The sequence below is a fragment of the Streptomyces sp. NPDC048257 genome (assembly GCF_043201855.1).
Taxonomy (GTDB): domain Bacteria; phylum Actinomycetota; class Actinomycetes; order Streptomycetales; family Streptomycetaceae; genus Streptomyces.
In genome coordinates this window covers 1-101,671 of sequence record NZ_JBICZI010000025.1, presented here as the reverse complement: position 1 = coordinate 101,671, position 101,671 = coordinate 1, and the positions used below count along the sequence as shown (strand labels likewise).

Sequence of the window (101,671 nt, the reverse complement as noted above, 5' to 3'; positions counted from 1 at the left end):
GGGGGACCCTGTGGGAGAGTAGGACGCCGCCGAACAATTATTGCGGAAGCCCCGCACCAGCCCTTTACGGGTTCGGTGCGGGGCTTTTCTGCGTTCAGGACACGTGTGCGGTCTCCTGTAGGGTCAGGGGGCATCGAACTACCCATTTCTACAGTCACAGTGGAGGCCCCCGGGTGGAGGTCCAGGAGACTCGGGTTCAGACTGACCGAATTTTCACCATTCCGAACATCCTGAGCATGGCTCGCCTGGCCGGCGTGCCCCTGTTCTTGTGGCTGATCCTGGCCGAGCACGACGGCTGGGCCCTGGCCGTCCTCATGCTCAGCGGGATCAGTGACTACCTCGACGGGAAGCTCGCGCGGCGCTGGAATCAGATCAGCAACCTCGGACGGCTGCTGGATCCGGCCGCGGACCGCCTCTACATCCTGTCGACGCTGTTCGGTCTGACTTATCGCGAGCTTCTGCCGCTGTGGCTCACCGGAGCGCTCATCGCGCGCGAGCTGATGTTGCTGGTGATGGTGTGGATCCTGCGCCGCCACGGCTATCCGCCGCCGCAGGTCAACTTCCTCGGCAAAGCCGCGACCTTCAACCTGATGTACGCGTTTCCCTTGCTGCTCCTCAGCGATGGCACGGGTTGGTTGGCCTGGTTGGGGTCAGTTTTCGGATGGGCGTTCGCAGGATGGGGTACAACCCTCTATTGGTGGGCAGGAATCCTTTACGTGGTTCAGGTCCGCCGTCTCGTGAAGGCGGACGCCACGGCCGATTAGCCTTGCCCGGCGCCGGATGACGCGGAGGAGTTGCGAAGTCACCGACCGTGGGTGAGGGTCGGCACGACTGTCGTCTCCCAAGGAGGACTCTTCCGACATGAAGGCCGTCGTGATGGCCGGTGGTGAGGGCACGCGTCTTCGCCCCATGACCTCGAGCATGCCCAAGCCGCTCCTGCCGGTGGCCAACCGGCCGATCATGGAGCACGTGCTCAGGCTGCTGAAGCGCCATGGGCTCAATGAGACCGTGGTCACCGTGCAGTTCCTGGCGTCACTCGTCAAGAACTATTTCGGGGATGGCGAAGAGCTCGGAATGGAGCTCACCTATGCCCACGAGGAGAAGCCACTCGGGACCGCCGGCAGCGTGAAGAATGCCGAGGAGGCCTTGAAGGACGATGCCTTCGTCGTCATTTCCGGCGATGCGCTCACCGACTTCGACCTCACCGATCTGATCCGCTTCCACAAGGAGAAGGGCGCCCTCGTCACGGTGTGCCTGACCCGGGTGCCGAATCCGCTGGAATTCGGCATCACGATCGTGGACGAGGAAGGCAAGGTCGAACGCTTCCTGGAGAAGCCGACCTGGGGCCAGGTGTTCTCGGACACCGTCAACACCGGCATCTACGTCATGGAGCCCGAGGTCTTCAATTACGTGGATCCGGACGTCTCCGTCGACTGGTCCGGCGATGTCTTCCCCCAGCTGATGAAGGAAGGCCGGCCCATCTACGGCTACGTGGCCGAGGGCTACTGGGAGGACGTGGGCACGCACGAGAGCTACGTCAAGGCACAGGCCGACGTGCTCGAGGGCAAGGTCCAGATCGAGATGGACGGCTTCGAGATCTCCCCCGGGGTGTGGATCGCCGAAGGGGCCGAGGTCAGCCCTGACGCGGTGCTGCGCGGGCCGCTGTACATCGGGGACTACGCCAAGGTCGAGGCCGGCGCGGAGATCCGTGAGCACACCGTCATCGGGTCGAACGTCGTCGTCAAGAGCGGGGCCTTCCTGCACAGAGCCGTCATCCACGACAACGTGTACATCGGGCCCCACAGCAACCTCCGCGGCTGTGTCATCGGCAAGAACACCGACATCATGCGCGCCGCCCGGATCGAGGACGGGGCCGTCATCGGTGACGAGTGCCTCGTCGGCGAGGAGTCGATCGTTCAGGGGAACGTGCGCGTCTACCCCTTCAAGACGATCGAGGCCGGTGCCTTCGTCAACACGTCGGTGATCTGGGAGTCCCGCGGACAGGCACATCTGTTCGGTGCGCGGGGAGTCTCCGGGATCCTGAACGTGGAGATCACTCCCGAGGTGGTGGTCCGGCTCGCCGGCGCCTACGCCACGACCCTGAAGAAGGGGGCGATCGTCACCACGGCCCGTGACCACTCCCGAGGCGCGAGAGCGCTCAAGCGGGCCGTGATCTCGGCACTCCAGGCCAGCGCCATCAACGTGCGCGACCTGGAGAACGTACCGCTGCCGGTGGCTCGGCAGCAGACCGCGCGCGGCAGCGCGGGCGGGATCGTACTGCGGACCTCGCCGGGTGTGCCGGACTCCGTGGACATCATGTTCCTGGACGAACGGGGAGCGGACCTCTCGCTCCAGGGGCAGCGCAAGCTGGACCGGGTGTACGCGCGCCAGGAGTACCGGCGTGCCTTCCCCGGCGAGATCGGCGACCTGCAGTTCCCGGGCAGTGTCTTCGACGCCTACACCGGCTCGCTGCTGCGGGGCGTGGACACCACCGGCATCGCGGATGCCGGCCTCAAGGTGGTCGTGGACGCCTCGAACGGAAGCGCCGGGCTCGTTCTGCCCAGCCTGCTGGGGCGGCTCGGTGTGGACGCCCTGACGATCAATCCCGGGCTCGACGAGTCCCGGCCGACGGAGACCAGGGAGTCCCGGCGGGCCGGGCTGGTGCGGCTCGGGGAGATCGTGGCCTCGGCGCGGGCGGCCTTCGGGGTGCGGTTCGACCCTGTGGGCGAGCGGATCTCGCTGGTGGACGAGCGCGGGCGGATCATCGAGGACGACCGGGCGCTTCTGGTGATGCTCGACCTGGTCGCCGCGGAGAAGCGCAGCGGCAAGGTCGCGCTGCCGGTGACCACGACGAGGGTGGCCGAGCAGGTGGCGGCCTACCACGGTACGCAGGTGGAGTGGACGACGACCTCGCCCGACGACCTGACGCGGGTGGGCCGGGCGGAGAACACCATTTTCGGCGGGGATGGCCAGGGCGGATTCATCGTTCCTGACTTCAGCAGCGTCTTCGACGGTTCGGCCGCCTTCGTCCAGCTGCTCGGGCTGGTGGCGCGTACGCAGCTCACGCTGAGCCAGATCGACGCCCGGATTCCGCGAGCGCACGTGCTCAGGCGCGACGTTTCGACGCCGTGGGCGGTGAAGGGACTCGTCATGCGGCGGGTCGTGGAGGCGGCCGGCGACCGGGAGGTGGACACCACCGACGGGGTGCGGGTGGTCGAGGCCGACGGACGGTGGGCGCTGGTCCTGCCGGACCCGGCGGAAGCCGTCACTCACCTGTGGGCCGAAGGTCCCGACGATGCCGCCGCGCAGGCCCTGCTCGACGAGTGGGCGGCCGTGGTGGAGGGCGCCGGGCACTAGCAGTCTGCGACCTCCGGCGGGCCGGGTACGGGGAGCCGGCCCGGCCCGCCGGACGGACGCATTGGGTGTGTGCGGCGCCGACATGCGACGATGTGCGGCATGTCGCAGCCGCCCCACAACCGGACTTCGGCGTCTCCTGTGCGCGCGCGCCCGGACGCTTCCATGTCGCTGCTGACGCACGTGATGGACCACAGTCTCGACGAGGGCTACGCGGAGGCCGCGGCCCGCCGCGAGGCGGACGGTACGGCGGGTCTGCCGCGCACGCTCAAGGCGAAGCTGGGGCTCGCCGCCGGGCTCGTCGTCACCGCCATGGTGGTCACGCTCGGTGCGGCCGAGGCGCGGATAGCCGCGCCGGTGCTGGCCAAGGAGCGTCAGGAACTGATCGACCGGGTGGAGCGGGCCGACGACCGTGTGCATGGCCTGGAGCGTGACATCGACCGGCTCAGGACCGATGTCGCGGCGCGCCAGCGGGCGGCGCTGAAGCAGCCCGGCGGGGGCCAGGGCGAGCTCGTGGCGCTGCTGGCGGGTGCCACGGAGGTCCATGGGCCCGGGGTCAAGCTGGTGGTGGACGACGCGAAGGGCGCCTCGTCGGGCGGCGGTGGCAAACCGCGCGAGAGCTCGGGCTTCTCGGACACCGGCCGGCTCCGTGACCGTGACATGCAGAAGATCGTCAACGGGCTGTGGCAGTCCGGGGCGGAAGCCATCTCCATCAACGGGCAGCGGCTGACGGAACTGTCGGCGATCAGAGCCGCGGGTGACGCGATACTGGTGGACAACAGACCGCTGGTGCCGCCGTACGAGGTGCTGGCGGTGGGGGACAAGAAGCGGCTCGGCACGGCCTTCCAGGACTCGGCGGACGGACAGTACCTGCACGTGCTGCAGGAGAGCTACGGGATCCGTTACACCCTGTCCCCGGCGGACGACCTGCGGCTGCCGGCCGCGTCGAGCCTGACCGTACGTACGGCTACACCAGCAGAGCAGCAGAAGGGTGCATCGTGATCGCGGTACTGGGCCTCTTGGCCGGAGTGGTGGCCGGACTTCTGGTCCGGCCCGAGGTACCGGCCGTGGTGGAGCCTTATCTGCCGATCGCCGTGGTGGCGGCGCTGGACGCGGTGTTCGGGGGGCTGCGCGCGATGCTGGACGGCATCTTCGTGGACAAGGTCTTCGTGGTGTCGTTCCTGTCGAACGTGGTCGTGGCCGCGCTGATCGTCTTCCTCGGTGACAAGCTCGGGGTCGGCTCGCAGCTGTCCACGGGTGTGGTCGTGGTCCTCGGCATCCGCATCTTCTCCAACGCCGCGGCCATCCGCCGGCACGTCTTCCGGGCGTGAGGCCGATGAGTACGAACGAAAGTCCCGAGGAGCCGGGAGCCGCGGGCGGGTCGTCGCAGCCGCCGACGCCCCCGCAGCCCCCGACGCCCCCGCAGCCCCCGAAGTCGCCGCAGCCCCCGGAGGCCACGCAGCCCGTGGCCCCCGCGGAGCCTTCCGAGGTGGCGCCCGGGCCGCCCGAGGAGACGGGCCGGCAGCGGCTCGCGGCCGGGCTGTGGCCGCCGCGGGTGAGCCGGGCCCAACTGATCGTGGCGCTGCTGCTGTTCGTCCTGGGGCTGGGTCTGGCGATCCAGGTCCGCTCCAACAGCGACTCCAGCGCGCTGCGCGGGGCCCGCCAGGAGGACCTCGTACGGATCCTCGACGAGCTCGACGGGCGGACCAAGCGCCTGGAGGACGAGAAGCAGCGGTTGGAGGACCAGCGCCGGGAGCTGGAGAGCAGCTCCAACCAGGCGGAGGAGGCCCGCAAGCAGACCGTGGAGAAGGAACGCCAACTCGGCATCCTGGCCGGTACGGTGGCAGCCCAGGGGCCGGGCATCACCCTGAAGATCACGGATCCCACGGGTCAGGTGCAGTCCGACCAGCTGCTGGACACGCTCCAGGAACTGCGGGCGGCCGGTGCCGAGGCGATCCAGATCAACGGGGTGCGCATCGTGGCGGGCTCGTACTTCTCGGACGAGAACGGCGGGGTCGCCATCGACGGTAAGAAGATCACACAACCCTACGAGTTCAGGGTGATCGGCAAGCCGCAGGATCTGGAGCCCGCGCTGAACATCCCCGGCGGTGTCGTCCAGACGCTGGAGAAGGAGCAGGCCACCGTCGCCGTCACACGGTCGGCGAAGATCGTTGTGGATGCCTTGCGGGCTGCGAAGCAGCCTGACTACGCTCGGTCGTCATCGTGATGAAGCGGAGTGGAGAGTGGAGCGGCTCACGCGGGCGGATACCTGCGGGGGGTCGGCGCACCGAAGTCGCGGTGCGTGGTGGAAACTGTCTGGTGGTTACGGACGTTGTGAGAATGTCCGGGTCGGCAGGTGTCTGCATTCGGAGTTCGTCCTGCCCCACGGGCGGGTCTGTTTCGGTCAAGGGGAATCGCCCGTGAAGTTGTTTGAGAAGTTGTTCGGCAAGAAGAACCGCGAGGAAGGCGGCGCGGCACGGCACCGCGCCGGGCGCGGGGACGTGGAAGGGCAGGGCGACCGGCCGCTCTTCCGCGACGAGGTCGCCGGCGCGGATGTTCCGGGCGCCCCCGGCGCGTCGGCCGTTGACCCTGCTGGTACCGGACGCATAGGTTTCGGTGAACCATCAACCTCAAGTGCGGGTGGAGGGTTTGCCCCCGACCCGTATGCCACCAATGCATCCGCGGGGCAGCCGCGGCGCGAGGAGCCGTCCATGTCGGCCGAGCAGATTTGCAGCAGGTGCGGGCACCGCAGCGATGCGGCCAGCCGGTTCTGCTCCAACTGTGGCGCGCCGCTGCGGGCGGGTCTGACGCCGGAGCGCGCCTCGGAGACCACGTCCACCATCTCGATCTCGGGCCTCGAGGCCTACGAGGCCGAGGTGTCGGGACAACCGCACGTGTCGTCCTCGTCGCTGTCCCCCGAGGCCCAGGCCGCGGTGGAAGCGCTGCCTCCCGGTTCCGCTCTGCTCATCGTGCGGCGCGGTCCCAACTCCGGGAGCCGCTTCCTGCTGGACGGCGAGCTGACCACGGCCGGCCGGCACCCGCAGAGCGACATCTTCCTGGACGACGTCACCGTCTCCCGGCGCCATGTCGAATTCCGCAGGAGCCAGGACGGCGGCTTCACCGTCGCCGATGTCGGCAGCCTCAACGGCACGTACGTGAACCGTGAGCCGATCGACTCCGTCGCCCTGCAGAACGGCGACGAGGTGCAGATCGGCAAGTACCGGCTGGTCTTCTACGCGAGCCTGCGGGGCATCTGACACCTTCCCCGGACTCCGTCCGGGGGGACCCCAGTAGGGAAGGTTCCATGCTGCGTACCCCGACCGGCGGTGCCCCGAGAAACGGCGCCGCCGGACCGGCCGGGCGGCTGGTGAGCATCGGCACGGTGCTCACCACGCTGCGTGACGAGTTCCCCGAAGTCACCATCTCGAAGATTCGTTTCCTGGAGGCGGAGGGGCTCGTCGAGCCCCGGCGCACACCTTCGGGATACCGCAAGTTCAGCACCGACGACGTGGAGCGGCTCGCCCGCATCCTGCGTCTGCAGCGTGACCACTACCTCCCGCTGAAGGTCATCCGCGAGCAGCTCGACGCGCTCGCACGCGGTGAGCAGATCCGTATCCCGGCGCCCACCGCGCACGGGGACGCCACCGATCCCGCCGGGCCCGCGGCCGTCTACGGCGAAGTGGGGCGGGAGCGGGCCACCGTGGCCCGGGTGGGCCGGGCGGAGCTTCTCGCGGCCGCCGACGTGGACGAGGTCCAGCTGGTCGAGTGGGAGTCGTACGGTCTGCTCGCCGAGGGCCCGGACGGCGGATTCGACGCCGAGGCGGTCACGGTGGCCCGGCTCGTGGCCGACCTGGGGCGTTTCGGACTGGAGCCGCGGCACCTGCGCGCGATGAAGGCCGCCGCGGACCGTGAGGCGGGCCTGGTGGAGCAGGTCGTGGCACCGCTGCGCAGGCACCGCAACCCGCAGACCAGGGCTCATGCGGAGGCCACCCTGAAGGAGCTGGCGGGGCTCTCCGTACGGCTCCACGAGGCGCTCGTACAGACCGCTCTGGGGGTCCGGCTGCCCTGAGGTGGGGGGCCCGACTACCCAAACCTGCCGAGCAGGTCCTAGGGTTGCTGTGTGAACGAGCTCGACGTTGTGGGTGTCCGGGTGGAAATGCCCTCCAACCAACCGATCGTGCTCCTGCGTGAAGTGGGAGGCGACCGGTACCTCCCCATCTGGATCGGTCCAGGGGAGGCGACCGCCATTGCCTTCGCGCAGCAGGGGATGGCCCCTGCCCGGCCGCTGACGCACGACCTGTTCAAGGACGTGCTGGAGGCGATCGGCGAGGAGCTCACCGAGGTCCGGATCACGGATCTGCGGGAGGGCGTCTTCTACGCGGAGCTCGTCTTCGCCAGCGGGGTCGAGGTGAGCGCGCGGCCTTCCGACGCCATAGCGCTCGCCCTGCGGACGGGGACGCCGATCTACGGCAGTGACGGCGTGCTGGACGACGCCGGAATCGCCATTCCGGACGAGCAGGAGGACGAGGTGGAGAAGTTCCGCGAGTTCCTCGACCAGATCTCGCCGGAGGACTTCGGTACCGGCCCGCAGTGAGGTGTCGGCCGCGTCGTCCCCAGGGAACTCCAGCCCATTCGATTAGCCTTTCCCCGCAAAGGGATACGGGAAACCACTCTCAGGGTGATTATCACTCGGCGTGCCGAGTGTGGCGATCGTTGACGCACCCCTGGTGACTGCCTACCTTCAAGGTGGGCAGGTCAAGGACGGAGGGTCGGCGTGAGGATCACGGGCGACGGTACGACCGGGGGCACCCCCGCACGGAGTGAGGCTGGGCCGTACCCGCTGCACGGCGGTGCGGTCGGTTCCGCGCGCCGTCAGCCGGAGTCGACGCCCGTCGGGCCGGTGAGCGGTGACCCGGAGCCCGAGCAGATCGGATACCGCGGGCCGACGGCGTGCGCCGCGGCCGGCATCACGTACCGGCAGCTCGACTACTGGGCCCGGACCGGGCTGGTGGAGCCCAGTGTGCGGGCCGTCTGCGGGTCGGGCACGCAGCGGCTCTACAGCTTCCGCGACGTCGTGGTCCTCAAGATCGTCAAGCGCTTCCTGGACACCGGGGTGGCGCTGCAGAACATCCGCACGGCGGTGCAGCACCTGCAGGACCGCGAGATCTCGGACCTCGAACGGATGACGCTGATGAGCGACGGCGCCACCGTGTACGAGTGCACCTCGCCGGACCAGGTCGTCAGCCTGCTCCAGGGCGGCCAGGGCGTCTTCGGCATCGCCGTGGGCGTGGTGTGGCGCGACGTCGAGAGCGCGCTGGCGCAGCTGCACGGCGAGCGGGTGGACACCGGCGAGACCCTGGTGCGGCACAACCCGACGGACGAGCTGGCCGCCCGCCGCAACCGGGCCGTGTGACCCGAGCCGAGGCGTTGTCAGTGGCGTAGGGCAGCATCGGGCCGTGAGAGCCGCGCCGACCATCCTGCATCTGGACATGGACGCCTTCTACGCCTCCGTCGAGCAGGCGTCGAAGCCGAGCCTGCGGGGGAAGGCCGTCATCGTCGGCGGGCTCGGGCCGCGTGGCGTCGTCGCCACGGCCTCGTACGAGGCCAGGCGGTTCGGGGTGCACTCCGCGATGCCGATGGGGCAGGCGCGGCGGCTCTGCCCGAACGGCGCGTACCTGATCCCCCGCTTCAGCCTCTACCGGCAGGTCAGCGACGTGGTGATGGCCATGCTGCGGGAACTGTCGCCGCTGGTGGAGCCGCTGAGCCTGGACGAGGCCTTCGTGGACCTGGAGGCGGGCGGGGTCGCCTTCGATTCGCAGACCGCACGGGAGACCGGGGAACGGCTGCGGGCCGACATCCGGGCCGCCACGGGGCTCAGCGGGTCGGTGGGGCTGGCCGGGTCGAAGATGCTGGCCAAGGTGGCCTCCGAGGAGGCCAAGCCGGCCGGGCTGCTGCTGATCGAACCGGGGACGGAGCGCGAGCTGCTCGCGCCGATGTCGGTGCGGACCCTGCCCGGGGTGGGGCCCGCCACGGGCGAACACCTGCGCCGGGCCGGGATCACCACGGTGGGGGAGCTGGCGGAGGCGGGGGAGGACGAGCTGGTCCGGATGGTCGGCCGCTCGGCCGGTGCCGGGCTGTACCGGATGGCGCTGGGGCTGGACGACCGGCCGGTGGTCGCGGAGCGGGACGCGAAGTCGGTGTCGGTCGAGGACACCTTCGACGTGGACCTGCACGACCGGGTACGGATCCGGGGAGAGGTGCAGCGGCTCGCCGACCGGTGCGTGCAGCGGCTGCGGGGCTCGGGGCACTCGGGGCGCACGATCGTGCTCAAGGTGCGTCGGTACGACTTCTCCACGCTGACGCGGTCCGAGACCCTGCGGGGGCCCACGGACGATCCGGGAGTGGTGCGGGAGGCCGCGGCGCGGCTGCTGGAGGGTGTGGACACCACGGGCGGGGTGCGACTGCTGGGGGTGAGCGTGACCGGGCTGGCGGACTACACGCAGGAGGACCTCTTCGCGCAGTCGCTCGCCGCTGAGCCGGACGAGGACGGGGGGGCGGCCGAGCCGGCGCCGGACGGGGGCACGGGGGCTGCTGGGGCCACCGGGGCCCAGGAGGCGGTTGAGCCGCCCGGGGAGCCGGAGCCGGCTCCCGAGCGGCGCTGGCCGGCCGGGAGCGACGTCCGGCACGCCGTGTACGGGCCCGGATGGGTGCAGGGCAGCGGGGTCGGGCGGGTGACCGTGCGGTTCGAGCAGCCCGGATCGGAGCCGGGCCGGGTGCGGACCTTCCGGGTGGACGACCCCGATCTGGAGCCGTCCGATCCGCTGCCGCTCGTGGGGGACGCACAGGAGCAGGCCGATCCGCCCGGTATCCCCGACTCGGCATAGGGGGCCTTGCCGATCAGGCCGGGCTCGCGTCACCCGGCCCGCACGCCCGCACGCCGCACCAGGCACCGCTCCCTGATCCGGCCCGACCCGACAAGACGCCCCCTAGCTCTCGTCACCCGCCAGGCGGCCGAAGTCGCGGTGGAAGTCCGAGGGGAGGGTCGTGTCCAGGCCGTAGTGGTGGTAGAGCTGCAGCTCCTGTTCGGGGGAGAGGTGGCGCCCGACACCGAAGTCCGGGGCGTCCCTGATGAGGGAGCGTTCGAAGGGCACCCGGAGGGTGTCGCCCACCAGCTCGCTCGGCTCCAGCGGGACGAAGGCGTCCCGGCTGAAGAGCCCGGTCCGGACCGCGGCCCACTCCGGGACACCTGTGGCATCGTCGAGGTAGACCTCGTCGATGGTGCCGATCTTGGTGCCATTGCGGTCGAACGCCTTGCGGCCGATCAGGCTGCGCGGATCGATGTCGGTCTGCACGGTCCCTCCAAAAGGTCGCAACTGCTCCGTAATGACTACAGAAGTGCATATCAGCAGCGGAGGCCACTCGGGGGAGGGTCCAGAACCTCGCTGGTACGCTGGTGAACGGCTGTCGACCCTGTGCGGGAGAGTCCTCCGAGTGAACGAGACGGAGGCGCCGAAGGAGCAAATCCTCCCCGGAATCTCTCAGGCATACGTACCGCACGGATGAGGCCACTCTGGAAAGCAGGTGCGGGTACCGGGCACGAAGTGCCGGTCCCCCTCCTCACCGACGGTGAAAGCCGGATCTCTCGGGAGACCCCCGTGACTCCGGTGAAACTCTCAGGTGCAGATGACAGAGGGGGAGGCCGTCCGGGTGCCCGCGCCGTGGTGCCCCTCGCAGGTCATACGACCAGGAGGCCTCCGTTCATGACCGCCAACCGCATTCCGCTCTCCCAGCTGGAGCGAGGCATCCCCTTCGAACAGCGCCACATCGGCCCGGATGCCGAGGCGCAGGCGAAGATGCTCGCCCAGGTGGGCTACGGCTCCCTGGACGAACTGACCGCCGCCGCGGTCCCGGATGTGATCAAGACCGCCGAGGGGCTCGACCTCCCGGAGGCGCTCACCGAGGCCGAGGTGCTGGCCGAGTTGCGCTCGCTCGCCGACCGTAACCAGGTCCTCTCCCCGATGATCGGTCTCGGCTACTACGGGACCTTCACCCCGCCGGTGATCCTCCGCAACGTCATGGAGAACCCGGCCTGGTACACGGCGTACACGCCGTACCAGCCGGAGATCTCCCAGGGCCGCCTCGAGGCGCTGCTGAACTTCCAGACGGTCGTCGCCGACCTGACCGGGCTGCCGACCTCGGGCGCCTCGCTGCTCGACGAGGGCACCGCGGCCGCCGAGGCCATGACGCTGGCCCGCCGCGTGGGCAAGGCCAAGGGCAACGTCTTCCTGGTGGACGCCGACGCCCTGCCGCAGACCATCGCCGTCATCGAGACCCGCGCGGAGCCGATCGGCATCGAGGTCGTGGTCGCCGACCTGTCCGCCGGCATCCCGGCCGAGATCGCCGAGCGCGGCATCTACGGCGTCCTGGTCCAGTACCCGGGTGCCTCCGGCGCCGTACGCGACATCAAGCCGCTCATCGACGAGGCGCACGGCCTCGGCGCCATCGTCGCCGTCGCCGCGGACCTGCTCGCGCTGACCCTGCTGACCTCCCCGGGCGCGCTGGGCGCGGACATCGCCGTCGGCACCACCCAGCGCTTCGGCGTCCCGATGGGCTTCGGCGGACCGCACGCCGGCTACATGGCAGTCCAGGACAAGCACGCCCGCTCGCTGCCCGGCCGCCTCGTCGGCGTCTCCGTGGACGCGGACGGCAACAAGGCGTACCGCCTGGCGCTGCAGACCCGTGAGCAGCACATCCGCCGCGAGAAGGCGACCAGCAACATCTGTACGGCGCAGGTGCTGCTCGCCGTCATGGCCGGCATGTACGCCGTCTACCACGGCCCGGACGGGCTGCGGACGATCGCCGGCCGCACCCACCGCTACGCTGCCCTGCTCGCCGCCGGTCTGACGGCCGGCGGGGTCGAGATCGTGCACGGCTCGTTCTTCGACACGATCACCGCGCGCGTTCCGGGCCGTGCGGCCGAGGTCGTCGCCGCCGCCCGCGAGGGCGGGGTCAACCTCTTCCAGGTGGACGCCGACCTCGTCTCCGTCGCCTGCGACGAGACCACCCTGCGCGCCGACGTCGAGGCCGTCTGGGCCGCCTTCGGTGTCACCGCCGACATCGAGGCGCTGGACGAGGCCACGGCCGACACCCTGCCGGAGAGCCTGCTGCGCTCGGACGCGTACCTGACGCACCCGGTCTTCCACCAGCACCGTTCCGAGACCGCGATGCTGCGCTACCTGCGCAAGCTCTCGGACAAGGACTACGCGCTGGACCGCGGCATGATCCCGCTGGGCTCCTGCACCATGAAGCTCAACGCGACCACCGAGATGGAGCCGGTGACCTGGCCCGAGTTCGGTCAGCTGCACCCCTTCGCACCGGTGGAGCAGGCCGAGGGCTACCTCACGCTCATCACCGAGCTGGAGGAACGTCTCTGCGAGGTCACGGGCTACGACAAGGTCTCCATCCAGCCCAACGCCGGCTCCCAGGGTGAGCTCGCCGGTCTGCTGGCCGTCCGCGCCTACCACCGCGCGAACGGCGACGAGCAGCGCACCATCTGCCTGATCCCGTCCTCCGCGCACGGCACCAACGCCGCCAGCGCCGTGATGGCCGGTATGAAGGTCGTCGTCGTCAAGACCGCCGACGACGGCGAGGTGGACGCGGCCGACCTGCGCGCCAAGATCGAGCAGCACCGCGACGAGCTCGCCGTCCTGATGATCACGTACCCCTCGACGCACGGTGTGTTCGAGGAGCACGTCGCCGACATCTGCGCCCAGGTGCACGAGGCGGGCGGCCAGGTCTACGTCGACGGTGCCAACCTGAACGCCCTGGTGGGCCTGGCCAAGCCGGGTCACTTCGGCGGCGACGTCTCGCACCTGAACCTGCACAAGACCTTCTGCATCCCGCACGGCGGCGGCGGCCCGGGCGTCGGCCCGGTCGGTGTCCGGGCGCACCTGGCCCCGTACCTGCCGAACCACCCGCTCCAGCCCACCGCGGGCCCGGAGACGGGTGTCGGCCCGATCTCGGCCGCTCCGTGGGGTTCGGCGGGCATCCTGCCGATCTCCTGGTCGTACGTGCGCCTCATGGGCGGCGAGGGCCTCAAGCGCGCCACCCAGGTGGCGGTGCTCGGCGCCAACTACATCGCCAAGCGCCTGGAGCCGCACTACCCGGTGCTCTACACCGGCCCGGGCAACCTGGTCGCGCACGAGTGCATCATCGACCTGCGCCCGCTGTCGAAGTCCACGGGCGTGAGCGTGGACGACATCGCCAAGCGCCTGATCGACTACGGCTTCCACGCGCCGACCATGTCCTTCCCGGTCGCCGGCACGCTGATGATCGAGCCGACGGAGTCCGAGGACCTCGCCGAGATCGACCGCTTCTGCGACGCGATGATCGCCATCCGCGGCGAGATCGAGCGGGTCGCGGGCGGCGAGTGGCCGGTGGACGACAACCCGCTGGCCAACTCCCCGCACACCGCTGCGGCGCTGGGTGGCGAGTGGAACCACCCGTACACCCGCGACGAGGCCGTCTTCCCGGGCGGGGTCACGGCCGCCGAGAAGTACTGGCCGCCGGTGCGCCGCATCGACGGTGCCTTCGGCGACCGGAACCTGGTGTGCTCCTGCCCGCCGCTGGACGAGTACGACGCCTGATATGGGTAAGGGGCCGGTCCGGGAGATTCTCCCGGACCGGCCCCTTCGTCGTTGCTCAGGCCGGTCGGCCGCCCGGGTCGCCTACGCCGCCGCGAGCGGACGGTGCGGGGCGATGATCTGGCCGTCCGGCAGCAGTTCACCGGTGTCCTCGAAGAGCAGGACGCCATTGCACAGCAGGCTCCAGCCCTGCTCCGGGTGGTTTGCCACCGGGCGTGCGGCCTCCCGGTCGGCGGATTCGGCTGACGGGCAGGCTGGCTGGTGCTGGCACATGGATGCGTTCTTTCGCTGCGGTGTGGTCTGTGTGCTACGGCTCGATGCGTGGTTCATGGCCGTCCCCCTGGGTCATCCCCGCACCCGCGGGGAGCGTGGTCCTCAGTCTTCCCCCATGACAGCTGCTTCGCAGGTATTTCCCGGCAGCTGTCCTCACAGATTGATGACGCATCACTCGTGCGGGCGGTTCAGGCCAACTCCCCTGTCATTTCGGATGGTTCGCAAGTGACCCGGGTGGACTAGGCCGAATGGGTGATTCGGGTCAGGCGGCGGGTGCGGCCAGCGAAGGAGGGGCCGGAGCCGTCGCCGGGGTCAGCCGACGGGTCAGTACGGGCAGCAGCTCGGAAACCGGATGCGGGCGGTACGCGGCGATGCCGGGCGGGGCCGGGGCGAGCGGCACCAGCAGGTCCTCACCGGCCGGCAGTCCGGCGGCCGCGTCGGCGCCCACGGCCCCGTGCAGCCACAGGGTCAGCATGTAGAGCTCCGGCACCGACAGCAGTCTCGGCTGGTAGCCCGTGGTGAGGGACTCCGCCTGGCGCAGGGCGCGTTCGGTGGCGGCGACATAGGGTCCCTCGAAGAAATGGGAGAAGACCCAGCCGTCGGCGGTCAGCCTGGTGTCGGCCGCCGCGACGTAGCGGTCCCCGCTGCGGATCAGGAACCGCCAGCCGGTGAGGCGCGTACGGGGCGGCCTGCCGCCGGCCGCGAGATTGGACATGCCCAGCCGGTCGAGGACGTGGACCGGGAGGGGGAGTTCGGCGGTCAGAGGCCCCTGGATCGCGCGCAGGGCCGGGGTGTGCGCCTCATGGACGGCGGTGGGGGAACCTAGTGCCGCGAGGACGCTGCGCAGGGCGGGCGCGGGAGCCGGAGGGACATGCAGCGGCATGGTGGGTCGCCTCTCACTTGGGAGACCGGTGGAACGGGGGCAGGTGCGGACTCGCATTCTGGGGCCAGAGGGGGGCCGAGGGGCAATGGCCGCGCGCCAACTCTCTGCCTCGTTTGCGGAGTTTATACGACATGTGTTCACGCAGTGTTTCGGCTAGCTGTCCCGCCTATTGCCGGCAAGGCGCTTACCGGACCCGCTGACATGGCATTCATGCCGGATGCGCGCGAACATGTCGCGCTGACCTCGGAGGTTACCGGACGGGGGCTCGGCTGGAAAGCGTCGGTTATCCGAACAAGGCAAAGTCGGGGCGGAATTTGCGCGAAGCGACTTGCCAGGCGAATGTGCCGAAGCGCCCTTCGGCCAAACCGGCGCGCGCTCCTCGCCACGCACGCCCCCCGCGCGTTATGGATCATGCTGCCGGGGCATCATCGACCGTAACGCGCGGCCTGGGTGCCCCGAGCCAGGCCCACTCGAGGAGGGACGCTTCGATGGGGGAGAAGATCGTGGCAGGCGGATTCGACCTGTCCGATCGGCAGCGGTATCGAAGGAAGCTCCACGAGTGTCTGGAGGGACTGGAGCGGCTCCTGGCGGAGAAGAGGTTCGATCGCCCGAAGAACATGATGGGACTGGAGATCGAGCTGAATCTGGCGGGTGCCGACGGGTTGCCGAGAATGGTGAATGCCCAGGTGCTGGAGCGAATAGCGAGCCCCGATTTCCAGACCGAACTGGGAATGTTCAATCTGGAGGTGAACGTCCTCCCGCACCGGCTCGGCGGCCGGGTATTCGACCAGCTCGCCGAGGAACTCAGCGCCGGGCTCGGCTATGCCCACCGGCAGGCCGCGGAGATCGACGCCGGGGTGGTGATGATCGGTATTCTGCCGACGATCTCCCGCGCCGACCTCGTGACCGCGAACCTCTCTGCGGTGGACCGCTACTCGCTGCTCAACGAGCAGATCCTGATGATGCGCGGGGAGGACTTCACGCTCGACATCGACGGCGTCGAGCGGCTGATCTGGACCTCCGGGTCGATCGTGCCGGAGGCCGCCTGCACCTCCGTACAACTGCACCTGCAGGTGACCCCGGCCCGGTTCTCGGCGGTGTGGAACGCGGCGCAGGCGGTGGCCGCCGCACAGATCGCCGTCGGCGCCAACTCGCCCTTCCTGTTCGGGCGTGAGCTGTGGCGGGAGTCGCGGCCGCCGCTGTTCACGCAGGCCACCGACACCCGGCCGCCCGAACTCCAGGCGCAGGGGGTGCGGCCGCGCACCTGGTTCGGGGAGCGGTGGGTGGACTCGGCGTACGAGCTCTTCGCCGAGAACGTCCGCTACTTCCCCGCCCTGTTGCCGATATGCGACGAGGAGGAGCCGCTGCGGGTGCTCGCCGAGGGCGGGGTGCCGGGGCTGCAGGAGCTGGTGCTGCACAACGGCACCGTCTACCGGTGGAACCGGCCCGTCTACGGGGTCGCCGACGGGGTGCCGCACCTGCGGGTGGAGAACCGGGTCCTGCCGGCCGGGCCCACGGTCGCCGATGTCGTCGCCAACGCCGCCTTCTACTACGGGCTCGTACGCACCCTCGCGGACGAACCGCGCCCGGTGTGGACCCGGCTGCCCTTCGCCGAGGCGGAGGCGAACTTCGACGCGGCCTGCCGGTACGGGATCGACGCGCGGCTGCGCTGGCCGCGCCGGGGCCGGGCCGGAGGACTGGCGAGCGTGCCCGCCGTACGGCTGGTGCTGGACGAGCTGCTGCCCATGGCGGCGGCGGGGCTGGACGCCTGGGGCATCGAGCCCGCGGACCGGGACCACTACCTCGGCATCATCGAGGAGCGCTGCCGGCGCCGGGTGAACGGGGCGACCTGGCAGGTGGACACCTACCACCGGGCGCTCGCCACCGGGCTGGAGCGGGACGAGGCACTGGCCGCGACGACCCGCAGGTACAGCGAGCTCATGCACAAGGGCGACCCCGTGCACACCTGGCCCGTCGGGCTCACGGAGGAGGTGAGTGCCTCGGTGCCCGTCGTGCGCTGATCCGCGGGGCACGGCCCTGACGCCTGCCCGCCGCCCGACCGACGCCGTCCGGCGATCCCGGTGACGGCCCCGCAGTGATCCTCCCGGTCCGCCGAGGAGGCAGTATGGGGTCGTCGCAAACGGGATGGCAGGACGGAGTCGGGCGTGCGGGCGGAGCCGGAGCCGGTGTGCGTGGAACTGGGCGAGGACGGGCGGCGGGATCTCCTGCGGACCGAGACGCTGCTGGTCCTGGCGCTGTCGCTGGGCGCGAGCGGGGTCTCGGCGCTGATCAGCTTCATCGGCTCGCTGACCAAGCCCGGCGGTCTCAAGGACCAGGCCGCCACCCTCAACGGCTCCTACGCCCCCGGCCGGCCCTGGCTGGACCTCGCCTGGCAGCTGTTCGGCATCGCGAGCGCCCTGGTCCCCGTCCTGCTGGTGGCGCACCTCCTGACCCGCGAGGGCGCCCCCGGGCTGCGGGTGCTGGGCTTCGACCGCACCCGGCCCTGGTGGGACCTGGGCCGGGGCGCACTCGTCGCGGCCGGGATCGGCAGCGCGGGGCTGGCCTTCTACCTGGGGGCCCGGGCCACCGGGTTCAACCTCACGGTGGTACCGGAGGCGCTGCCCGACGTGTGGTGGAAGTTCCCCGTACTGATCCTCTCCGCGCTGCAGAACGCCGTGGTGGAGGAGGTCATCGTGCTGGCCTACCTGCTGCGCCGCCTCGGCCAGCTGGGCTGGTCCCCGATGGCCGCACTGCTGGCCAGCTCGGTACTGCGCGGCTCCTACCACCTCTACCAGGGCATCGGCGGCTTCATCGGCAACATGGTGATGGGCGCCGTCTTCGTCCTCGCCTATCGGCGCTGGGGCCGGGTGGGACCGCTCGTCGTCGCGCACGCGCTGCTCGACATCGTGGCCTTCGGCGGGTACGCCCTGCTCGCGGGCAAGGTGGGCTGGCTGCCGACGCCGTGACCCGGCGCGGGTCCGGCGAAGGCCGTACGGATCCTGTACTGGATCCGCCTCCTCGCATTCAACGCGGCCCTCGCGTGGGGGGTGAGCATGATCGTCGGCGGCCCTCCCGAGTTCCTGGGGACCGAGGGCACGGACCAGCCGGTCGACGTCGAGGCCCTGCTGGGGGTGGCGGGCAGCCTCCTCGTGCCGGCGGCGGTCCTGTGGGCGTGGACGGTCTACCTGGACGGGTCCGCGCCGGTCGAGCAGTACCCCTCGCGCATCGACTCGGCCGCGTGGGCGGCGGGGGAGAAGAGGCGGCGGCAGGACGAGGCCGATCAGGCCGACGTGGACGAAGAGGCGGACGCGGGCTGACCGGGCGCGGGCTGACCGGGCGCGGGCTGACCGGGCGCGGCGGCCGTCGGCCCCGGCCCTCCCCGGCCCTCCCCGGCCCTGCCCGGTCACTGCTCCTGGCCGGCCTCGGGCGGGGAGGTGAGGAGCTCGCCGTCGATCACGGTGACGGCCCGGCCCGTCAGCAGGGTGCGCTCGCCCGCCAGGGTCACCCGTACGAGACCGCGGCGCGCGCCGCCCTGGAGGCCGGTCAGCTCGGTGCGGCCCAGCCGCTCCGCCCAGAACGGGGCGAGCGCGGTGTGGGCGCTGCCGGTGACCGGGTCCTCGTCGATGCCGAAGGCCGGGAAGAAGCCGCGGGAGACGAAGTCGTAGCCGAGGGAGGGGTTCTCGGCGGGTGCGGTGACGATCACCCCCCGGCGGGCGAAGGCGCGCAGGGCTGCGTGATCGGGCTCCAGCTCGCGGACGGTCTTCTCGTCGGCGAGCTCGACGACGAGGTCGCCGATGTGGTCGGCGGTGTCGTGCACGGAGAGGATCGGGGGCCCGCCGAGCGCGTGGTCCACGGCGGCCGGTGCCGGCACCGGGGTCAGCGAGGACGTCGGGAAGTCCATGGTGATCGTGCCGTCCTCGGCCGTCTCGGCCGTGAGGATGCCGCAGCGGGCGGAGAAGCGGATCAGTCCCGTGGCGAGCCCGCTGGTGGCCAGTACGTGCGCGGCGGCCAGGGTGGCGTGGCCGCACATGTCGACTTCGGCGGCCGGGGTGAACCAGCGCAGCGCCCAGTCGGCGTCCCCGCCGGGCGGCAGGGGGTGGGCGAAGGCGGTCTCGGAGAGGTTCACCTCGCAGGCGACCTGCTGGAGCCAGGCGTCCGGCGGGAACGCGGCGTCGAGGAGCAGGACTCCGGCGGGGTTCCCGTGGAAGGGGCGGTCGGTGAAGGCGTCGACGATTCGGATGCGCATGTCCCGACGGTAGGGCGGTTCCTTGATCATCGACAAAGGCCAATCCGGGGTGACTGGCCCTGTCGGGTCGGTGCGTGGGCGATCAGGTCCGGGAGAGGGCCAAGGTGCCGGAGAGCAGGGGGACGAGCGTGTAGTTCCCGTTGCCCCCGCCACAGGTGGGGGCCGTGCCGACGGTGTGGGAGACCTTCTTTGCAGGGCTTTGCGGGGCGTTGGGCGCTGTTTGCGGTCAGCACAGCACACGCACCTGCTCGCCCATCGCCCGGAAGTTCGGTCGTCAATCCACCCCAAGGTGCGCAATCCGATCGACTGTCGCCGACGCATTCCGATATATCGTTGACACATCGCGAGCCGTCGCCGATAGTGGAGTCATCGGAAAACCGACGAAGCGACAAGCAACGGCAACGTGACGAAAGGAGCGCAGTCATGCGTTCACGCGGACAGCACGGACATGACCACGGACATGACCACGGACGGGGCCACGGCCACTGCGGGCCCGATCGTCGGGAGGGTTTCACGGGGCGGCGCGCCGCCTTCGGCCCGTTCGGGCCGCCTTTCGGCGGAGGGCCCTTCGGCGGGCGCGGCGGACGAGGCGGACCGCGGGGCCGGGCCCGGCGCGGGGATGTGCGCGCCTCGATCCTGGCGCTGCTCGCCGACCGGTCGATGCACGGCTACGAGATGATCCAGGAGATCGGCGAGCGCAGCGGCGGGGCCTGGAAGCCCAGCCCCGGCTCGGTCTACCCGACCCTGCAGCTGCTCGAGGACGAGGGGCTCATCACCAGCGCGAGCGAGGGCGGCAAGAAGCTGTTCACGCTCACCGACGCGGGCCGCGCCGAGGCCGAGTCGGGCCCCGACGCCCCCTGGGCGGACGCCGGGCGCGGCTTCGACTTCGAGGCGATGCAGGAGGTCCGGACGGCGGGCATCGGTCTGATGGAGGCCTTCGGGCAGGTCTTCAAGACCGGCTCGCCCGAGCAGCGGGAGAAGGCGCTCGGGGTCATCAACGACGCCCGCAAGAAGCTCTACCTGATCCTGGCCGACGAGCACTGAGCCCGACCGGCCCCGTATGCGCAAGGCGCGCCCCACGAGCCCGGCTCGTGGGGCGCGCCTTCGTGCACGCGGGGGTGGGGTGACCGGCGGGGTGGGGTGCCCGGGGGGTCAGATGACCAGGCCGGCCAGTTTGCGCAGCGACTCGTTCAGTGCGGCGGTGGCCGAGTCCTTGAGCTTGCCCGCCATCAGGGAGACGGCGGCCCCGGTGAACTCGCCGTCGATGCGGACCGTGGTGGCCTGGCCGTCCGGGATCAGGGTGTACCGGGTGAGGACGGCCACGCCCATCGGCCCCTTGCCGGTGATCGCGAAGAGCCGCTCGGCCTCCAGCTCCGAGACGGTCCAGACGACCTCGGCCGGGAAGCCCATCATCTTCATGTTCTCCGCGAAGGTGGACCCGATCGCGAGGGTCTCGGGGCCGCCCTTGGGGAAGTTCGTGTGGGTCATGCTCCACTGCCCGTACGCGTCCCAGTCCGTCAGCTGGGACCAGAGCTGCGCGGCGGACGCCTCGATGCGTGATTCCGCGGTGACTTCAGCCATGCGACCACCCCTTCTCGTCGGGTACGTGCGGCGGAAGGTAGCCCCGGCGGGCGGAACATTCAATACTGACGACCTGTCAGATATCGGCGAAGTCCGAGGGCATGATCTCGACTCCGTCTCAACAGGTGTCACCCTCGTGACGGTCCTGACTCGTCCTGCCATGATGGCCGGATGCAAGCGTCAGGGAGAAATGCCGGACTGGGCCTCGCCCTCGTCTCGGCGTTCGCGTTCGGTGGTTCCGGAGTGGCGGCGAAGCCGCTGATCGAGGCGGGTCTGGACCCCCTCCACATGGTCTGGCTCAGGGTGGCCGGGGCAGCGCTCGTGCTGTCCCCGCTGGCCTGGCGCCACCGTGACCTCGTCCTGCGCAGGCCCGCGCTGCTCGCGGGCTTCGGGCTGGTCGCCGTCGCGGGTGTGCAGGCCTTCTACTTCGCCTCCCTGTCCCGGATCCCGGTCGGTGTGGCCCTGCTGCTGGAGTACCTGGGCCCGGCGCTGCTCCTCGGCTACATCCGCTTCGTGCAGCGCAAGCCCGTGACCCGCGGGGCCGCCGCGGGCGCCGCCGTGGCCGTCGTCGGCCTGGCCTGCGTGGTCGAGATCTGGTCCGGGCTGAGCCTGGACCCGCTCGGCGTGCTCTTCGGCCTCGCCGCCGCCTGCTGCCAGGCCTTCTACTTCGTCTTCGCCGACCAGGGCGCCGACGGGGACGACGCCCCCGACCCCCTCGGGGTGATCGCGTACGGCATGCTCGTCGGCGCCCTGGTGATGACGGTGATCGCCCGGCCGTGGGAGATCGACTGGCAGGTGCTGGGCGGACAGGCCTCCGTCGGCGGCACGATGGTGCCCGCGCCGGTGCTGCTCGCCTGGGTGGTGCTGATCGCGACCGTCTTCGCCTATCTGACCGGTGTGGTCTCGGTGCGCAGGCTCTCGCCCCAGGTCGCGGGCGTGGTGGCTTTCCTGGAGGCGGTCGTCGCGACCGTCTTCGCCTGGATCCTGCTCGGCGAGCACCTCTCGACCTGGCAGATCGTCGGCGGCGGACTGGTGCTGGGCGGCGCCTTCATCGCCCAGTCCTCGCGGCCGGTTCCGCCGGCCGAGGTCCTCCCGGCCGTGTTGGACCGCGAGACGACGTCGGCCTAGAGGGTGTCTTGTCGATCGGGTCCGGCCTGACCGGCACGAACCCCCTAGGATGGCGCTCATGCTTTCGACCGTGCTTCCGCCGCCCGCCGCCTAGCGCGGGCGGCGCCACCACGACAGGTACCCGGCCAGGGGAGCCCCTGGGTGGGTCCGTGCTGCCCGCGAAGCGATGACCTGCTTCTTTCATCCTTCACGCAAGCGCGGAGACATCTCGTGTCGAACCATTCGCCCGCTGCCGGGCGCAGTCTGCTGTACCTCGTCGTCGCCGGAGCCGCCTGGGGCACCGCCGGGGCGGCCGCGTCGCTCCTCTTCCTGGCCAGTGACCTCGGCCCGCTCGCCCTGTCGTTCTGGCGCTGCGCGGGCGGGCTCGTGGTGCTGCTGGGGGTGCTCGCCGTCCGCAGGTCGCGTCCCGGCCCGTCCCGGGTGCGGCCCTCGGTGCGTTCGCTGATCGGGACCGGACTGCTGTTCACCCTCTTCCAGGCCGCCTACTTCGCCGCCGTGCGCGACACGGGCCTCGCGGTGGGCACCGTGGTCACCCTCGGAGCCGGGCCCGTGATCATCGCGCTGGGGGCGCGGTACTGGATGGGCGAGCGGCTCGGCCGCGGTGGCGTGGCCGCCGTCCTGGGGGCGCTCGCGGGGCTGGCCGTACTGGTGCTGGGCAGCGGGGGCGGCGAGGTGCGGCCGGCCGGCGTCGGCTGGGCGCTGCTGTCGGCCGCCGGGTACGCGGGGATGACCCTGCGGGCCCGCTGGCTCGGGCAGCGAGGGGCGGGCGGGGACCCGCTGGTGACGACCGCCTGGTCGGTGGCGGTGGGCACGGTGTGCCTGCTGCCGCTCGCCGCGGTGGAGGGGCTGCTGCCGCACGCCGCCGATCTCGGACGGGTGCTGTGGCTGCTGGTGTACGTCGCCACCGTGCCGACGGCGCTGGCGTACGCGCTCTACTTCACGGGGGCCGCCGCCGTGCGGGCCGCGACCGTGTCCGTGATCATGCTGATCGAACCGGTGAGTGCGGCGGTCATCGCCGTCCTGGTCCTCGGCGAGCGGCTGACCGGCGCCGTGGTGCTGGGCACCGTACTGCTGCTGACGGCGGTGGGCGCGCTGATCGCGGCGGAGTCCCGCCGGCCCGCGACCGCCCGGCCCACCGCCGTGCGGCGCAGGCCTCAGAGCGCGGTGAGGTAGTCAGGAAGGGTGATGCCGGGGGCCAGGTCCGCGGCGGGCACCGGGGTTCCGTACGCCGGGGCCACCGGGATCACGCCCGCCCAGTGGGGCAGGGCCAGGTCCTCGGCGTCGTCGTTCGTCGGGCCGGTACGGAGCTTCGCGGACACCTCGGTCAGGTCCACGCGGATCACCGCGGTGGCGGCGAGTTCCCTGGCGTTGGCGGGCCGGACGTCGGTGGAGCGGCCCGGGACGACGGCGTCGACCATGGCGTCCAGGGCCATCCGGCACTCCGCCTCGTCGGTGACCTGGTGGGCGGTGCCGTGCACGACCACCGAGCGGTAGTTGAGCGAGTGGTGGAAGGCCGAGCGGGCCAGGACCAGTCCGTCGACGTGGGTCACGGTCACGCAGACGGCGAGGCCCGGGTCGGTGCGGCCGGCCGCGAGCAGCGGGCGGGAGCCGGTGGAGCCGTGCATGTAGAGCGACTCACCGACGCGGGCGAACAGCGTCGGCAGGACCACGGGTGCGCCGTCGCGGACGAACCCGAGGTGGCAGACGTAGGCCTCGTCGAGTATCGAGTGCACCGTCTCGCGGTCGTAGCGCGCCCGGTCGCGGGAGCGGGTGGGGACGGTGCGGGCGGTGGGCTCGTAGTTTCCGGTCGACTCGGTCCCCTCGGTCGTCCCGGGCGTCTCCGTGGCGGGCGTGGCGGTCATGGTGCCGACTCCATTGCACTAGTGCATACTGTGGTTTGTGCTAGGAGACTATCGGATCACAGGACGCCGCGCAGCGGATATCGCCGCCGGGGTGGAGGCGAGCGTGGCATCGGGCGCGCTCCCGCCCGGCTCACTGCTCCCCCCGATGCGGGAACTCGCGGGCGATCTGGGGGTGAACCCCAACACCGTGGCCGCCGCCTACCGGACCCTGCGCGAGCGCGGGGTCATCGAAACCGACGGGAGGCGCGGCAGCAGGGTGCGGCCCCGCCCGTCGAGCACGCCGCGGGACGCGCTGCGGATGCTGGTGCCGCAGGGCGTACGGGACCTCGCGGAGGGCAATCCGGACGTGTCGCTGCTCCCTTCGCTGGACGGGCCGCTGGCGGCGGCCGCCCGGAGGTACGCGCAGGCACCGACCCTCTACGGGGAGGGCCCGGTCGCCCCGGAGCTCGCGAGACTCGCCCGGGCCGGCTTCGACGCGGACGCAGTGCCGCCGGGTCCGGTGGCGGTGACCTCCGGTGCGCTGGACGGGATCGAACGGGTACTCGTGGCCCACCTGCGGCCGGGGGACGCGGTGGCGGTCGAGGACCCGGGGTGGGGCGGAGCGCTGGACCTGGTCCCGGCGCTCGGGCTGCGCGTACTGCCGGTGGCCGTGGACGACGACGGCCCCCGGGTCGACGCCATGGCGCGAGCCCTGGCGGCCGGGGCGCGGGCGCTGGTGGTGACCGCGCGGGCGCAGAACCCGACCGGGGCCGCGGTGGGCGCGGAGCGGGCTGCGGAGCTGCGGGCCCTGCTGGCGCGACACCCGGAGGTGCTGCTGATCGAGGACGACCACGGTCACGGGATCGTCGACCTGCCGTTGCATTCGCTGGGCGGGGTGACCCGGCACTGGGTGCTGGTCCGCTCCACGGCGAAGGCGTACGGGCCGGACCTGCGGCTCGCGGTGCTGACCGGCGACGCGGTCACGCTGGACCGGCTGCGGGGGCGGCAGCGGCTGGGGCCGGGCTGGGTGAGCCGGCTGCTGCAGTACGCGGTGGTGGAGCTGTGGACCTCGGGCTCCGTGGACCCGGCGGTGGTGGCCCACGCCTACGGGGAGCGGCGGGACGCGCTGGTCGGGGCGCTGCGGGAGCGGGGGGTGCGGGCGCACGGGAAGAGCGGCATGAACGTCTGGGTGCCGGTGGCCGACGAGACGGTGGTGGTGACGAGGCTGCTCGCCGCGGGCTGGGCGGTGTCCGCCGGGGCCATCTTCCGGGTCGAGGCGGGGCCGGCGGTGCGGCTGACGGTGTCCCGGCTGGCGGTGGCGGAGGTGCAGGGCCTCGCCGACGCGGTGGCCGCGGCGGCCAGTCCGGGGGCGGCGGGGGTGCGGTCCGACTGACCGCGGGCCGAGTCCGGTGGCCGCCCCGGTCCGGCGGCCGCCCGGTCCTGCCGGCGGGACGCCGGGGCGGTCGGCCCGAGGGCGCCGCAGCGCCGGGCCGGGCCGCCCCGGCGCTGATCAGGCGGGCTTGCGGGCCCCGGGGCGGGTCTGCGTGAGGGCCGCTCCGGCCAGGACGATCGCCGCGCCGACCGGGGTGTTCCAGTGGAGCTGCTCGCCGAGGACCAGGACCCCCGCCGTGGTGGCGATGACCGGGATGAAGTACGTGACCATCTGGGCGGTGGTCGGGCCGACCTCCGTCACCAGCCCGTACTGCATCTGCAGGGCCATGCCCGTGCCGAGCGCGCCCAGCGCGATCACCGACAGGGTCGGCCAGAGCGGGAACGAGCCGGGCGCCGAGGTGAACAGGGCGCTCACGAGCGCGAGCTGGAGCGTGGAGACCATGAGCTGCCCGCCGGTCAGGGCCACCGGGGATCCCGGGGTCCCGGCCAGCGTGCGGCGGACGTAGATCCAGCCGATGGGGTAGCAGAGCGAAGCCGCCAGGGCGAACGCGGTGCCCTTGGCATCGACTCCGGAGAAGCCCTGCCAGGCGCCGAGCACGGTGAGGACGCCGAGGAAGCCCAGGCCCAGCCCGGCGAAGCGGCGGCGCGTCGGACGGTCCTCGGACAGGGCGACCAGCGACAGCGCCATCCCCCACAGCGGCGAGGTGGCATTGCAGATGCCGGCCAGGCTGGAGGGGATGCTCAGCTCCGCGTACGCGAAGAGCGAGAAGGGGGCGGTGTTGAGCAGGAGCGCCGCCACGGTGAGGTGGCCCCAGGTGCGCAGTCCCCGGGGGAGCGGCTCGCGGCGGACCAGCAGCACCGTGAGGAGGGCGAGCGCGCCGAACAGGACCCGGCCCAGCGCCACCTGGAAGGGCGCGTACGCCTCCGTGCCGACCTTGATCAGGAGGAAGCTGAAGCCCCAGATGACCGAGAGGATCGCGAACCGGACCCGCCAGTCGAGGAGGCCGCCCCGGAGCCGGCGGGCCGTGGGGGCGGTGGGGGCGGTGGAGGCCGTGGTCGCGGTGGGGGCCGGGGCGGCGGCCGGGAGGGTCGGCCCGGGGGTGGTCGGTGCGCTCATGACCCTTACTGTGCTCTTGTCAACTTCGTAGGACAAGCGAGAGTTTCTCTGAGTGACGACGTAGCATTGCTTACATGTTGAACCTGGAGCGCCTGCGCACCCTCGACGCCCTCGCCCGCCACGGTTCGGTCAGCGGTGCGGCCGATGGCCTCCACGTCACCACCTCCGCCGTGTCCCAGCAGATGGCCAAGCTGGAGCGCGAGGTGGGGCAGCCCCTGCTGGCCAGGAACGGGCGCGGGGTCCGGCTCACCGACGCCGGGCGGCTGCTCGCCGATCACGCGGCCCGGATCATCTCCCAGGTGGAACTCGCCCAGGCCGATGTCGAGGCCCAGCGGGGCTGCGCCGTGGGGGAGTTGCGCATCGGCGCCTTCCCGACCGCCATGCGCGGGCTGCTGCCCCAGGTCCTGGCCGAGCTGCGCACCGCGCATCCGGAGCTGCGGGTCCGGGTGCGCGAGCAGGAGCCCGAGGAGAGCATGGCGGCCGTCGTGCGCGGGGACCTCGACCTGGCGTTGGCGATCGACTGGCACAACAAGCGGATGCCGGTGCCCGCGGAGCTCACCCGGACCCACCTGCTGGACGACACCGTCGACATCGCGGTCCCGGCCGGCCACCGGCTGGCCGACCTGACCGGGATCTCCCCGAGCTCCGGAATCTCCCTCGCCGAATTCGGCGACGACGACTGGATCTCCTGGAACGAGGGGCAGTTCTGCCACGAGTGGCTGGTCTTCACCCTGCGGGGGACGGGCATCGAGCCGCGCATCGCCCACATCGCCGAGGAGCACCACACCCAGCTGGCCTTCGTGGAAGCCGGACTCGGCGTGTGCGTGGCGCCGAAGCTGGGCCGCGGCCCCGTGCCGCCGGGGGTCCGGCTGTTGCCGGTCTGCGACAGCGTACGCCGCCACGTGTACGCCGTCTGGCGCGCGGACGCCGACCGGCGGCCCTCCATCCGGGCCGCGGTCGACACCATGCAACACGTGGCCGCCGGCCTGCGGTGACGGCCCGAACCCTCCCGGAGGGGGTGTCTAGAGCTTGCGGAAGTCCCAGGAGACCACCGACTCCGGAGTGAGGCGGATCCAGGCGTGCCGCCCGTCGTGCGGCATCTCCTCGATCCCGAAGTTCTTGACCGGGAAGATCCGTTCGGCCTCGGCCAGTTCGGGGCACGGCTCGCCCGTGCGCGGAGCCTCGCCCACGAAGACCGCGCTCCCGGACAACTCCACCCCGCGCAGCTCGTCGTAGGACTCGCCCGCGTCCACGACCACCGAGACCCGCGGGTCCTTGCGCAGGTCGGACCAGCGCCGGCTGCGCGTGATCGAGTACAGCCACAGGGAGCTGCCGTCCCACGCGAACCACAGGGCGCCCACGTGCGGGCGGCCGTCGGGGGAGACCGTCGCCACCCGGCAGGTCCGCTGCTCGCGCAGGAAGGCGTCCACCTCCGTGTCGCTCATCATGATGCGGCGGCCCCGCCGCTGAGTCTCGTCCATCCGTCCCGCGCCCCTTCACATCTGACTATGTGTCAGGAATCATGAGGGCTCTTCCGTCGCCACGCCAGGGGGAGCCATGCCGGATCTCGATCCCGCCACCACCGCGCTGCTCACCGTCGAGTGCCAGAACGGTGTCGTGGGCGAGGAGAGCGCGCTGCCCGAACTCGCCAAGGAGGCCCGGGACTCCGGGATGCTGGCGCGGGTGGCCGCGCTGGCCGACGCCGCGCGCGGGGCCGGCGTACAGGTGCTGCACGCGGTCGCCGAACGGCGTCCGGACGGACGCGGGGCGAACAGCAACGCACGCCTCTTCCGGGCCGCCGGGAAGCTGCCGGTGCGCCAGCTGACCGGGAGCGCGGCGGTGGAGGTCGCCGCCCCCGTCACGGTCGCCGAGCAGGACCTGGTGGTGCGCCGCCTGCACGGGCTCTCCCCGATGGCCGGCACCGATCTGGACGCCCTGCTGCGCAATCTCGGCATCCGCACCCTCGTCGTCACCGGGGTCTCGTCCAACATCGCCGTCCCGAACACCGTCTTCGACGCCGTGAACCTCGGCTACCAGGTGGTGGTCCCGGCCGACGCCATCGCCGGAGTGCCCGCCTCCTGCACCGCGGAGGTGATCCGCAACTCCCTCGCGCTGGTGGCGGCCATCACCACGACCGAAGAGCTGCTTATGCAGTGGGCTCCGGCGGCCTGACCCCCGTAACCTGGGCGGATGCTGTCCGAAGTGATCGCGACCCGTTACGTCACGCCCCTGCGTGAGGGCGGCTCGCTCCCGGGAATCGTCGAGGCCGACGACCTCGGTACCTACGTCATGAAATTCACCGGAGCCGGCCAGGGCCGCAAGACCCTGGTCGCCGAGGTCATCTGCGGCCGTCTGGCCCAGCGGCTGGGGCTGAGGGTCCCGCGGCTGGTGCAGATGCAGCTCGACCCCGTGATCGGGCTCGGCGAGCCCGACCAGGAGGTCCAGGAGCTGCTCAAGGCCAGCGGCGGGCTCAACCTCGGCATGGACTACCTGCCCGGCTCGATCGGCTTCGACCCCCTGGCGTACCAGGTGGACCCGGTCGAGGCGGGGCGCGTGGTCTGGTTCGACGCCCTCATCAACAACGTCGACCGGTCCTGGCGCAACCCGAACATGCTGGTCTGGCACGGGGACCTGTGGCTCATCGACCACGGCGCCACCATGATCTGGCACCACAACTGGCCCACTGCCGGGGCCGCGGCCGCCAAGCCCTACAACGCCTCCGACCACGTACTGGCCCCCGTGGGCCCCGACATCACCGCCGCGGCCGCCGCGCTCGCGCCGCTGGTGACCGAGGAGCTGCTCACCGAGGTCGCGGCCGACGTCCCCGACGAGTGGCTGGTCGACGAGCCCGGTTTCGACTCCACCGACGCGCTGCGCCGCGCCTACGTGGAGGCGTTGCTGCCGCGCGCGGCCACGATCCACGAGAGGATCTCGCTGGAGGCCGAGGTGAAGGCCCCGGCCGGACCTCCCGGCTGGCTCACCGACCACCTGCCGGAATGGCCCCACAAGACCCACCGGAAGAAGAGCGACAGCGAGTGACCAAGCGGGACGTGTTCGAGTACGCGCTGGTGCGCGTGGTGCCCCGGATGGAACGGGGCGAGTGCTTCAACGCCGGTGTGATCGTCTACTGCCGGGCGCACACGTACGTCGCCGCGCGCACCCACCTCGACGAGGCGAAGCTCCTCGCGCTGGATCCCGGGGCCGATGTGGCCGGGGTACGGGCCGCGCTGCGCGGGGTCGAGGGCGTGTGCAGCGGCGGGGCCGAGGCGGGGCAGGCGGCGGGTGACGACGCGGGGCGCCGGTTCCGCTGGCTGATCGCCCCGCGGAGCACCGTGGTGCAGCCGGGCCCGGTGCACACGGGCCTGACGGCCGACCCGGCGGCGGAGGTGGAACGGCTGCTGGACCTGCTGGTCCGCTGACGCGGGTCCGGGGGCTCCGCCCCCGGGCCGCCGTGCCCCGAAACGCCGGCCAGGCCGAAAGAGCGCCGCAAACGCCGGCGGGGCCGGGATGGTGCACGACGGCGCCGGACTGCGTGGCGTTGACACCGGGTGTCCGGGCTCCTAGCGTCTCCTCAGCTGAAGCTACTAAGCGGTTGCTCACCTCTGGGCGGCCGCCTCTCAAGGGCGAGGAGATCCAGCATGTCCACCACCGAGCAGCGCGTCGCGATCGTGACCGGGGCGGCCCGGGGCATCGGCGCGGCCACCGCCGTACGCCTGGCCGCCGAGGGCCGGGCCGTCGCCGTACTCGACCTGGACGAGGCGGCCTGCAAGGACACCGTCGAGGCCATCACCGCGGCCGGCGGCAAGGCCCTGGCGGTCGGCTGCGACGTCTCCGACGGCGCGCAGGTGGAGGCGGCCGTCGCGCGCGTCGCGAGCGAGCTCGGCGCCCCGACCATCCTGATCAACAACGCGGGTGTGCTGCGCGACAACCTGCTCTTCAAGATGACCGAGACCGACTGGGACACGGTCATGAACGTGCACCTGCGCGGGGCCTTCCTGATGTCCAAGGCCTGCCAGAAGTACATGGTGGAGGCCAAGTTCGGCCGCATCGTGAACCTCTCCAGCAGCTCGGCGCTCGGCAACCGCGGCCAGGTCAACTACTCCGCCGCCAAGGCCGGTCTGCAGGGCTTCACCAAGACCCTGGCCATCGAGCTCGGCAAGTTCGGCGTCACCGCCAACGCCGTCGCCCCCGGGTTCATCGTCACCGAGATGACCGCCCAGACGGCCGCCCGCGTCGGCATGGGCTTCGAGGACTTCCAGGCGGCGGCCGCCACCCAGATCCCGGTCCAGCGCGTCGGCCGTCCGGACGACATCGCCCACGCGATCGCCTTCTTCACGGGCGAGGCCGCGGGCTTCGTCTCCGGCCAGGTCATGTACGTGGCCGGCGGCCCGCTCAACTGACGAGCTCACGAGAGGCAGGGCGTACGACATGACGTACAACGGCATCGACAGCGGCAAGGTCGCGCTGATCACCGGAGCGAGCCGGGGCATCGGCTACGGAATCGCCGAGGCGCTGGTCGCCCGCGGCGACCGGCTCTGCATCACCGGGCGCAACGAGGACGCCCTCAAGGAGGCCGTCGAGCGGCTCGGTGCGGACCGGGTGATCGGTGTCGCCGGCAAGGCGCACGACGAGGCCCACCAGGCCGTCGCCGTCGAGCGCACGATGGAGGCCTTCGGCCGGGTCGACTTCCTGGTGAACAACGCCGGCACGAACCCGGTCTTCGGGCCGATCGCCGACCTGGACCTCGGGGTCGCGCGGAAGGTCTTCGAGACCAATGTGATCTCGGCGCTCGGCTTCGCCCAGCGGACCTGGCACGCCTGGCAGAAGGAGAACGGCGGTGCGATCGTGAACATCGCCTCCATCGCCGGGGTCTCCGCCTCGCCCTTCATCGGTGCGTACGGGATGAGCAAGGCCGCCATGGTCAACCTCACCCTCCAGCTCGCGCACGAGATGGCGCCCGGGGTGCGGGTCAACGCGATCGCCCCCGCGGTGGTCAAGACGCAGTTCGCGCAGTCGCTCTACGAGGGCCGGGAGAAGGAGGCCGCGGCGGCCTACCCGCTCGGCCGCCTCGGGCTCCCGCAGGACATCGGAGGGGCGGCGGCGTTCCTCACATCTGCACAAGCGGAATGGATCACAGGGCAAACTCTGGTCGTTGACGGAGGGATGTTCCTCAATGCCGGGGTGCACTGACCGATAATCGGACGTATTTGCCTCCGAAAGGGAGGTAAATGCGTATCGAATATGCACGGAACCGGTCAAGTGCCCCACGAAACCAACCCATTGGATTCGTGGGGCACTGCGGTAGGGTCTGCCGCACCCATGGCTGATCGAGGAGCGTGCACGTGTTCAACCGGACCAGAAGCCTGCAGATCACTGCGGCCCTTGCGTCCATATCCCTGCTCGCCGGATGCGGCCTGCTGTCGGAGGACGACGGCGACGACACGAAGAGGATCGTCGTCGGTACCACGAGCGCACCGAGCACCCTCGATCCGGCGGCCGCGTGGGACGGCTCCTGGGAGCTGTACCGGAATGTCTACCAGACCCTGCTGGCCTTCCCGACGGGCTCCAGCAAGCCCCAGCCCGACGCGGCCCAGAGCTGCGAGTTCACGGACGCGGCGAGTCAGGCCTACCGGTGCACCCTGCGCAAGGGCCTGAAGTTCTCCAACGGAGAGGCGCTCGACTCCAAGGCGGTCAAGCACTCCCTCGACCGGATCAAGACCATCGGCTCCAACGTCGGCCCCAAGGGCCTCTTCGGCACCCTCGACAAGATCGAGACGCCGGACGCACTGACCGTCGTCTTCCACCTGAACACCTCGGACGCCACCTTCCCGTACGTCCTCGGCTCGCCCGCCGCCTCGCTCGTCGCGCCCAAGGACTACCCGGCCGACAAGGTCCGCGAGGGCGACAAGATCACCGGCTCCGGCCCGTACGTGCTCGACTCGTACAAGGACGGCGCCGAGGCGGTCCTCACCAAGAACCCGAACTACACCGGCTTCGCCAACCGCCGTAACAACGCGGTGACGATCCGCTACTTCGCGGACTCCCCGAAGATGGTCGCCGCGCTGAAGGCGAAGGAGATCGACGCCACCTACCGAGGCCTGTCGGCCTCGGAGATCACGGACCTGCAGACCCCCGCGGCACACGCCCTGGGCGTCCAGGTCGTCGAGAACGTCGGCGCCGAGATCCGCTACCTGGTCTTCAACCCCAAGGACCCGGCGGTCGCCAAGCTCCCGGTCCGCCAGGCCATCGCGCAGATCATCGACCGAGGGGCCCTCGTCTCCAAGGTCTACCACGGCACCGCCGAGCCGCTGTACTCGATGGTTCCGAAGGGGGTCGTCGGCCACAAGACGCCCTTCTACGACAAGTACGGGGCCGCGGACGTCGCCAAGGCCAAGAAGATCCTCAAGGACGCCGGGATCACCCAGCCGGTCGAGCTGACCTTCTGGTACACGACCGACCGGTACGGCTCCTCCACCGCCGACGAGTTCACCGAACTCAAGCGACAGCTCGACGAGAGCCTGCTCTTCAAGATCACCCTGCGCAGCCAGCCCTGGAAGACCTTCCAGACCGGCTACAAGACGGGCGAGTACCCGGTCTTCGGCCGTGGCTGGTTCCCCGACTTCCCGGACCCGGACAACTTCATCGCGCCGTTCGTCGGCAAGGAGAACGCGGTCGGCACCCCGTACGAGCCCGCCGAGATCCTGACCGACCTGCTGCCCAAGTCCCGCCGCGAGGGCGACCGCTCGGCCGGGGTCCAGGAGTTCGAGCGCGCGCAGCAGATCTTCGCCGAGGACGTCCGCCTGCTGCCCCTGTGGCAGGGCAAGCTGTACGTCGCGGCACGCGAGGACATTGCGGGCGGCGAGCGGGCGCTGGACCCGCAGACCGCCATGCAGATGTGGGAGTTGTACCGCAAGACCAGCTGGTAGCCCCGGCATCCGTGCGTCGGCCGCCCGGGACGGTTCCCGGGCGGCCGACGCATTGTCAGTGGGGCCCGGTAGGTTCTGGAGCAGTTGCACGAACTTGTACCGGAGGTTGTCGCCGTGACCCAGATGCTGCCCGAGTCCTGGCTCCCCGTCCTCGGCGGGGAGCTGGACCAGCCCTACTTCAAAGAGCTCACCGAGTTCGTCGAGAAGGAGCGGGCGAACGGGCCGGTCTACCCGCCCCACGAGCAGGTGTTCGCCGCCCTCGACGCCACCCCCTTCGACCGGGTGAAGGTGCTCGTCCTCGGCCAGGACCCGTACCACGGAGCCGGCCAGGGTCACGGCCTGTGCTTCTCCGTGCAGCCCGGGGTCAAGACCCCGCCCTCGCTGCGCAACATCTACAAGGAGATGAAGGAGGAGCTCGACCTGCCGATCCCGGACAACGGATACCTGATGCCGTGGGCCGAGCAGGGCGTCCTGCTGCTCAACGCGGTGCTCACGGTCCGGGAGGCCGAGCCCAATTCGCACAAGGGCAAGGGCTGGGAGAAGTTCACCGACGCCGTGATCCGCGCGGTGTCCGAGCGCCCCGACCCGGCCGTCTTCGTCCTGTGGGGCGCCTACGCCCAGAAGAAGATCCCGCTGATCGACGAGGAGCGGCACGTGGTCGTCAAGGGCGCCCACCCCTCGCCGCTGTCGGCCAAGAAGTTCTTCGGGTCTCGGCCCTTCACGCAGATCAACGAGGCCATCGCCGCCCAGGGACACGAGCCGATCGACTGGCGGATCCCGAACCTCGGCTGACCTCCCACCACGCCGCGCCTCGGCGCCATTGCCGGTACCTCCGGCTAGCTTCTAGATGATCAGACCGGAGCAGGTCTGGCAGAGCAAGTCGGAGGCCGCCGTGACGGAGCAGCAGGAGGCGTCGGAGGACGCCGTCATGACCAGGATCGGCCAGGCGGTCATCCTGCTGCACGCCGGGGACCGCGAGGAGGCCCGCAACCGGCTCGGCGAGATCTGGTCCGAGATCGGCGAGGAGGGGGACTCCCTCCACCGCTGCACCCTGGCCCACTACATGGCCGACGCCCAGGACGATCCCGCCGATGAGCTGGCCTGGGACCTGCGGGCCCTGACCGCCGCCGCCGGCGTGCCGGGGGACGGGCCGCACCGGGACGGGCGGCCCGCGCAGCGGGAGCCGCATCCGGCCGTGCGCGTGTTCTACCCGTCCCTGCACCTCAGCCTGGCCGCGGACTACGTGAAACTGCAGCGGCCGGAGGCGGCCCGGGTCCACCTGGCGCGGGCCCGCGCGGCCACCGGGGCGCTGTCCGACGACGGGTACGGGAACGGCGTACGGGCCGCCATCGCACGGCTGGAGCGGCGCCTGGCCGCGGAACCGGGAGCCGGGCCGCGGCCGTTCCCCGAGCAGTCCCCGTAGGCCCGTGAGCCCGTGGGCTCCCGCGGGCGGTCAGTCCGTGTGGACGCCCGCGCAGATCCGGGCCTCCGGGCTGTCGGGATGCCAGCGGCCGTGCCTGCGGCCCAGTGCGCACACGTCCGCCGGCCGCACCGGCAGCTTCCGGATCAGCTCGCGCTCCACCTCGGCGTCGGGCCGGCCCCGCTTTGGGGGACGGCCGCCCGGAGGGCCGGAGACCGGCTCGGCGGCCCGCCGCGGCTCGGGGATGTCCGGGACCGGCGGAGCCTCCCGCACGGGCCCGCCGGAGCCGCCCGGTACGGGGCGCTGTGCGGACCGCTGGGCGGGTGCGGGGGCCGCCGGGGCCACGGGCCGCTCCGGGGCGGCCTCCACCGCCTCCAGCGCCTCCAGGGCGGGCGCCCGGACGACCACGGGGGCGGCCCCGGGCCCGCCGCGCGGCTCGTGGCGGGGCGGTACCCCGGCGGCGGGGGCCGTCGCCGGTTGCGCGGGTCCGGGGCTCACATTCACACAGCCGGAGACCGCCGAGACGGCGCAGGCGACTCCGAGCAGCAGCGTTGTCGTGGTTCGGGTTGGATGCACCCGCGCAACTCTGCTGTGCGAGGACCCCGTTGCGAAAACCCGGAGCCGATATTCACCCCGCACGGGTGACGGGGACACCCGAAGAGACGGCCTCAGGGGCGAAGGTCCTTAGTCGCCGGTGGCGCCGTCTATCTGCTCCCGCACCAGGTCCGCGTGGCCGTTGTGGCGGGCGTACTCCTCGATCATGTGGGTGTAGACCCAGCGCAGGCTGAACACCTCGCCGCGGTGGTGGCTCTCGGCCTGCGAGACCAGGTCCAGCGACCGCCCCGCGGCGGCCTGGCGCGCCAGTTCGACCTCGGTCTGCCAGACCTGCTCGGCCTCGGCCCAGGTCGCCTGGTCGGTGAAGTGGAAGTCGCCGTCCGGATCCTCGTTCGTGCAGTACAGCTCGGGCAGGTCCTCGCCCAGGATGATCTCCCGGAACCAGTACCGCTCCACCTCCGCCATGTGCCGTACGAGGCCCAGGAGGCTCAACTCGGAGGGCGCGAGCGGGGTGCGGCGCAGCTGTTCGTCCTGGAGCCCCTCGCATTTCCAGGCGAGGGTGGAACGGTGGTAGTCGAGCCACCCGTCCAGCATGTCCCGCTCGTCGGCGGTGGTGGCGGGTTCGTTGCGGTGTGATCCAGAACTGGTGGTCATGCGGCTCATCCTCGGCGAACCAGGCCCCTGCCACCAGGGATTAAGCTGCGGGAATCCCACAAGGAACGAACCTGGAGGCGCCCGGTGAAGGTCGGCTGCATCGGACTCGGCGACATCGCGCAGAAGGCGTACCTGCCCGTCCTCACCACCCGCCCGGGCCTCGAGCTGCACCTGCAGACCCGTAACCCCGACGCGCTGGAGCGGGTCGGCGACACCCATCACGTCCCGGCCGCGCGCCGGCACACCGCTCTCGACGCGCTGCTCGCCGAGGGGCTCGACGCGGCCTTCGTGCACGCCGCGACCGTCGCCCACCCCGAGATCGTCACCCGGCTGCTGGAGGCCGGCGTGCCGACCTACGTGGACAAGCCGCTCGCCTACGAGATCGCGCAGTCACGGCAGCTGGTGGAACGGGCCGAGGAGCTCGGGGTCTCGCTCGCCGTCGGCTTCAACCGCCGCTACGCGCCCGCCTACGTGCAGTGCGCCGACCACGCCCGCGAGCTGATCGTCATGCAGAAGAACCGGGTCGGCCTGCCCGAGGACCCGCGCACGCTCGTGCTGGACGACTTCATCCACGTCGTGGACACCCTGCGGTTCCTGCTGCCCGGGGAGGCCGAGCACGTCGACGTCCGGGCGGTGGTGCGCGAGGGGCTGATGCACCAGGTGGTGCTCCAGTTGTCCGGCGCCGGCTTCACGGCCCTCGGCATCATGAACCGCCTGTCGGGCTCCACCGAGGAGATCCTGGAGGTGTCCGGCCGCGACACCAAGCGGCAGGTCGTCAACCTGGCCGAGGTCATCGACCACAAGGGCCAGCCGACCGTGCGGCGCCGCGGGGACTGGGTCCCGGTCGGCCGCCAGCGCGGCATCGAACAGGTCGTCGACCGCTTCCTGGAGGCCGTCGCGGAGGGCTCCACCCTCAGCGCCCGTGACGCGCTGCTCACCCACGAGCTGTGCGAGAAGGTGGTGAGCTCGGCTCTGGAGCAGGCCTCCTGAGCGAACGGCTGCCCACCACCGCGCAGTACACCGCCAGGGCGGCCAGGGCGGCGGCCACCGGCCAGTCCCCGAAGCGGACGTAGAGGGTCGTGCCCCGGGCGAGCGGGACCTCGTACACCGCCGCCGTGCTCGCGGAGGTGGGAAGGGCCGCGCCGATCCGCTCGCCGGACGGTCCGTTCACGACGCTGATGCCCGTGAGGGTGGCGTGCACCATCGGGCGGCCGTTCTCCGCCGCCCGCAGTGCGGCCAGCGAGGCGTGCTGGGCCGGGGCCCAGCTCTCCTGGAACGAGGACGTGGCCGACTGGGCGACGAGCAGGGAGGCCCCGTCGAGGGTGAGGCGCCGGCTCATGTCCGGGAAGGCCGACTCGAAGCAGACCAGTGGGCCGATGCGGACCCCGGTGCGCCCGCCCGGCCGAAGGGGCAGGTCCATCACCACCGGGGCCTCGCCGCGCACGCGGTCCTCGCCGGCGGCCCTGCCGACGGAGGTGGCCCAGCCGAACAGCGCGCGGGCCGGTACGTACTCCCCGAAGGGGACGAGCCGCATCTTGTCGTACCGGTCGCCGGTGGGGCCCTGTGGGCCCACGAGCACCGCGCTCTTGTAGATCCCGGGGCGGTCCGCCCGCCGCGCGTCCACGTTCACCAGCAGTGGAGCCCCGACCTCCGCCGACAGGGCGGCCAGCCGCCCGGCCAGGTCCGGGCGGGCGGTCAGGTCCGCGCCGACACTGCTCTCGCCCCAGACCACCAGGTCGACCCGCTGCCCGGCCAGCGGCCGGGTCAGCCGCTCACCGACGTCGAACCGCCGCTCCGCACTGTCCGGGCCGTCCGCCACCAGCCCCGGCTGCACGACGGCCACGCGCAGCCCGCCCGACTCCGCAGGTCGCGCCGCCCACACCCACACCACGCCGGTCAGCACCGCGCACCCGGTCATCCCCGCCACCGCCGGGAGCCGTGCCCCCGGCACCGCGAGCAGCAGCACCAGTGTGCAGTTCACCGCCACCACCAGCAGGCTGACCAGCCACACCCCGCCCACCGAGGCCAGCCGCAGCGCGGGCGCCACCTGCCACTGGCTCGCCCCCAGCAGCCCCCACGGCCCGCCCAGCCCCTGCCAGGACCGGACCAGCTCGGACAGCAGCCATCCCGCCGGTACGAGGACGAGCGCGCAGCAGGCGCGGCCCGCCGCCGGGACCCCGCCGAGCAACTCCCGCACCAGCAGGGCCCAGGGGATCCAGAGCACCCCGACCAGCGCGGCCACCGGGACCAGGAACACGTGCAGGCTGGGCAGCAGCCAGTGGTGGACGGCCAGGATGAACCCGGCGCCGCCGATCCAGCCCTCCAGGGCCGCCCGCCGGCCGGTGGGGGCCGACCGCAGCAGCAGCATCCAGGGCACGAGGGCGGCGTAGGCGAACCACCAGAGCGCGGGGGCGGGGAAGGCGAGGGCGGGCAGCGCCCCGGCGGCCACCGCGGCGGGCGCGCGCCACCGGGGGGACCACCACCGGCCGGGCATCGTGATCATGGCGCGCCTCCGTTTCCAGTGTGGCAGTGCCGGACGTTCCGGGCCGAGCCGAGCGGGTCCGGCAGGGTTCCGGCCCGGATCCGGGACCGGTCCCGTTCGGGCCTGGGCGGCTCAGGCGGTCATGTGCCGCCACGTCTCGTGCACGGTGACGCGGGTGAGCCGCCAGCCGTCACGGGTGCGGGCCAGCGCGAAGGTGTAGCGTCCGGCGGCGACGAAGTTGGGCGAGGTGACGGCGGGGTCGGAGTCCGGCCCCGCCAGCCGCATCGGATTGAGGAAGTCCGCCCGGACCTCGGCGCCGTCGCCGGGCGAGCCGCCCAGGTCCTCCAGCCGGATCAGCCGGTTGACGATCAGGTGCTGGCGGACCGGGAAGAGCGTCATGGTCTGCGCCAGCCAGTCCGCGACCTCCGCCGCCGGGCCCTCGATCCCGCCCGCCGAGCTGTAGTCGGCCCTGCCGCCGGAGGTGAACAGGGCCCGGTACGCGGCCCAGTCACCGTCGTCGACGGCCACGGCGTACCCCGTGACCACTTCGTCGATCGCCAGCCGGTCCATTACCGTCGCGAGGTCCACACGCTGCGTCATCGGGTCAGTGTGGGGCTGCGCGGGCGCGAGGCCAAGGGCCGTGCGCCCACCGGATCTTCCCGCGGGCGGTCAGTGACCGGAACGGGCCTCCCGCTGACGGACCACGACGAGGAACGCGTCGCTGTCCAGGTCCATGACCACCTCGGCCTGTACGCCCTCGCGCATCCGCTGCGCCGCGTACTCCTCGGCGGGCCAGCTTCCCCTCGGACTTCCGGCGGGAAATCGCTCCAGCACCACTCGCCCCATGGGGCACCCCCTGCTCTCAGCCTTCCACTCTCTTCAGGCACAACGACGCGAGGGCCGCCCGGGAACGTTCCCGGGCGGCCCTCGGTTCACGCGAAGTGATGGAGCGGGGCTCCGCTACGAGCCGGACTCGCCGGCGTGCGGGCTCAGCACGTCCGTGCCGATCAGCACGAACAGCAGGATGCCCAGCAGGATCCGGTAGATCACGAAGGGCATGAAGCTCTTGGTCGTGATGAACTTCATGAACCAGGCGATCACGGCGTAGCCGACGAAGAAGGCGATGACCGTCGCGAAGATCGTCGGACCCCAGGAGATGTGGCCCGGGTTCTCCACCACGTCCTTGATCTCGAACGCTCCCGAGGCCAGCACGGCCGGGATCGCGAGCAGGAAGGAGTAGCGGGCCGCGGCCTCGCGGGTGAAGCCGAGCAGCAGACCGCCGGAGATCGTCGCGCCGGACCGGGAGACACCCGGGATCAGGGCCATCGCCTGGCAGATTCCAAAGATCAGACCGTCCTTGACGCCGAGCTGCTGGAGCGTCTTGCGCTCGCGGATCGCGCGGTGCCGGCCGCCTTCCTCGTCACGGGCGGCCAGCCGGTCGGCAACGCCGAGCACGATGCCCATCAGGATCAGGGTGGTGGCCGTCAGCCGCAGGTCGCGGGCCGGACCCACGATCGCGTCCTTGAAGACGAGACCGAGGACGCCGATCGGAATCGAGCCGACGATCACCAGCCAGCCCATCTTGGCGTCCTGCTCGGAGCGCAGCCGCCGGTCGAACAGCGAACGGCACCAGGTGGAGACGATCCGTGCGATGTCCTTGCGGAAGTAGATCAGCACGGCGGCCTCGGTGCCGATCTGGGTGATCGCGGTGAAGGCCGCTCCTGGGTCGTGCCAGCCGGCGAACGCCGCGGTCAGCCGCAGGTGGGCGCTGGAGGAGATCGGGAGGAACTCCGTAAGCCCCTGGACGAGACCGAGGATTAGGGATTCGAACCAGCTCATGTCGGGGTGCGCTCGTCCTTGTGATCGTCGGGCAGTTCGCGTCCGATGCTAGGGCCCGTGCGAAGCGCCGCTGACCACAGGGGGGTGCTGGGGCGTCAGTTCGGGCACCGATCCCTCGGTTCGAGGGGGTGCCAGGCGGTGCCGCTTGCGCCACGCGACGGCTCCGGCGCCCACCACGGAGACGACGATGAAGCCGAACGAGACGAGGAACGCGGGCGACCCGGGGGTGGAGGCGTTGGCACCGGCTATCACATATGCCGTCGTGTTCGGGACGACGCCGATCGCCGTGGCGAGGAGGAAGGGGCCCCAGCCGCAGCGGGACACCGCGGCGCAGTAGTTGGCCACCACGAACGGCACTCCGGGGAACAGCCGGACGGCGAGCATCGAGCGGAAACCGTGCCGGCTGAGCTGGCCGTCGGCCGCCTCGACCCAGCGCCCGCGCAGGAACGGCCGCAAAGCCCCCTGGCCCATGACCCGGCCCAGACCGAAGGCGATACCGGCGCCGAGCACCGTGCCGCCGACCGCCGCGACGAGCCCGAACTGGGTGCCGAAGACAGCCCCCGCGGCCAGGTTGAGCAGGGGCCGGGGAACGAAGGCCGCCGCGCACACCCCGTACGCGGCTGCGAACAGCAGGACCGCCGTGCCCACCGGGAGCCCCGGGGGCCAGCCCTCCGAGAGGATGCGCTGGGGCTCGTACAGCAGCACGCTCACGCCGGCCGACACGAGCAGCACGACGAGCAGCGACAGCCGGGTCCACGGCGCGAGGAGGAGGGACATCCCGGGAGACTAGCCCACCTATGCGTCATCGCGCCGTAATCTGGGCCTCATGCTGTCGAACGCCCGGCGACCGCCGCAGGTTCCCCGCAGTGCCCTCGCGGACACCCTGCTGGAGCGGCTGCAGGGGACGTACGCGGCGGCCGCCGATCCCGTGCGGGCCCGGGCCATGGCCGCGTACATGAAGGACGTCGCGCCCTTCCTCGGCATCCCCACCCCGCTGCGCCGGGAACTGTCGAAGACCGTGACCAAGGACACTCCGAAGCCGTCCGGGACGGACTGCGCGGCGCTCGCCCTGCGCTGCTGGCGGCTCCCCGAGCGCGAGTACCACTACTTCGCGGTGGACTACCTGCGCCGCCACGTCTCCCGCTGCTCCTCCGGCCTCCTGCCGGTGGTCCGGCACCTGATCGTCACGGTCCCCTGGTGGGACACCGTCGACCTGCTGGCCGCGCACACGGTCGGACCGCTGGTGGCCGCCGACCCGGAGCTCGCGGCCGTGATGGACGAGTGGATCGAGGACGAGAACCTCTGGCTCGCCCGCACCGCCCTCCTCCACCAGCTCCGCTTCCGGTCCGCCACCGACTCCGGGCGGCTCTTCGCGTACTGCCGCCGCCGGGCCGGCCACCCGGACTTCTTCCTGCGCAAGGCGATCGGCTGGTCCCTGCGGGAGTACGCGAAGACGGATCCGGACGCAGTGCGCGCCTTCGTGGAGGCGGAACGGGGCTCCCTGTCCCCGCTGTCCGTGCGCGAGGCGCTCAAGAACTGCTGAGCACGCGGTAATTCGTTCGACGCGTCCCGGACGGTCCGGCAGGATCGGCTGCATGAACCGGTACGCCTTCCTCGCAGCGCCGTCCGCAGTCGCGGACGCGCCGAAGGCTGCCGCAACCGCAGCTGCAGCAGCACCTGCCTTCGCCGCATTCGACGGCGCACGAAGCTGACCCTTCCCGGATCGTCCGGCGGACCCCGCAGGGGGAGGGTCGGCTCGCCTCCGGGGTCCCGTTCCAGCTTCCAGACACGGGAATGAATCATGGCCAAGACGGCCTTCGTGCGCACCAAGCCGCACCTCAACATCGGCACCATGGGTCACGTCGACCACGGCAAGACCACCCTCACCGCCGCCATCACCAAGGTCCTCGCCGAGAGCGGCGGCGCCTCCTTCGTGCCGTTCGACCGCATCGACCGGGCCCCCGAGGAGTCCCGCCGGGGCATCACCATCAACCTCACGCACGTCGAGTACGAGACCGGCACCCGGCACTACGCCCACGTGGACATGCCCGGGCACGCCGACTACATCAAGAACATGGTCACCGGCGCCGCCCAGCTCGACGGGGCGATCCTCGTCGTGTCCGCGCTCGACGGGGTCATGCCACAGACCGCCGAGCACGTGCTGCTCGCCCGGCAGGTCGGCGTCGACCACATCGTCGTGGCGCTCAACAAGGCCGACGCCGGGGACCCCGAGCTGACGGACCTGGTCGAGCTCGAGGTCCGCGAGCTGCTCACGGCGCACGGCTACGGCGGCGACAGCGCGCCGGTCGTACGGGTCTCCGGGCTCGGCGCGCTGGAGGGCGACCCGCGGTGGACGGAGGCGATCCGGGCGCTGCTGGACGCGGTGGACACGTACGTGCCGACGCCGGTGCGCTACACGGACGCGCCGTTCCTGCTGCCGGTGGAGAACGTGCTGACCATCACCGGGCGCGGCACCGTCGTGACCGGCGCCGTCGAGCGGGGCACCGTCCGCCTCGGGGACCGCGTGGCGGTCCTCGGCGGCGACGGCGAGCCCACCGAGACAGTCGTCACCGGGCTGGAGACCTTCGGGAAGCCGATGGAGTCCGCCGAGGCCGGGGACAACGTCGCGCTGCTGCTGCGCGGGGTGCCGCGCGACGGCGTGCGCCGCGGGCACGTGGTGGCCGCGCCCGGCAGCGTGACGCCGCAGCGCCGCTTCACCGCGCAGGTGTACGTGCTCTCCGGGCGCGAGGGCGGCCGTACGACCCCGGTCGGCAGCGGCTACCGGCCGCAGTTCTACATCCGCACCGCCGACGTGGTGGGGGACGTGGACCTGGGCGAGGCCGCCGTGGCCCGGCCCGGGGAGACGGTCACGATGACCGTCGAGCTCGGCCGGGACGTCCCGCTGGAGTCGGGGCTCGGCTTCGCGATCCGCGAGGGCGGGCGGACCGTCGGGGCGGGCACGGTGACGGCCGTACTGGGCTGAAGCCGGATCCGGAGCGGACCCCTCTGTGGTGACGGTGGCCTGGCTGCGCCAGACTGCCGTCACCACAGGCATGCGCGGGCACGAGCAGGCGTGAGCAGGCGTGAGCGGGCATGCGCGGGCATCGGCGGAGGGCGGGCGGACATGGGCGGCGGGACGGCACTGGTGCTGGGCGGCGGGGGACTGACCGGCGTCGGCTGGGAGTGCGGAATCCTGTACGGGCTCGCCCGCGCGGGCGTGGACCTCAGCACCGCGGACCTGGTCGTCGGCACCTCGGCCGGTTCGGTCGTCGGGGCCCAGCTCACCTCCGGACTGCTCACCGCGCAGGAGCTGTACGAGCGCCAGCTCGGCGACCCCGCCGGGGAGGCCAAGGCGAAACTGGGGGCCGGCCTGATCGCCCGGTACGCCGTCGCGATGGCGCGCTCGCGCACCGCCACCGCCTACCGGCAGCGGGTGGGCGCCATGGCGCTGGCCGCCGACACCGCCGCGGAGGCGGACCGGCGGGAGATCCTGGCCGCCCGGCTGGTCTCGCACGAGTGGCCCGAGCGGCGGCTCGTCGTCACCGCGGTGGACGCGCTCAGCGGTGAGCTCAAGGCGTTCGACCGGGGGAGCGGCAGCGCCCTCCTCGACGCGGTCTCGGCGAGCTGCGCGGTGCCGGGGGTGTGGCCGCCGGTGACGGTCGGCGGCCGCCGCTTCATCGACGGCGGAATCCGCTCCGCCACCAATGCCGACCTGGCCGCCGGGTACGAGCGCGTGGTGATCCTCGCGCCGGTGTCGCTCGGCTCCGGGCTGGTTCCCTCGCCGTCGGCGCAGGCCGCCCGGCTGCGGGAGGCGGGAGCGCAAGTGCAGCTGATCGCCCCGTCGCCGGCCGCCCGCAAGGCCTTCGGGCGCAACGTGCTGGACCCGGCGCGGCGGGACCCGGCGGCGCGGGCGGGCCTCGCGCAGGCGGCGGAGCACGCGCGGGAGACGGCGGCGCTCTGGTCGGGCCGGGCCGGCTGAGGGAAGCGGGGGCCAAGGCCGTCCGAAGCCGGTCTGAAGCCAACCGATGCCGGCCTGAAGCCCGCAGATGCCCGCCCGATGGCCGCCAGCAGCCCGCCTGAAGCCCGCCCGGCTCCTGCCGGACAATGGAGCGGTGAGCGACGAACAGATCCCGGTCGTCCGGGACGTGGGCCAGGGCACCGCCAAGCTGATGCCGGACGTGGACCGGGACCGGGCCTGGCTGCTGACCGTCGACGGGGCCCCGCAGTCGTACGTGGACCTGGACGATCCGCAGCACCTGGAATTCGAATACGTACGCCGCCTCGCACACGTCCTGGACTGCGTCGCCGAGCCGGGACGCGCGCTGGACCTCCTGCACCTCGGCGGCGGCGCTCTCACCCTGCCCCGCTATGCCGCGGCGACCCGGCCAGGGTCCCGGCAGGCGGTCGTCGAGTTCGACGCGGGCCTGGTCGAGCTGGTGGCCGAGCACCTGCCGCTCGCGGCGGGCTCCGGGGTGGCGGTGCACACCGCCGACGCCCGGGCCTGGCTGGAGACGGCCCCCGCCGCAAGCGCGGACGTACTCGTGGCCGACGTGTTCGGCGGCTCGCGGGTGCCCGCGCAGCTGACGTCGGTGGAGTACGCGCGGGCGGCGGCGCGGGTGCTGCGGCCCGGCGGGCTGTACGCGGCGAACCTGGCGGACGGGGCGCCCTTCGACTTCCTGCGGGCGCAGGTGGCGAACTTCGCGGAGGTGTTCGGGGAGCTGGCGCTGCTCGCCGAGCCGGCCGTGCTGCGGGGGAGGCGGTTCGGGAACGCCGTGCTGCTGGCCTCCGACGGCCCGCTGGAGGTGGGGGCGCTGGCCCGGCGGTGCGCGGCCGACGCGTTTCCCGCCCGGGTGGAGTACGGGGACGGGCTGGCCCGGTTCAGGAAGGGGGCGGCGCCCGTGGCCGACGCGGACGCGGCCCCTTCACCGGCGCCGCCGGAGGGTGCCTTCAGCCTGGGATGAGCCGCCGGTGGTGGCGGGGCGTCAGAGACCGGCAGGGCTGGTGGGGCTGGCGGGGCCGGCGGGGGCCGGTTCGGCCGCGACGGGGTCGGGAGTGACCGTGGTGGCCGGGGCAAGGGTCTTGCCGTGCGCCCTGCGGGTCATGCGGCGTACGTCCGGGACCAGCAGGACGAGCGCGGTGGGCAGGACGACCAGGGCCGCGCAGCCCCACAGCGCCTCGGTGCGCCCGAAGACCGATTCGGCCGGCCCGGCCAGGGCGGTGGCCAGCGGGAGCATCGACACCGAGCCGAACCAGTCGTAGGCGGTGACCCGGGAGAACTTCTCCTCCGGGATCTCCTGGTGCATCGCGGTCATCCAGTTCACGCCGAAGACCTCTATCGCGGCGCCGGCGACGAACATCACCACGCACAGCCCCCACACGGGCAGTGGCACGGCCAGGCCCGCCGAGGGCAGCGCCAGCGGGAACACGCACAGGGTGCCGACCAGCAGCAGGCGGCGCGGTTTCCACGCCACCATCAGGACGGCCCCGGCGATCGTGCCGACGCCGAAGAAGGCCAGGGCCACGCCCCAGGGCGCGGCCCCGCCCAGGTGGTCCCGGGCGACCAGCGGCCCGTAGACCGCGTCGGCGGCGCCGACGACGGCGACCACGACGGAGAACTGGAGCACGATGCTCCACAGCCAGGGGCGGGTCCGGACCTCCACCCAGCCCTCGCGCAGATCCGACAGCAGGCCGCCGCCGGGGGCCCGGTCGGGGACGTGGCTGACGTCGAGGAAGGCGCGCAGGGCGCCGGCGGCCGCGAAGGCCGCGGCGTCGGCGGCCAGCACCCAGCCCGGGCCCATCGCGGCGATCATCGCGCCGCCGAGGGCCGCACCGCCGATGCCGGCGCCGTTCACCGCCATGCGGAAGAGCGCGAAGGCGCGGTTGGAGTGTTCGCCGGAGACCGTGGAGAGCAGCATGCCCTCGGCGGCGGGGTTGAAGAACGCCGTACCGGTGCCGCACAGGGCGGTCAGCAGCATCATCTGCCACAGCCGGGGTTCGCCCGCGAGGACGAGGGCGGCGAAGGCGGCCTGCGAGAGGCAGTTCAGGGCGTTGGCCGCGACCATCACGCGGTGGCGGGGCACCCGGTCGGCGACGGCGCCGCCGATGAGCAGGAAGAGGACGAGCGGCAGCGTACGGGCGGCCGCGACCAGGCCTACGTCGCCGCCGGATCCGCCGGCCTCGATGACCGCGAAGGCGGCGGCGATGAGCGCTCCGTGGCTCCCGAGGTTCGTGACGATTGCCGCACCCGTGAGCAGGCTGTAGTTGCGGCCGGCCCAGGCGGGGCGGCGGCGGTTCGCGGGCGTACGGGGTGCTGCGGTGCGGGAAGAGCTCACCCCGGGACTATCCCCGCCCCGGGTCGAGAATCCAAACGGATAGTCGGCCCGGGGCGCGGGATCACGGGGTGGTGAGCCGGATGGAGCTGAGGATCTTGTCGGAGACCTCGGTCGCGACCTCTTCCTTCACACCGGCCGCGCTGATGAGCGCGAAGCTGGCGAAGTCCCCGGTGGCGTTCTTGAAGGCGAAGCCGACCGCCTTGCCGTCGGTGGAGCACTTGTGCTCCTTCTTCACGTTCGGAGCGGTCGCCACCACCATGTGGCCCTTGAGCCCGGAGGCGGTCGTGTACTCCTTGGGATCGGTCACCTTGACCGTTCCCTTGGGCTCCTTCTGCGCGAAGCCCGCCCAGACCCAGGTGCCGGTGTTGTCGGAGGCCGCCTGCCCGGTGTCCTTGGCGCCCTGGGCACCCTTGACGCCGGCGTCCGCGATCGAGAACTTCTCGACCCGGCCGTCCGCGTCCTTGTCGACCGTGCACCACTCTTCCTTGAAGGTGGCGGTACCGGACATCGTGATGACCGGCTTGCCGTCCTTCTTGACCTCGTCCTCGTAGAAGAGGGACACACCGGAGTCGTTGACGTTCCACTCGGGGGGCACGTCGTAACTGACGCCGTACTTCGTGTTGACGACGACCTTCCAGCCCGGGATGACGGGCTGGGCGCTGCCGCCGGCGCGCGGGTTCGCGCTGCTGCCGGCCGGGGCGGGCGTCTCGGGGGCGGGCGCCGAGGAGCTGGCCACCGGCTTGTCGTCGGCTTCGGTGTTCTTGTCGTCCCGGGTCAGGACGAACGCGCCGGTCGCGGCGGCCGCGACGACGACCGCGGCCGCCGCGACGATGGCCACGGTCTTGGTCGAGTACGGGCTCCCTCCGGTGCCCTGGGGCTGCTGGGGCTGCTGGGGCGGGCCCCACTGCTGGCCGGGAACGCCCTGGGGCTGCTGGTACCCGGGCTGCTGCGGGTAGCCGTAGCCCGGCTGCTGCTGCTGGTACGGGTTCGGCTGCCCCGGCTGCTGCTGGTACGGGTTCTGTTGCGCGTCCTGGGGGTTCTGCTCGCCCCCGGGCGGCTGCTGCTGTCCTGGCCACATGGCCGGTAACGATAGTGGCCGTGGCCGCGGGGAGCCACGGCCGCCCCCGTGGGAACTCTGGTCAACCGGTACTACTCGTGGGTAACATCGAGTTTCATGAGCGCAGACCAGATGAACGTGGGCGAACTGCTCGCCGCGACCGTGCCGATGGCCCGGACCCTGAACCTCCAGTTCCTGGAGACCACCCCCGAGCGTGCGGTCGTCCGGCTCCCGGACCAGCCCGACTACCACAACCACGTCGGCGGCCCGCACGCCGGCGCCATGTTCACCCTCGCCGAGTCCGCGAGCGGCGCGATCGTCCTGGCCGCCTTCGGCGACCAGCTCTCGCGCGCCGTACCGCTCGCCGTGAGGGCCGAGATCGGCTACAAGAAGCTCGCCAAGGGCGTCGTGACCGCCACCGCCACCCTCGGCCGCCCGGCCGCGGAGGTCGTCGCCGAGCTCGACGCGGGCGGCCGCCCCGAGTTCCCCGTCACCATCGCCATCCAGCGCGAGGACGAGGCCGTCACGGGCGAGATGACCGTCGTCTGGACCCTGCGCCCCAACGCGTGACGACTGGCCTACGGCAACCCCTGCGGCCACGGGCGGCCACCCCCTGGAGTCCATGAGTCCCCCTGGAGTCCATGAGTCCATCGCACGACGACGGAGGGAACGCCCGTGGCCAAGGTCAACATCAGCCTCGACGCCGAGCTCGTGGTGGAGGTGATGGTGCTCGCCGGGGTCGGCTCGCCGCAGGACGCGGTGGAGGCCGTCGTCCGGGACTACATCGCGCGCGGCCACCGCACCGAGGCGCGCGTACAGCGACAGGACGAGAGTCGGCGCGGCGCCGACAGCGCGCCGCCGCTGCCGGAGGGCTGAACCTCGGCGCCGCGGTGGCGCGTCTCGGTGGACCCGGCGGGCGCGCGGGCCACAGTGGGCGCGGGAGCGGTCCGGCGCGGGCCGCTCCCGCCGACCCACGCCGCAGGGAGCGCCCATGAGCGAGGCCGTGTCCAGACGTTCCGCGATGCGGCTGCTCGCGGCGGCGGGCACGGTGGGCACGGCCCTCGGGACGGGCGCCTGCGCGCCCGGGGTACCGCCGGGTGCGGGGGGCCGTAAGGCGCCGCCCGCCCCACCGGCCGCCGCCCAGGCCAAGGGCCCCGCCCGCATCGACGCCCTGCTGGAGCGGCTCACCCTCGACGAGAAGACCGCCCTGCTGCACGGAGCCCGCGACCCCGCCCCCCTCGGCCAGGCCGGCTACGTCCCCGGCGTACCGCGCCTGGGCATCCCGGCGCTGCGCCTCGCCGACGGGCCCGCCGGGGTGCGGGTCGCCAAGCCCGCCACCGCACTGCCCGCGCCGGTGCTGCTCGCCTCCGCCTTCGACCCGGCGCTGGCCCGCGAGTACGGCCGGGTCATCGGCCGCGAGGGCCGCGCGCTCGGCCAGGACGTCCTGCTGTCACCCATGGTCAACCTGATCCGCACCCCGTACGCGGGCCGGAACTTCGAGACCTTCGCCGAGGACCCGCGCCTCACCGCCGACCTGGTGGGCGCGATGGTCCGCGGCATCCAGGACGAGGGCCTCATCGCCACCGTCAAGCACTTCGCCCTCAACAACCAGGAGCACGGCCGCGACACCGTCGACGTGATCGCCGCCGAGCAGACCCTCCACGAGACCGAGCTACGGGGCTTCGAGGCCGCCGTCGCGGCCGGCGCGGGCGCCGTCATGGGCGCGTACAACAAGGTCAATGGCGTCCACGCCTGCGAGAGCAAACCGCTGCTCGACGAACTGCTGCGCGGCAGCTGGGGGTTCGACGGCTGGGTGATGTCCGACTGGGACGCCACCCACAGCACCGTCGCCGCCATCGGCGCGGGCCTCGACATGGAGATGCCCGGCGGCACCCACTTCGGCGGACCGCTGCGCGAAGCGGTGCGCGGCGGCTCCGTACCGGAAGCCGCCGTCGACCTCGCCGTCCACCGGATCCTGAGCACCATGGACCGCTTCGGGCTGCTCGCGGCCCGGCCCGCCGCCCGGCCCCCGCGCGATGCCGCCGGCGGGGCGCGGATCGCCCGCAAGGTGGCCACCGCCGGGGCCGTACTGCTGCGCAACGAACACGGAACCCTGCCCCTGACCGGCGCGGCAGCCCGCTCGATCGCGGTGATCGGGCCGACCGGCCAGGTGCCCTTCGTCGGCGGCGGTGGCAGCGCGCACGTGGTCCCCGACGGGGCGGCCTCGCCGCTCACCGCCATCCGCCAGCGGGCCGGGAACGGCGGGACCGTGCGCCACGCCCTCGGCGAGGACCTGTACGGGCGGGCGCTCCCGGCGAAGCTGCTGACCCCGGCCGCCGACCTGGACGACCGGGCCGTGGACCCCGGGCGGGTCTGGAGCCACGAGGGGGAGTTCCGCCTCGCGGCCGACGACGAGTGGACCCTGCTCGTCCACTACACCGGGAAGCGGCCCGTCGTGCGCCTCGACGGGGAGGAGCTGTTCCCCGTCCGGCAGGGCGTGGCCGAGTACTTCGCGGGCGGGCTGCTCGGCTCCGCACCCGACGGGATGAGCGTCCGCCGCCGCTCGCTCGCCCTCAAGGCGGGCACCCACCGGCTCGCGGTGACCGCCGAGGGCGGGGAGAAGGGCCAGCGCTTCCGGCTCCGGCACACCACCGGGGCGATCCGCGCCGTGGACCTTGCCGAGGCGGTGAAGACCGCGAAGTCGGCCCGCAGCGTGGTCCTGTTCGCCTACGAGGACGCCACCGAGGGCCGGGACCGCACCTCCCTGGCGCTGCCGGGCGGGCAGGAGCGGCTGATCGAGGCGGTGACCGCCGCGAACCCCCGGACGACCGTCGTCCTCAACACCTCCTCCAGCACGACCATGCCGTGGCTCCCGCGTACCGGGGCGGTCCTGCAGATGTACTACCCGGGCCAGGAGGGCGCCGGAGCCACCGCCGACCTCCTCTTCGGGGACGTGGACCCCGGGGGCCGGCTCACCCAGACCTTCCCGGCCGACGAACAGGCGACCCCGGTCGGCGGCGACCCGCTGCGCTACCCGGGGGTGGGCGGCCGGCAGGAGTACTCCGAGGGAGTCCACGTCGGCCACCGCTGGTACGACGCCCAGCGGGTGACCCCGCTGTTCCCCTTCGGGCACGGGCTCTCGTACACCACCTGGCAGTACGAGAAGCTCACCGTACGGCCGGAGGGCACCGGGCTGCGCGTGGAGTTCACCGTCCGCAACAGCGGCCGCCGCAAGGGCACCGAGGTGGCCCAGGTGTACGTCGGCCCGTCCGCGGACCTGGAGCTCGACCAGCCGGTGCGCGCGCTGGCCGGCTACCGGCGACTCGTCCTGGCGCCGGGCGAGGCGCAGCGGGTCACCGTCGACATCGACGCGCGGGCGCTGTCGTCCTGGGACCCGGAGCAGCACACCTGGGTGCTGGGTTCCGGCCGCCGGGAGGTGTTCGTGGGCCGTTCGTCGCGCGAGCTGCCACTGAGGTCCAAGGCCGTCGTGGCGAGCCGATAGGCTGCCCGTTCGGCGTGTCACAGGGGGCGCGCCGGCGACGACACGGGAGGACGTACCGGTGCACATCCAGGAATGGCTGGAGACGATTCCGGCGGTCAGCATCTATCTCCTGGTGGGTCTGGTCATCGGGCTGGAGAGCCTCGGCATCCCGCTGCCGGGAGAGATCATCCTGGTCAGCTCGGCGCTGCTGGCCTCGCAGCACGGAGAGATCGACCCCGTGATCCTGGGGCTCTGCGCCATCACGGGCGCCATCGTCGGTGACTCGATCGGCTACGCGATCGGGCGGCGCGGCGGCAAACCGCTGCTGGAGCGCCTCGGCCGGCGCTTCCCCAAGCACTTCGGTCCGGACCAGGTCGCGGTGGCGGAACGCTCCTTCGAGCGCTGGGGCATGTGGGCCGTCTTCTTCGGGCGGTTCGTGGCGCTGCTGCGGATCTTCGCCGGCCCGCTGGCGGGCGTACTGCGCATGCCGTACTGGAAGTTCCTGATCGCCAACATCCTCGGCGGCATCCTCTGGGCGGGCGGCACCACGGCCGTCATCTACTCGGTCGGGATCGTCGCCGAGCCGTGGCTGAAGCGGTTCTCCTGGCTGGCGCTGGGGCTCGCCGTGCTGTTCGGGCTCGCGGTGACGCTGGTGGTGCGCAGCCGGATGAAGAAGGCGGTAGCGGCGGCAGCGGCAGCGGCAGCCGGGTCGGCGGGGGAGGCGGGGGCTGCCTCCGCGGAGATCCCCCCGCAGTCGCCGGCCCGGGCCACAGTCGGCGAATGACGGCTGCGGACGGACCGGACGGACCGGACGGGGACTGGTCGGACGGGGACGGACCGGACGGGGACTGGTCGGACGCGGGACGGTCGGACCGGTACATGCCGCTGGCGAACGGGCTCGGCCGGGCGGCCCAGAGCGGCGACGCGGACCGGGTACGGCGCCTGCTGGCCGAGGGGGCCGAGGCCGACGCCTGGGTCCCGGCGGCCGCAGGGCACTGGACCTGGCCGTGTGCGCCGGGCACACGGAGGTCGGCCGGCTGCTCCTGGCGGCGGGCGCCGACCCCCGGCTCGATGCCGGGCCCTACAGCGAGGCGACACCGCTGGCCCTGGCCGCGATGAAGGGGCACACGGAGGTCGCCCGGGCCCTGCTCGATGCCGGCTCCACCGGGCGGCCCGGCCGGGCGGGTGCGCTATGTGCCGCTGGTCCTCGCGACCGCGTCCTCGGAGAGCGGGAGCCCTAGCCTCAGCTGGTGGACCTGCCCTAGACCTCCCGGGTCACCGAGGCGTGGTGCTGCTTGGCCAGTTCCACGTACATCAGGGCGTTGACCTTGATGCCCTCGCGCTCCTCGTCGGTCAGCTCGCGCCGCACCTTGGCCGGGACGCCCGCCACCAGTGAGCCGGGCGGCACGACCATGCCCTGGGGGACCAGCGCCTGCGCGGCGACCAGCGAACCGGCGCCGATGACCGCGCCGTTCAGGACGGTGGCGCCCATGCCGATCAGGCAGTCGTCCTCGACGGTGCAGCCGTGCACGACGGCGTTGTGGCCGATCGAGACCCGCTCGCCGATCGAGACGGGGAAGCCGGGGTCGGTGTGGAGCGTGCAGTTGTCCTGCACGTTGCTGTCGGCGCCGAGCGTGATCGGGCCGCAGTCGGCCCGCAGCACGGCCGAGTACCAGACGCTCGCGCCGGGGGCCAGGGTGACGTCGCCGACCACGACGGAGGTGGGTGCCGTGAAGGCGGTCGGGTCGACGGACGGCTGCTTCCCGCCCACGCCCGCGATGAGTGCCTGCTGAGACGTCATGATCGCTTCCTCTTTTCGGGATGCCGCGCTACCGGCACCGTAGGGCACGCCTTCCGCGCCGCTCCGGATGGGGTGAAGATCACAGGGCCGGGTTCCGGACGTCCGGCGCGGCGCGCACTACCGTGGCCGGGTGCCGAAGAAACAGAACACGTTCTCATCTCTGACGGCCGTGCGCCGCCGGCTGGCGAGCCGCGTGGTCCACACCGGCTGGCGCTGGATGCAGCAGGCCGGGGCTGTCACCGCGCAGACCCCGGGGCGGCTGCGGTTCGGCGCGATCGGGGACGGCACCCGGCTCGCCTTCCCGCAGGGCACGGTCTTCGGCGAGCGGTGGATCCGGCTCGGTGCGCACTGCATCATCGGCGAGCAGGTCACCCTCACCGCCGGGATGATGCCCGACCTCGACCTGGGCGCCGAGCCCATGCTGGTGCTCGGCGACGGGGTGGTCATCGGACGCGGCAGCCATGTCATCGCCGACGCCCGGATCACCATCGAGGCGAACACGTTCTGCGGTCCCGGGGTCTACATCACGTCCACCAACCACAGTTACGACGACCCGCACGAGCCCGTCGGCCGGCAGTGGCCGCGCAGCGCGCCCGTGGAGATCGGCCCGGGGTGCTGGCTCGGCACGGGCGCGGTGATCCTGCCGGGCGCGCGGCTCGGGCGCAACGTCGTGGTGGCCGCAGGGGCCGTCGTACGGGGCGAGGTCCCGGACCACGCCGTGGTGGCGGGGGCGCCCGCGCGCATCGTGCGGCGCTGGCAGCCGGAGACGGGCTGGCAGCCGCCGCTGCGCACGCCCGCGCCGGTGCCGATCCCGGACGGGATGACCTCGGAGCAACTGCGCGGGCTGGCCGAGCTTGCCGAGGCCGAGCACGCGTAGAGCTCCGGGTCGCGGTCCGCAGGCCGGCGGGTCGCCCACGCGGGTCTCAGCCCGTGGCCAGGAGGACCGTTCCGGCGAGGGCCAGGCCGGCGCCCGCGGCCTGCACCGCGCGCAGCCGTTCCTTGAGTACGGCGAACGCGGCGAGCGCGGTGATCACCGGGTAGAGCGAGGACAGGACGGCGGCCAGGGTGACCGGGCCGTTCTGGGCGGCTATGGAGTACGTGCCGTTCGCCGCGACGTCCGCGAGGCCGACGAAGGCCAGGGCGGGCAGCACGCCCCACAGGACCCGCAGGTCCGTGCCCGCCGGGAGGGCGGGTATGCCGCGCCGGGTCTGCGTCCACAGGGCGGCGCCGCCGACGGCGACATTGGTCACGCGCTGCACGAACAGCGCGAGGAACAGCCCGGTGACGGTGGTGGACGCCTCCGCGATCAGGGCCATCACCGCGCCGAAGCCGAAGGCCGCGACCAGGGTGAGGATGACGGCCTGCCGCTGCACGGGTGCGCCGCGCAGCTCCGGGCCGCCCGCGAGGACGATGCCGACGACGGCCACCGCGATGCCCGCGAACTGGCCGAGGCCGGGCCGCTCGCCCAATATCAGCCCCGCGGCGACGGGTACGACCACGCCGAGGGAGCCCAGCGGCGACACCACGCCCATCGGGCCGAGGGCCAGCGCCTTGTAGAAGCTGAGCATGGCGACCGGGCCGACCAGGCCCGCGCCGACCGCGAACCACAGCTGCGGCCCGGCCTCCCGCCACGCGCCGGTGCCGAGGACCACCGCGCCGAGCACGACGACCGCGACGATCTGCGAGACGACGACCACGGTGAGCGCGGGGATCCGGCGGGTCAGCAGCCCGCCGCCGAAGTCGGCGAGCCCCCACAGCACGGCTGTGGCCAGGGCGAAGAGGGCGGTCATGGGCGGGCCTCGCAGTACAGTGCAGTGAACGCTGGAGTGCAGCATCGAACACAGAACACGGTAGTGCACTCCATTGGACCGTGTCATCCAAAATATTGGACGGAATGGTGTCGGATCTCGAACAGCTCACCCAGGCGCTCGCCCGGAACCTCAAGCGGTGGCGTGGGGAGCGCGGTTTCACCCTGGACTCCCTGGCCGCCCGCGCGGGAGTGAGCCGCGGGATGATCATCCAGATCGAGCAGGCGCGTACGAACCCCAGCGTGGGCACCACGGTCAGGCTGGCCGACGCGCTGGGCGTGAGCATCTCCGCGCTCCTGGACCACGACCGGGGCTCACAGGTCCGGATCGTCCCGCCGGACCAGGTCGTGCGGATCTGGTCCAGCGAGGCGGGCAGCTCCACGACGATGCTGATCGGCACCGACGAGCGCGGGCCGATGGAGCTGTGGACCTGGCACCTGGTGCCGGGCGAGGGGACGGACTCCGTCCCGCACCCGTCCGGCACCATCGAGATGCTGCACGTCACGGCCGGTGAGCTGACGCTGGTGGTCGGCGAGGAGGAGTTCCGTGTACCGGCCGGGGCCGCGGCCACCTTCGAGGCCAACCTCGCGCACTCCTACCGCAACGACGGCTCCGTACCGATGGAGATGACCCTCGCGGTGTCGGTCCCCCCGGTCTCGGCGCCGCTGCCCGCGCACACGCACGGAGGCGCCCTCTAGGGGGTGTCCGGCCTAGAGGGCGGGGATCTCGATCGCGGGGCAGCGGTCCATGACCATGGTCAGCCCTGCCTCGCGGGTCCGGGCGAACGCGGCCTCGTCGATCACGCCGAGCTGGAACCAGACGGCCTCGGCACCGACGGCGACAGCCTGGTCGGCCACCGGTCCGGCCAGCTCGCTGTTCACGAAGACGTCCACCACGTCCACCTTGACCGGGATCTCCGCCAACGAGGCGTACCCGCGCTCGCCGTGCACGGTCTCGGCCTTGGGGTGTACGGGGATCACGCGCTTGCCGTACCGCTGCAGCACGCGGGCCACCCCGTAGGCCGCGCGGTCCTGGTTGTTGGAGAGGCCCACCACGGCCCAGGTGTCACCGAGCTCGGTGAGGATCTTGCGGATGGTTGCCGGGTCGCCGTACACGTGTGCCGCCTCCTGGTGTTCTCGTCCCGCCGGTGCCGCTCGCTGCTTCTGCGCTGCCTCGGAACCGGCGCTCTGCCGGATCAACCGCAAACCCCCACGCCCGATTCCCCGCCGACGGCCTTGGCGCCCCCGAACAGCCTGCCGATCCGTTCGCACGGCACGATGCCCCGCGCCGGACCACGCGGGCGGACCCACGAAGATCGCCCGGACAGGGCCTACGCGGCTGACGGGTCGACGTTCCACTGCGGCGGCAGCGGCCCGTCGCAGAAGACGCAGAAGAAGTCCGCCTCCCGGACGATGTTCAGCTGCCCGCAGGCGGGGCACCGGCGGAACACCACCTCGTGGGTGAAGCCGGCCGGGTGCCCGATACCGGCCGCGTCCAGGGCGTCCGCGACGGCCGGCCACGAGCCGGCGTCCGGGCAGTATCCCGTCGACTGGTTGCTCACCGCGCGGACCACCCACCGCCCGGACTCCCGTCCCAAGGCGATCTCCCCCGCGCTCAGAACCGGGTCACCGCCCGCACAGACCACGTGCTCGCTCCGCCGCGGCGCGAGCCGCAGCGCGCCCGCGGCGTCGACGACGAAGGTGAAGGGCTCGGACGGCTCCGCCGCCCCCAGGGCCGAGGCCCAGTCCTCGAAGTCCGCCGCCGAGCGGATGCCCCGGCCCTCGGCCCCCGGCCGGACCAGCGCCCTCAGCTCGGCCGGACCCACGTACCGGTAGCTCCGCCCCCGCAGGTTCACGACCGCCAACCTAGCCCTTCACCAGCGCTTAGGGTGGTGAGGTGAAGGCAGACCAGTACGTGACGGTGGCCCGTGAGGGCGTGCACGAGTCCGAGATCAACCGTTCGCGGTTCCTGTGCTCGCTCGCGCCCGCCGCGACCGAGCAGGAGGCGCAGGACTTCGTGGCGCGCATCCGCAAGGAGCACCCCACCGCCTCGCACAACTGCTTCGCCTACGTCGTCGGCGCCGACGCCTCCGTCCAGAAGGCCAGTGACGACGGCGAGCCCGGCGGCACCGCCGGAGTGCCCATGCTGCAGATGCTCATGCGCCGGGACGTCCGCTACGCGGTCGCCGTCGTCACCCGCTACTACGGCGGCGTGAAGCTCGGCGCCGGCGGCCTGATCAGGGCCTACGGCGGAGTCGTCGGCGAGGCCCTCGACGAGCTCGGCACCGTCACCCGGCGCCGCTACCGGCTGGCCACCGTCACCGTCGACCACCAGCGGGCCGGCAAGACCCAGAACGATCTGCGCTCCACCGGCCGGACCGTCGTGGACCTGCGCTACGGGGCCGAGGTGGAGATAGAGGTGGCCCTCCCGGAGGCGGAGCTGCCCGCCTTCGAGGCCTGGCTTGCCGACACCACGGCGGGCAGCGCCGGGTTCACCCTCGGCGGAGAGACGTACGCGCCCTGAGCGCCCCCGGAGACGGGTTAGCGTAGAGGGGTTCAGCGGGCGGGAGACGACCAGGGGGAGACGGCATGCGCGGCGGGCCCGGCGAGTGAAGTTCCTGCACACCTCCGACTGGCACCTCGGCCGGGCCTTCCACCGGGTCAACCTGCTCGGCGCCCAGGCCGTCTTCATCGACCACCTCGTCGAGACCGCCCGCGAGCACGAGGTCGACGCCGTCCTCGTCGCCGGTGACGTCTACGACCGGGCCGTGCCGCCGCTGCCCGCCGTCGAGCTCTACGACCGGGCCCTGCACCGGCTCGCCGCGCTCGGCGTGCCCACCGTGATGATCTCCGGCAACCACGACTCCGCCCGCCGCCTCGGCGTCGGTGCCGGGCTGATCGACCGGGCCGGGATCCATCTGCGGACCGACCCGGCCGGCTGCGCCGACCCCGTCGTCCTGGCCGACGTACACGGTGACGTGGCGCTGTACGGCCTGCCGTACCTGGAGCCCGCCCTGGTCAAGGACGTCTTCAGCGCGGACAAGGTCAGCCACGAGGCCGTCCTCGGCGCCGCCATGGACCGGATCCGCGCCGACCTCGCCAACCGCGCGCCCGGCACCCGCTCGATCGTCCTCGCGCACGCCTTCGTCACGGGCGGGCAGGCCAGCGACAGCGAGCGCGACATCACCGTCGGCGGCGTCGAGGCCGTGCCCGCCTCCGTCTTCGACGGGGTGGACTACGCCGCCCTCGGCCACCTCCACGGCTGCCAGACCATCAACGAACGGGTCCGCTACTCCGGTTCCCCGCTCGCCTACTCCTTCTCGGAAGTCCACCACCGCAAGACCATGTGGCTGATCGAGCTGGGCGCGGAAGGCGAGATCGTCAGCGCCGAGCGCATCGGCACCCCCGTACCGCGCACCCTCGCGCGGCTGCGCGGACGGCTCGACGACCTGCTGGAGGATCCGGCGCACCAGGTGCACGAGGACGCCTGGGTCGAGGCGACCCTCACCGATCCGGTCCGCCCCGACGACCCCATGGCCCGGCTCGCCGCCCGCTTCCCGCACACCCTCACCCTCGCCTTCGAGCCCGAGGGCCGCCAGGAGGAGAGCGGCGCCTCCTACGCCCAGCGGCTGCGGGGCCGCAGCGATCAGGAGATCGCCGAGGACTTCGTCGCCCACGTGCGCGGCGGCGGCCACGCGGACGAGGCCGAACGGGCCGTCCTCCAGGGGGCCTTCGACGACGTACGCGCCGACGACAGCCGCCGGGAGACCCACCGATGAGGCTGCACCGGCTGGCCGTCACCGCCTTCGGGCCGTTCGCCGAACCCCAGGAGATCGACTTCGACGCCCTGTCCGGCGCGGGGATCTTCCTGCTGCACGGACCCACCGGCGCCGGGAAGACCTCCGTGCTCGACGCCGTCTGCTACGCGCTCTACGGTTCCGTGCCCGGCCCCCGCCAGGCCCCCGGCACCAGCCTCCGCAGCGACCATGCCGGCGCCCACACCCCGACCGAGGTCACCCTCGAACTCACCGCGGGCGGCCGCCGCCTGGAGATCACCCGGCGCCCCGAACAGGAGCGCCCGAAGAAGCGCGGCACCGGCACCACCCGGGACAAGGCCCAGAGCCGGCTGCGCGAGCACACCGCCGAGGGCTGGGAGCCGCTCAGCCGCTCCCACCAGGAGATCGGCGAGGAGATCGAGCAGCTGCTCGGCATGAGCCGCGAGCAGTTCTGTCAGGTCGTCCTGCTCCCGCAGGGCGAGTTCGCACGGTTCCTGCGCGCCGACGAGGCGGCCCGCGGCCGCCTGCTCGGCCGGCTCTTCGACACCCGCCGCTTCGCCGCCGTCGAGGCCCTGCTCGGGGAGCGCCGCCGGGCCGCCGAGGCCAGGGTCCGGGCCGGCGACGAGAAGGTGCTCCACACCGCCCAGCGGCTCGCCCAGGCCGCCGGGGACACCGCGGACCTGCGGGCCTGGCCGATGCCCGGACACCAGCCGGGCGACCCCGGCCTCGCCGAGGCCGTCCGGGCCTGGGCGGCCGTCGCCCGGTGCGCGGCCCGCGAGCGCCTCGACGTCGCCGACTACGCGCTGGCCGCCGTCGAGAGCCGGCACGCCGCCGCCCGGCGGGCCGCCGAGGACGCGCGGGAGCTCGACCGGCTGCAGCACCGGCACGCGGAGACCGTCCACCGGGCCGCCCTGCTCGCCGAGGCCGCGCCCGAGCGGGAGCGGGTGCGCGGCCTGCTGGACCGGGCCCGGCGGGGCGCCCTGGTGGCCCCCGCCCTGGAGCTGCGCGGAGCCGCCTCCGCGGCGCACCTGGCCGCCGCGCACGCCGAGACCTCCGCCCGGGCGGAGCTGCCGCCCCCGCTGAAGGAGGCGGGAGCCGAGCAGCTGGCCGATGTCGAGCAGCGGCTGCGGGAGGCCCTGGGCGCGCTGGGCGCCGCCCAGCGCACCGAGCAGCGCAGCGCCGAGATCGGCCGCGAACGGGCCAACCTGGAACGGGAGTCGCGCGCTGCCGAGGAGCAGCACCAGGAGTCCGCCGAGTGGCTGGAGCGCTGGGAGGCGTCCCGGGCGGTGCTGCAGGGCCGCGTGGACGCCGCCCAGCAGGCCGCGACCCTGGCCGAGCAGCTCGCGGGCCGGCTGGAACCTGCCCGCATGCAGCTGACCGCCGCCCGCCGGCGGGACGAGCTCGACGCCGACGCGGACCGGGCCGAGGGCGAACTGCTCACCCTGCGCGAGGAGTCGGCCGCCGCCCGGGAGCGCTGGCTGGAGCTCAAGGAGGCCCGGCTGCGCGGGATCGCTGCCGAGCTCGCCGAGGCACTGGTGGCCGGGGAGGCGTGCACCGTGTGCGGGTCCGCGGAGCACCCGGCTCCGGCCCGCCCGGCTCCCGGCCACGTGGACCGCGCGGCCGAGGACGCCGCCCACGCCCTCCTCGAACGGGCCGAGCAGGCCCGGGCCGCCGTCGAGCGCCGGCTCGCCGCCGCCCAGGAGGCCCGTACCGAAGCGGCGACCGCTGCCGGGGACGCCACCACCGGCGAACTCATCTCCCTGACCGCCGACCTGAGCGCCCGTCATGCTGCCGCCCACGCCGCGGCCGCCGGCCTGCACGCCGCCCGCGAGCAGCTGGCCCGGGCCGAGCGCGAGCACGCCGCGCGCACCGCCGACCGGCAGGGCGCCGAGACCCGGGCCGCAGCCCGGGCCTCCCGGCGCGAGGCCCTGGACCGTGAACAGGCCGGGCTGGAGGCCGAACTGGCCCTCGTACGGGACGGAGCCCCCACCGTCGCGGCCCGCGCCCGGACCTTGGAGGACCGGGTCCGGATGGTCTCCGGCGCCGCCACCTCACTGCGCCGGGCCGAGACCACCGCCGCCCGCCTGAAGGAGGCCGACGACCAGCTCGCGGACGCCGCCTTCAAGGCAGGCTTCGACACCATCGAGGCCGCCGCCGACGCGGTGCTCCCCGAGTACGAACGCACCGCGCTCCAACACCGGCTGGACGCCTGGCAGACGGAGGAGGCCCTGCTTGCGGACCGCCGCCGCGAGACCGGCACCGCGGAAGCGGCAGCCCTGCCTCCGGCCGCACCGGATGCGGCCGAGGCGTACGCCGCCCGGGCCGCGGCGAAGCTCCGTACGGCAGGGTCGGCCGCCGACGCGGCCCGGGTGCGCTGCACTGAGCTGGACCGGCTCTCCCGGCAGGCCGAGCAGGAACTGCGCGCGCTCGGACCGCTGCGCGAGGCCTACGACCGGGTCGCCCGCCTCGCCGGACTCACCGCGGGCACCTCCGCCGACAACGAGCGCAAGATGCGCCTGGAGGCCTACGTGCTGGCCGCCCGCCTGGAGCAGGTGGCCGCCGCCGCGACGGTACGGCTGCTGCGCATGTCCGGCGGCCGCTACACCCTCGTCCACTCCGACGCACGGGCGGGCGGACGGGGCCGCTCCGGCCTCGGACTGCACGTGGTCGACGCCTGGACCGGCAGTGAGCGGGACACCGCCACCCTGTCCGGCGGCGAGACCTTCTTCGCCTCGCTCGCCCTGGCGCTCGGCCTCGCGGACGTGGTCACCGACGAGGCCGGCGGGATGCGTCTCGACACGCTCTTCATCGACGAGGGCTTCGGCAGCCTCGACGACCAGGCGCTGGACGAGGTGCTCGACGTCCTGGACTCGCTGCGCGAGCGGGACCGCAGTGTCGGCATCGTCAGTCACGTCGCCGACCTGCGCACCCGGGTTCAGGCCCAGCTGGAGATCGTCAAGCAGCGCGGTGGCTCCGTGGTCCGTCACCGGACGGCGGCGCTCACGGACTGAGCGGCCTGTGGGGCAGTGGTGAGGAGTAGACGATGCTCGTCGTCACCGGGCCCAGGCCCGAGATCCGGCCCGTGACCTCCTCCAGGTGCCCCATCGAGCGGGCCGCGACCTTGAGCACGAAACAGTCGTCACCCGTGACGTGATGGGCCTCCAGGATCTCGGAGGTGGACTCCAGCAAGTCGTGGAAGGGCTTGTAGTTGCCGTGCGGGTAGCGCAGCCGCACCAGGGCGAGGATCGACTTGCCGAGCTTCTCCGGATCCACCACCGCCGTGTAGCCCGTGATGATGCCGGTCTCCTCCAGCCGGCGGACCCGCTCGGTGACGGCGCTCGCCGACATGGACACGGAGCGGGCGAGCTCGGTGAAACTGGCGCGTCCGTCCCGCTGGAGGGCCTCGAGGATCCGCCAGTCGGTGGCGTCAGGGGAATAGTCGGTCATGATGCAGGTCTAGCAGGGGATTCCCCGGTCAGACAAGGAAAAGGCCGGGGAAACCCACTTCCGGTCGTGATCAATGGATCATAGATTTTTGGCCATGACGACGACGCAGAACGCCTCCTCCGCCCCCGCCACCGCCAACCCCGTGCTCCGCGTGCCCCCGGCCTCCCCGGCCGCGGCCGCCGCGTACTTCGCCGCGAGCCTGGCCTTCCACGCGGACGTTTCGGACGTCGCCGCCGCCTTCCGGGCCCACCGCGAGCAGGGCGCCGAGCTGGGCTTCCAGCTCGTCGACTCCCGCTCCACCCCGTCCTGGGACCAGGCCCACGTGCCCGGCGCAGTCCACCTGCCCACCGCGCTCATCCCCGAGCAGGCCGAGCGGCTGCTGGACAAGGACGTCCCCGTGGTGACGTACTGCTGGGGCCCCGGCTGCAACGGCGGCACCCGCTCCGCCCTCGCCCTGGCCGAACTCGGCTTCCAGGTCAAGGAGATGCTCGGCGGCATCGAGTACTGGATCCGCGAGGGCTTCGAGGTCGAGACCTGGCAGGGCAACGCGCAGCGCGCCGGGGCCGACCCGCTGACCGCGCCGACCGACTCGGACGACTGCGGCTGCTGAGTGCCCGGACACGCGGACGGGCCGCTCATCCCCAGGGTGGGACGAGCGGCCCGTCAGTCGTTCGCCGCGGGGCCGCCCGGGCTGCGGGGCTGCCCGGGCGCGCGGTCAGAGCTTCGACAGCTCGTCCAGCAGGTCGTCCAGCCCCAGCGAACCCTGTGACAGCGCCGCCATGTGCCAGGCCTTCAGATCGAAGGAATCGCCGTGCGCGGCCCGCGCGTTGTCCCGGCCCAGCAGCCAGGCCCGCTCGCCCAGCTTGTAACCGATCGCCTGGCCCGGCATCGACAGGTAGCGGGTCAGCTCGCTCTCGACGAACTCCGCGGGCCGGCCGCTGTGCAGGCCGAAGAACTCCTGTGCCAGGTCCACGGTCCAGGCCTCGCCCGGGTGGAACGGCGAGTCCGCCGGGATCTTCAGGCCCACGTGCATGCCGATGTCCACGATGACCCGCGCCGCGCGCATCATCTGGCAGTCCAGGTAACCCAGGCGCTGCTCGGCGTCCTTGAGGTAGCCCAGCTCGTCCATCAGCCGCTCCGCGTACAGCGCCCAGCCCTCGGCGTTGGCGCTGACCATGCCGACGGTGGCCTGGTAGCGCGAGAGCCGGTCCGCCACGTGCGTCCACTGCGCGAGCTGCAGGTGGTGGCCCGGCACGCCCTCGTGGTACCAGGTGGACACCAGGTCGTACACCGGGAAGCGGGTCAGGCCCATGGTGGGCAGCCAGGTGCGGCCCGGGCGGGAGAAGTCCTCCGAGGGGGACGTGTAGTACGGGGCCGCGGGGCCGCCCGGCGGCGCGATCCGGGACTCCACCTTGCGGACGCGCTCGGCGAGTTCGAAGTGGGTGCCGTCGAGGTTCTCGATGACCTCGTCCATCAGGCCCTGGAGCCAGGCCTGGACCTCGTCCACCCCTTCGATGTGGGCGCCGTGCTCGTCCAGGTGCTTCAGCACCTCCCAGGGACCGGCGCCCGGCAGGATCTTGGCCGCCTCGGCCTTCATCTCGGCGAGCAGGCGGTGGTACTCCGACCAGCCGTAGGCGTACGCCTCGTCCAGGTCCAGGTCCGTACCGTTGAAGAAGCGGGCCCAGCGGGCGTACCGCTCGCGGCCCACCGTGTCGGGCCTGCCCTCGACGGCCGGGGCGTACACGGAGGTCATCCAGTCGTGCAGGGCGACGACGGCGGCGGTCGCGCCGGCGGCCGCGGCGTCCAGCTCGGCGCGCAGGGAGTCCGGACCGGCGGAGACGAAGTCCTCGAAGAAGGGGGCGGTGCCGGAACCGTCCTGGCCGGCCCAGGTGGAGAGCTGGCCGATCATGGTGGTGGTGGCGCGGGGGCCACCGTACAGGCCGCGCTCGAGGCCGAGGGCGAGGCTCTCGCGATAGCCGTCGAAGGCGGCCGGTACGGCGCGCAGGCGCTCGGCGATCGCCGCCCAGTCCCCGTCGGTGTCCGCGGGGGTCAGGGAGAAGACCTCACGGACGGAGTGCGCGGGGCTGTGGATGTTGCTGACCGCGCACAGGTCCTCGTCGGCCGCGTGGACGGCGAGCTCGGCGGTCAGGCGCTCGCGCAGCAGCCGGGCGCAGCGGCGCTCGGCGTCGCTGTCCGCGCCGGGCACCGACTCGGCGGCGTCGAGGCGCGCGAGGGTCTCACGGGCGAGCTCGGCGACGGCTGCGCGGCCCGCCGGGGAGAAGTCCGGGAGCTTGCTCGAACTCGCGGCGACACCGAGGTAGGTGCCGGTGATCGGGTCGAGTGCGATGAGGTCGTCGACGTACGCGTCGGCCACCTGGCGGGGCAGCCGGGGGGCGCTGCCGTTGTGGAGGATCTCTGACATGCGGCCATCTTCGTATGTGAGACGGGTTCCCGTCATCACCGATTGCCGTCAGCCTGCCGAGGTGGGCCGGAGTGGGGAGGGCGGGGGGCGCGGAGAACGCCCAACCGGCCATCTGCGCAAGCGACTTCACGCCCTCGGGGTGGAAGCCGCGGGGGGCGGGGCGCTCGCAAGTTGGCCGGATCCCACCTGGTCCCACGTGGTCCCACATGGCCTCACTTGTCCGCCCGATCCCGTGGGAACGGGCGGATGCCGCCGGAGCCGGTACCCGGGGCGGGTCCCGGTCCGGGCGGATCGTTCAGTGGCCGCGCCGCGGGGCCGACCGCTCCTGCGGGAGTCCGTAGGGAGCGTCGTAGGCGACCTCGTACGGCAGTCGGGAGCCGATCGGGGCCGCGTCCAGCCGGGCGGTGATCACCAGGGTGCCCTCCTCGATCTGGTAGTCGAGGGGGAGGCCGAGGCCGCGCATGGCGGCGACCATGCCCGTGTTGGAGGCCTGGGTGACGGCGTACACGCTGTCGCAGCCGGCCTCGACGGCCATGGCGAGCAGTCGGCGCAGCAGCTCGGAACCGATGCCGCGGCGCTGCCAGTCGTCCTCGATGAGCAGGGCGACCTCGGTCTCGTCGCCGTCCCACAGCAGGTGGCCGAGGGCGACGAGCTTCCCGGAGGCGGTGGTCGCAGCGAGCGTGCGGCCGAAGCGGGGGCTCAGGAGGTGGCCGAGGTAGCGGTCGGCGTCGGCGACGGGGCCGTGGTAGCGCAGCGACAGGGTGCGCTCGGAGCAGCGGTCGTGCATGGCGCGGGCCGCCGGCAGGTCGGAGCCGTCGGCGCGGCGGACGGTGATCTCGTTGCCCTCGGGCAGGGTCAGTACGTCCTGGCTGCGCGGGACGCGGGGGCCGAGCCGGGCGTCGAGCTCGACGAGGGCGCGGGCCCGGGCGAACTCGGTCGGGGTGAAGGGGAGGTAGGGCCGCTCCACGGTGATCGCACCGCCGGAAGGGTCGCGCAGCCGCATGACCGTGGCCTCGAGGACGCCCTCGACCGGGGCGTCCGCACCGGCGTTGGGGCGGCCGGAGAGGGTGGTCGCCGGGATCGAGTGGATCGTGCAGCGGCCCAGCAGCTGGCGCAGTGCGAGGGGCAGTTCGGCGGCGTCCAGGGCGGTGCGGGTGGCCAGGCCGAGCACGCGCGTCGGGGTGTCGACCAGGTCGTGGGCGTCGGCGCGCTCGATCCAGGTGCTGTGGCCGCCGGCGCGGGAGATGGCTCGGGAGAGATCGGCGGAGGGCAGGTCCTGCGGGGCGCGCAGCAGGAACTCGTCGACCGTGCCGCCCTCGGGGAGCGGATGCGTCTGGAGGGTCAGGATGTCCACGCCGTTACGGGCGAGGGCGGTGCAGAGGGCGGCCAGGGAGCCCGGCTCGTCCTGGACGGTGGTGCGCATCCGCCACAGGGCGGCGCTGTTCGCGGTGGCGGTGGCGGTGGCGGTGGCGGTGGCGGAGGCGGTTGCCGGGGTCGTGGACGGGAGCGGGTGCGGATCGGTGGGCGCGGTGCTCTGCGGCGGCGGTGCATGGCTGTGGCGCCGTGCCCACCAGGTGTGGAAGGCCGCCGTCACCAGGAGCGCGACGGCCGAGGCCACGAGCAGGACCGGGCCCCTGGGGCCGTGCACGACGAGATTGGCGATGGCGTCGGCGACCGCGACGGCGCAGAACAGCGCGGCGAGTTCGACGAGGTCACGGCGCCAGTGGTGGTGACGGTGGGGACGCTGGGCGGAGGCGGGGTTACGGTCAGTCATGCACACCACTGTGGCGCAGGGGTGTTGCGTGATCACGAACGATCTGTGACCGACTGGTTAAGTGTCCATCTGGCCGATTTCATCCAGTTTCCGGGATTCGCGGCCTGGTTGCTTCGTAGCTGCCCGGCTTCGGGGGCCCGCGGCCTCGCCGCCTCGCGGCTTGGGGCCCTACTGGCCCACGCGCCCGGGCTGGAGCGTCCGGGTGAAGAGTACGCCCTCTCCCTGGCGGCAGAGCCGGACGGTGAGCTCCCCGCTGTCGCCGTCGATGTCGACCTCGCCGTAGTACGGAGGGTTCTCCGACGGCGACATGTTGGCGAAGGGCGCCGACTGCACGTAGGCGGTCTCCGGGCCGAAGGTGGCATCGAGCCGCCCGGCCGGGAAGCCGCCGGCGCCGATCGGCCCGGACACGAACTCCCAGAACGGCGCGAAGTCGGTGAAGGCAGCCCGCTCGGGCGCGTAGTGGTTCGCGGCGGTGTAGTGCACGTCGGCCGTGACCCAGAGGGTGCCCGTGATGCGCTGGTGCTTGATGTGCCGCAGGAGTTCGGCGATCTGGAGCTCGCGGCCCAGCGGAGCGCCCGGGTCGCCCTGGGCGACGGCCTCGAAGTTCGCGGCCCCGTCGGGGACGACGATGCCCAGCGGCATGTCGGCGGCGATGACCTTCCAGGTGGCACGGGAGCGGGAGAGCTCGCGCTTGACCCAGGCCAGCTGCTCGGGGCCGAGGATGCCGATGGGGTCCGCGGCCTGGTTGCCGGGGGAGTTGGCGTTCCGGTAGGTGCGCATGTCGAGTACGAAGACGTCGAGCAGCGGGCCGTAGCGCATCACGCGGTACATCCGGCCCTCGGCGCGCCCGCCGCGCAGGTCGGTGACGGGGAAGTACTCGCCGAAGGCCTGGCGGGCGCGGGCGGCCAGGGTGTCGGCCGCCTTGACGGTGTAGCGCGGGTCCTCGATCAGCTGGCCGGGGTACCAGTTGTTGCGCACCTCGTGGTCGTCCCACTGGGCGAGGACCGGGACCTGGGCGTTGAAGCCGAGCAGGTTGCGATCGAGCAGGTTGTAGCGGAAGTTCCCGCGGAACTCGGCGAGCGTCTCGGCGACCTTCGCCTTCTCCTCGGTGGTGACGTTGCGCCAGAGGCTGCCGTCGCGCAGGGGAGCGGTGGCCGCGATCGGCCCGTCGGCGTAGATCGTGTCCCCGCTGAAGAGGAAGAAGTCGGGGTTGCGCAGCCGCATCTCCTCGAAGACGCGGTAGCCGCCGAGATCGGGGTTGATGCCCCAGCCCTGGCCGGCCAGGTCGCCGGACCACAGGAAACGCACGTCGTGGCGGCGGGATACGGGGGTGGTGCGGAAGGTGCCGTGCACCGGCGTGGAGCTGCGGCGGGGGTCGTCGGGGTCGGTCAGGACGACCCGGTAGTGGATCTGCTGACCGGGCGGCAGGTCGCGCAGGACGGTGGTTCCGGTGAAATCGCTGGACGGGCCGAGCAGCGGGCCGCGGTGGCGGCGTACGGCGTAGCGGAACGCCTCGCTCGGGGAGGTCTCGACGTACATCCGTGCCAGCCGGTCGGAACGGGTCCACACGGTGGCCGAGTGGGCGGTGATCTCGCCGGACTGGACGCCCCAGAGCGCGTTGGGCCGGCCGGAGCGGGCGAAGGCCGGGACGGCGAGCGCCGGGGCGGCGATCAGTGCGGAGGACAGGGCGAGGGAACCGCCGATGAGGGACCGTCGGGTGTGCGGGATCGATGCCATCGGGACGTCTCCTGGGGCCGGCGAGGACGGGTCGGACCAGCGTGCCGTCGCACACCGGCCCGGCCGCGTCTCCCACGCGAACCGCGGATGAACAGCCGTCAGCCGCTCATTCGTTCATTCGTTCATCCGTTCAGGCGGCCACGAGCCGCGCGCTGCGGGCCGTGTCCAGTACCACCCGGGCGACGAGCGCCGGATCGTCGTTCATCGGGACGTGGCCGCAGCCGGGGAGGCGGACCAGCCGGGCGCCGGGGACGGTGTGCTTGGCGCGGACGCCCTGGCGGCGCAGCAGCAGCCGGTCGCGGGTGCCCCAGGCGATGGTGACCGGCAGGCCGGGCACGTCGTCGGTGAACCGTACGGAACCGCCCGCGGCCAGCGTGTCCTCGAAGCCGGTGGCATCGCGCAGGGCGAGGGTCTCGGCGACGACGGCCTCGGCCGGGCGGCGGGAGGGGCGGGCGTAGATGGTGCCGGTGAGTGCGGCGCGGCCGGCGGCGCTGCGCGAGAGCCGCCGCACGGCGGGTAGGGGCAGTGCCTTGGCGCCGGCGCGCATCGCGAGGAGGGTGGCGAAGGCGTAACGGCGTTCGCCCTCGGTCCAGAAGCCGGCGGGGGAGAGGGCGGTGACGGATCGGACGAGGTTGCTCCGGCCCATTTCGAGGGCGAGCAGACCGCCGAGGGAATTGCCCGCTACGTGCGGGCGCTCGACGCCGAGGGCCGTGCAGAGCGCCCCGAGGGCCGGGGCCACGGTCCCCAAGGAGTAGGGAACGCCCTTCGGCAGGGGATCCGAGGCGCCGAAACCGGGCAGGTCGACGGCGATCACGTCGTGATCGGCGGCCAGGATGTCGATGACCGGGTGCCAGGCCTGGAGGTGGTGGCCTATGCCGTGCAGCAGGAGAAGCGGTTCGCCGGCGCCCTTGCGTTCGTAGGCGACGGTGGTGGTGCGCGGGCCGAGCGGCGAATCGATCGTGAAGGAGACCGTGGCGGTCATGCTGCTCCTCGTCGGTTGACGCGTGCGAGACAGGATGTCAGTAGTGCCTACCGCCATGATTACCGTCGGGTAGCCCTTGACTACAAGCCTTTCGCGCACACGAGAACAACGCATGAACGGCTTGATACATATGCCCGTTCTGCCCGGCAAAGGCATGAGCATTGGTCTTGACCAAGGGGGTGCGCCGTCCTATCGTCGCAGGGATAGTGCAGGAACCTTTAATAAACAAAGGCGCGGAACTGCCGCTGGAACACACGGCGAGTGCAGCGATGGCAGGAGGAGTCAGGGTGGGGACCACGCAGCTCGAAACGGTGCCGGAGCCGAAGTACTGGCACCTCAAGACCGTCCTCAGCGAGGCACTCGACCAGGACTTCGCCGTGGGAGAGGTGCTGCCCAACGAGCGTGAGCTCGCCGCCCGGTTCGGAGTCGCCCGCGCGACCCTGCGTCAGGCGCTGGAGCAGCTCGAGCTCGAAGGCAGGCTGCAGCGCCGTCGTGGCGTCGGCACCACCGTCGCCCCGCCGCGCGTCGGCGTCGCCGTCGGCAGTGCGCAGCACAGCTGGCCCGGCGAGAGCGTCGACGGATGGGAGCCGCTCGACGCGGCCGAGACCCTGCCGACGCCCGCGGTGCTGAAGCTCCTCGGTACGGGTGGCGCGTTCGCCGCCGACCAGCCGGTGCACACGGTGCGCCGGACCCGGGTCACGCACGGCCAGGCCGTCGCCGCCGAACTGCTCTACGTCCCGGCCGCCTCGGTGCCCGGACTGCCCGCCATCGAAGCCCCGGCCGGACCGGCGCGTGCCCGGGCCGTCCTGCGCGAGCTGCAGCGGCTGGTGCTCGACGGCCAGGACCGCTCGGTGGAGCTGGGCTCCGCCCGCGCCGACGACGCCAAGGAACTGGACCGCCTGCCCGGCGCCCCGGTGCTCCTGGTCACCACGCGCTACTTCACCACCGCGGGCACCGCGGCGGTCTCGGTGGCTACCTACCGCGCCGACACCTGCCGCCTCACCTTCGGTGACTCCGGCAACGTCGAGATCACCGACGAGCCGCGCGTCGCGTCCTGATGCCGCTCGGGGCCGGCTCCGGTCCCCGATCGCCCTGAGTGCGCGGATACGGCCCGGCCCCCAGCAGCTGCTGGGGGCCGGGCCGTTGCGCATGTACGGGAGCACGCGTGTGGCGGGGGGTCAGGGGCGGGCCGTGACCGTCTTCTCCACCGCGAAGAGCTCCTCCTCGACGTGGTCCAGCGCGAGCCGGAGGGCGCCGGTGGCCACCGCGGCCTCGCCGAGCATGGACTGGGCCACCCTCGGCGGGCGCAGGCAGTAGCGCTCCAGCTCCTGGCGCAGGGGTTCCAGCACCCCGTCCAGGCCGGCCGCCCAGCCGCCGACGACCACCAGCTCCGGATCCATCGCCAGGACCAGCGCCGCCACGTCGTGCACCAGCCGCTGCAGGAACCGCTCCACGGCGGCCACCGCCCGCTCGTCGCCCCGCTTGGCCATGGCGAAGACCTCGGCCACGGCGGGCTCGTCCAGCGGATGCAGCGGCTCACCGGTGGTCGACAGCAACCGTTCGGGCGTGACCTCGCGGCCCAGCAGGTGCAGGGCTCCGATCTCGCCGGCCGCGCCGCCGAAGCCCCGGTGCAGCCGGCCGCCGATCAGTGAGCCGGCGCCGGGACTGAGCCCCGCCATCACGAACACCATGTCGCCGGTGTCCCGCGCGGCACCCTTCCAGTGCTCGGCGACCGCCGCCGCATTGGCGTCGTTCTCCACCTGGACCGGGCAGCGGAAGGACCGCCGCAGCCGCTCCCCGAGCGGCAGTCCGGTCCAGCCGGGCAGCGCGGTGCCGAGGCGGACCGTGCCGTCCGCCTCCACGATCCCGGGGCTGCCGACCCCGACCGCCCGCAGGGAGTCCCGGGGCACCCCGGCGCGGCGCAGCAGATCGGCGACGGCCGCCCGGACCCGCTCCAGCCGTTCGTCGGCCGAGGCGTCCTCGGCGACATCCTTGGTACCGGCGCCGATGACGCGGCCGTCCAGCCCGGACAGCAGCACCGCGATCCGGTGCGAGCCGATCTCGATGCCGAGCAGGTGCCCCGCTTCGGTACGGAAACGGAACCGCCTGGCCGGGCGGCCCTGCCGCCGCGCGCCTTCCTCCGCATCGGCCTCGACGACGAGTCCGGTCGCGATCAGTCCCTCCACCACGCCCTCGACGGTCGGCCGGGAGAGCCCCGTCAGCCGGGTGAGGTCGGTGAGGGTCGGGGATCCGGCCGTCCGCAGTGCGCGCAGCACCACGGCGGAATTGATCCGCCGGAGCAGAGAGGGGTCCCCGCCGGTCAGCTGCCCCAACGTGTGTCCTCCCAGCTAGCGAGCTTGTCAGCCGGATGGTACTGCCCGCCGGGTGCGGCGGCGAGAAGCAGCCCCCGGTCGGTCGGAAGCAGCCCTTCCCTCAGGCGGGGGAGACGAACCCCGACTCGTACGCCGTGATCACCGCCTGTGTCCGGTCCCGCGCCCCCAGCTTCCCCAGGATCGCGCTGACGTGGGACTTGACCGTCTCCGTGCCGATGATCAGTTCGGCGGCGATTTCCACATTGGTGAGCCCCCGCGCCATCAGCCGCAGGACCGCCTCCTCCCGCTCGGTCAGGGCGGCCCGCTCCAGCACCGCCCGGGCCTGCCGGTTCCCGTACTCGGCGGCCAGGGCCCGCACGGCCGCCGGGAAGAGCAGCGTCTCGCCCTCCGCCACGAGCCGTACCGCGTGCACGATCTCCGACGGCCGGGCCCGCTTCAGCAGGAACCCGTCGGCTCCCGCCCGCAGTGCCTGGTAGACGTACTCGTCGTTCTCGAAGGTGGTCACCACGAGGATCTTCGGCGGGGAGTCCACCGTCCGCAGCACCGCACGAGTCGCCTCGATCCCGTCGAGGAGCGGCATCCTCACGTCCATCGCCACCACATCCGGCCGCAACTGCCGCACGAGCGGGATCACGGAGGCGCCGTCGGCCGCCTCGCCCACCACTTCGATGTCGGGCTGGGCGTCCAGGACGGCGCGCAGACCCGCGCGCACCAGGGGTTCGTCGTCGACGAGCAGTACGGTAACCGGCATCAGGTCAGCGTATTCGCTCCAGCGGCAGCCGGGCGCGCACCCTCCAACTCCCCTCGTACAGCCCGGTCTCGGCCTCCCCGCCGAGCAGCGCGGCCCGCTCCCGGATCCCGCGCAGCCCGCTGCCGCTGCCGAGCGTGACCCCCGGCCGTTCCGGCAGCGGGTTCGTCACCTCCAGGTCCAGCCGGCCCGCCGCCATCTCCACCCGCACGCGCACCGGCACGGGCCCGCAGTGCCGCAGTACGTTGGTCAGCGCCTCCTGCAGGATCCGGTACCCCTCCCGAGTGACCGGCCCCGGCAACTTATCCAGCTCTCCCGTCAGTTGTGCGTCCACCGCGGCCCCGGAGGCCCGGGCCGACTCCAGCAGCCGGTCGGCCTCCGCCAGCGTCGGCCACTGCGACGGCGGCTGCCCCGACTCCCGCAGTACGCCCAGCACCCGTTCCAGGTCCTCCAGCGCGGCCCGGCCCGTCTCCTCGATCGCGCACAGGGCCCGCTCCGTGAAGGCCGGATCACCCGCGGCGCGCGCCGCCCCCGCCTGCACGACGGCCACGGTGAGCGCATGCCCGATGGAGTCGTGCAGCTCGCGCGCGATCCGGGTGCGCTCCAGCAGCTGCTCGGTGCGTGCCTCCAGCGCGGTCAGCCGCTCGGCCGCGGACGGGCTGAGCAGGCGGGTGGCGGCCGCGGTGATCAACTCGCCGAGCAGTGCCACGATGAAGACGAGGACGACCAGCGGCACGGGCGCGAGCAGCGCCGCGGCCCAGGGTGCGGGCACGAACGGAAGGAAGTCGTCGCCCACGGGATGCCCGATCGCGATGGCGATGAGTTCCACGGCGATCGTGGGCAGCCAGACGGTGGCGGCGACCGCGCCGATGGCGATGATCATCCGTGTCTCCAGCCAGAGCACGGTGCGCCAGCGGTCCCCCCAGTGAGCCGACGGCGCGAGGCTTATGGCGCCGTCGGAGGAGTCCCGGTCGTACGGGGTGAGCAGGAACTGCGCCTGAAGACCCTCCGCCAGCCGCACCCAGGGCACCAGCCCGAAGGGCAGGACCAGCAGCAGGGGCCCCCACGGCCACTCGGGCATGATGAACATCCATATGGCCAGCAGCAGCAGTGGCACGCAGAGATGCAACCAGCGTGAATAGGTCACTGGTTGAAGCGGGGCGCGCAGCAGTCGGTACATGACTCCATGGTGGCAGCGCACTGTGCAGGGCCGTCTCCCCCACGTGGGGGAGACGGCACCCTCGCATGGGGGAGGGAGGGGGGTGGGGCCGGCGGCGAGTCTTGAGCCATGAACAGCATCGAGATCCGAGAACTCACCAAGCAATACGGCGCCCACCGCGCGGTGGACGGCCTCACCTTCGACGTTCTGCCAGGCCGGGTCACCGGATTCCTGGGCCCCAACGGCGCGGGGAAGTCCACCACGATGCGCCTGCTCCTGGGCCTGGACCGGCCCACCTCCGGTACGGCCACCATCGGCGGCCGGCGCTACCTCGACCTGCCGGACCCGCTGCACCGGGTCGGCGCCCTCCTGGACGCCCAGGCGGCCCACGGCGGGCGCACGGCCCGGGACCACCTCCGCCTGCTCGCCGCCGCCGCCCGGGTCCCGCTGCGCCGGGTGGACGAGGTCCTGGAGCAGGCAGGCATAGCCTCGGTCGCCAAGCGGCGGATCAAGTCCTACTCACTCGGCATGCGTCAACGCCTCGGTATCGCTGCCGCGCTGCTGGGCGACCCCGGAGTGCTCCTGCTGGACGAGCCCACCAACGGGCTCGACCCCGAGGGCATCATCTGGATCCGCGAGTTGATGCGTGCCCTCGCCGCCGAAGGACGCGCTGTCCTCGTCTCCAGCCACCTGATGTCGGAGACCGCGGCGCTGGCCGACCACCTGATCGTGCTCGGCAACGGCAAACTGCTCGCCGACACCTCGATGGAGGAGTTCATCGACGCCCGCAGCACCCCGAGGGTGCGCCTGCGGACCTCCGACCCGGTCCGGCTGCGGGCCGCCCTGGCCCGGGACGGCTTCGAGCTGGAGACCGAGGGCGACGGGCGATGGACCGTCGAGGGCATACAGGCCAAGCAGCTCGGCGCTCTGGCCGCCCGCGAGGGGGTTCCCCTGCTGGAACTCGCCGACGAGCGTGCCTCGCTGGAGCAGGCCTACCTCGACCTCACCGCCGATCATGCGCAGTTCACCGCAACCCACTGACCGTCCACCCGCTCCCGTACTTCCAGGAGGCTTCGCCATGAGCGCCGCTCTGCCCACAACCCCCGTACTGCACTCCGAATGGATCAAGATCCGGTCCCTCCGGGGCACCTTCTGGTCGCTGATATCCATCCTCGTCGCCACCGTGGGCATCCAGGCGCTGACGGCCGCGGCGCTGGGGGCCGAGGAGGGCAGCATGGGGGAGGACCCGCTCCTCGCCGCCTTCTACGGACTCAACTTCGGGCAGATAGCGGCCATCGCGTTCGGTGCGACCGCCTTCTCCGCCGAGTTCCACAACGGCGCCCTGCGCACCAGCCTCACCGCCGTGCCCGACCGCACGCGGTTCTACCTGTCGAAGATCTCGATGCTGGGCGCGCTCGCCCTGGTCGCCGGCCAGTTCGCGGGACTGCTGACCTTCGTGGCCGGCCAGGCGTTCATGGGCGAGTCCGCCCTCGCACTGGGCGACCCCGGTACCGTGCGGGCGGTCGTGGGCTGCGGCCTCTACCTGACGCTCATGACACTGTTCGCGGCCGGGCTCACGGCGGTGCTGCGCAGTGGGGTGGCCGTGCTGAGCATCCTCATACCCTTCGTCGTCATGGTGTCCTTCATCGTCGGCTCGGCGGCGAGCGGGGTGGGGCAGTTCATGCCGGACCGGGCGGGGCAGGCGATGATCCGCAGCCATCAGGTCGGCGACCTCGGCCCGTGGGGCGGGCTGGGCGTGCTGGTGCTGTGGGCGGGGATCGCGGTGCTGGGAGGCTGGCTGGCGGTGCGCCGCCGGGACGCGTGACGGCGGGCCAGTTGTCAGTGGCCCTCGGGATACTGACGGTATGACCACGGCAGAGCACCTCGACACGATCGACCGGCTCCGGGACAAGGAGTTCCCGCCCGAGCCGGTCCGGACCGGAGGAAACAGCAGCGGCCCGGGATTCCACCTGGTGCAGCTCGCCCGGACGCGGGACTTCTGGGACGACGACGGCTCGGGCCGGATCGAGGCGGCCGACCAGATCGGTGCCGAGTACGGGGCGCTCGCCCAGGCCGCGACCGACCGGTGGGGGGAGCCGCAGGTCTTCGGCCTGGGAACGCTGAGGGACCGCGGGTTCGACGGGGAGGAGATACCGCGGCCGTGGGGCGAGCTGGCCGACAGCACCGACCACGTGCACCTGTGGCAGGTCGGGGACCACTGGCTGGTGGTGTGCGTGGCGCAGTGGGACGGCGAGGGCCCCTACCAGCTGATGGCAGGAGTCACCGTCATCGACCCGCCCTAGGGCTCGTCTTGTCGATCAGGCCGGTGGCCCGGGGTGTCCGGTGCGGTGCATCGCAAGGCGGGGAAACGCAGTTCGTACTTGGCCGTACTCGCGCGTTTCGGCAACGCGGCGAGGTGCCGTGCCGGGCCCGGCTTGCCTGGCACGCACGCGCCGCTCCCTGATTCGGCCCGACCGACAGGACACCCTCTGGGGGGCCTTGCCTCTAGCCTTCCGGGGGATCCGAGGCTTCGGCGGTCGTGCGGAGGCGGGCGTACTCCTGGGCCATGGACTCGGCGGTCCAGTGGGCGTTGAGGCCGCTCGGGTTGGGGAGGGCCCAGATGCGGGTGGAGCCGATGGTCCGCTCCTGGGGGCCGATCTGCGCTCTCCTCTCGCCGAAGGCGGTGCGGTAGGCCGTGACGCCGACCACCGCCAGCCACTGGGGGCGCAGCAGTTCCACCTTGGCCGTCAGGATGCGCCCGCCCTCGCGGAACTCCTCGGCGCTCAGTTCGTCGGCGCGGGCCGTGGCCCGGGCCACGACGTTGGTGATGCCGAGGCGGTAGGTCAGCAGCTCTTCCTGCTCCGCGGGGGCCAGCCGGCGCGGGGTGAAGCCCGAGAGGTGCAGGACGGGCCAGAACCGGTTGCCGGGGCGGGCGAAGTGGTGGCCCGTCGCGGCGGAGAGGAGCCCGGGGTTGATGCCACAGAAGAGCACACGCAGACCGCCCGCGACCACGTCCGGGAGGACGCGGTCGCGGGCGGCGTTCAGCTCGTCGGGGGTCAGAGGATCGACCCCGGCGCGTACCCGGCGGCCTCCGGGTGCTGCTTGGCGATCGCCTCGATGCGGGAGACCACCGCCGCCACCTGGTCGCCCGCGGCGCCGGTGAAGGACAGCTTGTCGGCCATCAGGGCGTCGAGCTGGGCCCGGTCCAGCGGCATCCGGTCGTCGGCGGCCAGCTTGTCGAGCAGCTCGTTGCGCTCGGCACCCTGCTCCCGCATGGCGAGTGCGGAGGCCACCGCGTGCTCCTTGATGACCTCGTGGGCGGCCTCGCGGCCCACACCGGCCCGCACCGCGCCCATCAGGACCTTGGTGGTCGCGAGGAAGGGCAGGTAGCGGTCCAGCTCGCGGGCCACGACCGCCGGGAAGGCGCCAAACTCGTCGAGGACCGTCAGGAAGGTCTCCAGCAGGCCGTCGAAGGCGAAGAAGGCGTCCGGCAGGGCCACGCGGCGGACCACGGAGCAGGAGACGTCGCCCTCGTTCCACTGGTCGCCGGCCAGCTCGCCGGTCATCGAGGCGTAGCCGCGCAGGATGACCATCAGGCCGTTCACGCGCTCGCAGGAGCGGGTGTTCATCTTGTGCGGCATCGCGGAGGAGCCGACCTGGCCGGGCTTGAAGCCCTCGGTCACCAGCTCGTGGCCCGCCATCAGGCGGATCGTCTTGGCGATCGACGAGGGGGCGGCGGCCAGCTGCACCAGCGCGGTGACCACGTCGTAGTCGAGCGAGCGCGGGTAGACCTGGCCGACCGAGGTGAAGGCCTGGGCGAAGCCGAGGTGAGCGGCGATCCGCTGCTCCAGGTCGGCGAGCTTGGCGGCGTCGCCGCCGAGCAGGTCGAGCATGTCCTGCGCGGTGCCGACGGGGCCCTTGATGCCGCGCAGCGGGTAGCGGCCCAGCAGGTCCTCGAGGCGGTCGTAGGCCACCAGCAGCTCGTCGGCCGCCGTGGCGAAGCGCTTGCCCAGGGTGGTCGCCTGCGCGGCCACGTTGTGGGAGCGCCCGGCCATGACCAGCTCGGCGTGCTCGCCGGCCAGCTTGCCGAGGCGGGCGAGCACGGCGACCGTGCGGTCCCGGGCGAGCTCCAGCGAGAGCCGGATCTGCAGCTGCTCGACGTTCTCGGTCAGGTCGCGGGAGGTCATGCCCTTGTGGACGTGCTCGTGGCCGGCGAGGGCGTTGAACTCCTCGATGCGGGCCTTGACGTCGTGCCGGGTGACCTTCTCGCGCTCGGCGATCGAGGCGAGGTCGACGGCCTCGAGGACCCGCTCGTAGTCGGCGAGGGCCTCGTCCGGGACCTCGATACCGAGGTCCTTCTGGGCGCGCAGCACGGCGAGCCACAGCCGCCGCTCCAGCGTCACCTTGTACTCGGGGGACCACAGGACGGCGAGCTCCGCGGAGGCGTAGCGGCCGGCCAGGACATTGGGGATGCGGGGCTTGGCAGTCACGTGGAGGGATTCTACTTGGGCCACCGCTGTGCGTTTACGCAGGTAGGGCCACCCCTGCGGATTGTGCCTTGCTACGAGAGAGGGGAGTCCCCGTACGGCAGCAGGTCGGGGCGCTTGGCCGGGCGGCCGTCGCCGGAGGAGCGGCCCGTCAGGCGGCGGCCGATCCAGGGAAGCAGGTGCTGCCGGGCGAAGCTCAGGTCCTGGGCCCGGCGTACGGTCCAGCCGGGAGGAGCGGTGACCGGCAGATCGGTGCGCCAGTCCAGTTCGGCGGGCAGACCCAGCGCCTGCCAGACGGCCTCCGCCACCCGGTGGTGGCCCTCGGCGGTCAGGTGCAGCCGGTCGACGTCCCACATCCGGGGATCTGCGAGCACGGAGGCGCCGTACAGGTCAACGACCACGGCGCCGTGCCGGGCGGCCAGCTCCTCGATGGTGACGAAGAGCTCCTCCATGCGCGGCCGGAAGCGTTCCATGACCGGCCCGTTGCGCCCGGGGGAGCGCATCAGGACGAGGCGCTTGCAGGACGGGGCGAGGAGCTCCACGGCCGACTCCAGGTGGGCGCGGACCCGGCCCATGTCCACCTTGGGACGCAGGGCGTCGTTCAGCCCGCCCACCAGGGTCACCACGTCCGCGCCCATCGCCGCCGCCACCGGGACCTGGTCCTCGGCGATCTGCGCGATCAGCTTGCCGCGGACCGCGAGGTTCGCGTAGCGGAAGTCAGGCTCGCGCGCCGCGAGGCGGGCGGCCAGCAGATCGGCCCAGCCGCGGTAGGAACCGTCCGGAAGCAGGTCGGACATTCCCTCGGTGAAGGAGTCGCCGACCGCGACGAAACTGGTGTAAGAGGCATTCATCTCCATGGCGGAGTGATGTTACCGCGCGGTACCCCGGCCCCGCAGGGCCGGGGAGCGCACTCCGCGACGGATCACGCGGAGGCGGGCCTGCCGAACAGCTCCCGCAGTACGTCCTCCATCGTCACCAGGCCCGTCATGGCGCCCTCCGTCCCGAGGACCGCCGCCAGGTGCGTACGGCTGCGCCGCATAGCGGTCAGCACGTCGTCGAGCGGGGTCTCCGCCCGCACCTGGGCGATCGGCCGCAGCGCCGAGACCGGGAAGGGCGCGTCGCGGCTCTCGTCGTCCGCGTCCAGGGCGTCCTTGACGTGCAGGTAGCCCAGGATCTTGTGCTGCGCGTCGACCACCGGGAACCGGGAGTACCCGGACTCGGCCGACAGCCGCTCCAGCCCGCCCGGCGTGATGCCCTCCCGGGCCGTGACCACCCGGTCAGCCGGCAGCACCACGTCGGTCACCGGCCGTCGGCCCAGTTCCAGGGCGTCGTGCAGGCGCTCGCTCGCCCGGTCGTCGAGGAGCCCCGCGTCACTGGAGTCCTTGACCATCCGGGCCAGCTCGTCGTCCGAGAACGTCGCCGCGACCTCGTCCTTCACCTCCACCCGCAGCAGGTGCAGCAGGCCGTTGGCGAAGGCGTTGATCGCGAAGATCACCGGTCGCAGCGCCCGCGTGAGGGTCACCAGCGGCGGCCCCAGCAGCAGCGCGGTACGTACGGGCTCGGCCAGCGCCACGTTCTTCGGCACCATCTCGCCGAAGAGCATGTGCAGGTACGTCGCCAGCGCCAGCGCCACCACGAAGGAGATCGCGTGGGTCACGCCCGCCGGTACCCCGACGAGGTCGAACAGCGGGGTCAGCAGGTGCGCGATGGCCGGCTCGGCCACCACACCCAGCACCAGGGTGCACAGCGTGATGCCCAGCTGGGCCGCCGCCATCAGCGCCGACACGTGCTCCAGGCCCCACAGGACGGCGCGGCCCCGCCGGTCGCCCTGCTCGGCGTACGGCTCGATCTGGCTGCGCCGGACCGAGATCAGCGCGAACTCCGCACCGACGAAGAAGGCGTTGACGACCAGGGTCGCCAGGCCGATCAGCAGCTGGATGACGGTCATCGGCCCTCCCCCGTTCCCTCGGCGGGCTCGGCCGGGGCGTGCAGAAGCACGCGCGAGGCCCGTCGCCCGACGGCGTCCACCACGTCGAGGCGCCAGCCGTCCAGTTCCATGCGGTCGCCGACCGCCGGGATCCGGCCCAGCTCGGTCGCTATCAGGCCGGCCAGGGTCTCGTACGGACCGTCCGGCACGTGCAGGCCGATCCGCCGGAGCTGGTCGGTGCGCGCGGCGCCGTCGGCCGAGTAGAGGGCGCGCCCGGACTCGTCCGTACCGGCCGGGGCCAGGTCCGGGGTCTCGTGCGGGTCGTGTTCGTCGCGGACCTCGCCGACGACCTCCTCGACGATGTCCTCCAGCGTGGCCACGCCGGCCGTGCCGCCGTACTCGTCGATGACCACGGCCATCGTCTGCTTGCCGGACAGCCGGTCCAGCAACCGGTCGACGGTGAGCGACTCCGGTACGAGGAGGGGCTCGCGCAGCAGCTGCGACACGGGACGGCGGCGGCGCTCCGCGGCCGGCAGGGCCAGCACGTCCTTGATGTGGACGGTGCCGACGACGGTGTCGAGGCTGCCGCGGTAGACCGGGAAACGGGACAGGCCGGTGGCCAGCGTCGCGTTCGCCACGTCCTCGGCGGTGGTCTGCACGTCGAGCGCGGTGACCTGGACGCGCGGGGTCATCACGTTCTCCGCGGTCAGGTCGGCGAGGTTCAGGGTCCGGACGAACAGCTCGGCCGTGTCCTTCTCCAGCGCGCCTGCCTTCGCCGAGTGGCGGGCGAGGGCGACCAGCTCCTGCGGGGTGCGCGCGGAGGCCAGCTCCTCGGCCGGCTCGAGGCCGAACCGGCGCACCATGTGGTTCGCCGTCGTGTTGAGGTGGCTGATCAGGGGCTTGAAGGCCCGGCTGAAGACCCGCTGCGTGGTCGCCACGCGCTTGGCGATCGCCAGCGGGGAGGAGATCGCCCAGTTCTTGGGCACCAGCTCACCGATGACCATCAGGATGACGGTCGAGAGCACGGTGCCGAGGACCAGGGCGGTGGAGGAGGCGGCGCCGGCCGACAGGCCCATGGCCTCGAAGGGGCCCTGGAGCAGGGTGGAGATCGAGGGCTTGGAGATCATGCCGATGACCAGGCCGGTCACGGTGATGCCGAGCTGGGCGCCGGAGAGCTGGAACGTCAGGGTGCGGACGGCGGCCAGGGCGCTGTCGGCGCCGCGCTCGCCGCGCTCGACGGCTCGTTCGAGTTCGCTCCGCTCGACGGTGGTGAGCGAGAACTCGGCCGCGACGAAGACTCCACAGACGAGACAGAGCAGCAGTGCCACGACGAGCAGGAGCACTTCGGTCATCGGTCGATCACCTCCGTCCCATGATCGGCCAGGAGGCGGGGGAACGCGCGGTGTCGCGAACGGGTATGTCGGGGACCGGGAGGCTCGCCCATGGGCGGACGCTCACACCTTTCACTCAAGAGGGACCTTTCACCACATGGTAAAGGACGGGCAAAGGGAACGGATCATTCTTTTGGCGGAGCGCGGCCGGATGATGGGATCCGGACATGACTGATCTTCATATCGGCTCCGCGTCAGCCACCGACCTGGGCGCCGTCCTGGACTTCTGGAAGGCCTCCGCGGAGGGAACGAGTATCAGCGACGATCTCGCCGGGGTCGAGCGTCTGCACGACCGGGACCCGCAGGCGCTGCTGCTCGCCCGGCGCGACGGCGAGCTCGTCGGCACGGTGATCGCCGGGTTCGACGGGTGGCGCTGTCACCTCTACCGCCTCGCCGTGCACCCCGGGCACCGCAGGCAGGGCATCGGCGCCGCCCTGCTGGCGGCTGCCGAGGAGCGCTTCGTGGCGCTGGGCGGGCGGCGCGGGGACGCCATGGTGCTCGACCGCAACGAGCGGGCGCACCGGGTGTGGGACGCGGTGGGCTACCGGCCCGAGGAGCAGTGGACGCGCTGGGTCAAGCCGCTCGGCTAGCCGCCGGTGCCGGTGCCGGTGCCGGTGGGTGTGGCCGCCCTTGGCCGGGCGGCCGCGCCTCAAACGCCGGCGGGGCTCAGGACCCGGGGCTCCGCCCCGGACCCCGCGCCTCAAACGCCGGCGGGGCTGGGGTGGGTGCCGGCGGGGCTCGGGTGGGTCTCGGCGGGGCTCGGGTGGGTCTCGGCGGGGCTCGGGTGGGTCTCGGCGGGGCTGGGGTGGGTGCCGGCGGGGGCCGGGGGGGTCCAGGCGGAGAGGAAGGACTCCGCCGACCAGGTGCCCGACAGGGACGGGTCCAGCCAGGACGGGGCCGACGCGCGGAACCGGTCCGGCGCGAGGGTCCCCGAGCCCTCCGGGACCGCGCCCAGCAGCGGCAGGCCGGAGGACTTCGTGAGGTCCGCCAGGTTGCAGCGGGCCGCCAGGTCCGGGCTCTGCGGCCAGCTGCCGATCACCACGCCCAGCGGGGTCAGGTCGCGGGCCCGCAGGGCCTCCGCCGTGAGGGTGGTGGAGTTGAGCGTGCCGAGACCCGCCGGGGCGACGATCAGCGTCGGCGCGCCGAGGAGGCGGGCCACGTCCGCCAGTGTGTGGCCCGCGGCGTCGAAGCGGACGAGGAGTCCGCCCGCGCCCTCCACCAGGACCAGGTCGTGGTCGAGGGACAGCCGCCGCGCGGCCTCCGCGATGTCCGCCGGGGCGAGCGTCGCCAGCCCCGAGCGGCGGGCCGCCGTGTCCGGGGCCAGGGGCTCCGGATAGCGGGCCAGCTCCACCGCCGTGACGGAGGGCCCGGCGAGCCGGACCGCCTCCGCGGCGTCCCCCGGCTCCTGCGGGCCGACACCCGTCTGCGCGGGCTTGAGCACCGCCACCGAGCGCCCGGCCGCCACCGCGGCGGCCGCGATCGCCGACGTGACCACCGTCTTGCCGATCTCGGTGCCCGTGCCGGACACCATCAGTACGGACATCTCAGCCTTCCTGCGCCGCCGCGCACACCGCACGGCAGATACGGTCCACGTCCTCGTCGCCGGTCACGAACGGCGGCATCACATAGATCAGGTCCCGGAACGGGCGCAGCCACACGCCCTCGCGCACCGCCGCCCGGGTGGCCGCCGCCACGTCGACCTCGTGGTCGAGCTGGACCACACCGATCGCGCCCAGGACGCGTACGTCCTTCACCCCGGGGACGCCGGCCGCGCCGGCCAGGCCCTCGCGCAGCCCCGCCTCGATCCGCTTGACCTCGGTCGCCCAGTCCTGGCCGAGCAGCAGTTCTACGGAGGCCAGGGCCACGGCCGTGGCCAGCGGATTGCCCATGAACGTCGGCCCGTGCGCCAGCACCGGCACCTCGCCCCGGGAAATGCCGCTCGCCACCCGCTCGGTGCACAGGGTCGCCGCCAGCGTGAGGTAACCGCCGGTCAGCGACTTGCCCAGGCACATCACGTCGGGGGTGATCCCCGCGTGGTCGGCGGCGAAGAGGGCGCCCGTACGGCCGAAGCCCGTGGCGATCTCGTCCAGGATCAGCAGGACGCCGTACTCGTCGCACAGCTCGCGCAGCACCCGCAGGTAGCCGGGGTGGTGGAAGCGCATGCCGCCCGCGCCCTGCACCACCGGCTCCACGATGACCGCGGCCAGCTCGTCCGCGTGCGCGGCGATCATGGCGCGCAGGTGGTCGGCGTACGCCGGGTCCACGGGCGTGTCGAAGCCGCCGGGCGGCGCGTCCGCGAAGATCTGCCGCGGCAGGTGACCCTGCCACAGCTCGTGCATGCCGCCCTCGGGGTCGCAGACGGCCATCGGCTGCCAGGTGTCCCCGTGGTAGCCGCCGCGCCAGGTCAGCAGCCGGGTCTTGCCGGTCCGTCCCAGCGAACGCCAGTACTGCAGGCACATCTTGACCGCGACCTCGACGGACACCGAGCCCGAGTCCGCGAGGAAGACGTGCTCCAGCCCCGGCGGGGTGATCTCGACGAGCTTCGTGGCGAGGCGGACGGCGGGCTCGTGGGTGAGCCCGCCGAACATCACGTGGGACATCCGGCCCAGCTGCGCCGTCGCGGCCTCGTTGAGCACCGGGTGGTTGTAGCCGTGGATCGCCGACCACCACGAGGACATGCCGTCGACGAGCTCGTCGTGGCCGTGTCCCCGGGACGGGTCGGCGAGCCGCAGCCGCACCCCCGAGGCGGAGGCGATGACCAGCGGTTCCTGCCGCCCCGGCATCGGGCCGTACGGGTGCCACACGTGCTGCCGGTCCAGCGCGAGCAGTTCCGCGCCGGCCGACAGGGGTTCACGCTGATCAGGCATTGGGGGCGATGTCCGTCCCCGCGCCGCGGCGGCGGACCGCCACCAGCTCCGGCCGGACCCCGCCGGCCTCGGCCTGGACGGGTACGGGCGGCTGCGCCGCGTCGGCGTGCCCGGAGCAGCCGCCGCACGCCGAGCCGCAGCCCGCCGCCGGGGCGTCGTCGGCCGAGGCCGCGCCCGCGCCCGAACCACAGACGGAGGCGCCGCCGTTCGAACCGCAGCCCCCGCCGGTGGCGGCGGCCGCGACGTCGGAGCGGTGCGCGGGAAGGGTCGTCGTACCGGCGCCCTCCACCTCGAAACCGGCGTCCGCGATCATGTCGAGGTCGGCCTGACCGGCCTGGCCCTCACTGGTCAGGTAGTCACCGAGGAAGATCGAGTTGACCACGTGCAGGGCCAGCGGCTGCATCGAACGCAGGTGCACCTCGCGCCCGCCGGCGAGGCGGACCTCGACGTCGGGGCAGACGAACCGCGCCATCGCCAGGATCCGCAGGCAGCGCTGCGGGGTGAGGTTCCACTCCTTGGCCAGCGGGGTGCCCTCGAACGGGATCAGGAAGTTGACCGGCACCGAGTCCGCGTCCAGCTCGCGCAGCGAGAAGACGACGTCGACCAGGTCCTCGTCGCTCTCGCCCATGCCCGCGATCAGACCGGAGCAGGCGGACAGACCGGCGCCGTGCGCCTTCTGCACCGTGTCGACGCGGTCCGCGTAGGTGTGGGTCTTGGTGATCTGCCCGTACGTGGCCTCGGAGGTGTTGAGGTTGTGGTTGTAGGCATCCGCACCCGCGTCGCGCAGCCGCTCCGCCTGGCCGTCCGAGAGCAGGCCGAGGCACGCGCAGACCTCGACGCCCTCGTTCTGCTCCTTGATCGCCGCGATCGTCTTGCCGACGCGGTCCACGTCCCGGTCCGTCGGCCCGCGGCCGCTCGCCACCAGGCAGACCCGCTTCGCGCCGCCCGCTACACCCGCGGCGGCGGCCTGGGAGGCCTCCTCCGGCTTCAGCCACGTGTACTTGAGGATCCCGGCCGTCGACCCCAGGCGCTGGGAGCAGTAGGAGCAGTCCTCGGGGCACAGGCCCGACTTCAGGTTGACCAGGTAGTTCAGCTTGACCCGACGTCCGAACCACTGGCGGCGCACCTTGCCGGCCGCGGCCACCACGTCGAGCAGTTCGTCGTCAGAAGTCGCCAGTACGGCGAGCGCTTCTTCGCGGGTCGGCAGCTCTCGCCGCAGCCCCTTGTCCACCAGGGTGTTCAGCAGGTCCATGAACCCGATCCTGGACCACACCCCCGCTCCCGGCCAAGGAGAGATCGCACAACATGGCCGGATGGGTGTGTGTGTATCACCACACCTGACGCAGCAGTCGCGGCAGCTAGGGTCGGGCAGGTCTGTGGACTGCCGACAAAACACGAGGACATGCCGATGCCCGAGCACACCCCCGACCCCGTGGACGTCTTCGCCTGGATCGACGCGGCGGAGCGCGTACGGGAGGAGGCCGGGCTGGTCCGCACGCTGCGCCCGCGGCCGTCGGTGTCGCCGCTGCTGGACCTGGCGAGCAACGACTACCTCGGCCTGTCCCGGCACCCCGAGACCATCCGCGGGGCGCAGCGGGCGGCCGAGACCTGGGGCGCCGGCGCCACCGGTTCACGACTCGTCACGGGGACCACCGAGCTGCACACGGAGCTGGAGCGGGAGCTCGCCGCCTTCTGCGGTTTCGAGGCCGCGCTCGTCCTCTCCTCCGGGTACGCGGCCAATCTCGCCGCCGTCACCGCGCTCAGCGGATGGGGCACGCTGGTCGTCTCCGACGCCGGGAACCACGCCTCGATCGTCGACGGCTGCCGGCTCTCGCGCGCCGAGACCTCCGTGATCCCGCACGCCGACCCGGACACCGCGCGCAAGACGCTCGCCGCGCACGAGGGCCGGGCGCTGCTCGTCAGCGACTCGGTGTTCTCCGTGGACGGGGACGCCGCCCCGCTCGCCGGGTACGCCGCCGCCTGCCGGGACGAGGGTGCGGCCCTGGTCGTGGACGATGCCCACGGGCTGGGCGTATTGGGCGAGGGAGGCCGCGGCGCGCTGCACGCCGCCGGGCTCGCGGGCGCTCCGTACGTGGTCGCCACCCTGACCCTCTCGAAGTCCCTGGGCAGCCAGGGCGGAGCGGTGCTCGGCCCGGCCCGGGTGATCAGGCACCTGGTCAACACCGCGCGCAGCTTCATCTTCGACACCGGGCTGGCCCCGGCCGCCGCGGGCGCGGCGCTGGCGAGCCTGCGGCTGCTCCGGCGGGAACCGGAGCGCGCGGACCGCGCCCGCGAGGTGGCCGCCCAGCTGTACGGGCGACTCACCGCGTCCGGCCTGACCGCGGCCCGGCCGGACGCGGCCGTGGTGTCGGTACGGGCCCCGTCGGCGTCGGCGGCACTGCGCTGGGCCGCCGACTGCCGCGAGGCAGGTCTGTCCGTGGGGTGCTTCCGCCCGCCGTCGGTGCCGGACGGCATCTCCCGGCTGCGGCTGACCGCCCGGGCCGACCTCACGGGGGACGAGATCGATCGGGCGGTCGGGACGATCCTGCGGACCGCGCCCGCCGGTGCCACGGACGGCAGGGGCCTGTAGGGCGTTTCGGCCCGATCCCGGCCGTTCCCAGGCATACCCGGGCGTTCCGTACGGGGCTACGCGTGCGCGCCGGCCCGTACGGAGGCGAGGAAGCCGGTCCAGGCGGGCCCGGTGAAGAGCACGGCCGGGCCGTCCGTCCGCTTGGAATCGCGGACGGCCAGCAGGCCGCCACCGAGCACGGCAGCTTCCACGCAGTTGTTCATTCCGGTGCTGCGGCTGCTCCGCCGCCACCGCGCGCTGGTCAGAAGTCCGCTGCTGGATAAGGGGGTTGCGGACACGGGGGGTGCCTCCTTACGCGTCGTCAGCGAGTGAGCTGATGAGTTCCGACGAGTCCTGGGGCGGGAGGGCGTGCGCCTGGATGGTGCGGAACGCGGCGCCGTACGCCTCAAGGTCTTCCTTCCGCTCCAGATAGAGGCTACTCGTCAAATGGTCGAGTACCACCACATCCAGATCAGCGATGTCCGGAAATGAAAAAATAACGAACGGTCCGGTCAGGCCGAGATGCCCGCCGACGCTGAACGGCAGTACCTGCAGCCGCACTTGGGGCAGCCTGGACACCTCCGCCAGGTGCCGCAACTGCTCGGCCATCACGCCCGGCCCGCCGATCTGCCGGCGCAGCACCGCCTCGTCCAGTACGGCGCTCAGCTCCAGCGGGGGATCGGCCCGCAGCACCGACTGCCGGGCCAGCCGTACGTCGACCAGCGCGTCCACCTTCGGCTCCGGCAGCCCGCCCAGCGCGGCCCGGGTCACGGCCCGTGCGTACTCGGGGGTCTGCAGCAGCCCCGGTACCACCGAGAGCTCCACGGTGCGGGCCGACCGCGCCCCCGCCTCCAGGCTGATGAAGTCCCGGTACTCCTGCGGCAGCAGCCCCCGGTAGTCGTGCCACCACTGGCGGCCGCGCCCGCTGTCGCCCGCGGGACCGGGGCCGGCGGCCGAGACCGCCAGCGCCTCCAGCAGCGCACGCTGCTCCGGGCTGACGATCTCCCCGTAGGCGTCCAGGAGCAGCCGGATGTCCTCCGGCTTGACGCCGCTGCGGCCTGTCTCGATACGGCTGATTTTCGACTGGTGCCACCCCATGATCCGGGCCGCCTCACCACTGGTGAGTCCGGACCGGTCGCGCAGGGCACGCAGTTCCTCGCCGAGTTTGCGTCGGCGCACCGCGGGACCGTGCTGCACACCCGCCTCCTTCCACCGGCACAGCTCGCACCAGTCTGCCGTCCAAATACGCTCTTCCGTAGCAGAGTTCACCGCATCGAGCGACAGATATATGCACATCTTGGGGGAAAGGCAGATGTGACGGCACGATGGGTGGCACTCTGGCGTCCAGCACAGATCCGGGGCTTTTCGCCCCGGTGGGAAAGGGACGGTCGCCATGGCAGATCACCAGGAAGCATCCGTCACTCTGCCGAGCGATCCCGCCTCGGTCGCCGCCGCCCGACGGTACGTCGCGGAGGTACTGGGCGAATGGGGACTCCCCGATGACGCCGACACCGCCGACAGCGTCCGGCTGATCGTCTCGGAACTCGCCACCAACGCCGTACAGCACACTTTCGGCCAGTCGCCCACCTTTACCGTCGACATCAGGCTGGAGCGCGAGGAGTGGCTGCGCGTCGGGGTGACCGACAGCCATCCCCGCTGGCCCAAGCGGCTCCCGGCCGCCGTCCAGCAGGACAACGGCCGGGGCATGGTGATCATCCGCTGGCTGACGGTGGAGGCGGGCGGCCGGCTCTCGGTCACCCCGACCGAGGACGGCGGCAAGACGGTGTGGATCGCGCTGCCCTGGTGCGTCGGGGCCCCGGCCGCAAGCGCCACCGGCCGCTGACCTGCCGGGACTTCGGGACGTCCCCCCGGACCCGGCGTCGAGAGGGGGATCGGCGTCGGGACCGGGCTCGGGCTCAGGCGAGGTCGCGCTCGACCGCGCTGCGCTCGATGCACAGCTCATTGCCCTCGGGGTCGGCGAGCACGACCCAGCCCGCGACACCGTCCGCGTCGCGGCGGTCGTCCACGAGCTTCGCGCCGAGCCCGATGAGGCGCTCGACGGTCTCGTCCCGCGTGCCGGAGGGCGGCTGGATGTCCAGGTGGACGCGGTTCTTGACGGACTTGGTGTCCGGGACCCGGATGAACAGCAGGCCCGGCACACCGGGCTGCCCGGGCTCCAGCAGGACCTCGTCGTCCCCCTCCACGTCGTCGGGGTGGATCGGGAAGCCGGTCACCGCGGACCAGAACTCGGCGGTCCGGTAGGGGTCCAGGGCGTCGAAGGTGATGTGCCGGACGGGGTTGACGAACATCTCTCTCCTTGGTGGGGATCCGTTGGCCGCGCCGTATACGGATTCGGGCTCGTGGGGCAACGGAGTCGAACCGGGTACCTGCACGAAACGTGGGTTAACTCAACGGAAAAGCGCGGCCCATAGCGTGGCGGCCACGTTCGACCGCCAATGATCACCCATGATCCGGTAAAGCAGTGGTGGTCGGGACGAAAAGCCTTTCCCCGCGTTGGGCAAGAGACGCTTGGCTCGGATATGCGCAGGTCAACAAGGTGTTGACGACCGGTAGGGTCGCCCCGCTCCTTGTTGATCTTGTCCCGGAAACTTGGTGATACGTGTGCAACTGACACCGCACGAGCAGGAGAGACTGCTCATCCACGTCGCCGCCGACGTGGCCGAGAAGCGCAGGGCGCGTGGGGTCCGCCTCAACCATCCCGAGGCGATCGCCCTGATCTCGTCGCACCTCCTGGAGGGGGCCCGCGACGGCCGGACCGTGGCCGAGCTGATGGCTTCCGGCCGCACCGTCCTGACCCGCGACGAGGTCATGGAGGGCATTCCCGAGATGATCCACGACGTCCAGGTCGAAGCCACCTTCCCGGACGGCACCAAGCTCGTCACGGTCCACGACCCCATCGTCTGAAACGGAGTACCACCCGCATGATCCCCGGCGAAATCGCCTACGGGGACGGCCCGGTACCCCTGAACGAGGGCCGTCCCGTCACCCGCCTCACCGTGCTCAACGCCGCCGACCGCCCGGTCCAGGTCGGCTCCCACTACCACTTCGCCGAGGCCAACCCCGGCCTGGACTTCGACCGCTCCGCCGCCCGCGGGCTCCGCCTCAACATCGCCGCCGGTACGGCCGTCCGCTTCGAGCCGGGCATCCCGGTCGCGGTGGAACTCGTACCGCTCGGCGGACTGCGCACCGTACCGGGGCTGCGCGGAGAGACCGGAGGGCCGCTCGATGGCTGAGCTCTCCCGCCAGGTGTACGCCGACCTCTTCGGACCGACGGCGGGCGACCGGATCCGGCTCGCCGACACCGACCTCTTCGTCGAGATCGAGCAGGACCTCAGCGGCGGCCCCGGCCGCGCCGGCGACGAGGCCGTCTTCGGCGGCGGCAAGGTGATCCGCGAGTCCATGGGGCAGGCCCGCACCACCCGGGCCGAGGGCGCCCCCGACACCGTGATCACCGGGGTCGTCGTCCTCGACCACTGGGGCATCGTCAAGGCCGACCTCGGCATCCGCGACGGCCGGATCTGCGGCATCGGCAAGGCCGGCAACCCCGACACCATGGACGGCGTCGACCCCGCCCTGGTCATCGGCCCCGAGACCGAGATCATCGCGGGCAACGGGAAGATCGTCACCGCCGGGGCCATCGACGCCCACGTGCACTTCATCTCCCCGACGGTCATCGACGAGGCGCTCGCCTCCGGGATCACCACGCTCGTCGGCGGCGGGACCGGACCGGCGGAGGGGACCAAGGCCACCACCGTCACTCCCGGGCCCTGGCACCTCGCCCGGATGTTCGCGGCCCTCGAGGACCAGCCGGTCAACATCGGCCTGCTCGGCAAGGGCAACACCATGTCCCGCGAGGCGATGTACTCCCAACTGCGCGGCGGTGCGCTCGGATTCAAGCTCCACGAGGACTGGGGCTCCACGCCCGCCGTCATCGACGCCTGCCTGAGCGTGTGCGAGGAGACCGGCGCCCAGGTCGCCATCCACACCGACACGCTCAACGAGGCCGGATTCGTCGCCGATACCCTCGCCGCCATCGCCGGGCGGACCATCCACTCGTACCACACCGAGGGCGCGGGCGGCGGGCACGCACCCGACATCATCACCGTGGTCTCCGAGCCGAACATCCTCCCCAGTTCCACGAACCCCACCAGACCGCACACCGTCAACACCGTCGAGGAGCACCTCGACATGCTGATGGTCTGCCATCACCTCAACCCGGCCGTCCCCGAGGACCTCGCCTTCGCCGAATCACGGATCCGGCCCTCGACCATCGCCGCCGAGGACGTGCTCCACGACCTCGGGGCCATCTCCATCATCTCCTCCGACTCCCAGGCCATGGGCCGGGTCGGCGAGGTCGTGCTGCGCACCTGGCAGACCGCCCACGTGATGAAGAAGCGGCGCGGCTGCCTCCCCGGCGACGGACCCGCCGACAACCACCGGGCCCGCCGCTACGTCGCCAAGTACACGATCAACCCCGCCGTGGCCCAGGGGCTCGCCCGCGAGATCGGGTCGGTCGAAACCGGCAAACTCGCCGACCTCGTGCTGTGGATCCCCGCCTTCTTCGGGGTCAAGCCCGAACTCGTCCTCAAGGGCGGTCAGATCGCCTACGCGCAGATGGGCGACGCCAACGCCTCCATCCCCACCCCGCAGCCCGTCCTGCCCCGGCCGATGTTCGGCAGCCACGGCCGCGCACCCGGCCTCAACTCCCTGAACTTCACCGCACAGGCCGCGCTCGACGACGGACTCCCCGAGCGGCTCGGACTGGGCAAGCGGTTCGTGGCCATCGAGAGCACCCGCAAGGTGAGCAAGACCGACATGCGGAACAACGACGCCATGCCGAGGGTCGAGGTCGACGCCGACACCTTCACGGTCACCATCGACGGGGAGGCCGTGGAACCGGCGCCCGCGGTGGAACTGCCCATGGCCCAGCGCTACTTCCTGTTCTGAGAAGAGGTCCCTGCCGATGAGCCGCGCCGCGCTGCTCGTCCTCGCCGACGGCCGTTTCCCCGCCGGGGGGCACGCCCACTCCGGCGGGGCCGAGGCCGCCTGCAAGGCGGGCCGGATCCATGACGCCGCCACCCTGGAGGACTTCTGCCGGGGCCGGCTGCACACCGCCGGCCTCACCGCCGCCGCGCTCGCCGCGGCCGCTGCCCTCGGGCTCGACCCGGCCGCCCTCGACGCCGCCGCCGACGCCCGCACCCCGTCGCCGGCTCTGCGCACCGCGGCCCGGCGGCTGGGCCGGCAGCTGCTGCGGGCCGCCCGGGCCACCTGGCCCGCCGCCGAACTGGAGGCCCTGGCCGCGGCGTTCCCGCGCGGCGCCCACCAGCCCGTGGTGCTCGGCGTCACGGCCCGGGCGGCCGGGCTCGGGCCCGGGGACGCCGCGCACGTGGCCGCGTACGAGAGCGTCGGCGGGCCCGCCACCGCGACCGTGCGGCTGCTGGGCCTGGACCCCTTCGAGGCGAGCGGGGTACTGGCCCGCCTCGCTCCCGACCTCGACGCCGTCGCGGCCCGGGCGGAGCGGGCCGCACTACGCGCCCGCTCCCAGGGGACGGACGCGCTGCCCGCGGCCTCCTCGCCACTGCTGGACATCTCGGCGGAGGTTCATGCCGACTGGCCGGTACGCCTCTTCGCTTCCTGACCCCCCAGAAGGAGACACCCCCCATGCACCTCGACCATGCCGTGACCTACCCCCACCGGCACACCCACGGCGCCGATCCCCTGCGGCCCGACGGCACCCGGCGGGCCCTGCGCATCGGTCTCGGCGGACCCGTCGGCTCCGGCAAGACCGCCACCGTCGCCGCCCTGTGCCGCGCGCTGCGCACCGAGCTGTCCATGGCCGTCGTCACCAACGACATCTACACCCGCGAGGACGCCGAGTTCCTGCTGCGCGAAGCCGTCCTGCCGCCCGAGCGGATCACCGCCGTCGAGACCGGGGCCTGCCCGCACACCGCCATCCGCGACGACATCTCCGCCAACCTGGAGGCCGTGGAGGAACTGGAGGACGCCTTCCGGGAGCACGGCCGCCTGGACCTGATCCTCGTCGAGTCCGGCGGGGACAACCTCACCGCCACCTTCTCCCGCGGACTCGTCGACGCCCAGATCTTCGTCATCGACGTGGCCGGCGGGGACGACATCCCCCGCAAGGGCGGCCCCGGCGTCACCACCGCCGACCTCCTCGTCGTCAACAAGACCGACCTCGCCCCGCACGTCGGCTCCGACCTCGACCGGATGGCCCGCGACGCCGCCGCACAGCGCGGCGAACTGCCCGTCGCCTTCCAGTCGCTGCGCGGCCCCGAAGGGATCGGCCCGGTGGCCGCCTGGGTGCGCGAGCGGATCGCCGCCTGGTCCCTGCGGTGAGCGGCACGTCCACCACCGAGCTCGCGCAGGGATCCCTGAGACCCCAAGGGCCCCCGGTGCCCCCGGCCGGCCTGCGGGCCACCGCCCGCATCCACGCCGTGGCCGACGGGCGGGGCGGCACCGCACTCCCCCTGCTGTCCGGAGAGGGACCGCTCGCGCTGCGCCGCACCCGCACCGCCTCGGGGGCCGGGGCCGGGGTCATGCTGGTCGGCGCGATGAGCGCCCCGCTCGGCGGGGACCACCTCACCGTCGAGGCCACCGCCGGGCCCGGGGCGCACCTCGCGCTCGCCTCGGCGGCGGCCACCCTGGCCCTGCCCGGCCGGTCCGGCGAGCCCGCGCGCTACGACGTGCACCTCACCCTGGAGGAGGGGGCGTCCGTGCGGTGGCTGCCCGAGCCACTCGTCTCGGTGCGCGGCAGCGACCTGAGGGTACGCACCCGGATCCGGCTGGCCCCCACGGCACGGCTGGTGCTCCGCGAGGAGCAGGTACTGGGCCGGACCGGGGAGGCTCCGGGCCTGCTGCGCAGCCGCCTCACCGTCGAGCGCGGGGAGCGTCCGCTGCTGGACCAGGAGCTCGCCTGCGGACCCGGCGCGCCCGGCGGCTGGGACGGCCCGGCGGGTCTGGCCGGGCACCGGGCGCTCGGGCAACTCCTCGTCGTGGACCCCGCCTTCGCCTCGGACCCGCCGACGGCCGCGGTGCTGGGGGAGTTCGCCGTGGTGACGCCGCTGGCCGGTCCGGCCGTGCTGGTGACGGCCCTGGCCCCGGACGCCCTGCGGGTGCGCGAGCTGCTCGACGCGGCCTGCCGTACCTACGGCTGCTGAAAGCGGGACGCATCAGGCACCGCTCAGCGGTACACGCCTTTCCGGTTATCGGGTTGGCAAAGAAGTCGAGCGGCCCCTGTCGCCGGGTCCGGGTCAGACGACAAGATCCCCCTGCACGCGGACGACCGAACCGACCAACCCGGCCGCCCACAGCGGCACCTGACGCAGGGGGAACAACCACGTGATACGCAACGCGGCGCTGGCGAGCGCCGCCACACTGATCACCGGCACGCTCGCGGCGAGCCTGCTGCTGGCCCCGCCGGCCGCAGCGGCCTCCGCCGACCACGACCTCAGGCTGCCGGAGGCGCTCGGCGTGCAGATCGCCGCCGCCCGCGCCGCCCGCACCGGGATCGACTGGAAGGACTGTCCGGCCGACTGGGGCTTCGAGAAGCCCATCCAGTGCGGCTGGGTGAAGGTCCCGCTCGACTACGCGAAGCCGTACGGCAAGACCATCGACATCGCCGTGGACCGGATCGGCAGCACGGGGACCAAGGAGGAGCGACAGGGCGCGCTCGTCTACAACCCCGGCGGCCCGGGCGGTTCCGGCATGCGCTTCCCGCGCCGCGTCACCACCAAGAGCCCGCTGTGGGTCAACGCCGCCAAGGCCTACGACTTCGTGGGCTTCGACCCGCGCGGCGTCGGCCACTCCGCGCCCATCTCCTGCATCGACCCGCAGGAGTTCGTCAAGGTGCCCAAGGCGGACCCGGTCCCGTCGAACGAGGCCGACAAGCGGGCCCAGCGCAAGCTCGCCGCCGAGTACGCGGACGGCTGCAAGGAGCGCAGCGGCGAGATGCTGCCGCACATGACCACGCCGAACACCGCGCGCGACCTCGACGTGATCCGCGCCGGCCTCGGCGAGTCCAAGCTGAACTTCCTCGGCGTCTCCTACGGCACCTACCTGGGCGGGGTCTACGCGACCCTCTTCCCGACCCATGTGCGCCGCATGATCGTCGACAGCGTGGTGGACCCCTCGCAGGACAACATCTGGTACGAGGCCAACCTCGGCCAGGACGTCGCCTTCCAGATGCGCTGGAACGACTGGCAGGACTGGGTCGCCAAGAACGACGCGGTCTTCCACCTCGGCGACACCCGCGCCAAGGTCGAGGCCAAGTGGCAGGAGCTGCGCGGCAAGGCGAAGGCCAAGCCGCTCGGCGGGATCGTCGGCCCGGCCGAGCTCATCGGCTTCTTCCAGGGCGCCCCGTACTACGACTCCTCCTGGGTGCCCGTCGCCCAGACCTTCGCCGCCTGGGCCGCCGGTGACGAGCAGGCGCTCGTCGACGCCATCGCCCCGGACATGACGGACATCCAGGGCAATGCGGCGTCGGAGAACGGCAACGCCGTCTACACCGCCGTCGAGTGCGCCGATGCCAAGTGGCCCACCAGCTGGTCCAAGTGGGACCGCGACAACACCAAGCTGCACGAGAAGTACCCGTTCCTGACCTGGTCCAACGCGTGGATGAACCTGCCCTGCGCGACCTGGAAGGCCAAGCAGAGCACCCCGATCGCCGTCGGCGCCAAGCGCGGACTGCCCCCGGTGCTGATCGTCCAGTCCGAGCGGGACGCGGCCACGCCCTACAAGGGCGCGGTCGAGCTGCACCGCCGCCTCGCCGGCTCCCGTCTGATCACCGAGCAGAACGCCGGCTCGCACGGTGTCACCAGCCTGCTGAACCCCTGCATCAACAGCCGGGTCGACACCTACCTGCTCACCGGCAAGGTCGACGCCCGGGACGTGAAGTGCGCCCCGCACGCCACCCCCGTGGCCCCGGCCCCGGCCGCGGCGAAGTCCCTGTCGTCCGACGCCCCGGCCGAGTCCTCGGTCTTCCCGGCGCCGGAGGAGCTCCCCGCCGTCCGTTGAGGGCCCGACGGTAACGAGCGGGAGAAGGCTCAGCGCGCGGAGCGCCGGGCCTTCTTCCGCTGTTCCTCCTCCTCGGCCTTGACCTCGGCCGCGTACCGGTCGACGTACTCCTGGCCGGACAGCCCGAGGATCGCGTACATGATCTCGTCGGTGACCGCGCGCAGGACGGCGCGCTCGCCCTCCATCCCGGCGTAGCGGGAGAAGTCCAGGGGCTCGCCGAAGCGGATGGTCACCCGCCGGATCTTCGGGATCCTCTTCCCGGGCGGCTGGATCTCGAAGGTGCCGACCATCGCGCAGGGCACGACGGGCACCCCGGCGCCCAGGGCCATCGCGGCCACGCCCACCTTGCCCTTGTAGAGCCGGCCGTCGTGCGAGCGCGTCCCCTCCGGGTAGATGCCCAGCAGCTCGTCCTTGGCCAGCACGGCCAGCCCCTCGCGCAGCGCGGCCTGTCCGGCGTTCTTGCCCGACCGGTCCACGGGGATCTGCCCGGCGCTGCGGAAGAAGGCGGCGGTGAGCCGGCCCTTGACCCCGGGGCCGGTGAAGTACTCGGCCTTCGCCAGGAAGGTGATCCGCCGCTTGAGGATGGCGGGCATCAGGAAGTGGTCGGAGAAGGACAGGTGATTGCCCGCGACGATCGCGGCACCCTCCGCCGGGATGTTCTCCAGTCCCTCGATCCGGGGTCTGAACAGCAGCCGCAGCAGGGGACCGAGCAACACGTGCTTGAGCAAGTGGTAGAACACCAGGCCGCTCCTGTCGATATCCCGTTGTCACCTCCAGTTTACGGACGGTGAGCCGCGGGTTGCAGGGGGCGGAGCGGACCTTCCTCCGAGCCTTTCCCGGGACCTTCCTCAGGCATTGCGCGAGGCGGCCATCCCGGCGGTCAGCAGCCCCAGCACCACCCAGCCGAACCACAGCCAGCCGTTGCTGCCGAGGGCCACGGAGTACGCGGCGACGGCCACCAGTGCGGCGAAGGTCATGACAGCCATCGCCTTAACGGATCCGGTCATGCCCCATGGTGGCGCGCGAAGGCGGTGTCGCGCTACTGGCCACGCGCTTGGAGCGAGGCGAGATACGAGTTGTACGCCTCCAGCTCCTTGTCGCCGTTGCGCTCCTCGGCCCGGTCGGACCGCCGCGCGGCCCGCTGCTCGGAGTGGTACCACTGGTAGACGAGGGCGATCAGGACCAGCACCGAGGGGATCTCGCTGAACGCCCAGGCGATTCCGCCGCCCCACTGCTGGTCGAGCAGGGGGTCGATGCCGAGGGAGGCCGGCGGGTTCGCGTACGTCTTGATCATCGGCTGGCTCGCCATCATCAGGGCGATGCCGAAGAAGGCGTGGAAGGGCATGCCCGCGAACAGCTCCAGCATCCGCATCACGTAGCCCGGCCGGTGCGGACCCGGGTCGATGCCCATGATCGGCCAGAAGAAGATCAGGCCGACGGCGAGGAAGTGGACCATCATCGCGATGTGCCCGGTGCGGCTCTCCATCAGGAAGTCGAAGAGCGGGCTGAAGTACAGGGCGTACAGGCTCGCGATGAACATCGGGATCGTGAAGGCGGGGTGGGTGATCACCTTCATGTACCGGCTGTGCAGCACCATCAGCAGCAGCTCGCGCGGCCCCTTGCGACCGCGGGCGGCGGGCGGCAGCGCGCGCAGCGCCAGCGTCACCGGAGCGCCCAGCAGCACCAGGATCGGCGTGACCATGCTGATCACCATGTGCTGGACCATGTGCACGCTGAACATGACCATGCCGTAGTCGTTCAGCTTGGTGCACATCACCAGGATCACCGTCAGCACGCCCACGGTGAAGGCGACGGTCCGGCCCGGCGGCCAGGAGTCCCCGCGCCGGCGCAGCCGCAGCACGCCCCACCCGTACAGGGCGAGCCCCAGCAGCGAGCCGATCAGGAAGAAGGCGTCGAAGGAGAACTCCAGTCCGCGCCCGAGAGTGAACGGCGGCAAGTCCATGTTCATGTCCATGCCGTGCCCGCTGTGATCCATCTGTTCACTCCCTTGACTGTGATGCCCCACCACAGTAGTGCCGCCCCCGGGCGCTCTTGCGCGCGGGGGCGGCCCAGGATAGAGGGGGCGTACAAAAGGGACGTCAGAGAACCGTCTGCGCCTCGTCGTACCGCTCGGCCGGAACCGTCTTGAGGGTCGAGGTCGCCTCGGAGAGCGGCACCATCACGATGTCCGTCCCGCGCAGCGCGGTCAGCATGCCGAACTCACCGCGGTGCGCGGCCTCCACGGCGTGCCAGCCGAAGCGGGTGGCGAGCACCCGGTCGTACGCGGTGGGCGTGCCGCCGCGCTGGACGTGGCCCAGGATCACCGGCCGGGCCTCCTTGCCCAGGCGGTGCTCCAGCTCCACGGCGAGCCGGTTGCCGATGCCGGCGAACCGCTCGTGCCCGTACATGTCGGTGCCGCCCTCCTCGAAGTCCATCGAGCCGGGCCGCGGCTTGGCGCCCTCGGCGACCACGACGATCGCGAACCGCTTGCCCGCGGAGAAGCGCTCGCCGACGATCTCCGTCAGCTGCCCGATGTCGAAGGGGCGCTCCGGTACGACGATCGCGTGCGCGCCGGCCGCCATGCCCGAGTGCAGGGCGATCCAGCCGGTGTGGCGGCCCATGACCTCCACGACCATGACGCGCTGGTGGGACTCGGCGGTGGTCTTCAGCCGGTCCAGCGCCTCGGTGGCCACCCCGACGGCGGTGTCGAAGCCGAAGGTGACGTCCGTGGAGGCGATGTCGTTGTCGATGGTCTTCGGGACACCGACGATGGGCAGACCGGCCTGCGAGAGCAGGTGCGCGGCCTTCAGCGTGCCCTCGCCGCCGATCGGGATGATCGCGTCGAGGCCGAGGTCCGCGACGTGGCCGCGGGCGCGCTCCACGCCGTCGCGCAGGTGCGCGGGCTGGACCCGGGAGGAGCCGAGGATGGTGCCGCCGCGGGCGAGGATGCCGCCGACGGCGTCGAGGTCGAGCTTGCGGTAGTCCGCCTCCAGCAGGCCCTTCCAGCCGTCGAGGAAGCCGATGACCTCGTCGCCGTGGTCGACGACGGCACGGTGCACGACGGAGCGGATGACGGCGTTGAGACCGGGGCAGTCGCCACCGGAAGTGAGCACACCTATGCGCATGGCAGGAAGTGACCTTTGCAACGTGGGCCGACGACCGGACCACGTCGTCCGGTTGGAACTACGGCCACCCTACAAGCGGTGGAGAGGTGGACTGAACCATCCTCCACATGCTGGTCCCGCGCGTCGTGCGAAACCACGTCGGCCCGGTTCCCCCAAGGGAAAACCGGGCCGAACACATGATGGAGGGGCCGCCCCGATGAGCGGACCGCAGGGTGCTACGCGGGCTGCGTCGCGGCGGCGATGCGCTCCGCGCGCAGCGCCTCGTACCACCGGTCGTCTATGGCCGGCAGCGCGTTCACGTCGAGGGCCAGCTTCAGCAGCAGGTCCGCGACCTGCGGGTTGCGGGCCATCACGGGACCGTGCATATACGTGCCGAACACCGTGTCGTTGTACGCGCCTTCGGTGCCGTCGCCGGTGCCGTTGCCACGGCCCATGGTCACGCGGGCGAACGGCTTGGCCGTCGGGCCGAGGTGGGTCACGCCCTGGTGGTTCTCGAAGCCCGTCAGCTGCGGCAGGCCCAGGCGCGGGTCGATGTCCGCGAGGACGTCGCCGACGCAGCGCTCGCCCTCACCGCGCAGGGTGACGACGTCCAGCAGGCCGAGGCCCTCCTGGCGCTGGCCCTGGTCGTTGACGAACTCCTTGCCGAGGATCTGGTAACCGGCGCAGACGGAGAAGACGATCGCCCCGTTCGAGACGGCGCGCTCCAGGCCGCCGTCGCGCAGCAGGCGCTCGGCGGCCAGCCGCTGCGGCCGGTCCTCGCCGCCACCGATCAGGTAGATGTCGCCCGAGGTGGGGATCGGCTGGTCGCTGCGCACGTCCACGCGCTGCACGTCCAGGCCGCGCTGGCGCGCCCGGCGCTCCACCACGAGGGCGTTGCCCTGGTCTCCGTACGTGCTCAGCAGGTCGGGGTAGACCCACACCAGACGCAGGCTGTTGTCGCTCATGCTCTTGTCCTTATGGGTACTAGTTGCCGACGCGGCGGCGCACGTCCTGGAAGGCGGTGTAGTTGGCGATCAGCTCGATCTGGCCGGGCGGCGCGAGCTGCACGGCCTCGTCGAGGGTCTCGCACACCCGGAAGTCCAGACCCGCGACCTCGAGGCGGACCGCGAGGTCCAGCTTGCGGTCACCGATGACGAAGATCGGGTGACCGAGCAGCCGCGGGTAGTCCACGTCCCACAGCCAGGAGGTGTCGGTGCCGTCGGCGCCGCGCGCGTTCACCGAGAGGATCACCGGGGTCGGCGGGGGATCGATCAGCGAAAACGTTTCGAGCCAGCCCGCCGGGTTCTTGGCGAGCAGGAGCCGCAGCTCACGGCCCTGGAAATTCACCACGTCATAGCGGCCGGCGACGGCCTGCACCTGGTACATCCGCTCCAGCGCGACCTGCGGCGGGACGCCGAAGACGGCGGCCACGGCGGCCGAGGTGGCGGCGTTGGCCTTGTTGGCGCGGCCGGGCAGCTGGAGGTGGATCGGCCAGGCGCTGCCGTGCGGGTCCAGGACGTGGTCGCCGGAGAGCACCCAGGTCGGGGTCGGGCGCCGGAATCCGCACTCGCCACAGAACCAGTCGTCGCCCGGGCGCTGCATGACGCCGCCGCAGGAGGGGCACGACCAGGCGTCGTCCTTCCACTCCTGGCCGGCCGCGACCCACACCACGTTCTGGGAGGAGGAGGCGGACCACACGATCAGCGGGTCGTCGCAGTTGGCGACGATGACGGCCTTGGAGCCCTGGAGGCCCTCGCGCCACTTCTCCGCGAGCATGCGGGTCTCGGCGGCACGGTCCAGCTGGTCGCGGGAGAGGTTGAGCAGGGCGATCACCTTGGGGGTGACGTCCCGGGCCACTCCGGCCAGGTACTTCTCGTCGACCTCGATGACGCCGTACTTGGCGTCCGAGCCGCCGGCCAGCGCGGAGGTGATGCCGGCCGGCATGTTGGCGCCGAGGGCGTTGGAGACGACCGGACCGCTGGCCCGCAGGGCCTCCGCGATCAGCCGGGTCGTCGTGGTCTTGCCGTTCGTCGCGGAGACGAGGACGACATCGAGATGTTGCGCCAGCGCGCCGAGGAGATCGGGGTCGAGCCTGAGTGCGACCTTGCCACCGATCACCGATCCGCTTCCGCGTCCCGCGGCCCGCGACACCGCCGCCGCGGCCTTGCCCGCCGTCACGGCCAGCTTGGCCCGCGGCGAAAGCGGCTCCGTGTTGCCTGCCATCGTCCCTTGTCCTCCTTGCGTCGGTCGGCCCCAGCCTATCCAGTACCGGCCCGGGCCTTGACCGCGGCGCCCCCGGCCCGCCGCGGATCTCCTCATATAGTCGCCCGTCGTAGGCTTACGGCCATGCGACAGCGCCCCATCCCCGGTACCACCGGTCTCGTCCGCACCATGAGCCTGCTGGGTGATCCGGTGCTCCACTCCGCGTGCGCGGAGGTCACGGAATTCGGCCCGGCCCTCGACCGGCTCATCGAGGACATGTTCGCCACGATGTACGCCGCCGAGGGGGTCGGGCTCGCCGCGAACCAGATCGGCGTCGGACAGCGGGTCTTCGTCTACGACTGTCCCGACGACGAGGACGTCCGCCACGTCGGGCACATCGTCAACCCGCGGTTGGTGACGGCCGACGGGGACGAGTTCCTGGGGCCGGAGGGGTGCCTGTCCCTGCCGGGGCTGGAGGCGGGGACGGCGCGCTTCGACCACGCGGTGGTGGAGGGGGTGAGGTCGGACGGGGCGGCCGTGCGGATTTCGGGGACCGGGTTCTTCGCGCGGTGTCTGCAGCACGAGTGCGACCACCTCGACGGGACGGTGTACGCGGACCGCGTGACCGGGCTGCGGGCCCGTCGCCTGCAGCGGGCCATCCGCAAGACCCCCTGGGGTGCCGGGGCGCTGCGCGGCTAGCCCGTCTCCACCCTCGGCCGGGGCCGTATTCAGCCTCGCCGGGGGGGGGGGGGGGGGGGGGGGGGGGGGGGGGGGGGGCGCCCCCCCGCCCCCCCCCCCCGCAACCACCCTGCACAGCCGAGACATGCCCGCACGCGCCGAGCCGAGGAGACACCCCGCCCCGTCCCCACGCACCGACCCC

Annotated in this window: 104 protein-coding genes, 1 pseudogene and 1 riboswitch; of the genes and pseudogenes, 59 read left to right on the top strand and 46 right to left on the bottom strand. The window is 72.4% G+C overall.

The window, feature by feature from the left end; all coding sequences use genetic code 11:
* Nucleotides 1-173 precede the first annotated feature (173 nt).
* The 10 genes from ACGFZK_RS31910 to ACGFZK_RS31865 all read left to right on the top strand — a co-directional run bounded on the left by ACGFZK_RS31910 (nucleotide 174) and on the right by ACGFZK_RS31865 (nucleotide 10,238).
* Nucleotides 174-764, top strand: coding sequence for a CDP-alcohol phosphatidyltransferase family protein (locus ACGFZK_RS31910; protein ID WP_393852320.1), 591 nt, complete (start codon nucleotides 174-176; stop codon nucleotides 762-764).
* Between the two features lie 97 nt (nucleotides 765-861).
* On the top strand, nucleotides 862-3,357 hold the full coding sequence (locus ACGFZK_RS31905) for a sugar phosphate nucleotidyltransferase (protein ID WP_393852319.1): 2,496 nt from the start codon (nucleotides 862-864) through the stop codon (nucleotides 3,355-3,357).
* A gap of 90 nt (nucleotides 3,358-3,447) precedes the next feature.
* The gene (locus tag ACGFZK_RS31900; RefSeq protein WP_393852318.1) at nucleotides 3,448-4,356 is read left to right on the top strand and encodes a DUF881 domain-containing protein; all 909 of its coding nucleotides are present in this window, start codon (nucleotides 3,448-3,450) and stop codon (nucleotides 4,354-4,356) included.
* The gene (locus tag ACGFZK_RS31895; protein ID WP_030010496.1) at nucleotides 4,353-4,685 is read left to right on the top strand and encodes a small basic family protein; all 333 of its coding nucleotides are present in this window, start codon (nucleotides 4,353-4,355) and stop codon (nucleotides 4,683-4,685) included. The genes ACGFZK_RS31900 and ACGFZK_RS31895 overlap by 4 nt, the downstream gene beginning before the upstream one ends.
* A gap of 5 nt (nucleotides 4,686-4,690) precedes the next feature.
* Entirely contained in the window at nucleotides 4,691-5,581 is an 891-nt protein-coding gene (locus ACGFZK_RS31890; protein ID WP_393852317.1) for a DUF881 domain-containing protein, read from the top strand.
* A gap of 85 nt (nucleotides 5,582-5,666) precedes the next feature.
* Nucleotides 5,667-6,611 carry an FHA domain-containing protein gene (locus ACGFZK_RS31885; protein WP_393852327.1) on the top strand — a complete coding sequence of 315 codons (945 nt, stop codon included), beginning with the start codon at nucleotides 5,667-5,669 and terminating at the stop codon, nucleotides 6,609-6,611.
* 47 nt (nucleotides 6,612-6,658) lie between these two features.
* Nucleotides 6,659-7,423, top strand: a complete 765-nt coding sequence (locus ACGFZK_RS31880; RefSeq protein WP_393852316.1) for a MerR family transcriptional regulator — start codon at nucleotides 6,659-6,661, stop codon at nucleotides 7,421-7,423.
* Nucleotides 7,424-7,474: 51 nt separating this feature from the next.
* A complete protein-coding gene (locus ACGFZK_RS31875) occupies nucleotides 7,475-7,948 on the top strand; it encodes a bifunctional nuclease family protein (protein ID WP_030009777.1) in 474 nt (157 codons plus the stop codon).
* Between the two features lie 180 nt (nucleotides 7,949-8,128).
* Complete coding sequence (locus ACGFZK_RS31870) at nucleotides 8,129-8,767, top strand: MerR family transcriptional regulator (protein ID WP_393852315.1); 639 nt, start codon at nucleotides 8,129-8,131, stop codon at nucleotides 8,765-8,767.
* Nucleotides 8,768-8,810: 43 nt separating this feature from the next.
* Entirely contained in the window at nucleotides 8,811-10,238 is a 1,428-nt protein-coding gene (locus ACGFZK_RS31865; protein ID WP_393852314.1) for a DNA polymerase IV, read from the top strand.
* 102 nt (nucleotides 10,239-10,340) lie between these two features.
* On the opposite strand, the gene ACGFZK_RS31860 is transcribed toward ACGFZK_RS31865, so the two are convergent.
* Nucleotides 10,341-10,706, bottom strand: a complete 366-nt coding sequence (locus tag ACGFZK_RS31860; RefSeq protein ID WP_393852313.1) for a PRC-barrel domain-containing protein — start codon at nucleotides 10,704-10,706, stop codon at nucleotides 10,341-10,343.
* A gap of 113 nt (nucleotides 10,707-10,819) precedes the next feature.
* A riboswitch (glycine riboswitch) is annotated at nucleotides 10,820-10,918 on the top strand.
* Nucleotides 10,919-11,114: 196 nt separating this feature from the next.
* On the opposite strand from ACGFZK_RS31860, the gene gcvP reads away from it, so the two are divergent.
* Nucleotides 11,115-14,000: an aminomethyl-transferring glycine dehydrogenase gene (gene gcvP / locus ACGFZK_RS31855; protein WP_393852312.1), complete on the top strand. Its 2,886-nt coding sequence runs from the start codon at nucleotides 11,115-11,117 to the stop codon at nucleotides 13,998-14,000.
* 81 nt (nucleotides 14,001-14,081) lie between these two features.
* Here gcvP and ACGFZK_RS31850 read toward each other — a convergent pair whose 3' ends face one another.
* Nucleotides 14,082-14,270 carry a DUF5999 family protein gene (locus ACGFZK_RS31850; protein ID WP_030009772.1) on the bottom strand — a complete coding sequence of 63 codons (189 nt, stop codon included), beginning with the start codon at nucleotides 14,268-14,270 and terminating at the stop codon, nucleotides 14,082-14,084.
* A gap of 262 nt (nucleotides 14,271-14,532) precedes the next feature.
* Nucleotides 14,533-15,153: a hypothetical protein gene (locus tag ACGFZK_RS31845; protein WP_393852311.1), complete on the bottom strand. Its 621-nt coding sequence runs from the start codon at nucleotides 15,151-15,153 to the stop codon at nucleotides 14,533-14,535.
* A gap of 488 nt (nucleotides 15,154-15,641) precedes the next feature.
* Here ACGFZK_RS31845 and ACGFZK_RS31840 point away from each other — a divergent pair, with 488 nt between their 5' ends.
* The 3 genes from ACGFZK_RS31840 (at nucleotide 15,642) to ACGFZK_RS31830 (ending at nucleotide 18,470) form a co-directional block, all read left to right on the top strand.
* Nucleotides 15,642-17,174, top strand: coding sequence for a glutamate-cysteine ligase family protein (locus tag ACGFZK_RS31840; protein ID WP_393852310.1), 1,533 nt, complete (start codon nucleotides 15,642-15,644; stop codon nucleotides 17,172-17,174).
* 144 nt (nucleotides 17,175-17,318) lie between these two features.
* Entirely contained in the window at nucleotides 17,319-18,119 is an 801-nt protein-coding gene (locus tag ACGFZK_RS31835) for a CPBP family intramembrane glutamic endopeptidase (RefSeq protein ID WP_393852309.1), read from the top strand.
* 87 nt (nucleotides 18,120-18,206) lie between these two features.
* Nucleotides 18,207-18,470 (top strand): hypothetical protein, encoded by a 264-nt coding sequence (locus tag ACGFZK_RS31830; RefSeq protein WP_393852308.1) that lies wholly within the window; start codon nucleotides 18,207-18,209, stop codon nucleotides 18,468-18,470.
* Nucleotides 18,471-18,556: 86 nt separating this feature from the next.
* Here the strand turns inward: ACGFZK_RS31830 and ACGFZK_RS31825 are convergent, their stop codons facing one another.
* Complete coding sequence (locus ACGFZK_RS31825; protein WP_393852307.1) at nucleotides 18,557-19,399, bottom strand: PhzF family phenazine biosynthesis protein; 843 nt, start codon at nucleotides 19,397-19,399, stop codon at nucleotides 18,557-18,559.
* Between the two features lie 423 nt (nucleotides 19,400-19,822).
* On the opposite strand from ACGFZK_RS31825, the gene ACGFZK_RS31820 reads away from it, so the two are divergent.
* A complete protein-coding gene (locus tag ACGFZK_RS31820) occupies nucleotides 19,823-20,443 on the top strand; it encodes a PadR family transcriptional regulator (RefSeq protein WP_393852306.1) in 621 nt (206 codons plus the stop codon).
* Between the two features lie 108 nt (nucleotides 20,444-20,551).
* Here the strand turns inward: ACGFZK_RS31820 and ACGFZK_RS31815 are convergent, their stop codons facing one another.
* Nucleotides 20,552-20,980, bottom strand: coding sequence for an SRPBCC family protein (locus ACGFZK_RS31815; RefSeq protein WP_393852305.1), 429 nt, complete (start codon nucleotides 20,978-20,980; stop codon nucleotides 20,552-20,554).
* Nucleotides 20,981-21,151: 171 nt separating this feature from the next.
* Here ACGFZK_RS31815 and ACGFZK_RS31810 point away from each other — a divergent pair, with 171 nt between their 5' ends.
* Both ACGFZK_RS31810 and ACGFZK_RS31805 read left to right on the top strand, forming a co-directional pair.
* Entirely contained in the window at nucleotides 21,152-22,108 is a 957-nt protein-coding gene (locus tag ACGFZK_RS31810) for a DMT family transporter (protein WP_393852304.1), read from the top strand.
* A 210-nt stretch (nucleotides 22,109-22,318) separates the two neighbouring features.
* The gene (locus ACGFZK_RS31805; RefSeq protein WP_393852303.1) at nucleotides 22,319-23,281 is read left to right on the top strand and encodes a DMT family transporter; all 963 of its coding nucleotides are present in this window, start codon (nucleotides 22,319-22,321) and stop codon (nucleotides 23,279-23,281) included.
* On the opposite strand, the gene ACGFZK_RS31800 is transcribed toward ACGFZK_RS31805, so the two are convergent.
* On the bottom strand, nucleotides 23,263-23,970 hold the full coding sequence (locus ACGFZK_RS31800; protein WP_393852302.1) for a pyridoxamine 5'-phosphate oxidase family protein: 708 nt from the start codon (nucleotides 23,968-23,970) through the stop codon (nucleotides 23,263-23,265). The genes ACGFZK_RS31805 and ACGFZK_RS31800 overlap by 19 nt on opposite strands.
* A gap of 37 nt (nucleotides 23,971-24,007) precedes the next feature.
* On the opposite strand from ACGFZK_RS31800, the gene ACGFZK_RS31795 reads away from it, so the two are divergent.
* Entirely contained in the window at nucleotides 24,008-25,342 is a 1,335-nt protein-coding gene (locus tag ACGFZK_RS31795) for an aminotransferase class I/II-fold pyridoxal phosphate-dependent enzyme (RefSeq protein ID WP_393852301.1), read from the top strand.
* A 117-nt stretch (nucleotides 25,343-25,459) separates the two neighbouring features.
* Here ACGFZK_RS31795 and ACGFZK_RS31790 read toward each other — a convergent pair whose 3' ends face one another.
* Nucleotides 25,460-26,458, bottom strand: coding sequence for a DMT family transporter (locus tag ACGFZK_RS31790; RefSeq protein ID WP_393852300.1), 999 nt, complete (start codon nucleotides 26,456-26,458; stop codon nucleotides 25,460-25,462).
* A gap of 74 nt (nucleotides 26,459-26,532) precedes the next feature.
* Here ACGFZK_RS31790 and ACGFZK_RS31785 point away from each other — a divergent pair, with 74 nt between their 5' ends.
* Complete coding sequence (locus ACGFZK_RS31785; RefSeq protein ID WP_393852299.1) at nucleotides 26,533-27,453, top strand: LysR substrate-binding domain-containing protein; 921 nt, start codon at nucleotides 26,533-26,535, stop codon at nucleotides 27,451-27,453.
* A 27-nt stretch (nucleotides 27,454-27,480) separates the two neighbouring features.
* Here ACGFZK_RS31785 and ACGFZK_RS31780 read toward each other — a convergent pair whose 3' ends face one another.
* Nucleotides 27,481-27,939, bottom strand: a complete 459-nt coding sequence (locus ACGFZK_RS31780) for a pyridoxamine 5'-phosphate oxidase family protein (protein WP_393852298.1) — start codon at nucleotides 27,937-27,939, stop codon at nucleotides 27,481-27,483.
* Between the two features lie 76 nt (nucleotides 27,940-28,015).
* Between ACGFZK_RS31780 and ACGFZK_RS31775 the strand changes: the two genes are divergently transcribed.
* The 8 genes from ACGFZK_RS31775 (at nucleotide 28,016) to ACGFZK_RS31740 (ending at nucleotide 34,807) form a co-directional block, all read left to right on the top strand.
* Nucleotides 28,016-28,630: a cysteine hydrolase gene (locus ACGFZK_RS31775; RefSeq protein WP_393852297.1), complete on the top strand. Its 615-nt coding sequence runs from the start codon at nucleotides 28,016-28,018 to the stop codon at nucleotides 28,628-28,630.
* An 18-nt stretch (nucleotides 28,631-28,648) separates the two neighbouring features.
* Nucleotides 28,649-29,497: a HipA family kinase gene (locus tag ACGFZK_RS31770; RefSeq protein ID WP_393852296.1), complete on the top strand. Its 849-nt coding sequence runs from the start codon at nucleotides 28,649-28,651 to the stop codon at nucleotides 29,495-29,497.
* Entirely contained in the window at nucleotides 29,494-29,877 is a 384-nt protein-coding gene (locus tag ACGFZK_RS31765; RefSeq protein ID WP_030009794.1) for a DUF3037 domain-containing protein, read from the top strand. The genes ACGFZK_RS31770 and ACGFZK_RS31765 overlap by 4 nt, the downstream gene beginning before the upstream one ends.
* Before the next feature lie 219 nt (nucleotides 29,878-30,096).
* Nucleotides 30,097-30,858 carry a 3-oxoacyl-ACP reductase FabG gene (gene fabG / locus ACGFZK_RS31760; RefSeq protein WP_393852295.1) on the top strand — a complete coding sequence of 254 codons (762 nt, stop codon included), beginning with the start codon at nucleotides 30,097-30,099 and terminating at the stop codon, nucleotides 30,856-30,858.
* A 28-nt stretch (nucleotides 30,859-30,886) separates the two neighbouring features.
* On the top strand, nucleotides 30,887-31,648 hold the full coding sequence (locus ACGFZK_RS31755; RefSeq protein ID WP_393852294.1) for an SDR family oxidoreductase: 762 nt from the start codon (nucleotides 30,887-30,889) through the stop codon (nucleotides 31,646-31,648).
* Between the two features lie 152 nt (nucleotides 31,649-31,800).
* Entirely contained in the window at nucleotides 31,801-33,384 is a 1,584-nt protein-coding gene (locus tag ACGFZK_RS31750) for an ABC transporter substrate-binding protein (RefSeq protein ID WP_393852293.1), read from the top strand.
* A 123-nt stretch (nucleotides 33,385-33,507) separates the two neighbouring features.
* Nucleotides 33,508-34,176, top strand: a complete 669-nt coding sequence (locus ACGFZK_RS31745; RefSeq protein ID WP_393852326.1) for a uracil-DNA glycosylase — start codon at nucleotides 33,508-33,510, stop codon at nucleotides 34,174-34,176.
* A gap of 55 nt (nucleotides 34,177-34,231) precedes the next feature.
* Nucleotides 34,232-34,807, top strand: coding sequence for a hypothetical protein (locus tag ACGFZK_RS31740; protein WP_393852292.1), 576 nt, complete (start codon nucleotides 34,232-34,234; stop codon nucleotides 34,805-34,807).
* Nucleotides 34,808-34,837: 30 nt separating this feature from the next.
* On the opposite strand, the gene ACGFZK_RS31735 is transcribed toward ACGFZK_RS31740, so the two are convergent.
* Nucleotides 34,838-35,380 carry a hypothetical protein gene (locus tag ACGFZK_RS31735; RefSeq protein ID WP_393852291.1) on the bottom strand — a complete coding sequence of 181 codons (543 nt, stop codon included), beginning with the start codon at nucleotides 35,378-35,380 and terminating at the stop codon, nucleotides 34,838-34,840.
* Between the two features lie 108 nt (nucleotides 35,381-35,488).
* Nucleotides 35,489-36,013: a DinB family protein gene (locus ACGFZK_RS31730; protein WP_393852290.1), complete on the bottom strand. Its 525-nt coding sequence runs from the start codon at nucleotides 36,011-36,013 to the stop codon at nucleotides 35,489-35,491.
* A gap of 84 nt (nucleotides 36,014-36,097) precedes the next feature.
* Here ACGFZK_RS31730 and ACGFZK_RS31725 point away from each other — a divergent pair, with 84 nt between their 5' ends.
* Nucleotides 36,098-37,003 carry a Gfo/Idh/MocA family protein gene (locus ACGFZK_RS31725; RefSeq protein WP_393852289.1) on the top strand — a complete coding sequence of 302 codons (906 nt, stop codon included), beginning with the start codon at nucleotides 36,098-36,100 and terminating at the stop codon, nucleotides 37,001-37,003.
* On the opposite strand, the gene lnt is transcribed toward ACGFZK_RS31725, so the two are convergent.
* The 5 genes from lnt to ACGFZK_RS31700 form a co-directional block, all read right to left on the bottom strand.
* Nucleotides 36,948-38,516: an apolipoprotein N-acyltransferase gene (lnt, locus tag ACGFZK_RS31720; protein ID WP_393852288.1), complete on the bottom strand. Its 1,569-nt coding sequence runs from the start codon at nucleotides 38,514-38,516 to the stop codon at nucleotides 36,948-36,950. The two genes, ACGFZK_RS31725 and lnt, sit on opposite strands and share 56 nt — an antisense overlap.
* A gap of 111 nt (nucleotides 38,517-38,627) precedes the next feature.
* A complete protein-coding gene (locus ACGFZK_RS31715; protein WP_393852287.1) occupies nucleotides 38,628-39,095 on the bottom strand; it encodes a nuclear transport factor 2 family protein in 468 nt (155 codons plus the stop codon).
* Nucleotides 39,096-39,164: 69 nt separating this feature from the next.
* Complete coding sequence (locus ACGFZK_RS31710; RefSeq protein ID WP_365480734.1) at nucleotides 39,165-39,341, bottom strand: hypothetical protein; 177 nt, start codon at nucleotides 39,339-39,341, stop codon at nucleotides 39,165-39,167.
* A 114-nt stretch (nucleotides 39,342-39,455) separates the two neighbouring features.
* Nucleotides 39,456-40,334: an undecaprenyl-diphosphate phosphatase gene (locus tag ACGFZK_RS31705; RefSeq protein WP_393852286.1), complete on the bottom strand. Its 879-nt coding sequence runs from the start codon at nucleotides 40,332-40,334 to the stop codon at nucleotides 39,456-39,458.
* A 48-nt stretch (nucleotides 40,335-40,382) separates the two neighbouring features.
* Nucleotides 40,383-41,111 carry a TVP38/TMEM64 family protein gene (locus tag ACGFZK_RS31700; protein ID WP_393852285.1) on the bottom strand — a complete coding sequence of 243 codons (729 nt, stop codon included), beginning with the start codon at nucleotides 41,109-41,111 and terminating at the stop codon, nucleotides 40,383-40,385.
* A gap of 49 nt (nucleotides 41,112-41,160) precedes the next feature.
* Between ACGFZK_RS31700 and ACGFZK_RS31695 the strand changes: the two genes are divergently transcribed.
* The 4 genes from ACGFZK_RS31695 (at nucleotide 41,161) to ACGFZK_RS31680 (ending at nucleotide 45,295) form a co-directional block, all read left to right on the top strand.
* The gene (locus tag ACGFZK_RS31695) at nucleotides 41,161-41,877 is read left to right on the top strand and encodes a DNA alkylation repair protein (protein ID WP_393852284.1); all 717 of its coding nucleotides are present in this window, start codon (nucleotides 41,161-41,163) and stop codon (nucleotides 41,875-41,877) included.
* A gap of 258 nt (nucleotides 41,878-42,135) precedes the next feature.
* Nucleotides 42,136-43,317 carry an elongation factor Tu gene (tuf, locus tag ACGFZK_RS31690; protein ID WP_393852283.1) on the top strand — a complete coding sequence of 394 codons (1,182 nt, stop codon included), beginning with the start codon at nucleotides 42,136-42,138 and terminating at the stop codon, nucleotides 43,315-43,317.
* A 141-nt stretch (nucleotides 43,318-43,458) separates the two neighbouring features.
* A complete protein-coding gene (locus ACGFZK_RS31685) occupies nucleotides 43,459-44,313 on the top strand; it encodes a patatin-like phospholipase family protein (protein WP_393852325.1) in 855 nt (284 codons plus the stop codon).
* A gap of 190 nt (nucleotides 44,314-44,503) precedes the next feature.
* Complete coding sequence (locus ACGFZK_RS31680; RefSeq protein ID WP_393852324.1) at nucleotides 44,504-45,295, top strand: spermidine synthase; 792 nt, start codon at nucleotides 44,504-44,506, stop codon at nucleotides 45,293-45,295.
* 21 nt (nucleotides 45,296-45,316) lie between these two features.
* Here the strand turns inward: ACGFZK_RS31680 and ACGFZK_RS31675 are convergent, their stop codons facing one another.
* Nucleotides 45,317-46,666 carry an MFS transporter gene (locus tag ACGFZK_RS31675; RefSeq protein WP_393852282.1) on the bottom strand — a complete coding sequence of 450 codons (1,350 nt, stop codon included), beginning with the start codon at nucleotides 46,664-46,666 and terminating at the stop codon, nucleotides 45,317-45,319.
* Between the two features lie 61 nt (nucleotides 46,667-46,727).
* A complete protein-coding gene (locus ACGFZK_RS31670; RefSeq protein ID WP_393852281.1) occupies nucleotides 46,728-47,744 on the bottom strand; it encodes a hypothetical protein in 1,017 nt (338 codons plus the stop codon).
* Nucleotides 47,745-47,840: 96 nt separating this feature from the next.
* Here ACGFZK_RS31670 and ACGFZK_RS31665 point away from each other — a divergent pair, with 96 nt between their 5' ends.
* From ACGFZK_RS31665 to ACGFZK_RS31640, 6 genes are all read left to right on the top strand, one after another.
* Entirely contained in the window at nucleotides 47,841-48,293 is a 453-nt protein-coding gene (locus ACGFZK_RS31665) for a DUF4442 domain-containing protein (RefSeq protein ID WP_327363359.1), read from the top strand.
* A 105-nt stretch (nucleotides 48,294-48,398) separates the two neighbouring features.
* The gene (locus ACGFZK_RS31660) at nucleotides 48,399-48,599 is read left to right on the top strand and encodes a type II toxin-antitoxin system VapB family antitoxin (protein WP_393852280.1); all 201 of its coding nucleotides are present in this window, start codon (nucleotides 48,399-48,401) and stop codon (nucleotides 48,597-48,599) included.
* 115 nt (nucleotides 48,600-48,714) lie between these two features.
* Nucleotides 48,715-51,225, top strand: a complete 2,511-nt coding sequence (locus tag ACGFZK_RS31655) for a beta-glucosidase (protein ID WP_393852279.1) — start codon at nucleotides 48,715-48,717, stop codon at nucleotides 51,223-51,225.
* A 58-nt stretch (nucleotides 51,226-51,283) separates the two neighbouring features.
* Nucleotides 51,284-51,988: a DedA family protein gene (locus ACGFZK_RS31650; RefSeq protein ID WP_393852278.1), complete on the top strand. Its 705-nt coding sequence runs from the start codon at nucleotides 51,284-51,286 to the stop codon at nucleotides 51,986-51,988.
* Entirely contained in the window at nucleotides 51,985-52,323 is a 339-nt protein-coding gene (locus ACGFZK_RS31645; RefSeq protein WP_393852329.1) for a hypothetical protein, read from the top strand. Before ACGFZK_RS31650 ends, ACGFZK_RS31645 begins: the two co-directional genes overlap by 4 nt.
* The gene (locus ACGFZK_RS31640; RefSeq protein ID WP_393852277.1) at nucleotides 52,212-52,445 is read left to right on the top strand and encodes an ankyrin repeat domain-containing protein; all 234 of its coding nucleotides are present in this window, start codon (nucleotides 52,212-52,214) and stop codon (nucleotides 52,443-52,445) included. The genes ACGFZK_RS31645 and ACGFZK_RS31640 overlap by 112 nt, the downstream gene beginning before the upstream one ends.
* Nucleotides 52,446-52,465: 20 nt before the next feature.
* Here the strand turns inward: ACGFZK_RS31640 and ACGFZK_RS31635 are convergent, their stop codons facing one another.
* On the bottom strand, nucleotides 52,466-53,005 hold the full coding sequence (locus ACGFZK_RS31635; protein ID WP_393852276.1) for a gamma carbonic anhydrase family protein: 540 nt from the start codon (nucleotides 53,003-53,005) through the stop codon (nucleotides 52,466-52,468).
* A 130-nt stretch (nucleotides 53,006-53,135) separates the two neighbouring features.
* On the opposite strand from ACGFZK_RS31635, the gene ACGFZK_RS31630 reads away from it, so the two are divergent.
* Entirely contained in the window at nucleotides 53,136-53,882 is a 747-nt protein-coding gene (locus ACGFZK_RS31630) for an acyltransferase (RefSeq protein WP_393852275.1), read from the top strand.
* Between the two features lie 46 nt (nucleotides 53,883-53,928).
* On the opposite strand, the gene ACGFZK_RS31625 is transcribed toward ACGFZK_RS31630, so the two are convergent.
* On the bottom strand, nucleotides 53,929-54,795 hold the full coding sequence (locus tag ACGFZK_RS31625; protein ID WP_393852274.1) for an EamA family transporter: 867 nt from the start codon (nucleotides 54,793-54,795) through the stop codon (nucleotides 53,929-53,931).
* Between the two features lie 107 nt (nucleotides 54,796-54,902).
* Between ACGFZK_RS31625 and ACGFZK_RS31620 the strand changes: the two genes are divergently transcribed.
* Complete coding sequence (locus ACGFZK_RS31620; RefSeq protein ID WP_393852323.1) at nucleotides 54,903-55,511, top strand: helix-turn-helix domain-containing protein; 609 nt, start codon at nucleotides 54,903-54,905, stop codon at nucleotides 55,509-55,511.
* A 12-nt stretch (nucleotides 55,512-55,523) separates the two neighbouring features.
* Here ACGFZK_RS31620 and ACGFZK_RS31615 read toward each other — a convergent pair whose 3' ends face one another.
* Together ACGFZK_RS31615 and ACGFZK_RS31610 are read right to left on the bottom strand one after the other, a co-directional pair.
* Nucleotides 55,524-55,928 carry a CoA-binding protein gene (locus ACGFZK_RS31615; protein WP_393852273.1) on the bottom strand — a complete coding sequence of 135 codons (405 nt, stop codon included), beginning with the start codon at nucleotides 55,926-55,928 and terminating at the stop codon, nucleotides 55,524-55,526.
* Nucleotides 55,929-56,143: 215 nt separating this feature from the next.
* A complete protein-coding gene (locus ACGFZK_RS31610) occupies nucleotides 56,144-56,668 on the bottom strand; it encodes a hypothetical protein (RefSeq protein ID WP_393852272.1) in 525 nt (174 codons plus the stop codon).
* Between the two features lie 41 nt (nucleotides 56,669-56,709).
* Between ACGFZK_RS31610 and ACGFZK_RS31605 the strand changes: the two genes are divergently transcribed.
* The 3 genes from ACGFZK_RS31605 to ACGFZK_RS31595 all read left to right on the top strand — a co-directional run bounded on the left by ACGFZK_RS31605 (nucleotide 56,710) and on the right by ACGFZK_RS31595 (nucleotide 61,599).
* Complete coding sequence (locus ACGFZK_RS31605; RefSeq protein ID WP_393852271.1) at nucleotides 56,710-57,336, top strand: YigZ family protein; 627 nt, start codon at nucleotides 56,710-56,712, stop codon at nucleotides 57,334-57,336.
* A gap of 85 nt (nucleotides 57,337-57,421) precedes the next feature.
* Nucleotides 57,422-58,591, top strand: coding sequence for an exonuclease SbcCD subunit D (locus ACGFZK_RS31600; protein WP_393852270.1), 1,170 nt, complete (start codon nucleotides 57,422-57,424; stop codon nucleotides 58,589-58,591).
* The gene (locus ACGFZK_RS31595; protein ID WP_393852269.1) at nucleotides 58,588-61,599 is read left to right on the top strand and encodes an AAA family ATPase; all 3,012 of its coding nucleotides are present in this window, start codon (nucleotides 58,588-58,590) and stop codon (nucleotides 61,597-61,599) included. The genes ACGFZK_RS31600 and ACGFZK_RS31595 overlap by 4 nt, the downstream gene beginning before the upstream one ends.
* Here ACGFZK_RS31595 and ACGFZK_RS31590 read toward each other — a convergent pair.
* Entirely contained in the window at nucleotides 61,589-62,035 is a 447-nt protein-coding gene (locus ACGFZK_RS31590; RefSeq protein ID WP_393852268.1) for an Lrp/AsnC family transcriptional regulator, read from the bottom strand. The two genes, ACGFZK_RS31595 and ACGFZK_RS31590, sit on opposite strands and share 11 nt — an antisense overlap.
* A gap of 94 nt (nucleotides 62,036-62,129) precedes the next feature.
* On the opposite strand from ACGFZK_RS31590, the gene ACGFZK_RS31585 reads away from it, so the two are divergent.
* Nucleotides 62,130-62,645, top strand: a complete 516-nt coding sequence (locus ACGFZK_RS31585; RefSeq protein ID WP_393852267.1) for a rhodanese-like domain-containing protein — start codon at nucleotides 62,130-62,132, stop codon at nucleotides 62,643-62,645.
* A gap of 105 nt (nucleotides 62,646-62,750) precedes the next feature.
* Here the strand turns inward: ACGFZK_RS31585 and ACGFZK_RS31580 are convergent, their stop codons facing one another.
* From ACGFZK_RS31580 to ACGFZK_RS31565, 4 genes are all read right to left on the bottom strand, one after another.
* Nucleotides 62,751-64,457, bottom strand: a complete 1,707-nt coding sequence (locus ACGFZK_RS31580) for a DUF885 domain-containing protein (RefSeq protein ID WP_393852266.1) — start codon at nucleotides 64,455-64,457, stop codon at nucleotides 62,751-62,753.
* A 295-nt stretch (nucleotides 64,458-64,752) separates the two neighbouring features.
* Nucleotides 64,753-66,231, bottom strand: coding sequence for a GNAT family N-acetyltransferase (locus tag ACGFZK_RS31575; RefSeq protein WP_393852265.1), 1,479 nt, complete (start codon nucleotides 66,229-66,231; stop codon nucleotides 64,753-64,755).
* Between the two features lie 168 nt (nucleotides 66,232-66,399).
* Nucleotides 66,400-67,968 (bottom strand): alkaline phosphatase D family protein, encoded by a 1,569-nt coding sequence (locus ACGFZK_RS31570; RefSeq protein WP_393852264.1) that lies wholly within the window; start codon nucleotides 67,966-67,968, stop codon nucleotides 66,400-66,402.
* Between the two features lie 130 nt (nucleotides 67,969-68,098).
* Nucleotides 68,099-68,950, bottom strand: a complete 852-nt coding sequence (locus ACGFZK_RS31565) for an alpha/beta fold hydrolase (RefSeq protein ID WP_393852263.1) — start codon at nucleotides 68,948-68,950, stop codon at nucleotides 68,099-68,101.
* A 287-nt stretch (nucleotides 68,951-69,237) separates the two neighbouring features.
* Between ACGFZK_RS31565 and ACGFZK_RS31560 the strand changes: the two genes are divergently transcribed.
* Nucleotides 69,238-70,008 carry a GntR family transcriptional regulator gene (locus ACGFZK_RS31560; protein WP_393852262.1) on the top strand — a complete coding sequence of 257 codons (771 nt, stop codon included), beginning with the start codon at nucleotides 69,238-69,240 and terminating at the stop codon, nucleotides 70,006-70,008.
* Nucleotides 70,009-70,128: 120 nt separating this feature from the next.
* Here the strand turns inward: ACGFZK_RS31560 and ACGFZK_RS31555 are convergent, their stop codons facing one another.
* The 3 genes from ACGFZK_RS31555 to ACGFZK_RS31545 all read right to left on the bottom strand — a co-directional run bounded on the left by ACGFZK_RS31555 (nucleotide 70,129) and on the right by ACGFZK_RS31545 (nucleotide 73,211).
* Entirely contained in the window at nucleotides 70,129-71,283 is a 1,155-nt protein-coding gene (locus tag ACGFZK_RS31555) for an ROK family transcriptional regulator (protein ID WP_393852261.1), read from the bottom strand.
* Nucleotides 71,284-71,383: 100 nt separating this feature from the next.
* Entirely contained in the window at nucleotides 71,384-72,034 is a 651-nt protein-coding gene (locus ACGFZK_RS31550; protein WP_327261352.1) for a response regulator transcription factor, read from the bottom strand.
* Nucleotides 72,035-72,038: 4 nt separating this feature from the next.
* Nucleotides 72,039-73,211: a sensor histidine kinase gene (locus ACGFZK_RS31545; RefSeq protein WP_393852260.1), complete on the bottom strand. Its 1,173-nt coding sequence runs from the start codon at nucleotides 73,209-73,211 to the stop codon at nucleotides 72,039-72,041.
* 108 nt (nucleotides 73,212-73,319) lie between these two features.
* On the opposite strand from ACGFZK_RS31545, the gene ACGFZK_RS31540 reads away from it, so the two are divergent.
* From ACGFZK_RS31540 to ACGFZK_RS31530, 3 genes are read left to right on the top strand one after another with little or no spacing between them, the layout of a single operon-like run.
* On the top strand, nucleotides 73,320-74,231 hold the full coding sequence (locus ACGFZK_RS31540) for an ABC transporter ATP-binding protein (RefSeq protein ID WP_393852259.1): 912 nt from the start codon (nucleotides 73,320-73,322) through the stop codon (nucleotides 74,229-74,231).
* Between the two features lie 37 nt (nucleotides 74,232-74,268).
* Nucleotides 74,269-75,015, top strand: coding sequence for an ABC transporter permease (locus ACGFZK_RS31535; protein WP_393852258.1), 747 nt, complete (start codon nucleotides 74,269-74,271; stop codon nucleotides 75,013-75,015).
* Between the two features lie 40 nt (nucleotides 75,016-75,055).
* Entirely contained in the window at nucleotides 75,056-75,493 is a 438-nt protein-coding gene (locus ACGFZK_RS31530) for a hypothetical protein (RefSeq protein ID WP_393852257.1), read from the top strand.
* A gap of 202 nt (nucleotides 75,494-75,695) precedes the next feature.
* Here ACGFZK_RS31530 and mug read toward each other — a convergent pair whose 3' ends face one another.
* The 5 genes from mug to ACGFZK_RS31505 all read right to left on the bottom strand — a co-directional run bounded on the left by mug (nucleotide 75,696) and on the right by ACGFZK_RS31505 (nucleotide 80,956).
* Nucleotides 75,696-76,250, bottom strand: a complete 555-nt coding sequence (gene mug / locus ACGFZK_RS31525) for a G/U mismatch-specific DNA glycosylase (protein WP_393852322.1) — start codon at nucleotides 76,248-76,250, stop codon at nucleotides 75,696-75,698.
* Nucleotides 76,247-77,680 carry an adenylosuccinate lyase gene (gene purB / locus ACGFZK_RS31520; protein ID WP_393852256.1) on the bottom strand — a complete coding sequence of 478 codons (1,434 nt, stop codon included), beginning with the start codon at nucleotides 77,678-77,680 and terminating at the stop codon, nucleotides 76,247-76,249. The genes mug and purB overlap by 4 nt, the downstream gene beginning before the upstream one ends.
* A gap of 71 nt (nucleotides 77,681-77,751) precedes the next feature.
* A complete protein-coding gene (locus tag ACGFZK_RS31515) occupies nucleotides 77,752-78,534 on the bottom strand; it encodes an SGNH/GDSL hydrolase family protein (protein ID WP_393852255.1) in 783 nt (260 codons plus the stop codon).
* Nucleotides 78,535-78,599: 65 nt separating this feature from the next.
* A complete protein-coding gene (locus tag ACGFZK_RS31510) occupies nucleotides 78,600-79,625 on the bottom strand; it encodes a hemolysin family protein (protein ID WP_393852254.1) in 1,026 nt (341 codons plus the stop codon).
* Entirely contained in the window at nucleotides 79,622-80,956 is a 1,335-nt protein-coding gene (locus ACGFZK_RS31505; RefSeq protein WP_393852253.1) for a hemolysin family protein, read from the bottom strand. The genes ACGFZK_RS31510 and ACGFZK_RS31505 overlap by 4 nt, the downstream gene beginning before the upstream one ends.
* A gap of 206 nt (nucleotides 80,957-81,162) precedes the next feature.
* Between ACGFZK_RS31505 and ACGFZK_RS31500 the strand changes: the two genes are divergently transcribed.
* Nucleotides 81,163-81,585, top strand: a complete 423-nt coding sequence (locus ACGFZK_RS31500; RefSeq protein ID WP_393852252.1) for a GNAT family N-acetyltransferase — start codon at nucleotides 81,163-81,165, stop codon at nucleotides 81,583-81,585.
* Between the two features lie 230 nt (nucleotides 81,586-81,815).
* Here ACGFZK_RS31500 and bioD read toward each other — a convergent pair.
* From bioD to bioB, 3 genes and pseudogenes are all read right to left on the bottom strand, one after another.
* A pseudogene (gene bioD, locus ACGFZK_RS31495) lies at nucleotides 81,816-82,538 on the bottom strand (dethiobiotin synthase); the annotation flags it as partial.
* Nucleotide 82,539: 1 nt separating this feature from the next.
* Complete coding sequence (locus ACGFZK_RS31490; protein WP_393852251.1) at nucleotides 82,540-83,862, bottom strand: adenosylmethionine--8-amino-7-oxononanoate transaminase; 1,323 nt, start codon at nucleotides 83,860-83,862, stop codon at nucleotides 82,540-82,542.
* Complete coding sequence (gene bioB, locus ACGFZK_RS31485) at nucleotides 83,855-85,114, bottom strand: biotin synthase BioB (protein WP_393852250.1); 1,260 nt, start codon at nucleotides 85,112-85,114, stop codon at nucleotides 83,855-83,857. Before bioB ends, ACGFZK_RS31490 begins: the two co-directional genes overlap by 8 nt.
* A gap of 156 nt (nucleotides 85,115-85,270) precedes the next feature.
* Between bioB and ACGFZK_RS31480 the strand changes: the two genes are divergently transcribed.
* Nucleotides 85,271-86,452, top strand: coding sequence for an 8-amino-7-oxononanoate synthase (locus ACGFZK_RS31480; protein WP_393852249.1), 1,182 nt, complete (start codon nucleotides 85,271-85,273; stop codon nucleotides 86,450-86,452).
* A gap of 56 nt (nucleotides 86,453-86,508) precedes the next feature.
* Here ACGFZK_RS31480 and ACGFZK_RS31475 read toward each other — a convergent pair whose 3' ends face one another.
* A complete protein-coding gene (locus tag ACGFZK_RS31475) occupies nucleotides 86,509-86,730 on the bottom strand; it encodes a DUF397 domain-containing protein (RefSeq protein ID WP_393852248.1) in 222 nt (73 codons plus the stop codon).
* A gap of 13 nt (nucleotides 86,731-86,743) precedes the next feature.
* On the bottom strand, nucleotides 86,744-87,628 hold the full coding sequence (locus ACGFZK_RS31470; protein WP_393852247.1) for a helix-turn-helix domain-containing protein: 885 nt from the start codon (nucleotides 87,626-87,628) through the stop codon (nucleotides 86,744-86,746).
* A gap of 196 nt (nucleotides 87,629-87,824) precedes the next feature.
* Between ACGFZK_RS31470 and ACGFZK_RS31465 the strand changes: the two genes are divergently transcribed.
* A complete protein-coding gene (locus tag ACGFZK_RS31465) occupies nucleotides 87,825-88,274 on the top strand; it encodes an ATP-binding protein (RefSeq protein WP_393852246.1) in 450 nt (149 codons plus the stop codon).
* Nucleotides 88,275-88,347: 73 nt separating this feature from the next.
* On the opposite strand, the gene ACGFZK_RS31460 is transcribed toward ACGFZK_RS31465, so the two are convergent.
* Entirely contained in the window at nucleotides 88,348-88,740 is a 393-nt protein-coding gene (locus ACGFZK_RS31460) for a VOC family protein (RefSeq protein WP_393852245.1), read from the bottom strand.
* 313 nt (nucleotides 88,741-89,053) lie between these two features.
* Here ACGFZK_RS31460 and ACGFZK_RS31455 point away from each other — a divergent pair, with 313 nt between their 5' ends.
* From ACGFZK_RS31455 to ACGFZK_RS31425, 7 genes are all read left to right on the top strand, one after another.
* A complete protein-coding gene (locus ACGFZK_RS31455) occupies nucleotides 89,054-89,356 on the top strand; it encodes an urease subunit gamma (RefSeq protein ID WP_393852244.1) in 303 nt (100 codons plus the stop codon).
* Nucleotides 89,357-89,373: 17 nt separating this feature from the next.
* The gene (locus tag ACGFZK_RS31450; RefSeq protein ID WP_393852243.1) at nucleotides 89,374-89,685 is read left to right on the top strand and encodes an urease subunit beta; all 312 of its coding nucleotides are present in this window, start codon (nucleotides 89,374-89,376) and stop codon (nucleotides 89,683-89,685) included.
* Nucleotides 89,678-91,399: an urease subunit alpha gene (locus ACGFZK_RS31445; RefSeq protein WP_393852242.1), complete on the top strand. Its 1,722-nt coding sequence runs from the start codon at nucleotides 89,678-89,680 to the stop codon at nucleotides 91,397-91,399. The genes ACGFZK_RS31450 and ACGFZK_RS31445 overlap by 8 nt, the downstream gene beginning before the upstream one ends.
* A 16-nt stretch (nucleotides 91,400-91,415) precedes the next feature.
* Nucleotides 91,416-92,090 carry an urease accessory protein UreF gene (locus ACGFZK_RS31440; protein ID WP_393852241.1) on the top strand — a complete coding sequence of 225 codons (675 nt, stop codon included), beginning with the start codon at nucleotides 91,416-91,418 and terminating at the stop codon, nucleotides 92,088-92,090.
* 23 nt (nucleotides 92,091-92,113) lie between these two features.
* Nucleotides 92,114-92,809 (top strand): urease accessory protein UreG, encoded by a 696-nt coding sequence (gene ureG, locus ACGFZK_RS31435; RefSeq protein ID WP_393852240.1) that lies wholly within the window; start codon nucleotides 92,114-92,116, stop codon nucleotides 92,807-92,809.
* A 56-nt stretch (nucleotides 92,810-92,865) separates the two neighbouring features.
* On the top strand, nucleotides 92,866-93,630 hold the full coding sequence (locus tag ACGFZK_RS31430; protein WP_393852321.1) for an urease accessory protein UreD: 765 nt from the start codon (nucleotides 92,866-92,868) through the stop codon (nucleotides 93,628-93,630).
* Nucleotides 93,631-93,811: 181 nt separating this feature from the next.
* Complete coding sequence (locus ACGFZK_RS31425) at nucleotides 93,812-95,485, top strand: alpha/beta hydrolase (RefSeq protein WP_393852239.1); 1,674 nt, start codon at nucleotides 93,812-93,814, stop codon at nucleotides 95,483-95,485.
* Between the two features lie 29 nt (nucleotides 95,486-95,514).
* On the opposite strand, the gene ACGFZK_RS31420 is transcribed toward ACGFZK_RS31425, so the two are convergent.
* From ACGFZK_RS31420 to ACGFZK_RS31395, 6 genes are all read right to left on the bottom strand, one after another.
* Complete coding sequence (locus ACGFZK_RS31420) at nucleotides 95,515-96,225, bottom strand: lysophospholipid acyltransferase family protein (RefSeq protein ID WP_393852238.1); 711 nt, start codon at nucleotides 96,223-96,225, stop codon at nucleotides 95,515-95,517.
* Nucleotides 96,226-96,333: 108 nt separating this feature from the next.
* Nucleotides 96,334-96,471 (bottom strand): hypothetical protein, encoded by a 138-nt coding sequence (locus ACGFZK_RS31415; protein ID WP_393852328.1) that lies wholly within the window; start codon nucleotides 96,469-96,471, stop codon nucleotides 96,334-96,336.
* A gap of 53 nt (nucleotides 96,472-96,524) precedes the next feature.
* A complete protein-coding gene (locus ACGFZK_RS31410; RefSeq protein ID WP_393852237.1) occupies nucleotides 96,525-97,481 on the bottom strand; it encodes a cytochrome c oxidase assembly protein in 957 nt (318 codons plus the stop codon).
* Nucleotides 97,482-97,584: 103 nt separating this feature from the next.
* Nucleotides 97,585-98,610: a 6-phosphofructokinase gene (locus tag ACGFZK_RS31405; protein WP_393852236.1), complete on the bottom strand. Its 1,026-nt coding sequence runs from the start codon at nucleotides 98,608-98,610 to the stop codon at nucleotides 97,585-97,587.
* Between the two features lie 215 nt (nucleotides 98,611-98,825).
* Nucleotides 98,826-99,554, bottom strand: a complete 729-nt coding sequence (locus ACGFZK_RS31400; protein ID WP_393852235.1) for a type 1 glutamine amidotransferase — start codon at nucleotides 99,552-99,554, stop codon at nucleotides 98,826-98,828.
* 19 nt (nucleotides 99,555-99,573) lie between these two features.
* Nucleotides 99,574-100,812 carry a MurT ligase domain-containing protein gene (locus ACGFZK_RS31395; RefSeq protein ID WP_052873103.1) on the bottom strand — a complete coding sequence of 413 codons (1,239 nt, stop codon included), beginning with the start codon at nucleotides 100,810-100,812 and terminating at the stop codon, nucleotides 99,574-99,576.
* A gap of 123 nt (nucleotides 100,813-100,935) precedes the next feature.
* On the opposite strand from ACGFZK_RS31395, the gene def reads away from it, so the two are divergent.
* Nucleotides 100,936-101,490, top strand: coding sequence for a peptide deformylase (gene def, locus ACGFZK_RS31390; RefSeq protein WP_393852234.1), 555 nt, complete (start codon nucleotides 100,936-100,938; stop codon nucleotides 101,488-101,490).
* Nucleotides 101,491-101,671: the final 181 nt, after the last annotated feature.

Coding starts and splice junctions, on each gene's coding strand:
- ACGFZK_RS31655 (WP_393852279.1), top strand. CDS start 48,715: ATGAGCGAGGCCGTGTCCAGACGTTCCGCGATGCGGCTGCTCGCGGCG.
- ACGFZK_RS31445 (WP_393852242.1), top strand. CDS start 89,678: ATGGCTGAGCTCTCCCGCCAGGTGTACGCCGACCTCTTCGGACCGACG.
- ACGFZK_RS31480 (WP_393852249.1), top strand. CDS start 85,271: ATGCCCGAGCACACCCCCGACCCCGTGGACGTCTTCGCCTGGATCGAC.
- ACGFZK_RS31800 (WP_393852302.1), bottom strand. CDS start 23,970: ATGACCGCCACGCCCGCCACGGAGACGCCCGGGACGACCGAGGGGACC.
- ACGFZK_RS31745 (WP_393852326.1), top strand. CDS start 33,508: ATGCTGCCCGAGTCCTGGCTCCCCGTCCTCGGCGGGGAGCTGGACCAG.
- ACGFZK_RS31530 (WP_393852257.1), top strand. CDS start 75,056: ATGACCACGGCAGAGCACCTCGACACGATCGACCGGCTCCGGGACAAG.
- ACGFZK_RS31880 (WP_393852316.1), top strand. CDS start 6,659: ATGCTGCGTACCCCGACCGGCGGTGCCCCGAGAAACGGCGCCGCCGGA.
- ACGFZK_RS31705 (WP_393852286.1), bottom strand. CDS start 40,334: ATGAGCTGGTTCGAATCCCTAATCCTCGGTCTCGTCCAGGGGCTTACG.
- ACGFZK_RS31460 (WP_393852245.1), bottom strand. CDS start 88,740: ATGTTCGTCAACCCCGTCCGGCACATCACCTTCGACGCCCTGGACCCC.
- ACGFZK_RS31575 (WP_393852265.1), bottom strand. CDS start 66,231: ATGACTGACCGTAACCCCGCCTCCGCCCAGCGTCCCCACCGTCACCAC.
- fabG (WP_393852295.1), top strand. CDS start 30,097: ATGTCCACCACCGAGCAGCGCGTCGCGATCGTGACCGGGGCGGCCCGG.
- ACGFZK_RS31635 (WP_393852276.1), bottom strand. CDS start 53,005: ATGACGTCTCAGCAGGCACTCATCGCGGGCGTGGGCGGGAAGCAGCCG.
- gcvP (WP_393852312.1), top strand. CDS start 11,115: ATGACCGCCAACCGCATTCCGCTCTCCCAGCTGGAGCGAGGCATCCCC.
- ACGFZK_RS31830 (WP_393852308.1), top strand. CDS start 18,207: ATGATCGTCGGCGGCCCTCCCGAGTTCCTGGGGACCGAGGGCACGGAC.
- ACGFZK_RS31815 (WP_393852305.1), bottom strand. CDS start 20,980: ATGGCTGAAGTCACCGCGGAATCACGCATCGAGGCGTCCGCCGCGCAG.
- ACGFZK_RS31395 (WP_052873103.1), bottom strand. CDS start 100,812: ATGGCAGGCAACACGGAGCCGCTTTCGCCGCGGGCCAAGCTGGCCGTG.
- ACGFZK_RS31510 (WP_393852254.1), bottom strand. CDS start 79,625: ATGACCGTCATCCAGCTGCTGATCGGCCTGGCGACCCTGGTCGTCAAC.
- ACGFZK_RS31545 (WP_393852260.1), bottom strand. CDS start 73,211: ATGTACCGACTGCTGCGCGCCCCGCTTCAACCAGTGACCTATTCACGC.
- ACGFZK_RS31700 (WP_393852285.1), bottom strand. CDS start 41,111: ATGTCCCTCCTCCTCGCGCCGTGGACCCGGCTGTCGCTGCTCGTCGTG.
- ACGFZK_RS31465 (WP_393852246.1), top strand. CDS start 87,825: ATGGCAGATCACCAGGAAGCATCCGTCACTCTGCCGAGCGATCCCGCC.
- ACGFZK_RS31820 (WP_393852306.1), top strand. CDS start 19,823: ATGCGTTCACGCGGACAGCACGGACATGACCACGGACATGACCACGGA.
- ACGFZK_RS31680 (WP_393852324.1), top strand. CDS start 44,504: ATGCCGGACGTGGACCGGGACCGGGCCTGGCTGCTGACCGTCGACGGG.
- ACGFZK_RS31590 (WP_393852268.1), bottom strand. CDS start 62,035: ATGACCGACTATTCCCCTGACGCCACCGACTGGCGGATCCTCGAGGCC.
- ACGFZK_RS31440 (WP_393852241.1), top strand. CDS start 91,416: ATGAGCCGCGCCGCGCTGCTCGTCCTCGCCGACGGCCGTTTCCCCGCC.
- ACGFZK_RS31580 (WP_393852266.1), bottom strand. CDS start 64,457: ATGTCAGAGATCCTCCACAACGGCAGCGCCCCCCGGCTGCCCCGCCAG.
- ACGFZK_RS31740 (WP_393852292.1), top strand. CDS start 34,232: ATGATCAGACCGGAGCAGGTCTGGCAGAGCAAGTCGGAGGCCGCCGTG.
- ACGFZK_RS31585 (WP_393852267.1), top strand. CDS start 62,130: ATGACGACGACGCAGAACGCCTCCTCCGCCCCCGCCACCGCCAACCCC.
- ACGFZK_RS31845 (WP_393852311.1), bottom strand. CDS start 15,153: ATGCCGCTGCATGTCCCTCCGGCTCCCGCGCCCGCCCTGCGCAGCGTC.
- ACGFZK_RS31625 (WP_393852274.1), bottom strand. CDS start 54,795: ATGACCGCCCTCTTCGCCCTGGCCACAGCCGTGCTGTGGGGGCTCGCC.
- ACGFZK_RS31670 (WP_393852281.1), bottom strand. CDS start 47,744: ATGTGGCCAGGACAGCAGCAGCCGCCCGGGGGCGAGCAGAACCCCCAG.
- bioB (WP_393852250.1), bottom strand. CDS start 85,114: ATGGACCTGCTGAACACCCTGGTGGACAAGGGGCTGCGGCGAGAGCTG.
- ACGFZK_RS31505 (WP_393852253.1), bottom strand. CDS start 80,956: ATGACCGAAGTGCTCCTGCTCGTCGTGGCACTGCTGCTCTGTCTCGTC.
- ACGFZK_RS31535 (WP_393852258.1), top strand. CDS start 74,269: ATGAGCGCCGCTCTGCCCACAACCCCCGTACTGCACTCCGAATGGATC.
- ACGFZK_RS31755 (WP_393852294.1), top strand. CDS start 30,887: ATGACGTACAACGGCATCGACAGCGGCAAGGTCGCGCTGATCACCGGA.
- ACGFZK_RS31715 (WP_393852287.1), bottom strand. CDS start 39,095: ATGACGCAGCGTGTGGACCTCGCGACGGTAATGGACCGGCTGGCGATC.
- ACGFZK_RS31890 (WP_393852317.1), top strand. CDS start 4,691: ATGAGTACGAACGAAAGTCCCGAGGAGCCGGGAGCCGCGGGCGGGTCG.
- ACGFZK_RS31450 (WP_393852243.1), top strand. CDS start 89,374: ATGATCCCCGGCGAAATCGCCTACGGGGACGGCCCGGTACCCCTGAAC.
- ACGFZK_RS31490 (WP_393852251.1), bottom strand. CDS start 83,862: ATGCCTGATCAGCGTGAACCCCTGTCGGCCGGCGCGGAACTGCTCGCG.
- ACGFZK_RS31665 (WP_327363359.1), top strand. CDS start 47,841: ATGAGCGCAGACCAGATGAACGTGGGCGAACTGCTCGCCGCGACCGTG.
- ACGFZK_RS31825 (WP_393852307.1), bottom strand. CDS start 19,399: ATGCGCATCCGAATCGTCGACGCCTTCACCGACCGCCCCTTCCACGGG.
- ACGFZK_RS31410 (WP_393852237.1), bottom strand. CDS start 97,481: ATGGATCACAGCGGGCACGGCATGGACATGAACATGGACTTGCCGCCG.
- ACGFZK_RS31645 (WP_393852329.1), top strand. CDS start 51,985: ATGACGGCTGCGGACGGACCGGACGGACCGGACGGGGACTGGTCGGAC.
- ACGFZK_RS31900 (WP_393852318.1), top strand. CDS start 3,448: ATGTGCGGCATGTCGCAGCCGCCCCACAACCGGACTTCGGCGTCTCCT.
- lnt (WP_393852288.1), bottom strand. CDS start 38,516: ATGATCACGATGCCCGGCCGGTGGTGGTCCCCCCGGTGGCGCGCGCCC.
- ACGFZK_RS31500 (WP_393852252.1), top strand. CDS start 81,163: ATGACTGATCTTCATATCGGCTCCGCGTCAGCCACCGACCTGGGCGCC.
- ACGFZK_RS31810 (WP_393852304.1), top strand. CDS start 21,152: ATGCAAGCGTCAGGGAGAAATGCCGGACTGGGCCTCGCCCTCGTCTCG.
- ureG (WP_393852240.1), top strand. CDS start 92,114: ATGCACCTCGACCATGCCGTGACCTACCCCCACCGGCACACCCACGGC.
- ACGFZK_RS31775 (WP_393852297.1), top strand. CDS start 28,016: ATGCCGGATCTCGATCCCGCCACCACCGCGCTGCTCACCGTCGAGTGC.
- ACGFZK_RS31905 (WP_393852319.1), top strand. CDS start 862: ATGAAGGCCGTCGTGATGGCCGGTGGTGAGGGCACGCGTCTTCGCCCC.
- ACGFZK_RS31540 (WP_393852259.1), top strand. CDS start 73,320: ATGAACAGCATCGAGATCCGAGAACTCACCAAGCAATACGGCGCCCAC.
- ACGFZK_RS31595 (WP_393852269.1), top strand. CDS start 58,588: ATGAGGCTGCACCGGCTGGCCGTCACCGCCTTCGGGCCGTTCGCCGAA.
- ACGFZK_RS31780 (WP_393852298.1), bottom strand. CDS start 27,939: ATGGACGAGACTCAGCGGCGGGGCCGCCGCATCATGATGAGCGACACG.
- ACGFZK_RS31550 (WP_327261352.1), bottom strand. CDS start 72,034: ATGCCGGTTACCGTACTGCTCGTCGACGACGAACCCCTGGTGCGCGCG.
- ACGFZK_RS31710 (WP_365480734.1), bottom strand. CDS start 39,341: ATGGGGCGAGTGGTGCTGGAGCGATTTCCCGCCGGAAGTCCGAGGGGA.
- ACGFZK_RS31405 (WP_393852236.1), bottom strand. CDS start 98,610: ATGCGCATAGGTGTGCTCACTTCCGGTGGCGACTGCCCCGGTCTCAAC.
- def (WP_393852234.1), top strand. CDS start 100,936: ATGCGACAGCGCCCCATCCCCGGTACCACCGGTCTCGTCCGCACCATG.
- ACGFZK_RS31790 (WP_393852300.1), bottom strand. CDS start 26,458: ATGAGCGCACCGACCACCCCCGGGCCGACCCTCCCGGCCGCCGCCCCG.
- ACGFZK_RS31565 (WP_393852263.1), bottom strand. CDS start 68,950: ATGACCGCCACGGTCTCCTTCACGATCGATTCGCCGCTCGGCCCGCGC.
- ACGFZK_RS31695 (WP_393852284.1), top strand. CDS start 41,161: ATGCTGTCGAACGCCCGGCGACCGCCGCAGGTTCCCCGCAGTGCCCTC.
- ACGFZK_RS31840 (WP_393852310.1), top strand. CDS start 15,642: ATGGGGGAGAAGATCGTGGCAGGCGGATTCGACCTGTCCGATCGGCAG.
- ACGFZK_RS31415 (WP_393852328.1), bottom strand. CDS start 96,471: ATGGCTGTCATGACCTTCGCCGCACTGGTGGCCGTCGCCGCGTACTCC.
- ACGFZK_RS31515 (WP_393852255.1), bottom strand. CDS start 78,534: ATGGAGATGAATGCCTCTTACACCAGTTTCGTCGCGGTCGGCGACTCC.
- tuf (WP_393852283.1), top strand. CDS start 42,136: ATGGCCAAGACGGCCTTCGTGCGCACCAAGCCGCACCTCAACATCGGC.
- ACGFZK_RS31850 (WP_030009772.1), bottom strand. CDS start 14,270: ATGTGCCAGCACCAGCCAGCCTGCCCGTCAGCCGAATCCGCCGACCGG.
- ACGFZK_RS31770 (WP_393852296.1), top strand. CDS start 28,649: ATGCTGTCCGAAGTGATCGCGACCCGTTACGTCACGCCCCTGCGTGAG.
- ACGFZK_RS31400 (WP_393852235.1), bottom strand. CDS start 99,554: ATGAGCGACAACAGCCTGCGTCTGGTGTGGGTCTACCCCGACCTGCTG.
- ACGFZK_RS31785 (WP_393852299.1), top strand. CDS start 26,533: ATGTTGAACCTGGAGCGCCTGCGCACCCTCGACGCCCTCGCCCGCCAC.
- ACGFZK_RS31730 (WP_393852290.1), bottom strand. CDS start 36,013: ATGACCACCAGTTCTGGATCACACCGCAACGAACCCGCCACCACCGCC.
- ACGFZK_RS31685 (WP_393852325.1), top strand. CDS start 43,459: ATGGGCGGCGGGACGGCACTGGTGCTGGGCGGCGGGGGACTGACCGGC.
- ACGFZK_RS31570 (WP_393852264.1), bottom strand. CDS start 67,968: ATGGCATCGATCCCGCACACCCGACGGTCCCTCATCGGCGGTTCCCTC.